At 64.2% G+C, this 93981-nt stretch carries 96 protein-coding genes and 1 pseudogene; 50 read left to right on the plus strand and 47 right to left on the minus strand.

Going from position 1 to position 93981, the window contains the following annotated elements; genetic code table 11:
• Positions 1–221: 221 nt before the first annotated feature.
• Positions 222–836, minus strand: coding sequence for a glutathione S-transferase family protein (locus BP26_RS0125795; protein ID WP_029923429.1), 615 nt, complete (start codon positions 834–836; stop codon positions 222–224).
• Positions 837–1035: 199 nt separating this feature from the next.
• Here BP26_RS0125795 and gcvA point away from each other — a divergent pair, with 199 nt between their 5' ends.
• From gcvA to BP26_RS0125820, 5 genes are all read left to right on the plus strand, one after another.
• Positions 1036–1962, plus strand: coding sequence for a transcriptional regulator GcvA (gcvA, locus tag BP26_RS0125800; protein ID WP_051749547.1), 927 nt, complete (start codon positions 1036–1038; stop codon positions 1960–1962).
• Between the two features lie 128 nt (positions 1963–2090).
• Positions 2091–2318, plus strand: a complete 228-nt coding sequence (locus tag BP26_RS0125805) for a hypothetical protein (protein ID WP_157572780.1) — start codon at positions 2091–2093, stop codon at positions 2316–2318.
• Positions 2319–3035: 717 nt separating this feature from the next.
• Positions 3036–3185, plus strand: coding sequence for a hypothetical protein (locus BP26_RS0125810; protein ID WP_157572781.1), 150 nt, complete (start codon positions 3036–3038; stop codon positions 3183–3185).
• Positions 3186–3312: 127 nt separating this feature from the next.
• Positions 3313–4230, plus strand: coding sequence for a HEAT repeat domain-containing protein (locus BP26_RS0125815; protein ID WP_029923433.1), 918 nt, complete (start codon positions 3313–3315; stop codon positions 4228–4230).
• Between the two features lie 3 nt (positions 4231–4233).
• A complete protein-coding gene (locus BP26_RS0125820; RefSeq protein ID WP_029923434.1) occupies positions 4234–5121 on the plus strand; it encodes a hypothetical protein in 888 nt (295 codons plus the stop codon).
• 69 nt (positions 5122–5190) lie between these two features.
• On the opposite strand, the gene BP26_RS28135 is transcribed toward BP26_RS0125820, so the two are convergent.
• Positions 5191–7254 carry a putative bifunctional diguanylate cyclase/phosphodiesterase gene (locus tag BP26_RS28135; protein ID WP_169740787.1) on the minus strand — a complete coding sequence of 688 codons (2064 nt, stop codon included), beginning with the start codon at positions 7252–7254 and terminating at the stop codon, positions 5191–5193.
• A gap of 379 nt (positions 7255–7633) precedes the next feature.
• On the opposite strand from BP26_RS28135, the gene BP26_RS28140 reads away from it, so the two are divergent.
• Positions 7634–8458, plus strand: a complete 825-nt coding sequence (locus BP26_RS28140) for a DUF1003 domain-containing protein (protein ID WP_051749551.1) — start codon at positions 7634–7636, stop codon at positions 8456–8458.
• Here BP26_RS28140 and BP26_RS0125835 read toward each other — a convergent pair.
• The 4 genes from BP26_RS0125835 to BP26_RS29080 all read right to left on the minus strand — a co-directional run bounded on the left by BP26_RS0125835 (position 8455) and on the right by BP26_RS29080 (position 11823).
• Entirely contained in the window at positions 8455–9072 is a 618-nt protein-coding gene (locus tag BP26_RS0125835) for a DUF6655 family protein (RefSeq protein ID WP_051749552.1), read from the minus strand. The genes BP26_RS28140 and BP26_RS0125835 overlap by 4 nt on opposite strands.
• A gap of 156 nt (positions 9073–9228) precedes the next feature.
• Complete coding sequence (locus BP26_RS0125840) at positions 9229–9672, minus strand: acyl-CoA thioesterase (RefSeq protein ID WP_029923438.1); 444 nt, start codon at positions 9670–9672, stop codon at positions 9229–9231.
• Complete coding sequence (locus BP26_RS0125845) at positions 9669–11105, minus strand: glycosyltransferase family 39 protein (protein WP_029923439.1); 1437 nt, start codon at positions 11103–11105, stop codon at positions 9669–9671. The genes BP26_RS0125840 and BP26_RS0125845 overlap by 4 nt, the downstream gene beginning before the upstream one ends.
• A 91-nt stretch (positions 11106–11196) precedes the next feature.
• On the minus strand, positions 11197–11823 hold the full coding sequence (locus tag BP26_RS29080; RefSeq protein ID WP_169740788.1) for a GtrA family protein: 627 nt from the start codon (positions 11821–11823) through the stop codon (positions 11197–11199).
• Positions 11824–12253: 430 nt separating this feature from the next.
• Between BP26_RS29080 and BP26_RS0125855 the strand changes: the two genes are divergently transcribed.
• From BP26_RS0125855 to BP26_RS0125865, 3 genes are all read left to right on the plus strand, one after another.
• Complete coding sequence (locus BP26_RS0125855; protein ID WP_029923441.1) at positions 12254–14593, plus strand: DUF7948 domain-containing protein; 2340 nt, start codon at positions 12254–12256, stop codon at positions 14591–14593.
• 104 nt (positions 14594–14697) lie between these two features.
• A complete protein-coding gene (locus BP26_RS0125860) occupies positions 14698–15999 on the plus strand; it encodes a chloride channel protein (RefSeq protein WP_029923442.1) in 1302 nt (433 codons plus the stop codon).
• Positions 16000–16009: 10 nt separating this feature from the next.
• Positions 16010–16843 (plus strand): PGN_0703 family putative restriction endonuclease, encoded by an 834-nt coding sequence (locus BP26_RS0125865; RefSeq protein WP_029923443.1) that lies wholly within the window; start codon positions 16010–16012, stop codon positions 16841–16843.
• Here the strand turns inward: BP26_RS0125865 and BP26_RS0125870 are convergent.
• Complete coding sequence (locus tag BP26_RS0125870) at positions 16828–17286, minus strand: PaaI family thioesterase (RefSeq protein ID WP_029923444.1); 459 nt, start codon at positions 17284–17286, stop codon at positions 16828–16830. The genes BP26_RS0125865 and BP26_RS0125870 overlap by 16 nt on opposite strands.
• Before the next feature lie 453 nt (positions 17287–17739).
• Here BP26_RS0125870 and BP26_RS0125875 point away from each other — a divergent pair, with 453 nt between their 5' ends.
• On the plus strand, positions 17740–18072 hold the full coding sequence (locus BP26_RS0125875) for a hypothetical protein (protein WP_029923445.1): 333 nt from the start codon (positions 17740–17742) through the stop codon (positions 18070–18072).
• On the opposite strand, the gene BP26_RS0125880 is transcribed toward BP26_RS0125875, so the two are convergent.
• From BP26_RS0125880 to BP26_RS29975, 3 genes are all read right to left on the minus strand, one after another.
• Positions 18061–18732 (minus strand): glutathione S-transferase, encoded by a 672-nt coding sequence (locus BP26_RS0125880; RefSeq protein WP_029923446.1) that lies wholly within the window; start codon positions 18730–18732, stop codon positions 18061–18063. The two genes, BP26_RS0125875 and BP26_RS0125880, sit on opposite strands and share 12 nt — an antisense overlap.
• 64 nt (positions 18733–18796) lie before the next feature.
• On the minus strand, positions 18797–19234 hold the full coding sequence (locus tag BP26_RS27175; RefSeq protein ID WP_051749553.1) for a hypothetical protein: 438 nt from the start codon (positions 19232–19234) through the stop codon (positions 18797–18799).
• A gap of 74 nt (positions 19235–19308) precedes the next feature.
• On the minus strand, positions 19309–19476 hold the full coding sequence (locus BP26_RS29975; RefSeq protein ID WP_157572782.1) for a hypothetical protein: 168 nt from the start codon (positions 19474–19476) through the stop codon (positions 19309–19311).
• A gap of 244 nt (positions 19477–19720) precedes the next feature.
• On the opposite strand from BP26_RS29975, the gene ltaE reads away from it, so the two are divergent.
• The gene (gene ltaE / locus BP26_RS0125895) at positions 19721–20728 is read left to right on the plus strand and encodes a low-specificity L-threonine aldolase (protein ID WP_029923448.1); all 1008 of its coding nucleotides are present in this window, start codon (positions 19721–19723) and stop codon (positions 20726–20728) included.
• 378 nt (positions 20729–21106) lie between these two features.
• Here the strand turns inward: ltaE and BP26_RS0125900 are convergent, their stop codons facing one another.
• Positions 21107–21985 carry a crotonase/enoyl-CoA hydratase family protein gene (locus BP26_RS0125900; protein WP_029923449.1) on the minus strand — a complete coding sequence of 293 codons (879 nt, stop codon included), beginning with the start codon at positions 21983–21985 and terminating at the stop codon, positions 21107–21109.
• A gap of 192 nt (positions 21986–22177) precedes the next feature.
• Here BP26_RS0125900 and BP26_RS0125905 point away from each other — a divergent pair, with 192 nt between their 5' ends.
• Positions 22178–24025, plus strand: coding sequence for an alpha/beta hydrolase (locus BP26_RS0125905; RefSeq protein ID WP_051749554.1), 1848 nt, complete (start codon positions 22178–22180; stop codon positions 24023–24025).
• Between the two features lie 107 nt (positions 24026–24132).
• On the opposite strand, the gene BP26_RS29980 is transcribed toward BP26_RS0125905, so the two are convergent.
• Together BP26_RS29980 and BP26_RS0125915 are read right to left on the minus strand one after the other, a co-directional pair.
• Entirely contained in the window at positions 24133–24339 is a 207-nt protein-coding gene (locus BP26_RS29980) for a hypothetical protein (RefSeq protein ID WP_157572783.1), read from the minus strand.
• A gap of 157 nt (positions 24340–24496) precedes the next feature.
• Positions 24497–25099 (minus strand): DUF2884 family protein, encoded by a 603-nt coding sequence (locus BP26_RS0125915; RefSeq protein ID WP_029923451.1) that lies wholly within the window; start codon positions 25097–25099, stop codon positions 24497–24499.
• A 157-nt stretch (positions 25100–25256) separates the two neighbouring features.
• Here BP26_RS0125915 and BP26_RS27180 point away from each other — a divergent pair, with 157 nt between their 5' ends.
• The 4 genes from BP26_RS27180 (at position 25257) to BP26_RS0125935 (ending at position 28500) form a co-directional block, all read left to right on the plus strand.
• The gene (locus tag BP26_RS27180; protein ID WP_036518136.1) at positions 25257–25928 is read left to right on the plus strand and encodes a S24 family peptidase; all 672 of its coding nucleotides are present in this window, start codon (positions 25257–25259) and stop codon (positions 25926–25928) included.
• Between the two features lie 58 nt (positions 25929–25986).
• Positions 25987–26811 (plus strand): alpha/beta fold hydrolase, encoded by an 825-nt coding sequence (locus BP26_RS0125925; protein WP_029923452.1) that lies wholly within the window; start codon positions 25987–25989, stop codon positions 26809–26811.
• Positions 26812–26908: 97 nt separating this feature from the next.
• Entirely contained in the window at positions 26909–27544 is a 636-nt protein-coding gene (locus BP26_RS0125930; RefSeq protein WP_157572785.1) for a hypothetical protein, read from the plus strand.
• Positions 27545–27612: 68 nt separating this feature from the next.
• The gene (locus tag BP26_RS0125935; RefSeq protein ID WP_029923454.1) at positions 27613–28500 is read left to right on the plus strand and encodes an Fpg/Nei family DNA glycosylase; all 888 of its coding nucleotides are present in this window, start codon (positions 27613–27615) and stop codon (positions 28498–28500) included.
• A gap of 419 nt (positions 28501–28919) precedes the next feature.
• Here BP26_RS0125935 and BP26_RS30250 read toward each other — a convergent pair whose 3' ends face one another.
• Positions 28920–29162 carry a hypothetical protein gene (locus BP26_RS30250; RefSeq protein ID WP_169740789.1) on the minus strand — a complete coding sequence of 81 codons (243 nt, stop codon included), beginning with the start codon at positions 29160–29162 and terminating at the stop codon, positions 28920–28922.
• Between the two features lie 678 nt (positions 29163–29840).
• Here BP26_RS30250 and BP26_RS27185 point away from each other — a divergent pair.
• From BP26_RS27185 to BP26_RS0125955, 3 genes are all read left to right on the plus strand, one after another.
• The gene (locus BP26_RS27185) at positions 29841–30584 is read left to right on the plus strand and encodes a FadR/GntR family transcriptional regulator (protein ID WP_036518139.1); all 744 of its coding nucleotides are present in this window, start codon (positions 29841–29843) and stop codon (positions 30582–30584) included.
• A gap of 1 nt (position 30585) precedes the next feature.
• Positions 30586–31308: a sterol desaturase family protein gene (locus BP26_RS0125950; RefSeq protein ID WP_051749555.1), complete on the plus strand. Its 723-nt coding sequence runs from the start codon at positions 30586–30588 to the stop codon at positions 31306–31308.
• A gap of 244 nt (positions 31309–31552) precedes the next feature.
• Positions 31553–32755, plus strand: coding sequence for an alkaline phosphatase family protein (locus BP26_RS0125955; RefSeq protein ID WP_211255061.1), 1203 nt, complete (start codon positions 31553–31555; stop codon positions 32753–32755).
• A 28-nt stretch (positions 32756–32783) separates the two neighbouring features.
• On the opposite strand, the gene BP26_RS0125960 is transcribed toward BP26_RS0125955, so the two are convergent.
• Positions 32784–34373, minus strand: a complete 1590-nt coding sequence (locus BP26_RS0125960; protein WP_029923458.1) for a LysM peptidoglycan-binding domain-containing protein — start codon at positions 34371–34373, stop codon at positions 32784–32786.
• A gap of 206 nt (positions 34374–34579) precedes the next feature.
• Here BP26_RS0125960 and BP26_RS0125965 point away from each other — a divergent pair, with 206 nt between their 5' ends.
• Positions 34580–34924 (plus strand): hypothetical protein, encoded by a 345-nt coding sequence (locus BP26_RS0125965; protein WP_029923459.1) that lies wholly within the window; start codon positions 34580–34582, stop codon positions 34922–34924.
• Between the two features lie 202 nt (positions 34925–35126).
• A complete protein-coding gene (locus tag BP26_RS0125970; RefSeq protein WP_157572787.1) occupies positions 35127–35618 on the plus strand; it encodes a hypothetical protein in 492 nt (163 codons plus the stop codon).
• A 387-nt stretch (positions 35619–36005) separates the two neighbouring features.
• Here BP26_RS0125970 and BP26_RS0125975 read toward each other — a convergent pair whose 3' ends face one another.
• Positions 36006–37295, minus strand: a complete 1290-nt coding sequence (locus BP26_RS0125975; RefSeq protein ID WP_029923461.1) for an Nramp family divalent metal transporter — start codon at positions 37293–37295, stop codon at positions 36006–36008.
• Positions 37296–37479: 184 nt separating this feature from the next.
• On the opposite strand from BP26_RS0125975, the gene BP26_RS0125980 reads away from it, so the two are divergent.
• Positions 37480–38001 (plus strand): DUF2937 family protein, encoded by a 522-nt coding sequence (locus BP26_RS0125980; protein ID WP_029923462.1) that lies wholly within the window; start codon positions 37480–37482, stop codon positions 37999–38001.
• A gap of 137 nt (positions 38002–38138) precedes the next feature.
• Positions 38139–39209 (plus strand): bile acid:sodium symporter family protein, encoded by a 1071-nt coding sequence (locus BP26_RS0125985; protein ID WP_051749556.1) that lies wholly within the window; start codon positions 38139–38141, stop codon positions 39207–39209.
• Here the strand turns inward: BP26_RS0125985 and BP26_RS0125990 are convergent.
• Positions 39161–39922 carry an SDR family oxidoreductase gene (locus BP26_RS0125990; protein WP_029923464.1) on the minus strand — a complete coding sequence of 254 codons (762 nt, stop codon included), beginning with the start codon at positions 39920–39922 and terminating at the stop codon, positions 39161–39163. The two genes, BP26_RS0125985 and BP26_RS0125990, sit on opposite strands and share 49 nt — an antisense overlap.
• Positions 39923–40015: 93 nt before the next feature.
• Here BP26_RS0125990 and BP26_RS0125995 point away from each other — a divergent pair, with 93 nt between their 5' ends.
• A complete protein-coding gene (locus BP26_RS0125995) occupies positions 40016–40996 on the plus strand; it encodes a 2-hydroxyacid dehydrogenase (protein ID WP_029923465.1) in 981 nt (326 codons plus the stop codon).
• On the opposite strand, the gene BP26_RS0126000 is transcribed toward BP26_RS0125995, so the two are convergent.
• Positions 40993–41679 carry a hypothetical protein gene (locus BP26_RS0126000; RefSeq protein WP_157572788.1) on the minus strand — a complete coding sequence of 229 codons (687 nt, stop codon included), beginning with the start codon at positions 41677–41679 and terminating at the stop codon, positions 40993–40995. The two genes, BP26_RS0125995 and BP26_RS0126000, sit on opposite strands and share 4 nt — an antisense overlap.
• Before the next feature lie 175 nt (positions 41680–41854).
• Between BP26_RS0126000 and BP26_RS0126005 the strand changes: the two genes are divergently transcribed.
• From BP26_RS0126005 to BP26_RS0126015, 3 genes are all read left to right on the plus strand, one after another.
• Entirely contained in the window at positions 41855–42172 is a 318-nt protein-coding gene (locus BP26_RS0126005) for a DUF7684 family protein (RefSeq protein WP_051749557.1), read from the plus strand.
• 89 nt (positions 42173–42261) lie between these two features.
• On the plus strand, positions 42262–42738 hold the full coding sequence (locus BP26_RS0126010; protein WP_051749558.1) for a DUF1851 domain-containing protein: 477 nt from the start codon (positions 42262–42264) through the stop codon (positions 42736–42738).
• Positions 42739–42972: 234 nt separating this feature from the next.
• The gene (locus BP26_RS0126015) at positions 42973–43512 is read left to right on the plus strand and encodes a hypothetical protein (RefSeq protein ID WP_029923469.1); all 540 of its coding nucleotides are present in this window, start codon (positions 42973–42975) and stop codon (positions 43510–43512) included.
• Between the two features lie 28 nt (positions 43513–43540).
• On the opposite strand, the gene BP26_RS0126020 is transcribed toward BP26_RS0126015, so the two are convergent.
• Positions 43541–44890, minus strand: coding sequence for an amidohydrolase (locus BP26_RS0126020; protein WP_029923470.1), 1350 nt, complete (start codon positions 44888–44890; stop codon positions 43541–43543).
• Positions 44891–45053: 163 nt separating this feature from the next.
• Positions 45054–45605, minus strand: a complete 552-nt coding sequence (locus BP26_RS0126025; protein ID WP_029923471.1) for a PaaI family thioesterase — start codon at positions 45603–45605, stop codon at positions 45054–45056.
• Positions 45606–45683: 78 nt separating this feature from the next.
• Here BP26_RS0126025 and BP26_RS0126030 point away from each other — a divergent pair, with 78 nt between their 5' ends.
• Both BP26_RS0126030 and BP26_RS0126035 read left to right on the plus strand, forming a co-directional pair.
• On the plus strand, positions 45684–46163 hold the full coding sequence (locus tag BP26_RS0126030; protein WP_036518142.1) for a MarR family winged helix-turn-helix transcriptional regulator: 480 nt from the start codon (positions 45684–45686) through the stop codon (positions 46161–46163).
• An 80-nt stretch (positions 46164–46243) separates the two neighbouring features.
• Entirely contained in the window at positions 46244–46639 is a 396-nt protein-coding gene (locus BP26_RS0126035; protein ID WP_051749559.1) for a VOC family protein, read from the plus strand.
• Here BP26_RS0126035 and BP26_RS0126040 read toward each other — a convergent pair.
• The 3 genes from BP26_RS0126040 to BP26_RS0126050 all read right to left on the minus strand — a co-directional run bounded on the left by BP26_RS0126040 (position 46629) and on the right by BP26_RS0126050 (position 48611).
• Positions 46629–47201, minus strand: coding sequence for a TetR/AcrR family transcriptional regulator (locus BP26_RS0126040; RefSeq protein WP_029923474.1), 573 nt, complete (start codon positions 47199–47201; stop codon positions 46629–46631). The two genes, BP26_RS0126035 and BP26_RS0126040, sit on opposite strands and share 11 nt — an antisense overlap.
• A 15-nt stretch (positions 47202–47216) precedes the next feature.
• Complete coding sequence (locus BP26_RS0126045; protein ID WP_029923475.1) at positions 47217–47687, minus strand: nuclear transport factor 2 family protein; 471 nt, start codon at positions 47685–47687, stop codon at positions 47217–47219.
• A gap of 114 nt (positions 47688–47801) precedes the next feature.
• A complete protein-coding gene (locus tag BP26_RS0126050) occupies positions 47802–48611 on the minus strand; it encodes an AraC family transcriptional regulator (protein WP_029923476.1) in 810 nt (269 codons plus the stop codon).
• A gap of 161 nt (positions 48612–48772) precedes the next feature.
• Between BP26_RS0126050 and BP26_RS0126055 the strand changes: the two genes are divergently transcribed.
• The 3 genes from BP26_RS0126055 (at position 48773) to BP26_RS0126065 (ending at position 51725) form a co-directional block, all read left to right on the plus strand.
• The gene (locus BP26_RS0126055; protein WP_029923477.1) at positions 48773–50038 is read left to right on the plus strand and encodes an MFS transporter; all 1266 of its coding nucleotides are present in this window, start codon (positions 48773–48775) and stop codon (positions 50036–50038) included.
• Positions 50039–50161: 123 nt separating this feature from the next.
• Complete coding sequence (gene tehA, locus BP26_RS0126060; RefSeq protein ID WP_051749561.1) at positions 50162–51178, plus strand: dicarboxylate transporter/tellurite-resistance protein TehA; 1017 nt, start codon at positions 50162–50164, stop codon at positions 51176–51178.
• Positions 51179–51272: 94 nt separating this feature from the next.
• Positions 51273–51725 carry a hypothetical protein gene (locus tag BP26_RS0126065; protein ID WP_029923479.1) on the plus strand — a complete coding sequence of 151 codons (453 nt, stop codon included), beginning with the start codon at positions 51273–51275 and terminating at the stop codon, positions 51723–51725.
• On the opposite strand, the gene BP26_RS0126070 is transcribed toward BP26_RS0126065, so the two are convergent.
• Entirely contained in the window at positions 51726–52352 is a 627-nt protein-coding gene (locus BP26_RS0126070) for an HIT family protein (RefSeq protein WP_157572790.1), read from the minus strand. It lies immediately after the preceding gene.
• Between BP26_RS0126070 and BP26_RS0126075 the strand changes: the two genes are divergently transcribed.
• From BP26_RS0126075 to BP26_RS0126100, 6 genes are all read left to right on the plus strand, one after another.
• Entirely contained in the window at positions 52351–52671 is a 321-nt protein-coding gene (locus BP26_RS0126075; RefSeq protein WP_029923481.1) for a hypothetical protein, read from the plus strand. The genes BP26_RS0126070 and BP26_RS0126075 overlap by 2 nt on opposite strands.
• A gap of 61 nt (positions 52672–52732) precedes the next feature.
• Positions 52733–54127 carry an ethanolamine ammonia-lyase subunit EutB gene (locus BP26_RS0126080; protein WP_029923482.1) on the plus strand — a complete coding sequence of 465 codons (1395 nt, stop codon included), beginning with the start codon at positions 52733–52735 and terminating at the stop codon, positions 54125–54127.
• Positions 54124–54915 (plus strand): ethanolamine ammonia-lyase subunit EutC, encoded by a 792-nt coding sequence (eutC, locus tag BP26_RS0126085; RefSeq protein ID WP_029923483.1) that lies wholly within the window; start codon positions 54124–54126, stop codon positions 54913–54915. Before BP26_RS0126080 ends, eutC begins: the two co-directional genes overlap by 4 nt.
• A 353-nt stretch (positions 54916–55268) precedes the next feature.
• Entirely contained in the window at positions 55269–56651 is a 1383-nt protein-coding gene (locus BP26_RS0126090; RefSeq protein ID WP_029923484.1) for a hypothetical protein, read from the plus strand.
• Positions 56652–56665: 14 nt separating this feature from the next.
• Positions 56666–57322: an HAD family hydrolase gene (locus tag BP26_RS0126095; protein ID WP_051749573.1), complete on the plus strand. Its 657-nt coding sequence runs from the start codon at positions 56666–56668 to the stop codon at positions 57320–57322.
• 28 nt (positions 57323–57350) lie between these two features.
• Positions 57351–57815, plus strand: coding sequence for a cupin domain-containing protein (locus BP26_RS0126100; RefSeq protein ID WP_029923486.1), 465 nt, complete (start codon positions 57351–57353; stop codon positions 57813–57815).
• Between the two features lie 15 nt (positions 57816–57830).
• Here the strand turns inward: BP26_RS0126100 and BP26_RS30975 are convergent, their stop codons facing one another.
• The 6 genes from BP26_RS30975 to BP26_RS27190 all read right to left on the minus strand — a co-directional run bounded on the left by BP26_RS30975 (position 57831) and on the right by BP26_RS27190 (position 60644).
• Positions 57831–57962 (minus strand): hypothetical protein, encoded by a 132-nt coding sequence (locus BP26_RS30975; RefSeq protein ID WP_281172792.1) that lies wholly within the window; start codon positions 57960–57962, stop codon positions 57831–57833.
• 232 nt (positions 57963–58194) lie between these two features.
• On the minus strand, positions 58195–58746 hold the full coding sequence (locus tag BP26_RS0126110; protein ID WP_157572791.1) for a hypothetical protein: 552 nt from the start codon (positions 58744–58746) through the stop codon (positions 58195–58197).
• Entirely contained in the window at positions 58743–59228 is a 486-nt protein-coding gene (locus BP26_RS0126115) for a hypothetical protein (RefSeq protein ID WP_029923488.1), read from the minus strand. Before BP26_RS0126115 ends, BP26_RS0126110 begins: the two co-directional genes overlap by 4 nt.
• Positions 59229–59307: 79 nt before the next feature.
• Positions 59308–59685: a hypothetical protein gene (locus BP26_RS0126120; protein WP_029923489.1), complete on the minus strand. Its 378-nt coding sequence runs from the start codon at positions 59683–59685 to the stop codon at positions 59308–59310.
• Between the two features lie 16 nt (positions 59686–59701).
• Complete coding sequence (locus tag BP26_RS0126125) at positions 59702–60115, minus strand: hypothetical protein (RefSeq protein ID WP_157572792.1); 414 nt, start codon at positions 60113–60115, stop codon at positions 59702–59704.
• Positions 60060–60644, minus strand: a complete 585-nt coding sequence (locus BP26_RS27190) for a TetR/AcrR family transcriptional regulator (RefSeq protein WP_051749562.1) — start codon at positions 60642–60644, stop codon at positions 60060–60062. Before BP26_RS27190 ends, BP26_RS0126125 begins: the two co-directional genes overlap by 56 nt.
• Positions 60645–60734: 90 nt before the next feature.
• Between BP26_RS27190 and BP26_RS0126135 the strand changes: the two genes are divergently transcribed.
• On the plus strand, positions 60735–61361 hold the full coding sequence (locus BP26_RS0126135) for an HD domain-containing protein (protein WP_051749563.1): 627 nt from the start codon (positions 60735–60737) through the stop codon (positions 61359–61361).
• Entirely contained in the window at positions 61354–61926 is a 573-nt protein-coding gene (locus BP26_RS28145; protein ID WP_157572793.1) for a hypothetical protein, read from the plus strand. The genes BP26_RS0126135 and BP26_RS28145 overlap by 8 nt, the downstream gene beginning before the upstream one ends.
• A 62-nt stretch (positions 61927–61988) precedes the next feature.
• Here BP26_RS28145 and BP26_RS29990 read toward each other — a convergent pair whose 3' ends face one another.
• The 9 genes from BP26_RS29990 to BP26_RS0126175 form a co-directional block, all read right to left on the minus strand.
• Positions 61989–62372 (minus strand): hypothetical protein, encoded by a 384-nt coding sequence (locus BP26_RS29990; protein ID WP_157572794.1) that lies wholly within the window; start codon positions 62370–62372, stop codon positions 61989–61991.
• A gap of 92 nt (positions 62373–62464) precedes the next feature.
• Entirely contained in the window at positions 62465–62812 is a 348-nt protein-coding gene (locus BP26_RS0126145) for a DUF6678 family protein (RefSeq protein WP_029923494.1), read from the minus strand.
• A gap of 172 nt (positions 62813–62984) precedes the next feature.
• Positions 62985–63587, minus strand: a complete 603-nt coding sequence (locus BP26_RS0126150) for a contact-dependent growth inhibition system immunity protein (RefSeq protein ID WP_029923495.1) — start codon at positions 63585–63587, stop codon at positions 62985–62987.
• A 290-nt stretch (positions 63588–63877) separates the two neighbouring features.
• The gene (locus BP26_RS0126155; protein WP_157572795.1) at positions 63878–64051 is read right to left on the minus strand and encodes a hypothetical protein; all 174 of its coding nucleotides are present in this window, start codon (positions 64049–64051) and stop codon (positions 63878–63880) included.
• Between the two features lie 180 nt (positions 64052–64231).
• Complete coding sequence (locus BP26_RS0126160; protein WP_157572796.1) at positions 64232–64762, minus strand: hypothetical protein; 531 nt, start codon at positions 64760–64762, stop codon at positions 64232–64234.
• 10 nt (positions 64763–64772) lie between these two features.
• On the minus strand, positions 64773–65318 hold the full coding sequence (locus BP26_RS0126165; RefSeq protein ID WP_029923498.1) for a hypothetical protein: 546 nt from the start codon (positions 65316–65318) through the stop codon (positions 64773–64775).
• Between the two features lie 250 nt (positions 65319–65568).
• On the minus strand, positions 65569–65961 hold the full coding sequence (locus tag BP26_RS0126170; RefSeq protein WP_029923499.1) for a hypothetical protein: 393 nt from the start codon (positions 65959–65961) through the stop codon (positions 65569–65571).
• Between the two features lie 61 nt (positions 65962–66022).
• Positions 66023–66346 carry a hypothetical protein gene (locus BP26_RS29995; protein ID WP_157572797.1) on the minus strand — a complete coding sequence of 108 codons (324 nt, stop codon included), beginning with the start codon at positions 66344–66346 and terminating at the stop codon, positions 66023–66025.
• A gap of 724 nt (positions 66347–67070) precedes the next feature.
• Complete coding sequence (locus BP26_RS0126175; protein WP_157572798.1) at positions 67071–69425, minus strand: CocE/NonD family hydrolase; 2355 nt, start codon at positions 69423–69425, stop codon at positions 67071–67073.
• 64 nt (positions 69426–69489) lie between these two features.
• On the opposite strand from BP26_RS0126175, the gene BP26_RS0126180 reads away from it, so the two are divergent.
• Positions 69490–70077: an ArsR/SmtB family transcription factor gene (locus BP26_RS0126180; RefSeq protein WP_029923501.1), complete on the plus strand. Its 588-nt coding sequence runs from the start codon at positions 69490–69492 to the stop codon at positions 70075–70077.
• Between the two features lie 156 nt (positions 70078–70233).
• Here the strand turns inward: BP26_RS0126180 and BP26_RS0126185 are convergent, their stop codons facing one another.
• Together BP26_RS0126185 and BP26_RS0126190 are read right to left on the minus strand one after the other, a co-directional pair.
• Complete coding sequence (locus BP26_RS0126185; RefSeq protein WP_029923502.1) at positions 70234–71460, minus strand: hypothetical protein; 1227 nt, start codon at positions 71458–71460, stop codon at positions 70234–70236.
• On the minus strand, positions 71453–74215 hold the full coding sequence (locus tag BP26_RS0126190) for a DEAD/DEAH box helicase (RefSeq protein WP_169740790.1): 2763 nt from the start codon (positions 74213–74215) through the stop codon (positions 71453–71455). Before BP26_RS0126190 ends, BP26_RS0126185 begins: the two co-directional genes overlap by 8 nt.
• Positions 74216–74641: 426 nt before the next feature.
• On the opposite strand from BP26_RS0126190, the gene BP26_RS0126205 reads away from it, so the two are divergent.
• The 4 genes from BP26_RS0126205 to BP26_RS0126220 are packed head-to-tail and all read left to right on the plus strand — an operon-like array spanning position 74642 to position 77275.
• Complete coding sequence (locus tag BP26_RS0126205) at positions 74642–75097, plus strand: MarR family winged helix-turn-helix transcriptional regulator (protein ID WP_029923506.1); 456 nt, start codon at positions 74642–74644, stop codon at positions 75095–75097.
• Between the two features lie 60 nt (positions 75098–75157).
• Entirely contained in the window at positions 75158–75721 is a 564-nt protein-coding gene (locus BP26_RS0126210; protein WP_029923507.1) for an isochorismatase family protein, read from the plus strand.
• A 1-nt stretch (position 75722) separates the two neighbouring features.
• Positions 75723–76052, plus strand: coding sequence for a hypothetical protein (locus tag BP26_RS0126215; protein WP_029923508.1), 330 nt, complete (start codon positions 75723–75725; stop codon positions 76050–76052).
• Positions 76049–77275 (plus strand): MFS transporter, encoded by a 1227-nt coding sequence (locus BP26_RS0126220; RefSeq protein ID WP_029923509.1) that lies wholly within the window; start codon positions 76049–76051, stop codon positions 77273–77275. Before BP26_RS0126215 ends, BP26_RS0126220 begins: the two co-directional genes overlap by 4 nt.
• A gap of 98 nt (positions 77276–77373) precedes the next feature.
• Here BP26_RS0126220 and BP26_RS0126225 read toward each other — a convergent pair whose 3' ends face one another.
• Positions 77374–79671 carry a DUF6351 family protein gene (locus tag BP26_RS0126225; protein WP_029923510.1) on the minus strand — a complete coding sequence of 766 codons (2298 nt, stop codon included), beginning with the start codon at positions 79669–79671 and terminating at the stop codon, positions 77374–77376.
• A 107-nt stretch (positions 79672–79778) separates the two neighbouring features.
• On the opposite strand from BP26_RS0126225, the gene BP26_RS0126230 reads away from it, so the two are divergent.
• A complete protein-coding gene (locus BP26_RS0126230; RefSeq protein WP_051749567.1) occupies positions 79779–80819 on the plus strand; it encodes an AraC family transcriptional regulator in 1041 nt (346 codons plus the stop codon).
• Between the two features lie 46 nt (positions 80820–80865).
• Here BP26_RS0126230 and BP26_RS0126235 read toward each other — a convergent pair whose 3' ends face one another.
• Together BP26_RS0126235 and BP26_RS0126240 are read right to left on the minus strand one after the other, a co-directional pair.
• The gene (locus tag BP26_RS0126235) at positions 80866–82479 is read right to left on the minus strand and encodes a right-handed parallel beta-helix repeat-containing protein (RefSeq protein WP_084183470.1); all 1614 of its coding nucleotides are present in this window, start codon (positions 82477–82479) and stop codon (positions 80866–80868) included.
• Between the two features lie 264 nt (positions 82480–82743).
• The gene (locus BP26_RS0126240; RefSeq protein ID WP_051749568.1) at positions 82744–83796 is read right to left on the minus strand and encodes an extracellular catalytic domain type 1 short-chain-length polyhydroxyalkanoate depolymerase; all 1053 of its coding nucleotides are present in this window, start codon (positions 83794–83796) and stop codon (positions 82744–82746) included.
• Between the two features lie 369 nt (positions 83797–84165).
• Here BP26_RS0126240 and BP26_RS0126245 point away from each other — a divergent pair, with 369 nt between their 5' ends.
• Complete coding sequence (locus tag BP26_RS0126245) at positions 84166–86433, plus strand: DUF6351 family protein (protein WP_051749569.1); 2268 nt, start codon at positions 84166–84168, stop codon at positions 86431–86433.
• Between the two features lie 377 nt (positions 86434–86810).
• Positions 86811–87590 carry a glutathione S-transferase family protein gene (locus BP26_RS0126255; protein ID WP_084183471.1) on the plus strand — a complete coding sequence of 260 codons (780 nt, stop codon included), beginning with the start codon at positions 86811–86813 and terminating at the stop codon, positions 87588–87590.
• A gap of 573 nt (positions 87591–88163) precedes the next feature.
• Here the strand turns inward: BP26_RS0126255 and BP26_RS0126260 are convergent.
• The gene (locus BP26_RS0126260; protein ID WP_084183472.1) at positions 88164–89942 is read right to left on the minus strand and encodes a right-handed parallel beta-helix repeat-containing protein; all 1779 of its coding nucleotides are present in this window, start codon (positions 89940–89942) and stop codon (positions 88164–88166) included.
• A 46-nt stretch (positions 89943–89988) separates the two neighbouring features.
• On the opposite strand from BP26_RS0126260, the gene BP26_RS28150 reads away from it, so the two are divergent.
• Together BP26_RS28150 and BP26_RS31220 are read left to right on the plus strand one after the other, a co-directional pair.
• Entirely contained in the window at positions 89989–90624 is a 636-nt protein-coding gene (locus BP26_RS28150) for a TetR/AcrR family transcriptional regulator (protein ID WP_051749570.1), read from the plus strand.
• A 284-nt stretch (positions 90625–90908) separates the two neighbouring features.
• Positions 90909–91155 (plus strand): annotated as a pseudogene (locus BP26_RS31220) (aldo/keto reductase); the annotation flags it as partial.
• A gap of 241 nt (positions 91156–91396) precedes the next feature.
• Here BP26_RS31220 and BP26_RS0126275 read toward each other — a convergent pair.
• A complete protein-coding gene (locus BP26_RS0126275) occupies positions 91397–91948 on the minus strand; it encodes a hypothetical protein (RefSeq protein WP_029923518.1) in 552 nt (183 codons plus the stop codon).
• A gap of 823 nt (positions 91949–92771) precedes the next feature.
• Positions 92772–93919 (minus strand): IS3 family transposase gene (locus tag BP26_RS0126285; RefSeq protein ID WP_436233362.1). Its coding sequence is split into 2 segments (ribosomal slippage): positions 92772–93652 and positions 93652–93919, totalling 1149 coding nucleotides; the frame shifts between segments, so codons are not numbered across the junction.
• Positions 93920–93981: the final 62 nt, after the last annotated feature.

Below are 93981 nucleotides of genomic sequence, written 5' to 3' on the forward strand. Positions count from 1 at the left end.
AGAGTGCGGCATGGTGATTCCATGGTGCGCTCTGGCCGGCGCAGCACTGCGCAAAAATGGCCCCGTCCCGGAGGGTTGCGCCCAAAATCGCGCCATGCCGCGTTGTCAGGCTGAGCCATGGAATCACCATGGCTCAGCCCTCCGCCTTGCCTGACGCGATTTTGGACTGCAACGCAGGTGCGATTCATTCTGTTACAGGCTCTTAGCGGCACGCTTCCGGCTCAATCGAGCGGCGTGGCGGTGAACTCCGGCAGGCTTTCCGCACGCGCCGACCAGGCGGAAAGCAGCGGGTAGCGATCCGGCGGGATCAGGTCAGCGATGTAGTACTGGGTGAAACGCCAGGCCACAGCGACGCTGACGTCGGCCTGGGTCAACCGCCCCCCGAGCAGCCAGGGGCGGGCTCGCTGGATGGCGCGTTCGAGCTCCGCATAAGCCGCATCAAGCTGCAACTGGATACGGTCGAGCCAGGGCTGGTGCAATTTTTCAGGCGGCCGCTGTTGCCGCTCGTACACCGCCTGCACCGTCTTGTCGCAGGCGGTCAGTGCGATGCCCAGCAGTTGCAGCGTCTGCCGCCGCGACGCACCTTCGGACGGCATCAGGCGCCGGCCTGCGGGGGCGAGCGCTTCCAGGTAGTCGAGGATCAAGGTCGAATCCATCAACACTTCGCCGTCGTCGCAGACCAGGGTCGGCGCCTTGACGAGAGGATTGACCTGCCGGAACTGATCGAAATGTCGGAACACCGAAACCGGGCGGTGCTCGAACGGCAGGCCGAGCAGCTTCAGGGAAATCGCCACGCGGCGCACATAGGGGGAATCGAGCATGCCGATCAGCTGCATGAAACACTCCGTCAGGAACAGTAGAAGGAACAAGGCCGCAGACGTCGCTGCGACACCAGGCGCCGGCCACGCCTCCGGCAAGCAGATGTTGCTCTGCCGGTCCCGCCCGCATCCGGCCAACAACTCCATTTTTCCTTCTGGACACGGCCCTCATCAAACGATATGTTTTGAAATCATGTTAAGTTTTTCTTAATCCTGAATGAACCGCCTGCCTCTGACCGCGTTGCGTGCTTTCGAAGCGGCGGCTTCGCACATGAGTTTCACCACCGCGGCGGCGGCCTTGTATGTCAGCCCGGCAGCGATCAGCCAGCAGATCCGCGCATTGGAAGCCAGCCTCGGCCATCCGCTGTTCGAGCGGTTGGGCGCCTCGATCCGCCTCACCGCTGAAGGGACGCGGCTGTTGCCGCGGGTGAAACGCGGCTTCGACGAATTGCGCCGGGCGATGGAAGAAGCCCTGCAATCGCAGGACACCCGGCAGGTCAACGTCAGCCTGCTCGCTTCCTTCCTGCAGCGCTGGCTGCTGCCGCGTCTGCCGGAATTCCAGGCCGCGCACCCGGATATCGACCTGCGGCTCAGCGCCAGCACCCAGGTCGTGGACCTCGGCGACAGCGATTTCCATGCTGCGATCCGCTTCGGCACCGGTCGCTGGCCCGGTGTGCAGTCGCGGCGCCTGCTGGACGACTGGCTGGTGCCGGTCTGCAATCCCGAATTGCTGCGCCGCCTGGGACCGATCACCGCATTTGCAGACCTGCCCCGCTACACCTTGCTGCATGCCAATACCGAACCCTGGAACGACTGGGTCAAGCCGGTCTTCGGCAGGCGGCACGAAGTGCCGGTACGCTCCGAACTGGATGACTCCGCCTCGGCGATCATCGCCGCCGAGCGCGGCCACGGCGTGGCCATGGCCCGCTGGTCGCTGGTAGCGGGAGATGTGCAGGCGGGCCGTGTAGTCTGCGCGGCGGACTGGGCGGTGCACCATCATCGCGCTTATTACTTCGTCACTACGGCAGCCAAGGCGCGTCTGCCGGCCGTGCAGATCCTCGCCGGCTGGTTGTTCGCCGCCGGCGCCGGCTTTGATCCGCCACTGACGAAGCTCCGGCACAAGGCCGCCGTACGGCGCACGTAGACGCTTCCATTCGTCCGCCGCCGAAGGTTTTTTGCCGGCGACGGTAATCCGGGTCCGATCTGGCGGGATTTTTGCTGTAACAAACCTGGGGAACGTCCATCAATGACGATGCGGCGAGTGGAGAACTCATGAAAATCGCCCTGGCACTACTGGGCTGTACCGCAATGGCGCTGCTGGTGACGGCGGCCCCGCGGTACCACCATACGGTCACTCCATCGAGTCCCCACAAAACCAGCGCCGCCCTGGCGGATGCCATGAGCAGCCACGGCATCGAACTGGGGGACACCGCCATCGACATCAGCCCCCCTTCCGCCAGCTTCAAACCGGTGGTCTACGTACAGACTGGCACCCGGTAGCGGCCGCCGTATTTGTCGACGTCGCGGATCCAGTCCATTCCGTCGCGTCCGCACACCCCGCGAACCACTCGCGCCGCACCCGGCGCACGGTCCACCGCCTCGGTTCCGCAGCGGATTTTTTTCCGCGCATCTGTTTGCAGCTACCACCAATCAGGCAGCGATGGCGACAGCCCTTTTCAGGAAATCATGAAATTTCCGGGCGCGGCTCCATAATCCGCAAACAGGGAATTCGCTTCCAACATCGGACGCTTGGCCGCAACTACAGCACACGAACTGGCACCGCTTTCCCTCAATATGGGCAAGCTCACCACGATTGTCCAAGTGGCGCGCACGATGCGATATAAAGCCTGGGTGCGACAGCAACTCTTTCTGCTGGTTTGCTTGAGGCTGCCTCAGCCCTGGCATTCGATTTACGATGGAAGCGCGCCCTCCCTTTCGCGATCATGAATGATGGGCAACCCCATGGATCGCTGCGCGAATTGCAGGACTCGCCGACCCGACGACAGCACCTGGCGGGTCTGCGGCAGCGGAGTTTTCTTCAAAATCGCGACTGTAAAGGGTTTTTATTAAAATTTTTGTCGTATTTATTAACTATTCTATGGTTTTTATTACTTTGTGTATGAGATAATGAAAGGTTTTGCCTACTACCATAATTTTCCGATGTTCCCTATGGTGGTGATGCCCTATCTCCGGGGCTTTCAACCAAGCCGAAACGCCATGTCTCTCGAAAATCAAAACCCCGATGTGATTGAAATCTGCGACCTGGAATACGACGTCGCCAGTGTCGGCTCCGTCGAGTCCTCCGCTTCCGAGGAAAACCAGGCCGCTTTCCACCTGGTGTTCTACCGTCTTCCCGAGAACGGCTGAACGCTGCGACTTCGGGCGGAGTGCCGCAAAGCCTCCGCCCGATCTTTTGTACGCCGGCTGGCGCACAAGCCGGATTTCAAGTGAAGCACCCCAGAGGAACGGCGACCGCAATGCGCCGCGAACGATCATGAACAATCTTGCCCAAGTCGATGATGCCGCCGTGGCTGTCGCGCAGATCAAGCCGCTACCGCAGCGCCCAGTGCCGCCGGCCACCGCCGCATCCCGCGATCCGTTTCTGGCCCGCTTCACCGAGCAGGTCGATCTCAACATCGGCAACAACCCACCCGACTCCTTCTGGAACCTGGAAGAGGAATTCCGACGATTGCTGCATAGCGGCTTTGTTGCAGGATTCGTCAACCGTGAACTGCAGCGACTGGTCGCCACCCCCAGCCACATGGGCGATTGGCGGCCCAATCAGGCGATGCTCCATCGCGGCCGCGGCTACGCCCTCGCCCTCTGGCTATTCGAAAAGCCGCGCCAATATATCCACAGCACGCCGTTTTACGGCATGTATGCGCCGCTAGGCCGGGAAAGCCTCTACTACGACATCTACAAGCTGCCACGAGGCTACCGCAACGACGTTTTCGATCCGGCCATTCGGCTCGAGCCGGCGGGCTCAGGCATCACTGCGCCGGGCGGCATCCTGCTTCTGCAGTCCGATCAGTACGTCTATGACTTCCGCATCGAAAAGCCGCTGCCGGTCCTGAAATTCACCACCGCCGCTTTTCAGACCATGGAGTGGCTGTTCAACAAAGAGAGCCTGCATGCCTGGCAGGCCAACGACAGCGAACTCATTTCGACACAGCTGCGTGTCGCCGCCTACGTTCTCGGCCGGCTTGCTCACCAGTCGTCACTGGAGCCGCTGGAACTGCTGGCCACGCATCCCCACCACGCAGCGCGCTGGGCCGCGATTCAGAATCTCGGGCGCCTCAGCCGAGCCTCGGCGCAGGAGAAACTGCACAAGGCGCTGGACGATCCGCACCCCCACGTGCGCAACGCCGCCGCCAGGACCTTGCGCCAACTCAAACAGAAAATACCGGAATAAATCATGGCCATCACCATTTCAGGCAATACCTCACGCGTCGTCGGCCTGGACGAATTCATCGACCACGTGCATACCCACGTCGATCTGCTCGACCAGGATAGCGTTGCCGCCGCGGCCTCGATGTTCCAGGGCCTCGCCAATGATCGTGAACTGGTGGTGCGCCAGCTCAACCGCCAGGTCAAACACCAGTTCAGGAGCCAGGCGGTTGCTTCGGCGCAAGTGATCTTCCTTGGAGAAGGCCGGGACTTTTATATCCGCGCCAATGTCTGGCCTTCGAACGCCGACATCGCCAGCGGTCGCGTTTACCAGGACCAGTTCGCCTACCACCTGGCCCATGATCACAACTACAATTTCATGACGGTGTGCCATCACGGCCCCGGCTACATCACCGAAATCTACGAGTACGACTACGAGCGCCTGGAAGGCTATGTCGGCGAGAAAGTCGACTTCCGCTTTCTCGAGCGCAAGCATTTCAACGCCGGCATGGTCATGCTGTATCGCGCCAGCAAGGACGTGCATATCCAATTGCCGCCCGAGGAATTGAGCGTCACGCTGAACTTCATGGTCTCCACCCCCGAAGTCAGGTTGCGGGACCAGTACTTCTTCGATCTCGAGAACAAGACCTTGCTGGAATATCCCGCCGAGCTGGATGGCTCCCGGCGCGTCTCGGTTCTGAAAATGGCGGGCCACATCGGCAACGGCGACACCCAGCAACTGCTGGACGACCTGTCGCACAGCCACCCTTGCCGGCGCACACGCCTGGCTGCATACGAGTCGCTGGCCCTGCTCGACCCCGCCGGCGCGCCGCAGTTGTGGGAGTCGGCCTGTCGCGACCCCGAGCCGCTGGTCCTGCATGCCGCACAGGAGCAATTGAAGCGTCTGGCAGCTTAGGGAACCTCTGCCATGCCCTGCCGTTGCCCCCATTTTGGGCCAGGCAAGCCGCGGCAGGGTATGGGATCCCTAGGTGACGGCCGCGGCGGCGTCATGCACGTACGCCACAACCCAGCGCTCGAATTCCGCCACCGGCAGGGCCGCCGAATACAGGAAGCCCTGCTGCAGGCGGCAGCCCTGGCTGAGCAGAAGCCGCATCTGCCCCGGGGTCTCCACGCCCTCGGCCACGACTTCCAGATCCAGTTTCCGCGCCAAAGCCAGCATTGCCGAAATGATGGCCTCGGACTGCCGCGAAGTACCCAGGTCGACAACGAACTGGCGGTCGATCTTGATCTTGTCGATCGGCAAGCGCCGCAGGTAGGCAAACGATGAATAGCCGGTGCCGAAATCGTCCATGCCAAGGTGATAGCCGAGGCGCCTGATTTCCTCCAGCGTCTTGCGGATCTGCTCGGAGCTGTCGAACAACACGCTCTCCGTCAGTTCCAGATCGATCAGGGCCGAAGCCGCCGCATTCTCGTCACGAAGCTCGGACAGGAGTTGGAGAACCTTGCCGTCCTGCAGCTGGCGCGCGGACAGATTCACCGACAGGCGAAATGGGAGGCCGCGCTCGCCCCAGCGCCGCAGCTGCGCGTGCGCGCCGCGCAGACAATGCCCGCCCAGTTCGCCGATCAGCCCCTCGTCTTCCGCCACCTGGATGAATTCTCCGGGCAGCAACAGCCCCCGTTCCGGATGGTGCCAACGAAGCAAGGCCTCCGCGCCGATCACCTGGTGACTGGCCACGTCGATGATCGGTTGATAGAAGATTTCGAACTCGCTCCGCTCCAGGCCGCGCCGGATTTCCTCGACCAGGACCAGTTGCCGCCGCAGGAATCCGGTGAGTTGTCCGCCGGCGAAGCGGGCATTGTTGCGGCCGCTGCGCTTGGCGGCATGCCCCGCCGCCTCCGCGCTGCTGATCAGCTGCTCCGCCGTAACCCCGTCCTCCGGACTCGCGGCGATACCGATGGACACCGACATATGCAGCAGATGGTTGCCCAACCGATAGGGCTCGGCAACACCGCGCAGTATGCAATCGGCGGTTTCGCGCAGGCGCAGATCCGGGTTGGCGGTCATGATCCGATCCTCCAGCGCCGCAATGAACTTGTCGCCGCCGTAGCGGTACAATTCCGCGTCCGCTGGCAGAAAACGCCGCAGCCGCGTCGCGGCCTCACATAAGTAGGCATCCCCCGCCTTGTGCCCGAGACGGTCATTGACCGAACGGAAATTGTCGAGGTCGAAGTAGAACAACACCTGCCGCGTGTGTTCTCCGACCCCATGCTCCAGGGCCGTTTGCAGCGCTTCGCGCAGACGCGCACGATTGCCCAGGCCGGTCAGCGTATCCTGGTAGGCGAGCCGCCTGAGCTTTTCCGCGCCATCGCGGAACTGGCGCAGAGCCAACGCCATCTGGCCGAATTCGTCGCCGCTGATCGGCGGAAGATCGATCTCGAGCTCGCCCGCATTGACTTGGCGAATCGCGTTGGTCGTGATCCGCAACGGCGTGATGATCGAACGCACCACGATCAGGACCAGCAGCGTACCGGCTGAGCCGCCAAACAGGATCATCGCAACAGCGACGTGGATCGCCAGGGCAGCTCGCTCACGGGCCTCCACCAGGGACCGCTCCGCCAGGGTGCGCTCGCGCAGACTGGCGGAGCGCAAGGATTCCTCGATCAGATTGAAGCGGCGATACAACTCCGCCAGCAAGGGGGCGGCTTCGTCCTGCTTGCCGGCCGCCACGGCGTTCATTACCTGCTCGGAATATTCCGGCGTACCTTGCAGGGCGGACTCGATGATCTGCGCGCCGGACGAGTCGAACGAAGCCATGCGAATCAGCTGAACATCGACCTCCTTGCGGGCATCCTCCCAGGCCCCTCGCGCCTGACGCTCCAGGTCCGGCTTCTTCTGCATGATCGCGGAGTTCAGCTCCCCGCCCGTGTGCCGGTACTGGGCCATGGCTCGCTGAATGGCATCGATGATCTCGAATCTGCGGTACTGCTCCTGCTGGGTCCGCTGCTCGGACTGGTTACGCTCGATCAGATAGCCGAGCAGCAGGCTGGAGCCACCGAAGATGGCCAGCAGCCCGAGACTGAGCCCCAACAATCTGAACCGTACGCTGAGTTGTGGGCCTTGCATATCCTGTCTTGCCGCTAAGCGATTGATTTACTTCCGACACTTGGCCGAGCCCCGCCGCCGGAAACCCTAGCGAGAGCATAACCGGATGCGGCATGGACCGGTTATCTGCGGTCCAGCCGCCTGGCGGGTTTTCGCCCCTGCCGGCGACTACTGCCATATACATCAAAGCACCGTGCTTCGCTGCAATTCCCGGAGGGGAGGGGGCGCACGGCTGCCCGCAGCCAAGCGGGCACTCCTGCCATACCTGCCCCCCCCCGAACGGCTTGCGTCGGGGACGGCGCAGGACGTAGGGTGTCATGCAGGGACATTGTGGATTGGGTCAAGAACTCAGGGAGATCTGGTGATGGAAGGGGTGGATCTGCTGCATGACCTGGTGCTGTTCCGCAATCTCCCGTCCGAATTGCTGCGACCGCTGCAGGCCGCCGCGGTAAGACGCAGCTTCGCCGCGGGTGAACCGATTTTCCTCTACGGCGAAGCGCCGGACTTCTTCTACGTGGTGGAAAGCGGCGCGGTGGACGTGGCCGTGCCGGCGCAGGCCGGCGAGATCGTGGTCGCCAGCTTCGAGACCGGCTCCTTCTTCGGCGAACTGGCGGTATTCGACCGGCAGCCGCGCAGCGCCGGGGCACGCGCAGCGGCAGAAACCTGCCTGATCTGCATCCCCCTGCAGGCGATGGCCGAATTGGTGGAAAACCACGCGCCGGCGGCCCGCCAGTTCATCAGCGCCCTGGCCCTGCGTTTACGCAGCGCCGACGATCTGCTGTCGCGGCTGCAGGTACAGAACGTGAACGAGATCGCCGACGAACGGATGAGCTTCGGCGACCGCGTGGCCGACAAGGTGGCCCGCTTCGGCGGCTCCTGGACCTTCATCATCAGCTTCATGTCGTTCCTGCTGCTGTGGATGCTGGGGAACACCGCCTACTTGCTGAGTTCGCCGCCGGATCCGTTTCCCTACATCTTCCTCAACCTGATCCTGTCCTGCGTCGCGGCGCTGCAGGCGCCGGTGATCATGATGAGCCAGAACCGGCAGAACATTAAGGACCGGCTGCAGGCTGACCAGGAATTCCAGATCAACGTCAAGGCGGAGATCGCGGTGCAGCAACTGCACCGCAAGATCGACGAACTGCGTGGCACCATGCTGCAGCACCTGCACTCGCAGGGATCGCACTAGTTCGATGCAGCCTGCTCGTGCTTTTCCGGCGGCAGCAAGTTGCTGTCGGTCCAGGATACGAACAAGGCCATCACGGTCTTGCGCTGCGACCGGCCGTATTCCGGCCCGCTTGATGCCACCAGACCGCCCTCCTTCTGGCTGAAGCCGGTCAGAGCCAGCTTGGACACGCCGATCTGCCGGGTGATCTTGAAGAAGGCGATTTCCGGGAAGGTCAGGGTTCCGGCGAAGGGAATCGGCAGCGGGAAGCTCGGGATACCGATGAGGAAGGTGCTGTAGTCGATCGACTGCGCACCGGAACGCAGCTCCACCACCACGTCGGCGTCCTTGCGGTCGCTCATCAGGTGGGCGCCCTGCCGCAGCAGCTGGTCGCGCACCGCGGCGATGGTGTACTTGGGCAACACCACGCCATCGGTGTCGTAGTACTGCGTGTCGACGAAGACCTTGCTCTCGGCCGGCAGCGGCAGCTTGATCTGGTCCACCGCATGGTCGACGGCGGTGGAGACCAGCAATTCCTCGGTGGCGGTTCGCGGCGGATCGGTCTGCCGATCGGTGGCGCAGCCGGCAATCGACAGCAACAAGAGAGCCGGCAGCGCCAGGGAGATTTTCTTGAGCACTTTCTACGGCCCATCAGGGCCGCCGGAACACGGCGGCGGTCGTCCATCCCTGAACGTACGGGAGTACTGACAGCCCGGGGCGGGCAGGAGTTCAACCGAATCCGGCGAAAAAGATCGAGCAGGATCAGGGCCGCCGCGACTGGGGGAGCCCCGGTTCTATTTCACATATGCGGCGTGGTCGATCACCGCATCCGGTGCGCCGCGCGCCAGCGCGGTGCGGAGATGCTCCGGCAAGGGCTGCTTGCCCAGAGTCGATGCATCGACGTGCACATAGACCGTCTCCGCGGTGGCGAAGACGCGCTCTTCGCCGGCAATGCGGAATTCGGTGTACAGGGTGAACGAAGTGTTGCCCAGATGCGTCAGGCGCGGCGTCAGCTCGATCACCTGGTCATAACGCGCGGATGCTTTCCATTCGAACGTCTGCCGTACCAGCTGGAAGTCGATGCCGCCGTCGGCCAGTGCTTCGCCATAACCCAGGGCGCGCAGGAACTCGGTGAAGCCCAGATCGACGTAGGCGCCGTAGCGGGCATTGAACACGACCTTCTGCGCGTCGCATTCGGCGTAGCGCACGCGCAGGTAGTAGCGGAACGGAGCGCTCATGCGGACGGCTGCGCCGGCGCTTCACCGGCCGCCTCTTCCGCAGGCGGCGCTTCCGCGGGTGGAATTTCAGCGATCGGCGCCTCGGCCGCAGCAACTTCCATGACCGGCATTGCGGCGAGTGCCGACATCTGCGGCTTGCTGCGCCGGGTGCTGCGGTATGTCATCACCACCGCGGCGGCGATGAAGATCGGATCGAGCGGCTTGCGGTAACGGCCTTCCATCACCGCTTCCTGCTGCACCATGAAGTACAGGAACATGCCCAGGCCGCACAGCGGCAGCAGCCACTCGCGTCCGCGGAAGCGGCCACGTGCCGCGCCGACGGCAACCACCAGCACCAGGGGCAGCCAGATCCAGCGGGTCCATACCGTGAGCCAGCCGGTGACCGCGGCGCGGTCGTTGTCCGGCCAGGATTGCGCGAACGACAAGTAGAGAAAATTCTCCCAGTAGCTGCGCAGCCTGGAAAGACGGGGCTGCTGTTCCACGCGCTTGAGTTCGGCGATCCAGCCGGCGCGGCCCTGGCTCAGATCGACGGTGATGAACACGGTATCGCTGCGGTCGGTGAGCCAGTCCGAGAAGGGATAGAACGTCGGGTTGTAGAAACTCGGCGAGCCGAACTGGTAACGCCCCGCCGGACCCAGTTCGATATTGATGTTCTTGTTGCCGCTGGCCTGGTAGATCGGATTCAGATACCCGTTGCCGAAAGGCGCGAAATAGTGGAGGTTGACGCGGCCATGCAGGCCTGCTGGGACCGCCAGCAGGAGCAGCAGCAACACGCCGATCAATGCCTTGGCCACACGCCGCGGCTGCGGCAGCCAGATGCAGAGCAGGCACAGCAACCCCAGCGGCAGGGCCACGCTGCGGGTGAACCCGGCCAGCAGCCACAAGGCGCAGGCCAGGGTGAACGCCGCCACTGTGCGCTTGCGCTGCGCCCGGAACGTGGCCCAGAAAGCAAAGCCGGTCAGGCTCAGCAGCAGGGTTTCGTTCATGAAATAGGCATAGACGCCGATGAAACCGGGTACCGCGGCGATCACCAGCGCGCCGCCGCGCGCCCAGTTCTTCGGCAGCAGTTCCTTCAGCGCGCGATACCAGCCGTAGGGCATCGCTGCGCAGAGAAACCCGGTGCCGGTGGACACCACCGCCCCGACGTTGCCCTTGATCTGGATCAGCAGGTAGAGCCAGACCTGGTACAGCAGCGGATCGCCGCTGCCCATGAAGGTGGGATTGAACAGGCGCTGGCCGTTCTCCCAGTGCCGCCCGGGATCGGAAAAAAGGTGGCCGAGCGGCGAGTTGTAGAAGGGGAACAACAGCCGCAGCAGCAGGACGGCGCCGAAAATCCAGCGCAGCACGTGGACGCTGCGCGGTTCCGCGGCGGCGCCGGGCAGCGGCCCGGCTGGCCGTTCCGGGACGGCGGAAATGGACGATGGGATTTGCATGGAGGGGCATAGGATTGCCGATTGGCGCGGCGCGCGCCAGCCAGCGGACGGCAGCGGTCGTTTCGCGCCGCCGGCTCCCGCCCTGAAGCCCTCAGGGCGTCCCGGTCGCGGGATCGGCCTTGCGCGCGACGGACCGGGGAAAGACGAAGTAGCGACAGCCGAAATAGAAGGCGACCGAATACAGCGGCATGCCGACAAGATGCGCCAGGTAGTCGTTGCAGCCGAGATGAAGCGCAGCCAGGACCACCGTGATATTGATCAGGTAGGATCCCAGGAAGACCAGCATGAAACGCAGCAGCGCCGGCAGCAGGCGGTCGTCGTGCGCGAAGGTCCAGCGCCGGTTGAGCAGAAAGCTGCAGGCCAGGCCTACCGTGTAGCCGGCGATGTTGGCCGGCACATCGGCAAAGCCGGCCATCGACTTCAGGCCGAAGATGACGGCGACACAGAGCAGCGTGTTGATCACGCCGACGCCGGCGAATTTCAGCGCGGTGTGACCGAGCAATGCCCGCCAGCCGCCGCCCGCCCGCGGCGCAGGCCCAGCCTCCCGCCCATCGTTCACTGGAAAATCCATCGTACGCCGGTCTGATGATTCGAATGATCCGCGGCCGACACTACCACAGCCGCCGACTGTCCCGACCCGGAAGATGCCGGACCCCGGCGTGGCCGATGCGGCGTTGCGCGACAGGGCTGCATCGCATGTGCGGGAAGCGATCACCATAGCTTTACAAAGCGGAACCGCTGCGGAACTGCTTTTGGCATCCAAATCCATTATTCTGACGGGGCAACTGTGGGCAACCACTCCCGGTCGCTGAGTGTTCCGCACGACCACCAGAGCCGGCAACCTGCGCCCCGTACATTGCTCCATGTGCGGGGCGCATTTCTTGCCCCCGCGTTCTCCTTCGGCTGCGGCGGCGCTGCCCGGTATCGATCCTGAAGAAGTGCGGGCCAGGCAGCACGGGCCTGGACGGTACAGCCCGGGGCCGCCCGCCTAGTACTGTTGCAGCGCTATATCAGCTGTGCCTCCCAATTCGGAAAATTTGCTGCGCCTTCATGGTGCTGCGGGGGAAAACTGCGGTAATCGCCTGATTTACCGGGAGTCCGCGGAAAATATGATTTAGGATTCAGGTGTCGCACAGGGAGGAGATCACATGGACCGCAAGAGTCTGGCAGCGACCTCGCTGCTTTGTTGCTGCGCGTTTCTCGCCTTTCCCGCCTATTCCAAGGCCCCGGACGCCGCACTTAAGGCGACGGCCGCGGCGCAATACGGCAACCTGCCTTTGGCCTTCGAGGTCAACCAGGGCCAGGCGCACCCTTCGATGCAATTTCTGGCGCGGGGCGCCGGCTACGGCATCGGCCTCGGCACCCGGGGCGCGGTACTGAGCCTGCCCGTCGCGGCCCCAACCGACACCCACGGCCGGCGGCAAGCGCTCGGCGCCGTGCTGCATGAACACCTGGTCGGCGGCAACAGCGCCAGCGTGCTGAGCGGCGAGGCAGCGTTGCCCGGCAGCAGCAACTATCTCGAAGGTAACGACGCGCGGCAATGGCGTACCGGCATCGCGCAGTACGCCAGGGTACGGCAGGCCGGCGTCTATCCCGGTGTGGACCTGGTCTACTACGGCAACCAGAATCGGCTCGAATACGATTTCAATGTAGCCCCCGGCGCCGATCCGCGCACCATCGTGCTGCAGTTTGACGGTGCGCGGAAACTGCGCCTGGATGCCGACGGCAACCTGCTCATCACCATCGCCGCCGGCGATGTGGTGCAACAACATCCGCTGGTCTACCAGGACGATGCGGACGGGCGGCGCACCACGGTAGCGGCCGCCTACCGGCTGCTCGGCCGCGACAGGGTCGCGTTCCAGGTGGCCGCTTACGATACCGGTCGCACTCTGGTGATCGATCCGATCCTGGCACTGAACCTGTACGTGCCGGGCGTCAATACCGAGGTGGAGAAGGCGGTGGCGGTGGACAGCGCCGGCAGCGCCTACATCGCGGGTTATTCCACGCCGATGAACTGGCTTCGCAACCTGCCGCTGGTCGGCACCCTGATCCACTACGACGCCTTCGTCGCCAAGTTGAACCCGGACGGCAATGCCCTGGTCTACCTGACCTACTTCGGCGGCAGCAGTGACGACGAGGCGAATGCCGTCGCGGTGGATGCGGCGGGCAGCGCCTACGTCACCGGCTATACCAACTCGAACGATTTCCCGACCCTCAATCCCGCGCAGCGCAGCAAGCAAGGCTACGACGACGCTTTCGTGGTCAAGCTGAGGCCGGACGGCAAGGGCATGGTGTACTCCACCTTCCTCGGCGGCACCTCCAACGACGTCGGAGAGTCGATCGCCGTGGACGCCGCCGGCGATGCCTACATCGGCGGCTACACCGCCTCGCTGTTCTTCCCCACCACCGGCGGCGCGCTGCAGACCAGCTATGCCGGCGGCAGCTACGACGGGTTTGTGACCAAGCTGAGCCCCGCCGGCAACACGCTGATCTACGCCACGCTGATCGGCGGCAGCAATTCGGATTCGGTCAACGCCATCGCCATCGACGGCAGCGGCAACGCCTACGTCGGCGGCAGCACGGCGTCCGCGGACTTCCCGGTACGCAATGCCTTCCAGCCGGCGCTGTCACCGCCCTTCGTGCAACCGACATCCTCGGACCAGTTCTCCGATGCCTTCGTCGCCAAGATCAATCCGAGCGGCAGCGCACTGGTTTACTCCACCTACCTCGGCGGCACTTTCGACGATTCGGTCAACGCCATCGCCGTGGACGCCCTGGGCAACGCGTATGTGGCGGGCAATACCTACAATTATTACAGCTACAGCACCGCCAACAATTTCCCGCAGCAGGCGCCGCTGCAGACCACGGCCGGCCCCGGTTTCGTCACCGAACTGAGTTCGGCCGGCAATGCCCTGGTGTTCTCGACCTACCTGGATGGCGTCGCCACCGGCGTGGCGCTGGACGTGGCCGGTGACATCCATGTCGCCGGCTACACCAGTTCCACCACCTTCCACACACGCCTGCCCTACCAGCCGGCGAACTCGGGCAGCAACGATGCTTACCTGATCAAGATCGGCCCGCACGGCAGCGGTGGCCTGGTCTACGGCACCTATCTGGGATCGTCCGGCAACGATACCGCCAGCGCCGTCGCCCTCGATAGCCAGGGCAATGCCTACATCGCCGGCAACACTTCCTCGAAGAACTTCCCCGCGACCAAGCCGGTGCAGGGTGCGAGCTTCGGCCACGGCGACGGCTTCGTCTCCAAGTTCAGTTCCAATGGGCAGACCCTGATGTACTCGACCTATCTGGGGGAAACCGATGTCTTCGCCGGACTGGTCACCGCCGGCGGCAAGGGCATCGGCATCTCCATTCCGATCCGCGGCATCATCGGCTGCACCCTGCGTGCCCTGCCGGACGGCGTGGTGTTCCCGATCGAAATCCTCTACCCCAGCCACGCGCCCTGCGGACAGCCGCAACCGGCTCCCTAGCGCCCGCACCGCGACGGAGCCGCTGACTACGCCCCGTGCCCAAGGCACGGGGTTTTTTTGCGCCTGCGATAGAAGTCCCGGTTCCAGGCGTTAACATTGGCGCGATGGCATTCCCGCAACTGAACTGGACCACGCGTCCGAGCCGCCCGGCCCTGCTGCGCAACTGGCGCACCCGCGCGGTGTTCTGGTGCGGTGCCATCACCGTGGGACTGGTGGCGGTGGGCTTTGCCGAGGCCTGCGACTGGGCCATCCATGTCCATGCCCGCTTCATCGCCCGCTGGCCGCTCGCGGCGCCCTTACTGACCCCACTGAGCTTCGTGCTGGTGGTATGGGCGACCCAGCGCTTCGTCCCCGGCGCCCGCGGCAGCGGCATTCCGCAGGCCATTGCGGCGCTCGACCTGCCGGAGACCGACGACCGTTCGCGGCTGCTGTCCCTGCGCATCGCGCTGGGCAAGATCGTCCTCACCGTGCTGGCCCTGCTCGGCGGCGCCTCGGTCGGCCGTGAAGGGCCGACGGTGCATGTGGGCGCCTCCATCATGGATGCGCTCGGCCGCTTCGCGCGCTTTCCCTATGACTACCTGCGCCGCGCCCTGGTGCTGGCCGGCGGCGCGGCGGGACTCGCCGCCGCGTTCAACACGCCGATCGCCGGCATCGTCTTCGCGGTGGAGGAGATGGCGCGTTCGATGGAGGAGCGCACCACCGGCACCTTGCTCACGGCGGTGATCCTGGCCGGCGTGGTCAGTACCGCCCTGCTCGGCAACTACACCTATTTCGGCGTTTCCAACGCGCACCTGCCGACCGTCGGGGCCTGGCTCGGGGTGCTGCTGTGCGGCTGCGTCGGCGGTCTTGGTGGAGGTCTGTTCGCCACCGCGCTGATCGCCAGCAGCCGGCGTCTCGCCGCGCTGGCGGCGCAGCGGCCCATCGCCCTGGCCTTCGCGCTGGGGCTGCTGGTGGCGCTGCTCGGCCTGCTTTCGCAGGGCAGCACCTACGGCACCGGTTACGACCAGGCCCGCGGCCTGCTCACCGGACAAGCGCATCCCGGGCTGCTGTTCCCGGTCTACAAATGGCTGGCCACGCTGGCCTCCTACTTGACCGGGACGCCTGGCGGCATCTTCTCGCCGTCGCTGGCCACCGGTGCCGGCATCGGTGCCGACCTGGCGCCGCTGGTGCCGCAGGCGCCGCTCGAAACCATGGTGGTGCTGGGCATGGCCGGCTATTTCACCGGGGTGACGCAGTCGCCGCTCACCGGCGCGGTGATCGTGATGGAAATGCTCGATGACCACGCCCTGATCCTGCCGATGCTCGCGACCTCCTTCCTCGCCCTCGCCGTATCGCGCCTGGTGTGTAAAGAGCAGATCTATCGCGCGCTGGCGCTGCCCTTCCTCAAACCGTCGCAGCCGGTCTGAGGCCGGTCCGGTGTCGTCGCGTTCGCGCATCGTGGAGCAGCAGAAGGCGTGGGCGCTCGGCGCAGGCCTGAAGGTGATCGCACCCGGTTACCTGGAGAGCGTCGAGGCCAACCTGCGCCAGCCGATGGCACCGGCCACGCTCGCCGCATTCCAGGCGGAGGAGGCGGCCGAGCTGAAGGATTTTCCGCGCTACCCGGCCAAGTTGCGCGCGCTGTTTTCCTCGGCGGCGCTGGTGGTCAACGTGTTCGAACATTGGGCCGAACGTGACGCCGCGCCGTTGCTGGCGGCCCTGGGCATTGAAGGCAGCGCGCAGCGGATCGACTTCGAGGCGCGCTTCCCGATCAGCCCGGATGGCACGCCGCCCAACGTCGACGTCTGCATCGCGCTGGCCGAAGGCCGCAGCATCGGCGTCGAAAGCAAGTTCACCGAATGGCATGTGCCGCGGCGTCCGGCCAAGATCCGCTTCAAGGACAAGTATTTTCCGGACGACGCGAAGCTGTGGAGCAGCCGCGGCCTGCCCGGCTGCCAGGTTCTGGCCGAGGAGATCCAGAACGGTCTGACCCGCTACCGGTTTTTCTACGCCACGCAGTTGCTGAAGCATGCCCTGGGCATGGCCACGCAATGCCGCGGCGGCATCGGCATCTACTATCTCTACTACGACTGGAGCGGACCGGCGGCGCGGGAACATCGCCGGGAGATCGAGCGCTTCGCCGGCCGTGTCGGTGCGGAACTGGGCTTCCAGGCGCTCAGCTACCAGGAGTTGTTTACGCGCCTGCGGCAATCCGTGCCGCCGGTGGATGCGGGCTACCTTGCCTACCTGGAAGCCCGTTACTTCGGCGGCTGAGACGGCGCATCGCTGCGCCCCGGCAGGCACATCAGCGTGGCCATGCCATGCAGGCACTGCGTCTCCTTGCCGGCCTTGAGTACGAACGCTCTCAACTCACAGATGGTCAGGGTACGGCCGCTGCGGATCACCTGCCCCACCGCGCGCACGCGTTCGCCGTCGGCGGGCGCGATCAGGTTGACCTTGAACTCCACGGTCAGCACCGAGCTGTCGATGGGGAATAGGGTGTAGGCCGCATAGCCGCCGGCCGAATCGGCCACGGTGGCGACCATGCCGGCGTGGAAGTAGCCGTGCTGCTGACTCAGTTCCGGGCGGTACGGCAGGTCGATTTCCACCCGTCCGGGCTGGATCTCGTGCAGGAAGGCGCCGAGATGGGCCATCGCGCCCTGCCGCGCGAAGCTGTCGCGTACGCGCTTGGCATAGTCCGGGTCGAGGGCTTGCATGGTGGCGACTCCGCTTAGAGCCTGTAACAGAATGAATCGCGCCTGCGACGGCGGTCATTTTTGCGCAGGCAAGTCGGACAGAGTGCGGCATGGTGATTCCATGGTGCGCTCTGGCCGGCGCAGCACTGCGCAAAAATGGCCCCGTCCCGGAGGGTTGCGCCCAAAATCGCGCCACACAGCGTTGTCAGCCCCAGCCATGGAATCACCATGGCTCACCCCTCCGCCTTGCCTGACGCGATTTTGGACTGCAACGCAGGTGCGATTCATTCTGTTACAGGCTCTTAGAGATAGGCGACCGGATTATGCTGGCTGGACGCCGCCGCACCAAACTGCGGGAACGGAACTGACAACCTTGTCGGGTGTGGGGTGCCGTCCATCGCGCCCGGGCGAACCGGGACCCGGTTTTGCCGCCTTATAGAGCACGGGCCGCTCGCGGCCGCTTTCGATCGAACCATGCTGAAGAAATTGCGCTCTTGGCTGCATCCAGATTCCGCCCGGGCGGACGGACCGTACCGGGGCCGTTCGCTGCAGCTGCCGGCGGGCGCCATCGTGGCCGAACAGGGCCTGCAGCATGTGCACGAGGCGCCCGGCATCCACACCGTCACCGCCCTGCTGGACGAGGCCTACGTGGTGGTACAGCTCGAACGCCATCGCCGCTGGTACGCCACCTGGCAGCCCTACCTCGACAGCTGGGAATTGCTGCACCTCGACACCGAGGATGAAGACGGGGCCGCGACGGCGCAGACCGCGGCCCTCCCACGCAAGGCCGAAGCCTCAGCTCAGTAGCTCGTAAACTCCGCCCTTCTCCAGCGCGGTCTTGTAGGCCGGCCGTGCATGGATGCGCTGGAGGAAGGCCTGCAGCTTCGCCGTGCCGGCGTCCGGGCCGCCGCGGGCGGCCGCCGCTTCCAGCGGAAAGCTCATCTGGATGTCGGCGGCGGTGAATTCCTCGCCGGCGAACCAGGTGCTCTTGCCCAGCTCGCCCTCGATGAATTCCAGGTGCAGCTTGAGCTGCGGATCAATGAAGGCATTGCGCACGTTCTTGACGATGCCGCGCGCGATGGGCTTGATGAAGAACGGCATCGGCGCCGTGGCGATGCGGCCGAAGATCAGCTTGAGCAGCAGCGGCAGCATGGCCGAACCTTCGGCGTAGTGCAGCCAGTAGGTATAGCGCAACCGCTCCGGCGTGCCTTCCGCCGGGATCAGGCGACCGTTGCCGTAGCGGCCGACCAGGTATTCCACGATGGCGCCGGACTCGGCGATGGTATTGCCCGCGTCGGTGATCACCGGCGACTTGCCGAGCGGATGGATCGCCCGCAACTCCGGCGGCGCCAGCATGGTCTGCTTGTCGCGCTGGTAGTGCTTGATCTCGTACGGCAGGCCCAGTTCTTCCAGCAGCCAGAGCACGCGCTGCGAACGGGAATTGTTGAGATGGTGGACCGTGATCATGGCGGCGAAGGATTCCCGTGAGGAGCGTGGCGTGGCGCCACCATTCCGTAAATGCGGCAGCTGGTCAACCGATACGTGCCGCGTCGGGCTGCGGATGCGCCGGCTGCCTCAGTACCGCCCTGAATTGGGCAACACTGCCAGCCAATTCGGTAAAAACGAACAGGCCGAGCACACGCGGCGCATCGGTGCAGACCAGGAAATAGACGATCAGCGAGGCCACCACCGCGCGGCCCATGGCATCGGCGAAGGCCAGCACGCCGACCGGGTGGAGCAAACGCACCAGCACCCACAGGCTGATCAGGACCCCGCTGAGACAGACGAAGAACAAGTGGATCGGTGCGAACTCCGGCAATACGTCCTGTCCACCGAGCCAGCCGTTGACCCGATAGAGGAGATGCAGGAAGCCGACCGCCACCGGCGGAATCGCCAGGGTCAGGGTTACGCTGGAATCCACCCAGGCCCAGAACCGCACCGTACCCGGCGGAACATGATCGAAGCGCATCGCCGCTCTCCCCCCTGTCATGCCGCGCAGCATAACGGGATTCGGCCGCCCCGATCAGGTTCGGCGTGCGGGCTTTACGGCCGCTCCACCCGCTGCGCCCGCACCGGTACGGCGGCGAGGTGCGAACCGCCGGCGATGCGCAGCAGCAGCGCCCGGTCGAGCTTGAACAAGGACAGCAGCCGGAGACTGAGGAACAGCAGCAAGGCGCTTGCGGCGATGACGATGCGGATGCCTGTATTCATGACGCACCCCCTTTGGTAAACCTTTCGTGCTGTCCCGATTGCAAGACTCCTCCGCTTTACGGCGACTGAACCGCGCGCACGGCCCGGAGGCGGCGCTTTCATGACGAACGGTTCACCCGCCCCGGACACCACCCGCCGCTGTCATGGATCAAGGCAGACTCGGCCCCGCCGGATCGCTTAAAGTCCGCATCCACACCCTTACGCGGAGACCCGCCGCCGCCCCCGCAGGCGGCGGATTGCATCGATGATCGACCTGCGCAGCGACACCGTTACCCGCCCCTCGCCCGGCATGCTCAAGGCCATGGGCGCCGCCGAAGTCGGCGACGACGTCTGGGGCGACGACCCCACCGTCGCCCGGCTGCAGGCCGCCGTGGCGGAGCGCGCCGGCAAGGAAGCGGGCCTGTTCTTCCCCAGCGGCACGCAGAGCAACCTCGCCGCCCTGATGGCGCATTGCCAGCGCGGCGACGAATACATCGTCGGCCAGCTGGCGCACACCTACCGCCACGAAGGCGGCGGCGCGGCGGTACTGGGCAGCATCCAGCCGCAGCCGATCGAGAACGCCGTCGACGGCACGCTGCCGCTGGAGAAGATCGCCACCGCGATCAAACCGCTCGACGCGCACTTCGCCCGCACCCGCCTGCTGGCGCTGGAGAACACTATTCACGGCATGGTGCTGCCCGCCGCCTACGTCGAAGAGGCCACACGGCTGGCCCGCGGCAAGGGCCTGGCCACGCATCTCGACGGCGCCCGCGCCGTCAATGCCGCGGTGGCCTCGGGCCGCGGCGTGCAGGAAATCTGCGCGCCATTCGATTCGGTTTCGATCTGCTTCTCCAAGGGCCTCGGCGCGCCGGTGGGCTCGGTGCTGGTGGGCGACAAGGCCCTGCTTGCCGACGCCCATCGCTGGCGCAAGGTGCTGGGTGGCGGCATGCGCCAGTCCGGCGTACTCGCCGCCGCCTGCCTGTATGCGCTGGAGCACAACGTCGAACGCCTGGCCCAGGACCACGCCAACGCCGCCGCTTTGGCGCAGGAACTGGGGCAGATCGCGCAGATCCGGGTGACGGGACAGGCGACCAATATGGTGTTCCTGCAGATTCCGCAGGAACACTGCGCGCCGCTGGAACACCACCTGCGGCAGCACGACATCCTGATGCAGGCGCTGTACGGCACACGCCTGGTGACGCACCTGGATATCGCGGAAGCCGATGTGGAAATCGTGGTGAAAGCGGTGAAGGGGTACTTCGCGGGGGTTTGATATCCCCCTGAATTTTCCTCTCTCCCCACGTCCGCTACGCCACTCCCTCTCCCCACGTACGTGGGGAGAGGGTTGGGGTGAGGGGCGCTGTTTTCTATCGAAGCGAAAGCTTCAAAGCGGCTTCCGTATCGAACCTCATCCCGGCCATCCCTGGCGCGACTTCACCACTACGCGCACCCCCGGCCCGGCCATCCATGGCCGGGCGTTCGCTGAAAAACGATGACATTGAGTCCAATCATCGAGGGAAAAGCGAAAGCGGTTTCCGTATCAGACTCATCCTGGCCATCCCTGGCGCGACTTCATCACTACGCGCACCCCCGGCCCGGCCATCCATGGCCGGGCGTTCGCTGAAAAACGATGACATTGAGTCATCGTTTTTCAGCTCACCCACCAAGGGTAAAACGGCGGCATCTCTGAAGCCTTGCCCTTGAACTCCGGCGCACGCTTCTCCAGGAACGACTTCACGCCTTCCTTCCCGTCCTGCAGGCTGGTGTAGTACACCGCCAGCGAATCCACCTTGTGCGCTTCCAGCGGATGCGGCTGCGCGGCGTTGCGGTACATCATCTGGCGCGTCAGGGCGATAGCCACCGGCGAGCGGTTGTCGATGATGCGATGGGCCAGCTTGTAGGCTTCGGCCAGCAGCTGGTCCGGTGCATACACCGCCTTGACCAGGCCGCCGCGCCTGGCTTCCTCGCCGTCGATGATGTCGGCGCTGTAGGTCCATTCCAGCGCCTGGGCGATGCCGACGATGCGCGGCAGGAACCAGGTGGAGCAGGCCTCCGGCACGATGCCGATCTTGCCGAAGACGAAGCCGATGCGCGCTTTCTCCGACGCCAGGCGCACGTCCATGGCCAGGGTCATGGTGGCGCCGATGCCCACCGCCGGGCCGTTGATGGCGGCGATCACCGGCTTCTTGCAGTCGAAGATCGACAGGGTGACGCGGCCGCCGGTGTCGCGCAGGCCGTTGAAGATCTCCGGATCGTCGAGGCGCTCGTTCATGTCGCGCAGGCTCGGCGTCAGCGACTCGTCCAGGCCGAAGACGTTGCCGGCCTTGGTCAGATCCATGCCGGCACAGAAGGCGCGGCCGGCGCCGGTGACCACCACCGCGCCCACCGCATCGTCCTCGCTGGCGCGGCCGAAGGCGTGCACCAGTTCGTTGGCCATCTCCACGGTGAAGGAGTTGAGCTGCTCCGGACGGTTCAGGGTAAGGGTGAGAACGCGGTCGGCAAGCGACCAGTCGAGGGTGTTGTAGTTCATGTCTTCTCCAGTTTTCCCGCCGGGCAAGTGTAAGGCGTCAGGGGCTGGCTTTGCGGACAGCACCCGCGGCCCCAGGGCTAATCCAGCCGCCGCGCCGGGGTATACAATTCGGGAAAGTACGCAGCCGCCATCGAGCGGCGCGTAACTTCAAATAAATAAATGCCGCAAATGTGGCGGCCCAGGGGGAGTACCATGCGCCAGTTCAAACGGCTGTTTCCGCTATTCCTGTTGCTGTTGCTGCAGGCTTGCGGCGGCAACAGTTCACCCGTCAGCGGCGGTGAAGGCAGCACCACCACGCCAGTGGCAGAGGATCGCGACGGCACCATCTACGCCCGGAAGATCCTCTCGCCGATCGGCGACACGGTCTGGTTCCAGGTATTCGAACCGACCCATCTCAAGGCCGGCCAGACCTACCCGCTGGTGCTGAACAGCCACGGTTATGGCGGTACCCGCGCCACCAAGCCGGACGCTTTCATCCAGAAGCTGATGGACAACGGCTATTACGTCATCTCCATCGACGAGCGCGGCGACGGCCAGTCCAGCGGCACCGTACGCGTCATGGACCCGGACTACGAGGGCCAGGACCTGATTGCGGTGCTCGATTGGGCCGAGCAGCTGGAAGGCCTGCGCCGCCACGGCGACGGCAGCATGGTGGTAGGCAGCTACGGCGGCTCCTACGGCGGCATGTACCAGTTCCTGCTGATGGGCGCGGATCCAAAACACCGCCTGCATGTGCTGGCGCCGGACATCACGCCGCACGACCTGACCTTCGCACTCAACGAGGGCAATGTGGTCAAGTCCGGCTGGGGCCTGGCGCTGGTGGCGGGTGGCGAGGCCGGAGAACTTGCCGGCACGCCGGCGCTGGTGCTGCCGGAGTTGCTGACGCGGCTGGCCTCGGGCGAACTGCCGACGCGGCAGGACCCGACCGTCTATGAAACCCTGATCAGCGCCGGCCTGACCAACGAATTCACCCAGACCGGGCTGAACTACTTCAAGTATCACAGCGCGGCCTACTTCTGCGACGGCGAGCAGCCCGGTCCGCAGAAGTTCCTGCTGCCGATTTCGGTGCCGGATACCTTCCTGGTGCAGCCGGCGCCATTCCCCAAGGCCGACGTGCTGCTGTCGCAGGGCATGCCGGATACGCTGTTCAACTTCAACAACGGCTACGCCAACTGGCAATGCCTGAAAAAGGGCGGCGGCGACGTGCGCCTGATCTCGCACCAGTCCGGCCATATCCTGCCGGTGTCGCTGGCCAGCGTGCCGCTGCCGCCGGGCAGCAACCTGCAGGACGCACTGGATCCGTTCTACGCCGCGATCAATCCGCCCGAGTTCCAGGGCCCCAGCGGCGCTTCCGCCTGCGGCGGCATCAAGGTCAGCGACGCCGATTTCGCCTGGTTCCAGGAAAAGCTGCAGGGTGTCGGCGGCGCGCTCGACAAGGTGCTGACCACCGGCACCGATTTCTGCATGAGCATCGCCGACGGCGATGCCATCCAGGTGCACGACATCAAGCACGGCGGCCGGGAATTCACGCTCAAGGCCACCACGCCGCAGCTCAACAGCCTGCTCGGCGTGGTCGGCTCGCTGCTCGGCGGCGATATCCGCAAGGCCCTGCTGTCGGTACAGCCGCTCTACACCGCGGCGACCGACGACATGCTGGTGGCCGGCATCCCGACCCTGTCGATGAACATGAAGAACGCGGTCGGCTCCAGCCCCACCGACTGCACCAACCCGCTCAACATCGGCGGCTGCGATCCGATCCTGTTCATCGGCGTCGGCTACCTGGCCAAGGGTTCGCAGGACTGGAAGCTGGTCGACGCCCAGCTCACCCCGATCCGCAGCTTCGGCGACCACGCCGCCGACATGAACGGCATCGGCATCCGCCTCAAGCAGGGCGACCAGCTGGGGCTGCTGGTGTACGCCTACCACACGCAGTATCCGATCACCTGGTCGCGCGATGTGTTCGTGCCGGCGGTGGATCTGTCCGGCACCATCCAGCTGCCGATCCTCGATTCATCGGAGATCGTGCGTCAGGGTGTCTGACCACGCTGGTGCGCGTCATGGGCCCTGCACATGCCGCCGCCCACGAAAAAGGGCGGATCGCCTGCGCGATCCGCCCTTCTGGTGAATCCGATCTGCAACGCTCCGGTTTAGTAGCCCGACCCCGAAGAACTGCCCGTCGCGGCGCCGCCCGAGGAACTGGACGAAGACGAGGCGCCGTACGCCGGGGCCGTCGACGGAGCAGCCGGGCTGCTCGCCGCATTCGCCGGCGGAGCTTCATTCTTGTTGCACGCACCCAAGCCGGCGCCAACAGCGACGATGCCCAGGGCGAGCGCGACGTTTTTCAACATGTCCATTGCCTTCCTCCTGAAGTGGAACCTACGCAGATGCTGGGAAATCCAGCCAGACGGAACGGCGACACACGGTCACCAGCTTGCTGCGGATTTCCCCGCCCGTCAGCAGATTGACCACGCCGTCTGCTGACAGTTCCATCAGCTGCGGCGGCCCCGCGCCTCAGCTGGGGATACGCGGCCCCGGATCGGGCATGGCCGGCGCGGCATCCTTGGGATCCTTCGAGTCGACGAAACAATCCTTGGTGTCATCGGGGCCGATGACCGCATAAGGCTTGAACTCCGGTACCGCCTGCGCCGCGGCATCCTGCGCCAGGCGCCAGTCGTCCATGCGCCTGCACAGCGTCTCGGCCTTGGCTTCGATCACCTTGCTGCCCCGCTCCGCTTCCTCACCGACCCGGTCGGTAGCGCCGTCGAAGACGCTCTTGAATACCTGGCCCAGGGTGTGCAGCGCGAAATCCGCGCTCTCCAGGCCCAGGTCCTTCGCCCTGTCGGTGAATACCAGGGCGCTGGCGTTGTACCTGGCCAGGGCCACCTGCTCCTGCGGCGACAACGCCACTTCGTTGCCGCCGATGCTCAGCCTGCCGTCGCCGTCGACCCGCGCCTTCTCATGCCCCTTGACCTTGATCACCACCGTGCCGTTCTTCAGGGAGACCGAACCGTTATCGAAGGTCATGAAACCATGGTAGCTGGAAGCGGCATGGGCGCAGGCGGAAAACGATATGGCCAGCAACAGGATCAGGAATCTGAGGTTGACGTGATTCATTGCAAGCTCCGGGCTCGGGTACAGGGCGGCGCCTCCATGGCGCCGCTTCGATGTCGGTTGTTGGATGCGGCGCACCCGCATTCCGGATTCAACCATGGGGCTGCAATTGTTGCTTCGATATTGTTAAGCACAATTAACAGACGTATAGTGTCGCTCCATGAATACCCTTGCCGGCCGCATCATCGACGCGCGCAAGCAACTCGATATCAGCAAGGCCGAACTGGCGCGCCGCGTCGGCGTCACGCGCGCCACCGTCACCATGTGGGAATCGGGGCAGATCGAGTCCCTCCGCGACGACAATCTGCTGCAACTCGCCGAACTGCTCAACCTCAATCCCCGGTGGCTCAACTCCGGCAAGGGCGAACGCCAGGCCGTGACCGCCGGAATCACAGCGGATGAACCCGCCGCCAGCTACACCTTCGTCACCCGCGTCCACGGCCCCCAGCTTTCCGCCGGCGGCGGGCGGGTCAGCTGGGACCACGAGGAAATCGGCCACTCCCACGCCTTCCGCCGCGACTGGCTGGCGCGCAAGGGACTGGCGGCGAAGGACTGCCGCATCGTCAGCGTGGAGGGAGACTCGATGTCGCCCTTCCTGCGCAGCGGCGACGTGGTACTGGTGCACATCGCCGACCAGGCCATCAGGAACGGCGAAGTCTACGCCCTCACCATCGGCGACGAATTGCGCGTCAAACGCCTGGTGCAAAGAATCGACGGCAGCGTGGAAATGCACAGCGACAATTCCGCGCCGCAGTATGCGATGGAACTCATCACCGCCGACCAGCTGGAACACCTCAAGGTGATCGGCCGGGTGGTGTGGAGAGGCGGATAGGAAATCACCGTCTGCCCCCCCACAACATCCACCGCTCTCCTTCATTGCCTGCAATCCCGTGCCGACCACCTCCGCTCCCACATCTCTCCGCGTCAACGGCTACGACCTGTCCTACGTCGAAGCCGGCAGCGGCAAGCCCCTGCTGCTGGTGCACGGCAGCCTCTGCGACCACCGCTTCTGGCGACCACAGATGGAGCCCCTGGCGGCGCAGCGCCGCGTCATCGCGGTCAGCCTGCGCCATTACTGGCCCGAAAACTGGGACGGCAGCGGCACCGGCTTTTCGCCACAGCAACATGCCGATGATCTCGCCGCCTTCATCGACGGCCTCGGGCTGGGCCCGATGGATCTGGTCGGGCACTCGCGCGGCGGCACCGTGAGCTGGCTGCTGGCGCGGCAACACCCGGAACTGCTGCGCTCCCTGGTCCTTGCCGAACCCGGCCTGGGCGTCGGCATGGTATCGGGCAAGCAAGCGGCGGACCTGGACCGCAACGGCTTCCGGCGGCGCGCGCTGGAACTGCTCCAGGCGGGAAATGCGGATGGCGCGCTCGAGCTGTTCATCGACACGGTCAGCGGCGGCGGCACCTGGGCGCGCATGGTGCCCTGGCTCAAGCGCATGATGCAGGACAATGCCAACACCCTGTTCGGGCAGGTGGCGGAGACCTACGAAATCATCACCGCCGCCAATGCAGCCGCCCTGCGTCTGCCCCTGCTGCTGATCGGCGGCGCGCAAAGTCCCGCGCCCTATCCCGCCGTGCTGGATGCGCTCGCCGCGCTCCTCCCCGCAGCACAGCGCGCCACCATCGCCGGTGCTTCGCATGCGATGAACCTGTGGAATGCGCCGGCCTTCAACCAGGCACTGGAATCTTTCCTGGGCGGTCGCTGACGATTCCACATCTTTTGCACAAATCCCGCACCGGGACGGCACGCGCACTCACTAGCATCGATCCAGGGCCGATTCCGCCCGCCGCATCGAATGCGCCATGTCATCCTCTCCAGCTTCGCAGTCCCTCACCACGCGGCCAACGCTGCCCGCAGCGGCCACCGCCACGCCGATCCACGAGCCGGTGCGGCGCACCAGCGTCTGTCTGCGCTTCCCCGGCGGCGAATGGCTGATCGACGAAACCTGGCGCGAATACACGCACGGCCGACCTGAGTCACGGCATCGGCTGTATTTCCAGCACAACGCGACGGCACCATGCGAGGTCATGGGAGAAATCGCTGCGTGCGAAGCGTCGGCCGCCATGGTCCGCCCGCAACTGCTGCGCAGCGGCGAACGCTGCGTGATCGTCTTCGGGTGCTATGTATTCCAGCGCTGGCCAATGCGGCAAGGTCCCTACTGGTACCGGGTGACGACGCAGCCCTTCGGCGCCGCCCCTTTTTTCCTGCGTGAGTACCTGCGGCGGCGGGACATCGATGCCACAGGCAGTCTCGGCCTGAACCTGCCGGATGTTCCCTATGCTTTCGGCCACGTCGATCTCGAACGCAACGTGCTCGTCACCAGCCGGGAGCACGCCGATCCGCGCTTTCCGCAATTCCTGGTCTACAGCGCTCCGGGTTATGGCCAGCCCTGGCGGTTCGACATCGAGCGCACCCGACGCGCCAATGGCATGGGCTGACATATCGCCATACGGCTTTCCCGGCCGGGTCCGGGCTACACTGCGGCGGTCACCGACTCGGCTCAACCATGCCCGAACTGCCGGACCTGACGGTCTACCTAGAGCGCATCGAGGCCATTGCCCTGGATGCGCCGCTGCTGCGTCTGCGCATCGGCAATCCCTTCGTGCTGCGCACGGTGGAACCGCCCCCCGCGGCATTCGCGATGCGCAAATTGAAGGGCACCTCGCGTCTCGGCAAGCGGCTGGTATTCGAATTCGAGGGCGAATACTTCGCGGTGATCCACCTGATGATCCTGGGCCGGCTGCATTGGAAGAAACCGGATGCGCCTCTACCGAAGGGCACCGGCCTGGCCGCACTCGATTTCGAACACGGCACGCTGCTGCTGGTGGAACATGGCAAGAAGCGCCGTGCGGCGCTGCACCTGCTGAGCGGCCGGGACCGCCTGAAAGACTTCGACCGCGGCGGCCTGGAAGTGGCGCAGGCAAGCCTCGACGCCTTCGTCGCCGCACTGACGCGCGAGAATCACACGCTCAAGCGCGCCCTGACCGATCCCCGGGTGCTCAGCGCCATCGGCAATGCCTACTCCGACGAGATCCTGCATCGCGCACGACTCTCTCCCTTCAAGCAGACGCGCGCGCTCAGCGGCGCCGAACAGCGGAGATTGTTCGATGCAACACGCAACGTGCTTGCGGAATGGACCGAGCGTCTGCGCCGCGAAGCCGGCACCGGCTGGCCGGAGAAAGTCACCGCGTTCCGCCCGGAGATGGCGGTGCATGGCCGCTACAAGCAGCCCTGCCCGGTATGCGGCGCGCCGGTGCAACGCATCGTCTACGCCGACAATGAAGCCAACTACTGCGCCCGCTGCCAGACCGAGGGCCGTCTGCTGGCGGACCGCGCACTGTCGCGGCTGCTGAAGAGCAACTGGCCCAAGACCATCGACGAACTCGAACGCTGAAGCTGCGGGCTCAAGCCGCGGAGAGCGTGCTCCAGAAATTTATTACAACGCACCGCCAGTGATCGACGGGCATTTTTGCAGTGCAGCGAAAAGCGCTTCATCCACAGCCTTCATGGTCTGGTCAGAATTTCGTCACAACCGGTAAAAAGCGCGCAACCGCGGGCGTTCCAGCATCGGCCGGCGGCAGTTGTACAAAAGTTATCGACAGGGGCTGTGGATAGCGTTGCGTGCACCAGGTTGGGCCTGAAGCGGTCACGCAGAGGAAAGATGCCGGATGCGGCGCGGTATCTACCAACCGAACATTGCGCAGATGCGGAATTTTTACAATGTTCGAGCGGAAGTCGTTTGGGACCCCCCATTCAGGCATCGCAACTGGCGAGGGCACCGGATCGCGGTCACCGTCGCAGCGATGCCGCCGGTCAGTCGGCCAGCAGCAACAGGCCGGCGCAGCGAATGTACAGCGCAACAGCCAGAGCGATGCTGGCCAGCAGGTACAAGGGCACCGAAATCGTCAGATAAGCCAGGGTGCGGACAACGTCGACGAGGTCCGCGGTGAAATTCTGGTTCACGGTATCGGGCCAGATCAGGCTCAGCTCAGCGTAATCCTCTCGCGCCAGCGCATCCCCGCAGCGGAGTCTCCGGACGGGCTTTACAATTTTCACAGGCTACCTCCCAGGTATCCCAGAATGGACGGCGGAAAAGTCCGACGTCTTTTTTCTCGATGCCCCATTTCACAACAGACCCGGTTTCTCCACCTTACCGCCCATACGCTACCGAATGCCGCCGGGCGGATACCAGGAATCGAGGCAGACGGACGGCGTAAGCGCAACGATATTCGGCGTCTACAAGCTGATGCGCGAATGTCGCCCTGCCGTCGGTTGCCAGAATCTACTTGGTGGAGGTTTGCGTGATTCCCTTTTTTGTTTTGCTTGCGCGCCCGTTGCGGCGCAGATCGTCCCTGATCATCGGTTGACTTTAGTCGATTGCAGTACTGCTTGTGAAGTGCCTTTGGCCTTGTTTCAATCGAAAGTACCAGGTAGTTGCGCGGATGCAATCGCGCTCGCACTTGCACCGTTTAAGAGCGGTCGCAACAAAAGACTTCAATGTCATAACAAATCGCAATGCAGCATGCCCGCACGCAGGGCATCCGGCGATTTTGCGCTGCATCAATTGCTCATTTTTGCACCGGTTTTGCTCTTCGAGCGAGATCGCGTGCGCGATTCTGGAATGTATCGTACTGATCGGCCTCGTATCGCAATAGCGACCAGGCGTATGCCGGCTGGCCTGCCCGTCCGGCGCCCGCCGCCATTGCGTCTTAACTGGTATGATAAGATGATCATATGTTCACTACCAGTCCGTTCCGGCCGGTCTCCCGGCAATCACTCTCGGAGTCCGTATATCTCCAGCTCAAGGATCGCATCGTCCGGCGTGAACTCACGGCCGGCGCCGCCCTGCCTTCGGAGCGCGAGTTGTCGGAAGCCCTCGGCGTCAATCGCGGCGCCGTACGCGAGGCCATCAAGCGCCTGCAGCAGTCGCAACTGGTCGCGGTGCGCCAGGGCGGCAACCATGTCGTGCTGGATTATCTGGATGAGGCCGGCCTGGAACTGCTGCCGAGCCTGCTGCTCGACAAGCGCGGCCGCGTCAACAACACTGCAGTGCGCTCGATCATGGCGATGCGCTCGGCGCTGGCACCGGACATCGCCGCCGCCGCCGCGGAACACGGCGGCGCCAGGCTGGCCGAGGAACTGCAGGCACTGCTGAAGCAGATGCGCGCAGCGGGCAGCGACATCGGCGCGCTGCAAAACCACTGCTTCGAATTCTGGAAGGCCCTGGTGGCCGCGAGCGACAACATCGCCTTCCGCCTGGCGTTCAACTCGATGCAGAGAACCTATCGCCAGGTTTGGGGGCTGCTGACCCGGGTCATGGAAGCGGAATTCCGCGACCTCGCCGGCCTGGGCCGCATCGCACGAGCGGTGGCGGCCGGAGATGTCGAGGCCGCACGCACGGCCGGCCGCCGCCACGTGGAGATCGGCCGGCGTGCGCTGGAACGCACGCTTGAGGCAAGCGGCAACGAAGGAGGATGAAATGAACCAGGCAGCCAACCGCAGCGACGACCGGATCATGATCGGCGCGGAGGAAACCGCCCGGCGCAATCCGATGCGTCCACCGGAAACCCTGCCGCGCGACCGGCGCAGCGCGCTCAGGCTGTTCTGGGCCCATCCCAGCCCACTGCTGATCGCCGCCTTCGCGCTCGGCTTCGGCGCATGGCGCGGTGCGATGGCCCCGTCAGGATGGAAAGACGCGCTGGTGGCGCTGGCCGTGCTGGCCTACTTCCCCTTCAACGAGTGGCTGATCCACGTCTACCTGCTGCACTACCGGCCACGGCGGCTGTTCGGCCGCACCCTCGACTTCTACCTGCCGGTGACGCATCGCCGTCACCATGCGGATCCCTGGAACCTGAAGTGGGTATTCATCCCGCGCCATGTCCACGTGCTCACCCTGCCCGCGGTGGCATTGCTGCTATGGGCCCTGTGGCCATGGAAGGAACTGGTGCTCACCGGTGAAGTGACTTACCTGCTCCTCGGCCTGCATTACGAATGGGTGCACTACCTCGCGCACATTCCCTGGTGCCCGGACATCGCCCACTACCAGCGGCGGGTGCGCGAGCACCGCTACCATCACTTCCGCAACGAAAACTACTGGTGGGGCGTATCGATGGGCAGCGGCGACCGTTTCTTCGGTACCGCTCCCGCCGTGGAAGACATCGGCCGCTCGGGCACCACCAGCACACTGGGTCTGCGCAAGTAGCGCCGGCAGACTGCGTCTTGCCCAGGCCTGGCGCACCGCGGCCATCGCCGGATCGCGCGGCACCCGCGTACTCCACCACACCACCATGATCAGCAGCACCTGGATCACCAGGCGCACACCCAGCAGCGCGAGTGGAAACCTGGAGCCTGTAACAGAATGAATCGCGCCTGCGACGGCGGTCATTGGCCCGGCCTTGCCATCAAGCCCTACACTGCCCCATCCCGTTGACCTTGTTGCGCATGCCTTGAACAAGTACACATCCCCGCAGAACATCCGCCGCCACCTGACCCTCATCGGCAACTGCGTACTGCTCGGCCTGCTTGCCGCCTGCGGCAGCGGCGCCCGTTCCGTCGAGGCGGGCGTTGTCGTGGCGACATCGTCCGCTGCGCCAATCGCGGCGAAGCCACCGCGCATCGGCCACGTCTTCCTGCTGGTGCTGGAAAACGAGGACTATGAAAATTCCTTCGGCGCGACATCTCCCGCGGCCTATATGGCGAAAGCGCTGCCGGCGCGCGGCGCGCTGCTCTCCAACTACTACGGTACCGCCCACTTCAGCCAGGGCAACTACATCGCCATGATCAGCGGGCAGGGACCGAATCCGGACACCCAGTCGGATTGCCACGACTACGTCGAGTTCAAGGCCACCGCCCCAGCCGATGCCAACGGGCAAGCGGTCGGCCGCGGCTGCGTCTATGCCGCCGACGTGCCCAGCCTGCCGGACCAACTGGAGCAAGCCGGCCTGAGCTGGCGTGGCTACATGGAAGACATGGGCAACAACCCGCAGCGCGAGGCCGCCAGCTGCGGTCGCCCCAGGATCGGTGCGCGGGATCCGGCGCGAAAGGCGGAGCCAGGCGACCAGTACGCCACCAAGCACAACCCCTTCGTCTACTTCCATCGCGTCATCGACGATCCCTCGCGCTGCAACCGGCACGTGGTAAACCTGAAGCAGCTGAGCGCCGATCTGGCCAACGCCGCCGCCACACCGAATTTCGCCTTCATCACCCCGAGCCTGTGCCACGACGGCCACGACTCACCCTGCGTCGACGGCGAACCCGGCGGCCTGGTTTCGGCCGACGCCTTCCTGCGGCAGTGGGTGCCGCTGATCCTCGACTCGGCGGCGTTCAAACAGGATGGCCTGCTGATCGTCACCTTCGATGAGTCCAACGGCCCGCAAACCGACGCCTCGGCCTGCTGCGGTGAAACGCCAGGACCGAATGCGCAGTTTCCCGGGCTCAGCGGTCGCGGCGGCGGCCGCATCGGCGCGGTGTTGCTGTCGCCCTTCATCAAACCGGGCACGATCAGCACCAAGCCATACAACCACTATTCGCTGCTGCGCAGCGTCGAGGATATTTTCGGCCTGCCCTACCTGGGATACGCGGCGAAGACGCCCGCGGGATTCGGCAGTGACGTGTACACGCAATTGCCGGAGCCCTCCGGCAATCCCTGAGCAGCCAGCCGTCCCGCGTCGACCGCGCTCAGCTGCCGCCGAATACGTCGCTGCGCGCCTTATCGACGCGCGCCATCTCGCCGTGAAAGTCGAAATCGATGGTGCCGCCTTCGGCGGCCGGCGCAGCCGCCGCCTGCCGAGCCGCCGCGTTCTGGTCCAGCAACGACAGCAGTTCCGGCGCCGGAGCGATTCCCGCTTGCGGCTGAAAACGGAAATCGGAGGGCAGCAGTTCATGCCCCATGGCGCGCACCCGCTCCCAGGCTTCCGGACTGAGCACGGCTTCGAGCGGCAAGGCCACCTCGGCGAACCCCGCGGCGCGGCGCGCCTCGAACAGGCGCTGCGCCAGCCGCAGGCGGATGTCGGCGCGTCCCGGCTGCTGCGCCAGCAATTCGCGCAGGCGCGAGATTTCCGCCTGCTCGGTTTCCGGCGGGGGCGGCCCCAGCAGTTTCACCGGTTCGCGTGGCGTTGCCGCAACCGGAGCGGCCTGCAACAGGTTGGGGAGCATGGCCGGCGCGCCCCCGGTGGACACGGCACGCCGCGCCGCCATAGTGCGCTTGTGCTTGCCGCCGGCGAACAGCGCGCGCAAACCCCATAGCACCAGCAGCAGCGCCGCGGCGCCGATCAGGTTGCGCGGCTGCTGCCAGGCCGGGGTTTCCCTCGGAGTCTCCTGCACCGGCTCGGCAGCCTTGCGCAGCAGCGTCACCGGAACCTGCCACTCCCCCACCGGCTTGCGCAGATAATCCCTGAACTCGGCGATGCGATAGCCCGGCTCGCTGCCGATCGATGCCGCATCCGGAATGTCCAGTTGCCGGCCGACGATGGGGTGCTGCGGATTGCCGGCGGGAAAATCGTCGATGTTGGCCTCGAATACCGCCAGCATCACCGCGTCGGCATTGCCCGCGCCGGCCCTGGCGAAGTGCGTGGCGATGCTGGCCAGCGTATCGCCCTTCTTCACCTGATAGCTGTTGAAATATTTCGGGCGCGGCGCGATCACCATCTGCGGCGCAGCCGGTGCGGCGGCGGTGGCGGCGGCACCGTTCACCGCCGCACCGCCGGCCGCGGCATCGCCGTAGGCGATGGCCGTCTTCTGATCCTCTTCCTTGCCGATGGAAATCGCATGCGCACCGTCGGGCACCGCGGCAGGCGTCGGCGCAGGAGCCGCCGCGGGCCGCGCGGCATTGTCCGTCCGCATCACAACCTGCCCGACCACCGGCGCCGGAGATTCCAGCGGCGAGGACTTGTTCAGATCCGGGATGTCGAACAGCACCGTCAGGTCGCGGCTGACCACCACCGCCCCAGCGCCGACTTCGAGATGCAAGCGCATCGCCGGTACCGTCACCCGGGTCGACGTGCTCAGCACGATGGCCGGAACGGCGGGATCGTAGGCGGCATGCACCTGGGCGGCGGCCCGCTCTTCCGCTTCGGCCAAGCCGGAAGCCGGGGTCAGGCGGTAGTAGATGCGGGAGACCTCGTCGCCCGCCAGCGTGATCGGCACCGACACCGACAGGGGCTGCCCGACCGCGGCATGCAGCTGCAACTCGCCGTCGATCGACAGGGCCTGCGCGGCCCCGCCGCAGGCAGCGAACACGAACCCAAGAAACAGTCTGGAAAAGCGCATGGCGACAGTCGATCAGAAAACGACGGCGTCTTTCCCTGGCAACCGTCCGAAGGACGCATCATCGCCGATAACCGGTGACGCCTCCATAGTAAAAATGAGGTGAGTGCCTGCAACCGGGGCCAGGCCGGCGCTACAGGCAAGCGTATCGAGCAGCGGCAGCAGCGCCTTTCATATTCCTGACAAGTGCACACCCTAGCCTTGCACGGTTGACACTCAGGGATGAGAAAATCAATGACTTCACACTCGGGGACTGCGACTTCCAACTCCGCGACGCCGAGTTCACCGCCACCAAAAAGGATGGCCGCCTCGGCATCCGCGTGCACTGCTGCATCATCGGTCCGCGCGCCCGGCGCGGCCATGTCGAGTCGCTGCCGTTCGACCCGAACTCGATCCTCGACATGATCGCCTGGCGTTCCGGCTTCGAGCCGCCGGGTGTGCGCGGCGGCTCCACCAACCTGCTCGACCGGCAGCGGTGCGGACGCTGGCGCAGCGCAACGTCCTCCCCATCTAGCCAGGGCCTGTCAACACACTTCCCCCAAGTGGCATTTTGAGCCCCGCCTTGCGGGGCTTTTTTTACATTTGACCCGTCCCGATGGCGCCTCCGGCGAAAAATGGCGCCGGCCTTCCGGAGAGAGCCGCCTTTCGACGGCCCCACCGGCTGAACCACGCCTCATTTGTGGCATACCACTTGCGTTGTTTCCCCGGTCTGCTCTCGCTCCGTATACGCTGTCACGGCGTTTTCAGGTTGTTTTCATGCATAAATTGGCCGCGGCCACATTGTTTTCGCTCTGCGCCTGCTGCGCGGCGCAAGTCCAGGCGCAGGAGGAATTCCGCGCCGGACTGACCCTGCGCGCCGGCTTTGGCGGCAGCGCCGAGCAGAGCTGGACGCCGCACCTGCTGGCCAGCTTCGGCTCCGGCCCACAATTCCTGCAGCAAAGCCGCAGCGCCGAATCGCAATGCCTGATGACCGCCGGCGACCTGCGCATCAGCGGCGCCATGGCCTCCTCTTCTGCCTGCGACGCCGCGCCCCTGGTGCAGGTCGACCTCGGCGACGGCGGCCTCAGTTCGGCCAACCTGCTGGGCCTCAATCTGATGAAGGCGCCGAAGGTGCTGCGCAGCTACCAGCGCGATCTGCTCAGCGGCAATAGCGAATGGGTGCAATGGACGCTGCGGCAACACCTCAGCGGCAACAGCCTCGATCCACGCGGGATCACGGCCGGTTCCCCGGCCGCAGACGTCAAGTAAACCCGGCGACGCCTTAGAGCCTGTAACAGAATGAATCGCACCTGCGTTGCAGTCCAAAATCGCGTCAGGCAAGGCGGAGGGCTGAGCCATGGTGATTCCATGGCTGGGGCTGACAACGATCGCCCGCGACACGGTGCCGCGTCAGCGTGGGTGCGGGAGCGGGCGAAAGCGGCCTCTCCCGCACCCACCTCGTTACGCTCGGGCACCGTGTCGGGGCCGCCCCGGCGCGATTTTGGGCGCAACCCTTCGGGACGGGGCCATTTTTGCGCATTGCTGCGCCGGCCAGAGCGCACCATGGAGTCACCATGCCGCACTCTGTCCGACTTGCACTGCGCAAAAATGACCACCGTCGCAGGCGCGATTCATTCTGTTACAGGCTCTTAGCGCTTATCCGCCGAACTGCACCAGCAGCAAACCCATATCCAGCAGCGCCACACCGGCCGTCAGCGCGGCAGCACCATGGCGCACCGCCGGCGGCAGGCTGAATTCGCGCATCAGCGCGGGCCGCGAAGCCAGCAGCACCAGCGGGACCAGGGCGAAGGGCAGCGCCAGGCTGAGGATCACCTGGCTGAACACCAGCAGGGAATCCGGGGTGGCGACGCCGCCGGCGCCGACGAACAGGCAGGCCAGGATCACCGCGCCCAGCCGGGTGGCGATGCCGCGCACCCAGGTGGAGCTTTCGCGCCCGCGAAAACCGCGGCTGAGCAGACGGCCGGCAAGCACGCCGGTAATGGCCGAACTCTGCCCCGCCGCATACAGGGCCGCGCCGAAGATCAAGGCAGCGGCGGCGCCCAGGCTCAGCCGCAGCGCTGCATGGGCGCCGGCGAGGCTGGTCACCGCCGGCCCGCGGCCACCGAGCGAAGCCGCCGCCACGGCCAGGATGGCGACGTTGACCAGCATGGCAAAGCCCAGCGCCACGGCGGTGTCGCGCGTCGCCAATTGCATGGCCCGGCGGCGTAGCGGCATCGCGATGCCACGGGCGCGCTCGGCCACCAGGCCCGAATGCAGGTACAGGTTGTGCGGCATCACCGTGGCGCCGACGATACCCAGTGCCAGCAGCAGCGCCTCGCGGTTGTGCAGCAGGCCGCCGCTGCGCGCGACATCCCCCGCAGCCTGGGTGAAATCCGGCCGTGACTGCAGCAGCAGGGCGACGAAGCTCAAACCGACCACCGCCAGCAGCCCATTGACGATCTTCTCGTGTACGCCGGGATGGCCCTTGGACAGCACCATCACACCCAGCGTGGCCAGCGCGCTGAAAGCCAGGCCGGCGCCGAAGGGCAGGCCGAACAGCAGTTGCAGGGCGATGGCGCCGCCGACCAGTTCGGCCAACGCCGTGGCGACGATCGCCAGCTCACCGGCCAGCCAGGCCGCCCTGGCCACCGGCACCGGCAGATGCCGCGCGGTCAATTGCGCCAGGTCCTCCCCGGTGGCCACCGCCAGGCGCGCAGCCAGGGTCTGGAACAGCAGGCCGAGCAGGCTGGCGGCGATCACCACGCTGATCAGGGCATAGCGATAGGATGAGCCGCCCGCGATGTCGGTGGCCCAGTTGCCCGGATCCATGTAGCCGACCGCCACCAGCAAGCCCGGACCGACCAGCCGACGCAGCGGCGATGCACCCGTCGTGGGGCCTGCCCCGGCCGGCAGCCCGTGCGTTTCAGTGGCGAGGACAGCACTCATGACGCACCTCTCAAACAAGAATTATTCTCATTAAAGGGGCGTAACGGCCATAAGGCAAGGCAATTTTCCCTATGCCGCGGATGTGCTTTGGCTATCATTCACGGAACTACAAGCAGGGGGCGTGGCCAAACTGGTGCTCAGGCGGTACCGGGCGCTCCCAAGTCGAAGGACCCGGCTCAAGACCATGTCTTTTCTGTACCGTTACCTGCTGATTTTCATCGCCTGTGTCGCCCTGCTGCTCGGCATCCAGATTCCGACCTTCGTCGATCAGTTCGAGAAGCGGCTCGACGCGCACCTTCAGGAAGTGCAGACCAACCTCAAGGGCTACCGCGATATCGCCGATCGCGATTTCAATGGCTCGATGGAAGCGTTGATCCGCAAGCACAAAGACAGCAGCGACATTGTGTTCCGCGACGAAGCGGCGCCGATCGAGACCATGTACCTGCGCTACCTGCATTTCAAGGACCAGCAGACCGGCCTGCAGACCAGCCTGCCCGGCAAGGTGCTGTACCTGGCCCGGCACGGCGACCGCGACCTGATGCGCGAAACCTACGCCAGCTATTCCTTCGCCATCCCGCTCGACAGCGCCGCGATCTACTCGGGCTTCGCCCTGGTCGCCATCACGCTGCTGCTGGTGGAGTTTGTATCCGGGGTGTTCGGCCTTGTCACCGGCCTGGGAACTTCCCGGAAAAGCGCGCGCTTCTGACGATCAGGGAACGATTCCCGCCCGTCGCCGTCAATGCCGCGCGGACTGGCGAAGCCGCGCCGTTTTCACAACCAGCCCTTATTTCCAATGAAACAGGTTGTAGATCAGCCGGGGAACACCCCCGCAGCACGGCAACGATGACGCGCTCCATTTCCATTCCCGGCGTCGACCGCTTCACCCTGGCCCTGGTGGCCACGGTCACCGCGGCCACGTTGCTGCCGGCGCGCGGCGAGATGGCGGCATTCTTCGACGACGCCACGGTGTTCGCGGTGGCGCTGCTGTTCTTCCTGCACGGCGCCAAGCTGTCGCGCCAGGCGATCGTCGCCGGCGCCAGCCACTGGCGCCTGCACCTGACCGTGGTGGCGAGCACCTTTGCGCTGTTCCCGCTGCTCGGCATCGCCCTCAAGCCCTTGCTGTCGCCACTGGTGACGCCGGAACTCTACCTGGGCGTACTGTTCGTCTGCGCCCTGCCGGCGACGGTGCAGTCCGCCATCGCCTTCACCTCGATCGCACGCGGCAACGTCCCGGCGGCGATCTGCAGCGCCTCCGCCTCCAGCTTCATCGGCATTTTCCTGACCCCCCTGCTGGCGGGCATCCTGATCGGCACGCACGCCGCCACCGGCGGCAGCGATACACTGGACGCCATCGGCAAGATCGTGGTGCAGCTGCTGCTGCCCTTCATCGCCGGCCAGGTGGCGCGCAGCTGGATCGGCGCCTGGGTCGATCGCAACCATGGCATGCTCCGCTTCGTCGACCAGGGCTCGATCCTGCTGGTGGTCTACGCCGCATTCAGCGCGGCGGTATTGCAGGGCCTGTGGCACCAGGTGCCGCCGCGCGCGCTGGGCGGCCTGCTGGTGGTGAACGGCATCCTGCTGACCCTGGTCCTGCTCGCCACCCGCTATGCCGCGCGGCTGCAGGGCTTCGACCGCGCCGACGAAATCACCACCGTGTTCTGCGGCTCCAAGAAAAGCCTGGCGAGCGGCGTGCCGATGGCCAAGGTGCTGTTCGCCGGACACGCCGTCGGCGTGATCGTGCTGCCGCTGATGCTGTTCCACCAGATGCAGCTGATGGTCTGCGCCGTACTGGCGCGAAAGTACGCCGAGCGGCGGGAACTTCGCCTTGACGCCGTGCCGGGTTCCGTCGCCCCCGCGACAGACGATTACAGGCGCAGTCCGCCGTCGACTTCCAGCACGCGCCCGTTGAAATAATCGTTCTCGGCGATGAACAAGGCCGCACGCGCGATTTCGTCCGCCTCGCCCAGGCGTCCCGCGGGCACCGGCGCCAGGATCTTCTCCAGCACCTCCGCCTTCATCGCGCCGAGGATGTCGGTACGCACGAAGCCCGGGGCGATGGCGGCGGCGCGGATCGCGTAGCGCGCCAGCTCGCGCGCCCACACCACCGCCATCGCCGCCACACCGGCCTTCGCCGCGGAATAGTTGCTCTGCCCGGCGTTGCCGTGGCGCGAGATGCTGGAGATGTTGATGATCAGGCCGCCGTGGCCGAGCAGCGCCATCCGCTCCGCCGCCTCGCGTCCGCAGAGAAATACGCCGGTGAGATTGACGTCCAGCACCGCCTGCCACTGCTGCAGGGACATCTTGCCCGCCACCTTTCCGTCCTTCACCTTCAGCAACAGCGCGTCGCGGGTGATGCCGGCATTGTTGACCAGCACGTCCAGCCGGCCGGCATCGCGCACCACCGCGTCGAGCGCGGCAATCACCTGCTCTTCCCGCGCGACGTTGCACAGGTAGGTATGCGCCGTCACGCCCTTGGATTCGCACAGGGCCTTGCTATGGATCAGGTCGGCCTCGTCCAGGTCGAGCAGGGCCAGGTCGGCGCCGCGCTCCGCGAACGCCGCCGCGATGGCGCGCCCGATGCCCTTGCCGCCGCCGGTAATGACGACCAGCTTGCCGTTCAGATCCATTGCCTTGTCCTGTCCAGATAAGTTTCGGCACAACATGTAGCACGTGGCCGCAGGCGCCGCCACAATGCGCACATCTTCCTTGCGTGATCCGCCATGAAAAAGCACGTCCTCCTCTACAAGGTGCTACAGCCCGACGTACTGGCCCTGCTCAAGGAACACTTCGAGGTCGCCGCATTCGATGGCCTCGCCGGCGCGGCGCAGCCGGATTTCCTGGCGGCGCTGGAGCAGGCGCAGGGACTGATCGGCATGTACGGCCGCATCGACGCCGCCTTCATCGCCCGCGCGCCGCGACTTCAAGCAGTGGCCACCGTCTCGGTCGGCTACGACGCCATCGATGTCGAAGCGCTGAACGCGCGCCGCATCCTGCTGTGCAATACGCCGGACGTGCTGACCGAGACCACGGCGGATACCGCCTTCATGCTGGTTCTCGGCGCCGCGCGCCGCGTCGCCGAGCTTTCACAATGGCTGCGGAACGGGCAGTGGAAGCGCCCGGTGGGCGCCGAACAATACGGGGTGGACGTGCACGGCAAGACCCTGGGCATCGTCGGCCTCGGCCGCATCGGCAGCGCGGTCGCGCGCCGTGCGGCTCGGGGCTTCGGCATGCGCGTGCTGTACACGGCCCGCTCGCCAAAAGCGGAAGCGGAACGCGAACTGGGCGCGCAGCGGCGTGAACTGGACGCGCTGCTGCGCGAGTCCGATTTCGTCTGCGTGCTGGCGCCGCTCTCGGCGCAGACCCGGCATCTGATCGGCGCGCGCGAGCTGGCGCTGATGAAGCCTTCCGCGTTCCTGGTCAATGCCGCGCGCGGCGCCGTCGTCGACGAGCAGGCGTTGATCGCGGCGCTGCAAGAGCGGCGGATCGCCGGCGCGGGCCTGGATGTATTCGAGCAGGAGCCACTGCCGCAGGAGTCGCCGCTGCTGGCCATGCCCAATGTGCTGGCGCTGCCGCACATCGGCTCCGCCACCTGGGAGACGCGCCACGCCATGGAGCTGTGCGCCGCCAACAACCTGATCGATGCACTGGCCGGACGGCGGCCGCAATACCTGGTCAACCCGCAGGTACTCGGCCAGCCCTAAAACAATACGGAAAGGTCCTGGTACTCCATCGCCGCGCGGAAATTGCCGAGCAGGCGGGCGCGTTCGGCGGGGGTGAGCGGGGCGCTGGACGCCAGCGCATCGAGCTTGACCTTGAAACCCTGGCGACCGCCGACCATGCCCGGAATGCCGTGGATGATCACCGTGAGCGGCCCCTCGCGGTACTGGATCTTGTAAGGATCCAGGATCCGCACTTCGAAGCCTGCGCTGCTCGATACCGCCTGCGCGTCGATGCGGGCAAAGGTGCTGGCGTCGGGCGCGGTGACGCTTTCCTCGGCCTTGTCCTTCTTGCCTCCGGTCGGATCGAGCGCCTTGTCCAGCACCTCGTCCGGCGGGAAATTCCATTCCTTCAGATCCACACCCTCGGACTTCATGGCGTTGCGCAGGCGCGCCAGCGGGATCATGCCGCCAGTGGTGGAAACGACCGTGGTGCCGCGGCGCGTGACCAGCACATCCAGCCGCTGCAGCAGCATGCCGCGGTCGCGCATGCGATTGCCGGAAGGCTGGCGCGCACCGGCCCAGGCCGCCGCCGGCAGCCAGATGGCGTTGGGCACGGCGATGGCGCCTTCACCCTCGAACTGGGCGATGACGAAGTCGCGGAAGCGCTTGGTCGAAGCCCCGCCCTGTGCGGCTTCCAGCACCGATCTTGGAACGAATAACGCCATCGGAGAACAGCCCTGTCACGGATCGTTCATGGATTGGCATGGCACGCGGACGGCAAATCCGGACGCGCAATGCTCCGGCACCGAGTATAGGCCGCGAGGGCATCCCCGCACAGCCGTCGGCCGCCTTTGCGCCGGCAATCAAAAAAATGCAGCAATTCAGGCTCATGCTGCGGCCATGGAATCCAAAGAGCACCGGATCGTGCCGTACGCCAAGAAAATCGTGTTGCGTTCCCGCTGGGGTTACCGCCCCGGCCTCGAAAGCCTGGTCGCCGATTTCAAAAGGGACGGGGTGTTGTTCGTCGGCGTGGTCGGCAAGGACTGCGACATCATCGAGGACATCATCGACGAGCTCTGCATCGATGGCGACAGCGACGAGGAGAGTTACGCCATGCTTACATCCAGCCATGTCGACGGCACCATCGAGGAGGCGGTGTCCTTCGCGCAGGCCCTGAGCGGGAAATATGCCGGGGCGGTGGAGGTGGTGGAGTTCTAAGAGCCAGTAACAGAATGAATCGCGCCTGCGCGACTGTCGATTGCGACTCCGGCGGGATAAACTGCCGGCAAGAAACAACGGCTACCGAGATGGACGTCAACGATTACCTGCTGGAACGTGGCGAGAGCGATTGGGCGGCGCTGCTGGCCGACTGGAACTGGATCCTCCCGCCCCATTTCACCCTCTGGCTGGTCAATCGCTACGGCGACCTGTTCCTGGTGCTTCCCGATGACGGCAGCGTCTGCATGCTCGATGTCGGCGCCGGCACCTTGCGGCGCATCGCCGACAGCCAGGAACACTTCGATACCCTGCTACGCGAGGACAACAACGCCGGCGAGTGGTTGATGATCCCGCTGGTGGACGACTGCGTCGCCGCCGGCATGATCCTGCCCGCCGGGCACTGCTACGGCTTCAGGCAGGCACCGGCCCTTGGCGGAGCCTACGAGGTCGACAACACCGAGATCGTCGACCTCTACACCCACTACAGCGTGCTCGGCCAGCTGCATGCCCAGATCTGGGAAACGCTGCCGCGTACAGCACCGGACGCAGCGCCCGAAGCCGAATAGGCGGACTTCCATAGCCGCCGCTGCGGCACGCGGCAATACCGCCGGGCGATGCGCGCCCGCCGCAAGCGGATCGGTCCAAACCCCCGGCCCGGGCCGAACCTGACCAATGATTCATGCATCCTTTTGCGAAGCTTTGCCGATCAGTGGCACTCTGAGGCCGCCAAACGGTAGAAGAAGCGGCTTTCAGCGAAACAGATGAACGATCAAGCAATACCACGAAAGATACAGAGCACCATGCAGGAACTGGAAAGCCGCGGCTTCCAGCCGCTAGGCACACGCGTGACCCAAGGCTCGGGATTGACCGGCAGGGCGCTTTCCGCGGACGGTTCGACATGGGCAGATATCGGCACGCTGCAGTCGGGCCTGCGCAATAGTTGGCGCCAATTGCTTAAAACAGGGGTACTGCGCGGGGCAGGATGCACCGCGCAGTTCACCACCGAATTCAACAACCAGACCTATCTGGTGACCACGAACTACGACCTCGCTCCATCGCCCGGAACCGGGGTCGAGCGGTTGCCGGCGGATACCGACCCGGCAGCCGTGGCGCATCGCCATATGCAGCGCATCGAACAATACATGCGCGAAAACCAGCCGTTGCGCCCGGTGATCCACGCCTGCGCCGCCGAAATCGAAGCGGCGCTGCTGCGCGCGCAAACCGTACGCAGACCGCAGCCGCTGACCGTGGCTGCCTTGCAAAATCTCGGCATGCCGCCGCATCTGGCGTTGCTGATCGCCGGGGACTGCGCCGAAACCGCGGAACCGCTGCCGCTGTAATCCGCGGCCGGATTTCGCAGCCTCGCGGCTACTGCGCGATCACTACCGGGGTCCCCGCCATATAGTCGACCGTCAGGTTGGCCAGGGTGCGCACGCCCAGCTTGAGCCCGCTCTCGTCCACCTTGAAGCGCGGCGAGTGATTCGGCGCGTATTCGTCGAGTGAGGCGCCCGGCTTGCGTACGCCGACAAAGACGAACAATCCCGGAATCTGCTGCTGATAGAAGGAGAAATCCTCGGCACCCATGATCACCGGCGACTCCACCAGGCCGGCGCCGCCGACGCGCCTGAGCGTGGGCAGCATGCGGGCGGTGAGCTTGGGATCGTTATAGGTGACGGGATAGGCGCTTTCCTGGCCGATATCGACATCGACGGTCGCTCCGGAAGCGGCGGCGATGTTGCTGGCGGTGCGCTGCACGTCGTCGTGCAGCTGTTGCCGCATGCCCTCGTCGAGAGCTCGCAGCGTGCCCTTGAGCGTGGCGCTGTCGGGAATGATGTTGTTGCGCACGCCGCTGTCGAATTTGCCCACGGTCACCACCACCGGTGCCTTGGTCAGATCCATCTGGCGGCTGGTGATGGTCTGCAGGCCGAGCACGATCTGCGAACCGATGACGACGGGATCGATGCCGTTCCAGGGCATGGCGCCGTGGGTCTGCTTGCCGTGCACCACCACGGTGAAATCGTCGGCGCTGGCCATGGTGCCGCCGGCGCGATAAGCCAGCTGGCCGGTCTCGAACTTGGTCATGATGTGCAGGCCGAAGATCGCTTCGGGCTGGGGCGCGCTGGTCAGCACGCCCTCCTTCACCATCAGCTTGGCGCCGCCTTCCTCGCCCTTCGGCGTGCCTTCCTCGGCCGGCTGGAAGATCAGCTTGACCGTACCGGGCAGCTCATCCTTCATCTGCGCGAAGATGTGCGCCACGCCGAGCAGGATGCCCATGTGCGCATCATGGCCGCAGGCATGCATCACGCCGACGTCCTTGCCGTCATAGGTGCTGCGTACGGTGGACTTGAACGGCAGGTCCACTTCCTCCGCCACCGGCAGCGCATCCATGTCCGAGCGCAACGCCACCACCGGCCCCGGCTTGCCGCCACGCAGAACCGCCACCACCCCGGTATGGGCGATGCCGGACTGCACTTCGTACCCCATCGCCTTGAGCTTCTTGACCAGGTACTTCTCCGTCTCGAACTCGCGGTTGGAGAGCTCCGGGTGCTGGTGCAGGTAGCGGCGATTGGCGATGACCTCCGGCTCTACTGTATCGGCCAGCTGATCGATCTTCGCCTGCAGGGCGGCGACATTGGTCTGCGCCTGCGCCGCGGCGGACAACAGCACACCGCCGCATGCGGCCAGCAACGAGAGAGACTTCGAGAGCTTCGGATTCATGGGCGATTCGCTTCCTGGAGTGGGCGGCATCGGGGAAAGCGGTCGCCGCCGCGCGAACATCGTCGCGCCGGACAGGTGCGCCTGCCCTTGCCGGCAACCCGAACTCCCCTCCAGCCAATGCCCGCATCCTAGCAGCGCACCGGCGCCGATGTCCCGGAGCAAACTACGCCTTGGCCAGATCCAGTACCAGGCAGGTGGTGGTGCAATGCGCATACAGCCGCCCCGAAGGATCGGTGATGCGCCCTTCGGCCAGGGCCACGCGGTTGCCGGCCTGGATCACCTTGCCCTCGGCGCGGACCGGCCCGGTGTCCTTGGTCAGGCCACGCACGTAGTTCACTTTCAGTTCCAGCGTGGTGTATCCCTTCCCCGCCGGCATTGCCGTATGCACCGCGCAGCCGACGCAGGAATCGAGCAGGGTAGCGATCCAGCCGCCATGCACGCTGCCGATGGGATTGTAGAAATCGAAGGTCGGCGTGCCCTGGAATACCGCCCGGCCCTGCGACACTTCGACCAGCAGGAAGCCGAGCGAGCGGGCGATCGGCGGCACCGGCAGGGCGCCGTCGATGATCGCCTGCATCAATTCGAGGCCGGGCCGCTGCGCCAGCTGTTCCGGCGGGATGATGTCGGTACCGCTGACGCGCCCGCGCACCGCGGCTTCGCGCTCCATCCACTGGGCGAGGATCTGCTGCGTCGCCGGGTCCGGCTGGCCTTTCATGAACGGGTTCCTGTCGTGTGCGTCTTAATTCGTGCATATACACTATATTGAGCGAATCCAAGGCCCGCAAGACGCCCCATGAGCCAACCCGACGCACCGCCGCCCATCATCCGGGGCTGCACCTGCTTCCGCCTGCGGCGGCTGACCCGGCGCGTGACACAGCACTACGACACCCACCTCGCCCGCGCCGGCCTGCGGGTCACCCAGTACAGCCTGCTCGGCATGCTGTTGCGCGCGGATTCGCTGACCCTGTCCGAACTCGCCGCGCGCATGGAGATGGACCGCACCACGCTGACGCGCAACCTCGGCCCGCTGCAAAACGCCGGCTGGGTGGAAGTGGTGCGCGGCAAGGACGCGCGCAGCCGCGCGGTGCAGCTCACCGACGCCGGCCGCGCCGCCTGGGACAAGGCCAAGCCGCATTGGCGCCAGGCGCAGGACCAGCTGAATACCGCCCTGGGCGAGGAAACCGTCGCCGAATTGCACGGCCTGCTCGACGGCACGCTGGCGCGCTTTCACCTGGCCCTGGATGAAGCGCCGGCTGCCGCTGCCGGGGGCTGAATCCGGTCCGCCGCATTGCAGTCCGGGCCCGCTTGAGCTATCTAAGAGGCGAGGCCGCCAGCATCCCGGGGAGTGCATAGATGAGCGCGTCGTCGAACCAGACCGAAACCGACATGGAACCGCAGCCGTTATTCCGCTCCAACAACGAAATCGCGGTACACGTCGCCAACCTGGAAAAAGCGGAGCACTTCTACGGCGAAGTCCTCGGCTTCCGGCTGCTGGCCAAGACCACGCGCCAGCTCGAATTCGACACCGGCAAGCTGCGCCTTTACGTCAACCTCGACAGCCGGCCGCTGACCAGCTTCGTGCCTTCGTTCGACGTGGCGGACCGCGAGGCGGCGCGCGAATACCTGGAAGGCGCCGGCTGCAAGCCGGTGCATATCGCCACCCATCCGGGCCTGTACTACATGCGCGATCCCTTCGGCCTGCTGTTCGACCTGGTCGAACGCAATCCCGATTCCGCCATTACCCCCTAGGGAGTGCCTGCAGCAGGCGCCGCTCCTGGCGCCGCATGATGCGCCCGAAGGCCGCCTCGTCGTTGGCCGCGCGCGCCAGCACCAGGGCGCCCTGGATCACCGCCACGACATCCTCCGACTGCGCGCGCGCCTCGGCGGCGCCCATGCCCGCGCGACGCAGGACGACGGCAAGGGCATCGACCCACTCGGCGAAATAGTCCTTCACGCAGGCCGCGAAGCGATCCCTCGAATCGGCCAGGGCGAAGGCGCCGATCAGGCAGACGCGGCGCCCCGAATGGAAATACTGGTCCACCACGCGGAACATCTCGCGGATGCCGGCCTGGGGCTCCGCCGCCCGGCGCAGCGGCGTGAACACCTCGTCGCGAAACCAGGCGTCGATATGGTCCAGCACCGCCTGCGCCATCTCTTCCTTGCCGCCAGGGAAGAAGTTGTAGAGGCTGCCTTTGCCCAGGCCGGTGGCCGCGCCGATCAGCGACAGCGATGCACCCTCGAAGCCGTGCGTGCGGAAGACTTCCGCCAGCGCGGGGATCGCATCCTTGCGTTCACCGATCGTGCGCGGCATCGGCGTCCCTTTTTCCTACATACCCAGTTCGGTCAGGCCGGGGAAGTCCGCCGGGCGCGGCCCGAGCGTCGGCCAGGTGAACTTGCGCTCGCTTTCCTTGATCGACACGTCGTTGATGCTGGCCTCGCGGCGCTGCATCAGGCCGTTCGCGTCGAACTCCCACTGCTCGTTGCCGTAGGCGCGGAACCAGTTGCCGGAGTCGTCGCGGTACTCGTACTGGAAACGCACGGCGATGTGGTTGTCGCTGTAGGCCCAGACTTCCTTGATCAGGCGGTATTCCAGTTCGCGCGCCCACTTGCGGGTGAGGAATTCGACGATGGCCGGCCGGCCGACGAGGAATTCGGCGCGATTGCGCCAATGGCTGTCCTCGGTATACGCCAGCGACACGCGCTGGGGATCGCGGGTATTCCACGCATCCTCGGCCATGCGGGCCTTCTGCGCGGCGGTTTCACGGGTGAAGGGGGGAAGCGGGGGACGTGCGCTCACGATCGATGCTCCTGGCTGGTTTGTACCGATAGGTACATATTGTACCTATCGGTACAATATGTCCAGCACCCGGACAGGGACCCGGCATGCGACAGGGAATTTGACCGGCGTGGATCACTCATTTTCCGCATGCACCCCTTCGATCGAGGCCGCCGCGCGGAAGTAGCGGCTCGGCGGCGCGCCCAGTGCGCGCCGGAACATGCTGGTAAAGGCCGCCGGGCTGTCGTAGCCGAGATCCAGCGCCACCGTGGTCACCGCCACCCCGGCCGCCAGCCGCGGCAGGGCCGCGAACAGGCAAGCCTGCTGGCGCCAGGCGCCGAAGCTCATGCCGGTCTCGGCGCGGAAATGGCGGGTGAAGGCGCGGCGGCTCATCTGCAGCGCCTTGCTCCAGTGCTCGATGGTGTCGTGCGGCGTGGGTTGTTCCAGCAGGCGCCGGCAGCGCCGCGCGAGGCGCCGCTCCTGCGGGAACGGCAGGGACAGCGGCAGCACCGGCAGCCGCCGCGCCTCCAGCAGCAGCAGGGCCATGACCAGGCCGTCGCGTCCGTCGAGTTCGTAGTGCAGCGGCACGTCCACCGCCTCGAGCAGCAGGCTGCGCATCAGCGGCGTCATGCCCAGCACCTGGCAGCTCTGCGGCAGGCCGTCGATGGCGTCGGGCCAGACGTAGGCGCTGCGCGTGCTCACCGCGCCGGACAGGACGTGCACATTGTGGACTTCACCCGACGGCAGCCACACCGCGCGCTCCGGCGGCACCACCCAGGCGCCGTGGCGGGTGCTGACGCTCATCACACCCGTGGCGCCGTAAAGCAGTTGCGCGCGGCGGTGGCTGTGCGGATTACTGACGTACCCAGCCGGATATTCGTTGCCGATCGCCACCACGGCGCGCGGCACCGTATCGAATTCGGGGGAATACCAGGTGTTACGCACAGTTCGCTTTCATTCCGGTTCCAGGCGCCGGTCTGGAGGTCATTTGGCCCACTCTCGATGTAAGGTGACCCACCAACGCAAGCAGGCCTGATTCTAGCGCGTATCCTGCCGCGGCGTCCCGCCCCCCGCGGAGACGCTGGCAACAACCAGGAGAAGTCCCCGTGAGCGAAACCGCCGCCGCCCTGTCCGCCGGAGCCCCGGCCGCCAGATCCGCCGAATCGACCGTCCCGACAGCGCACACCACGGTATTCAGCGTCATCGCCGCGATCAGCGTCTGCCACCTGCTCAACGACCTGATGCAGGCCCTGATGCCGGCGATGTACCCGATGCTGAAGGACTCCTACGCGCTCAGCTTCGGCCAGATCGGCCTGCTGACCTTCACCTACCAGATCACCGCCTCGCTGCTGCAGCCGCTGATCGGCGCCTACACCGACCGCAAGCCGCGGCCGTATTCGCTGGTAGCGGGCATGGCCTTCACCCTGGTCGGGCTGCTGCTGCTGGCCAAGGCCGGCGGCTTCGGCTGGCTGCTGCTGGCGGCGTCCCTGGTCGGCACCGGCTCCTCGGTGTTCCACCCGGAATCGTCGCGGGTGGCGCGCATGGCCGCGGGCGGGCGGCACGGCCTGGCCCAGTCGCTGTTCCAGGTGGGCGGCAATCTCGGCTCCGCCATCGGCCCGCTGCTGGCGGCCCTGATCATCCTGCCGCGCGGCCAGGGCAGCGTGGCCTGGTTCTGCCTCGCCGCCATGCTGGGAATGATCATCACCGCCAACCTGGGCCGCTGGTACCGCCATCACGGCCTGGCGCGGCTGAAGCCGAAAGGCGCGGCCGCCGCCCACGTGGAATTGCCGCCGGCCCGGGTGCGCAAAGCCATCGCCGTGCTGCTGGCGCTGATCTTCTCCAAGTTCTTCTATCTGGCCAGCATCACCAGCTACTACACCTTCTATCTGATCGACCATTTCCAGGTATCGGTGCGCAGCGCGCAGCTGTATCTGTTCGTGTTCACCGGCGCGGTGGCGGTGGGCACCATCATCGGCGGCCCGCTGGGCGACCGTTTCGGCCGCAAGCGCATCATCTGGGCCTCGATCCTGGGCGTGTTGCCATTCAGCCTGGCACTGCCCCACGCCAGCCTGCTGTGGACCGGGCTGCTGACCGTGCCGATCGGCGTGATCCTGGCGTCCGCCTTCCCCGCCATCGTGGTGTATGCGCAGGAACTGATGCCCGGCAAGACCGGCACCGTGGCGGGGCTGTTCTTCGGCTTCGCCTTCGGCATGGGCGGCATCGGCGCGGCGGTGCTGGGCGTGCTGGCCGACCGCACCAGCATCGGCTTCGTCTACCAGGTCTGCGCCTTCCTGCCGCTGATCGGCCTGCTGGCCGGGCTGCTGCCGGACGTCGAAAGCGGCTACCAGCAGGGCAAGGCCAAGGCGGCCTGACGCGGAGATTGAGACGATCGGGCAGAAAATCGGGATGGAATGCCATTCATCGGCTTAGCGCAGCGCCGTAAATTGGTCCCATCGACAGGTCGCCCGGAATCGCGGCCGCCATGGGAGCATTCGATGAATACAGCACAAAGCCCGGTACGCAACCCGCAACGAACTCCGGTGCCGGTCGGCTTCTTCGCCATCGCGGTAGGCCTGCTGGCCCTGGCCAAGGCCTGGAGCGTGGCGACGGAGTTGTGGCATCTGCCGCAGATCGTCGCCGACGTGCTGACAGCCGTCGGCACCGCCGCCTGGCTGGCGACCGTCGTCGCCTATGCGCACAAGTGGCTGTTCCATCGCGCAGAGGCGCAGGCGGAGATGCAGCACCCGGTGCAGTCCTCGTTCGGCGCTTTGGGGCCGGTGTCGACCCTGCTGGCGGCGACCGCCCTGCTGCCCTATTCGCGGCCGGTCGCACTCGTATTGTTTGCCGTGGCGATGATCGTCCAGCTGGCATTGGGGCTGTACCTGCACGGGCGCTTCTGGCAGGGCGGCCGCAAGCCGGAACTGGTCACGCCGGCGATCTACCTGCCGGCGGTGGCGCAGAACTTCGTCGCCGGCACCTCGGCCGTGGCATTCGGCTGGACGCAGGTCGGCGCATGGTTCTTCGGGGCCGGCCTGCTGTCCTGGCTGGCGATCGAATCGCTGATCCTGCATCGCGCCGCGGTGCAGGACAGCCTGCCGCCGGCGCTGCGTCCGAGCCTGGGCATCCAGCTGGCGCCGCCGGTGGTGGGCGGCGTGACCTACCTGAGCCTGAGCAGCGGCGTGCCCGACCTGTTCGCGCAAATCCTGCTGGGCTATGGCCTGTACCAGGCGCTGTTGCTGCTGCGCCTGCTGCCCTGGATCCGCCAGCAGCCGTTCAACCCCGCATATTGGGCTTTCAGCTTTGGTGTGGCCGCACTGCCAACGATGGCAATGCGCATGGTCGAGCGCGGCTCCGGCGGCCCGATCGAATGGCTGACGCCGGTACTGTTCGTCACCGCCAACCTGATCATCGGCGCGCTGGCGGTGAAGACACTGGTGCTGTTGCTGCAAGGCAAACTGCTGCCGGCTGCAACGATTGCCACGGCGGCACCGGCGGCGGAGTCGGCGCACTGAGCGCCGCCCGCAAGCATGGAGGGGGCCGGCAACCGCTACACTAAGCGGCCCCGAAAAAAACGAGAGATTCTCCATGCGCCGATGGCTGATAGCGATGCTGATGACAACCGCAGGCATGACGGATGCAGCGGCGCAGTCCTGCACACCTTACCCGGAAACCTTCGCGCAGGGTTTTTATCGTTCGAGCTATTCCTTCTTCAACGAATCACCGGACCAGGTCAGCGCCGTGGTCAGCCCCGCGTTGCTGGGCAAGCTCCAGACCGAGCGCGATTGCGTGGTGAAGCACGGGCATTGCCACCTGCAATACGACCCCTGGCTGGGCGCGCAGGACGGCAGCATCGGCTCACCGTTGCAGTTCCAGCGCGAATCGCAGGACACGCACAGCGCCGTGGTGGTGATGAGCTATCCCGGCGCGGCCGGTGCACCGGCGAAAAGCGTCAAGCTGAAGCTGCGCAAGGCTGCGGACAGCACCTGCTGGCAGCTGGACGACTTCATCACGCCGACCGGCGAATCGCTCGCCGCGATACTCGGCGCCTCCGGGAAGTGATCAGGGAGTGTCCTGCAGCAGATGGAAATGCAGGTAGGCGATCTCCTGCTTGCCGGGACCATTGCTGACGATTTTCCAGTTGCGCATGCCGCGCTGGTCGACAACCTGCCGCATCAGGGCTATGCAGCCCTGGATGTATTTCTCGTCACCCGGCGCCAGGTCCAGCAGGTTGCGGATGTCGTGCGTGGGGAAAAATACGAGATCGAAGTTCGCCTCCGGCTTGGGGCTGCGAATACCGACGCATTCCTTGCTACGCGCGATGATGCCGGGGGTGAATCCCGGCGCCAGGTGCAGCCAGACCGATGTCATCAGCCCCAGCACTTCGGGATCGGTCAGGCATTCGTCGGTGGGCGCGCATTTGTGAATCTCCGGCAGCGGCCTGGCCTGGGTATTCACAAAACTGACCGCTCCTCCGACGAAGCCGATCCCCAAAAGCAACAAACATCCGAGAATTTTCAGAACACTCATGCGCTGGGCGGTTTCCGGAACATGACAGATGATGGATCGGCGGCAGTGTCGGGCACAATGCCGTGGAACAGGGTCGGACCCGGGATCCGCACGCGCTTCGGGCGGCACGAAGCTTGCTGCTTTGGGGAGGACACCACGGCAGCGACGGGCGCTTTTCATGAAAGCCGTACTTTACGGACGCTTCAAGCAGGGACTGACCAGCAGCTCATCCTCGCATGCCGTGATGATCGTGTCGTCGACCCAGATGAAATTCGATGTCGGCCTGTTTTTCAGAAACCGCTTCGAATTCAGCCCGGATGAGGTGCGGCGCTTCCAGAGAACCGACGGCGGCCTGCGCATCTATCACAACCGATCCGATTGCCTGTCGCCGATCGTGTTCAAGGTGGCGCTGTTCAAGAGCCAGAACCTGACTTTGCGCAGCATCAGCCGCGCCGGCTTCGTGCCGCGGGGGCGCATGAAGTTCGGCACAGCCCCGTAAGAGTTGTCCGGATTCGCGGGATGTGGTCTGCTCCCCGGAACACCTGGGCCTGTCGAAGGCTATGAGCTACACATTCCGCATCGGCATCCGCAACCACGTCTTCCGCGACCTGCGGGAGCTGCTGGCCAAGGCCAGCCCCTTGCGGTCAGGCGATCAGCTCGCGGGCATCGCGGCAACCAGCCGCGAGGAGCGCGCGGCGGCGAAGCTGGCGCTGGCCGAATTGCCGCTGACGACTTTTCTCGAGCAGCCGCTGATTCCCTACGAGACGGACGAAGTCACGCGGCTGATTCTCGACGCCCATGACGCCGCTGCCTTCGCAGCGGTGCGCGGACTCAGCGTCGGGGCTTTCAGGGACTGGCTGCTGTCGGATCAGGTCGACGGCGCGATGCTGGCGCGGCTCGCACCCGGCCTGATGCCGGAGATGGCGGCGGCGGTGAGCAAGCTGATGCGCAACCAGGACCTGATCCTGGCGGCGCGCAAGTGCAATGTGGTGACCCGTTTCCGCAACACCATCGGCCTGCCCGGCCGGTTGGCGGTGCGTTTGCAGCCCAATCATCCGACCGACGATCCACGCGGCATCGCCGCCAGCATCCTCGACGGCCTGCTCTACGGTGCCGGCGACGCGGTGATCGGCATCAACCCGGCGACGGACGATCCGGCGAAACTGCTGACGCTGTGGCGGCTGCTGGACGAGCTGATCGCGCGCTTCGACATTCCGACGCAGTCTTGCGTGCTGACCCATGTGACGCGGCAGATCGAAGCCATCGGCCGCGGCGCGCCGGTGGACCTGGTGTTCCAGTCGATCGGCGGCAGCGAGGCGCTGAATCGCAGCTTCGGCATCGACCTCGCGCTGCTGCGGGAGGCGCAGGATGCCGCGCTGAGTCTGAAGCGCGGCATCCTCGGCAATAACGTGATGTATTTCGAGACCGGCCAGGGCAGCGGGCTCTCGGCCGGGGCGCATCACGGCATCGACCAGCAGACGCTGGAGGCGCGTGCCTATGCCGTGGCCCGCGCCTATTCGCCGCTGCTGGTCAACACGGTGGTCGGCTTCATCGGGCCGGAATATCTCTACGACGGCAAGCAGATCATCCGCGCCGCGCTGGAGGATCATTTCTGCGGCAAGCTGCTGGGCCTGCCGATGGGCGTGGACGTGTGCTACACCAATCACGCCGAGGCCGATCAGGACGATATGGACAACCTGCTCCTGTTGCTTGGCGCCGCCGGGGTCAACTACATCATGGGCGTGCCGGGGGCGGACGACATCATGCTCAACTACCAGAGCACCAGCTTCCACGACGCACTGTACCTGCGCGAGGCGCTGGGACTGAAGCACGCACCGGAGTTCGAAAGCTGGCTGCAGCGCATGCGCATCGTCGACGAGGCCGGGCGTTTGCGCGACAGCCGCGGCGGCGAGGCCCTGCCCGCGCTGACCGCGTTTGCCGAGGCCGCGTCGTGAAGGCACAGCCGCCGGCAACACCTGCCGACATCACGCCGGTGATCGAGGACTCCTGGGCGGCGTTGCGCCGGCATACCGATGCGCGCATCGCCCTGGGCCGCAGCGGCGCCAGCCTGCCGACGCGCGCAGTGCTGGCCTTCGAGCTGGCGCATGCGCAGGCGCGCGATGCGGTGCTCACCGCGCTCGACGTGCCGGCCCTGCGCCGGGAACTCGAAGCCGATGGCTGGAAGGTCGCCGAGGTGCGCAGCGGCGCGCCCGACCAGGCGGCCTACCTGGCGCGCCCCGACTGGGGGCGTCGCCTGCATGACGACTCGCTGGCCGCCCTGGACGCGCCCGGCATCGGCAAGGCCGACCTGGTGCTGGTGGTCAGCGACGGGCTTTCCTCCACGGCGGTGCAGCAGAACGCGGCGCCGCTGCTGCGGGCGCTGAGGCCCCTGCTGCCGGAAGGGCTGGCGCTGGCCCCGGTCGTCATCGCCACCCATGCGCGGGTCGCCCTGGCCGATGAAGTGGGAGAGCGGCTGGGCGCGCGCATCGCGGTGAGCCTGATCGGGGAGCGGCCGGGCCTGTCCTCGCCGGACAGCCTGGGGGCCTACCTGACCTATGCGCCGAAAGTCGGCCGCAACGACGCCGAGCGCAACTGCATTTCCAACATCCGGCCACAGGGCCTGGCTTACGGCGAGGCGGCACTGCAATTGGCGGCACTGATCCGGGCCATGCTCCAGGCGCGACTTTCCGGGGTGAAGTTGCAGTTCGACCCCGCCCGGGCGATCGCCGCCGACCCGCATTAGGCGGTACCGGTCCGATCAATCCGACGGTCGAAATCGGGCGTTTTTCACCATGCGTGCCATGCGTGCCAAGGTTTTTTGTTGGCACGCATGCGGCGAGCGAGTGCTCCGGATGGGGTCCGAAATGCATGCCGGCGGATCCTCCGGGGGACTCCGGATAGCCGTCGCCGACCCTGGACATCAGGCTGTCATACCGACCGTGGCGGATTCCGGCCTATCGGGCTTTTTTCGGGCCTTTTGAAGAAAGGTGGGGCCGCGTGCAAAACTAGCGGCCTTCCGGCCCGCGGCCCTGCCGCGCGCCCAAAATCACCAAGGACTCACCGCTCCACATGCCCGCCCCCAAAAAACGGAAGCCTGTGCCGGTCCAGGCACTGGAAGTGCCCCGCTCCGCCGCCAATTTCGGCCTCAACCTGCTGGCCCTCGCGGGCGGCCTCGGTACCATCCTCGGGCTGATCTACTGGGGTCCCGCCCTCGATGCGCTGCTCGGGCCGCTGCCCTGGCAGATGGGCAGCGTGGTCAGCAACCACTTGCTGGTCGGGCTGGCGGGCTGCCTGGTGGTGTTCTTCATCATCGGCGGTGTCGAGCTGCTGGGGGTGCGCACCTACCTGAATCCCGCCACCGGGCTTGCGGGAAAGAACCTGCGCAGCCCGGATTTCAAGCGTGTCGCGGTGCGCCTGCTGGGCCTGCTGCTGACCTTCGGCATCATCGCCGTGGTGTACTGGCTGTTTCCGGAGTATCACGGCAGCTTCTACCAGCCGTTCTGGGATTTCCTGCAGGCGCTGGCGTTCCCGGTGGGCCTGCTGGTCATCCCCTACTTCGTCTGGACCGACATGCGGCTGGCCGATCCGCACGACAGCTACTGGCACCTGGGCATGGTGCCGGTCCTGCTGCTGAGCGGACGCAGCCTGGACGAGATCGACCGGCCGGCGCTGAAGTCGCATTTCATGGGCTGGGCGGTGAAGGCCTTCTTCCTGCCGCTGATGATGAACTACCTCAGCGGCGAAGTGCGCGCGCTGGGTAATTCCCTGACGGGTTTCATGGCCAACCCGAACGGCGGCGGCTACCAGTTCCTCTACGACCTGTCGTACACCGTGGATCTGCTGTTCTGCGTGGTGGGTTACACCATCACGCTGCGCCTGTTCGACTCGCATATCCGCAGCACCGAGCCCACGGCCTTCGGCTGGCTCATCGCCCTGCTCTGCTACCAGCCGTTCTACTCGGTCATCGGCAGCATGTACCTGCACTACGATGACAGCCTGTACTGGGACAACTGGCTCTCCTCCATCCCCGTGCTGAAGAACATGTGGGCCGGGGCCATCATCCTGTTGCTGTTCGTCTATGGCCTGTCGACCGTCGCCTTCGGTCTGCGCTTCTCCAACCTGACCTACCGCGGCGTCATCACCAACGGGCCCTACCGCTTCACCAAACACCCGGCCTACGTGTCGAAGAACCTGAGCTGGTGGCTGATCTCGGTGCCCTGGACCTGGCCGGCCGGAGGCCACTGGCACGAGGCCCTGCGCAACTGCTGCCTGCTCGGGCTGCTCAACCTGATCTATTACCTGCGCGCGCGCACCGAGGAAAACCACCTGAGCCTGCGCGATCCGGACTACGTCGCCTATGGCCTGTGGATGAACGAGCACGGCGCGCTGGCCTGGCTGGGCAAGTTGCTGCCCTTCCTGCGCTACAAGCCGCCGGCGGTCACCGCGGCGGCGAAGAGCCCGGCCGCCGCGCGCGCCTGATGGCGCGGCGCGGCATGAACCCCGGACTGATCCTCTTCGATTGCGACGGCACCCTGGTCGACAGCGAGGAACTGGGCACCAGCGTGCTGCTGGAGATGGCGGCCGGGCTGGGACTGAACCTGCCGCTGCGGGAGACCAACGCCTACTTCCGCGGCTGGAAGCTGGACCAGTGCGTGGCGCAGATCCGCATCTGGCTCGGGCGCGAATTGCCGGACGACTTCGTCGCCCAGGTGCGGACGCGCACCCAGGAAGTATTCAAGGAGAGGCTGCAGCCGGTTCCCGGCGCGGTGGACGTGGTGCGGGCATTGCGTCACCTGCCGATCTGCGTGGCCTCCAGCGGGCCGCGCGAGAAGATCGAGTTGAGCCTGTCGCTGACCGGGCTGCTGCCTTACTTCAGGGAGCACATCTTCAGCGGTTACGAGGTGGGGAGCTGGAAGCCGGATCCGGGATTGTTCCTGCATGCGGCGGAAGCGATGGGGGTGGAGCCCGCGGCCTGCGTGGTGGTGGAGGACAGCCTGGTGGGTGTGCAGGCCGGCATCGCCGCGGGGATGACGGTATATGCCTACCAGCCGGAGGCGGTCGATCCGCAGATTCCGGAGGGTGTGCGCATCCTGCGGCAGCTGGAGGAATTGTTGCCGGCGCTGGGAATAGCATCAGCGGATAGGGAATAGACTGCGGCATCAGCCACCGGAGGGCTCCATGAAAGCGATACTCGGTTCCGTCATCGTCTGCGGCATGATGACTATGGGTTCTCTCACGGCCAGTGCGCAGCCGGCGGATCAGCCGCCCGCTTTCGTGGCGCTGACGCCGGATCAACTCAAGTGGATCGATTTCCCCGGCCGGCCCGGCGTGAAACTGGCGATGATCGAAGGCGACATGAAGAAGGCTGCGCCCTTCACCGCGCGCATCAGCTTCCCCGCGAACTACAAGCTGGCGGCGCACTGGCATCCGGGCATCGAACATGTGACGGTGATCTCCGGCACGCTCCATCTCGGGACCGGCGATGGCAGCGACCCGGCAGCGGCAGTGGCGCTGCCGCCGGGTTCGGCTGCGGTGATCCAACCGAAGACGCTGCACTTCGGATACACCAAGGACGCGGTGGTGATCCAGGCGCATGGCATGGGGCCGTGGGAAACGCATGCGCCGGGGGAGTTGGGGAAGTAGCGTCGTTGGCGGCAGTCACAGCGCCAGTTGGCCGCCCACGATGCGGGGCACTCGCCACGGGTTGGCCTCGCGCAACGTTTCGGACAACAGCGTATCGGGGAAGCCCTGGTAACAGACGGGGCGGAGGAAGCGCTCGATCGAGGTCATGCCGGGGCAGCCGAGATGCTTCCTGAAAATGGCCGTCGGCCACGACCGCTTTTTAGCCGCAAGGACATGGCTGTGTCGGCAACCGCCACAAACCGGAAGTGGACGGGCGACCGGCAGGTTAGTGCCAATAGCGGTCATCCGGCATCTGAGACTCGCTGCCGGAAAGCTGCCAGACAAGCGGCATGCGGGCTGAGCAGCCAGTGCGCACGCGGCGATGGATCAACGTCGCAGGTTAACGGCCATCCTCAGTGATAGCTCGTCCTGAGAAGTACTTCCGCGATGCGCCGGTGAACAATAGAAACACCGCGATGATCTTCAGCGTGAATCCCAACAACGTTGCGAGCGCCGATGTTATTGATTTCGCCACGATAAGACGACCAACAATGAACAAGCCGGGTACAGCTAGGACTAAAAAAACAATGAAGAAGATCCGAGCAATGTTCTTTCCCTTCCCGATAAAGTGAATGACGACTGCCTGAAGGCAAAGCGCGGCAACTCCTATGCCAGTACCGATTCCAGCCCCCCGGCCCTGGAAAAGGAACGAATTCGCTACTAATGCACAGCCACTAATGGCCCAGGAGGTCCAAAGCAGAATCGACGCGACACGGACGCGACTTGGCGCGATGGCCGCATTCGATGGTCTTGAAGCAACGTCTTGCATGTCGAAGTCCAATTGCCACTGTTGATGTGGAACTACCCAAGGCCTAGCCTGACCCAAGAGCTGCCAGTCACGACTGCCTGTTTCGGGCCGACCGCGGCCTGCACCGAATTCAGTACCGATCAACGGGAGCTCTTTGCTTTTGCTTGTTCAAGGGCGTCTTCCTTGGATGAGCCGATGAATACCATGCAAAGCAATCCAACAAGGATGGCAATGCCTTCGGACTTTCGGCCGCTTAGGTTCATGAGTCCCCATCCCAAGAAACTATTGAGCATCGCCACCACAATCAGAGCAAACGCAATAAGTGCAATCACTTGTCGGTATGGCGCCAATCTCGATCTCACTCTTCTGCGCCAACTCGGCATGTCTTCATCGCTTTCGAGATGGCGTATCGAATATTCCAAGGCTTGCCGCTTTACTTCTTCCATGCGTAGCCGGGTTCGCTCAATGTCATCTGGCGTGATTTTCAATCCGCGATTTGTAAGCTCTTCCTCGGCGAGCCGTTTGGCTTCTGACAGGTAATCTTGTTCAAGAAACGCAATTTGAATAAGTTCATCCGTGCTTTTCTCGGCGTAGGCTGGGGCTGCAGACGTCGGGTTGAATTGCATGGCGTTAGCCTAACCCAAAGCAGTCATTGGCGACGGGCCGGACAGGGCCGACAGCAGCCAGGGCCGTGCGATTACTGAGCTAAGCGTCATGTGCCCTTACCTTTTCGAGCGCCTTCCTTGCTGGGACATGAAGATACATCCATGGATGCGCCGCGAGCTTGGTCAAAGCCGCTTCATGTCTTTGAAGCATAGAGGCGGGGAATTCTGAGAGGACATTGGCAGCGGCCCACGGAGCATCCCCGGCATCATCTCCTTCTAGCGCAATGTTAATCAAGGACTGCAGAAGGTCGCCGTCGGCATGGTGAGCGAGAAAATAAGCTTCGGCTGCTTCAGCAGTTGTCTTGGACGTAGTACAGATCAGGAGTTGGCGCAGATTCGCCTCGTCTTCGTGCCCCTTTGCCAGGGACGCCGAAAGGTTGGCGAGTTGCCATTGAAGGTAGCTGTCACGGTCGCTCACTTGGCTCTCGATGCCGTTAGCCGAACTGTTCCACTGGTTCCGGCTTCTCATCTCGCTTCCAGATCCGTATCACCTTCATTTCGTGATCGATTTGAACCCAGATGGGGGTGTTCGGCATCCGCAAATCCAGAGGAAACAGTTCGACCGGAACATCGTGTGGAGCACCACCCTGAGCCAAGCCTTGGCCTGCCGCCACTAGGATTCGCAGTTCCCCTGACTTCAAGCAGGCGAAAACGACCGCGGGTACCTGTTTGTACAGGTCCGGCCAGCCCTTTAGCCTGATGCCCATTGCATTAGCGTACCTGAAAGCCGTCATCCCCGGCCGGCCGGTATGGGCCGACAGCACGCGTTCGGTGCGCCAGCCCGAACCGGCGCTAATCTCGCGCGGCGGTTGTTGATGCCAGCCACTGAAGGATTTGTCGCTCAGCATAACCTTTAGGGATGCCCCTGACCTGGATGGCATGTAGCGAAAAGCTGCCGAGGATCATCGCCAGCAGCGCCGACGCCCGTTCTGCCGGCTCCCCCGAACCGGCCTCCTCAAACAGGGCTGACAACCGGCCGAAGTCACTGGCCAGCCATTTGGCAACACGGCTCCGTATTTCAGGCTGAGCCATCGCATCAGCAATGATGCTCACCCAGGCCTTTACTTGCGTATTGTCCGACTTCGGTCCGAGCCCGACGCGAGAGGCCACAAAGGCGTTCAGGCGCTCCATCGCCGTACTACCTTCTTGAATCGCCTCGGAAAAACGACGTTCCGCCTGCTGAATGAGCTGATCTACGAGTTCGAGCAGGATTTCCTGCTTGTTGTGGAAGTGATAGTGCACCAGTCCGGGGGCTAACCCGGCCCGCGCGGCAATGGATTTGGTGCTGGCACGCTCATAGCCCAACTCAGCCATCTCCAGCAGGAGGGCGTCGATGATCTGTTGGCGGCGCGTCTCGGTGTTCGGCTTGCGTCCCATTGACTCAATAGTTGGTTAGTGACCCAATAAATATTGCACCTGCAGATGCCGTTGTGTAAACTGCATATATTGGTCACACACCCAACTAACATGATGAAATCGAATGCGCTGCTTCAGTCATGGGACGCCCTGTGTGCCCGCGCAGAGATGATAGGCGGGCATGACCTCGGCCTGGACCTGCTGAACTGCTACTCCGAGCCGCATCGGGTCTACCACAATGTCGAACATCTGGCTTCTGTTATCGATTTGCTGACCCAGGCGGAAGCGAACGACCGCCTGATAATGGCGGCGTGGTTTCACGATGCCATCTATCGGCCCGGTGCCACAGACAACGAGGCGCGGAGCGCAGACATGGCCCGCCGACGGCTGCGCGCCTTGGGGTGCTCTCCAGCTTCGATCAAAGCGGTGTGCGACGCAGTCCTGGCCACGGCGTCGCACCGATCGCAAGACAACGATGTCGCTGCTCTGCTGGATGCGGACCTCTCCATTCTAGGAACCTCCGCAGAAGCCTATCGAGCATACGCCGCCGCCATTCGAAAAGAGTTCCATGATGTGCCCGCAGCGGTCTTCCGGGCAGGGCGCCTGGCATTCATCGAAGCGATGCTGAAGCGCCCCAACATCTATGAGACGACGTTCTTCCGGCAGCACTTCGAAGTACCCGCGCGCAAGAACCTTGAAGCAGAGGCCGATCTGCTGAGGACAACCTCCAGTGATTAAGAACACCCTGAGTCGTCGTGCCCCAGCCCTGGCCGTTGCCGTGTTGATTGCATTGGTGATGATCGTCATCGCCGGACGTCATCCAGATCACCAGCAATTTGTGGTCCCGCTCGGCTTTCTTGCGATAGCCGTGTGTCTCGGTCCTTTCGCCACGGCCAATGCTCATGCGCGCAAGATCATCCCTGTGAGCGTGAAGGCATCCGGCAGATCAGTGAGCAGCGACCGAGTGGAATTCGATGGCGAATGGATTAGAAGCCATCGCGGTCGCCTAGAAGAAGCGGTGCGGTGGGATGACTTGTCGGAGATCGCTATCGTCACCACGGATGCGGGGCCTTGGTGTGAGGACGCCTATTGGTTGCTGGTTGGCAAAACGCGGGGCTGCGCTATCGCAAATGGCGCGGAAGGACTTCAGTTGTTGATCCCGCGACTGCAGCAGCTTGCGGGGTTCGACAACGAAGCCGTTGTTCGCGCCATGGGTTGCACTTCAAACAATGCCTTCCGGCTTTGGAAGCGCGGTGAGAATCAGCGGATCTCTGCTGATAGATCGCCCCGGGACCGAATTTGAAGACGCCGATAGCGGACATTCGCGACCGGCAGGTATGGGCCGTAAGCCGCCAGCCACTAGCGTTAATTAGGCGCAGGTTCATGAAGAAGCTCCAAGAGAGCAAGTGCGCTTGGGGCCGCAACGCTTGATGACTTCGAAATTGCAATGACTTCGGGCTCCAGGCTGGCGATGCGCTGGCGAAGCTCACGGGCGAGCTGTTCGCCGGATTCGGACTCAAAGGACCCATATAGGTCGATCATCGCTTCAAGTGCGGCACGCTGCGCCCATGGCGCAGAGGAATTGATGACAGGTTCAAGGCCATCAACAAGCGTCAGCGCCGAAGGTCCGTAAGTACCAGCATGATTGTTCCCGGCAGCCCATAAGAGCGCATCACAGGCGCGCTTACTGGATTCCTCCGTACATGCCTTGGCACACGCGGCGACTGCGGCATCGATGGATTCGGGCATGGGCTCGGGGACGGTGGCCGAAAAACTTAGGCTACCCTAAAACAGTCATTCGCGGCGGTCCGTAACGGGCCGGCTGCTGCCTGACGCCACCTCTATCGGTATCCATATACAACAGCAGTGCCATCTTCGACGATAACCTCAAGTCCCGCTGCCTTCGCTGCGCCGACCACTGGCTCTACGTTGTGCGACCGAACCCACTCAATGTAAATGAACGGGTACGGCGCCATGTGGTTTCCCTCGATGTACCCGGGAACCGGCATCCAGAGCACACCACATTGGACGGGTCTTTCGTCGTCAATAAATTTGAATTCGAGAGCGATTCGCGCATTTTTAAACTCCGAGAAGAACTCGCCCCACTTCGTGTCGTTCGCGAGCCCGCCCAAATTGCGGCGCGCAATGATTTTGCGCGCCTGCTCCTTGAAGTCCTTTCTGTCACTCATGGGGATAGGCTACCTGAAAGCGGTCACTGACGACCGTCCGCAAGGGGCCGACATAAGACATCTGCTCGGCATCACAGCCTACTGACCCGCTTAGGCGGAAGTGCCGGCCATACGCCCGGCACGCCGTAGTGAGCGTCGATTTCCACTTCGTAGTGGGTGCCCAACGCGGAGCTCAGCCAGCCGCGCGCATCTTGCGCGGCTTGGCTGCAGCATTGTGTTGGGCAGACTTGATGACGTCGGGAACGCACTTGCTCAGTGCCTCCCGTAGCGCCGCGCCCACGATCTTCGGGCTCGACTCCAGCGGGATGCTGGACTTGAAGTCCCTGCCAAGACCCTCCCATGCCTCGCCCCTTCGCTTGATAGTGGGAGTGAATATGATGTTGCCATTCCGGGCTGCCACTCCACAGGATGCCATGCGCTGAAATAGGCGTTTGCGATCTTTGATGCCAGTCACTGCCACCATCTTCGAGACCCAAGCGCTCCAGTGCTGTTCGTAGTTGACCCTAAACTCCTTGGCCTCTTCCGAAAGCAAGAAACGACTAGCGGCAAGGGCGCCAAGCAACGTTTCGCCAAGCGTCGCATCGTCCGCATCAGGCTGTAGAAAGCAATGGAAGGCATCGGGATCGACATGCAAGAGACCTCGACCTGATTCGCTTGCCACAATAATTGCTTCGGACACAGCTTGGACTCTGGCTCGCTTGCCCTGCCGCTCTTCATACTCGTCGTCGAGAATTCGCCGATTCACGATGTCTCGCTTTTTGAATAGGCCAAACACTACTGATTCCTGTTTAACGCCCAACGCCAGGTGGACGGATCAACAGCGGCAAATAATTGGTGCATTTGGGCGGTTCTCCTCGGACGAGTGCGCTGCAACGTATTGATTTCGTAAGCCCGTCGGCACTGCCACCGAATTGGACCGCAAGATCCATGTCTTCTAACGACCTACTCTACAACGCCTCAAACCCAGCCTTCCAGTACTGGCGCACAGTCCCATTGTCGCGTCCCTCAAACCGGCCATTGGCCAGTGACTCCTTCGAGCCGGCTGCGGCCAACTGTATTTATCATTCATCGCGGAATCTCCTTGGATGATGGTGGAGACGGCTTCGTCGCCAGTATGCGGTCAATTGCGAGTTGCATCTGGGAAATCGCTTCCTCGCGTTGCGCGCGAGATTTACCGAACCTCGGCATGAGCATCTGAAAAGCACTCCATTCCGATATGCCGTTGACAATCTCATCCATGCTCCCGGCTCCTATATATCCGCCGAAACGGGCACGGAGCTTTTGTTTTAGGAGTGCGCGGAAGATCATTTTCTAAGTGCCAAGCCATCTATTGGACCATTGGCCTACCCATCGTAACTCCCCACAGCGGACGGTCGCTAGCGACGGCATGGGCCGACAGGCGACGCTCTACATGTGGCTTCAGCCACTGGTTGCAGGCCGATCGGGTGGAAGCGACGGCTGAATATATTCATCTTGCCACTCCCATTGATGGAGCTGCAAAACAAGATGCTCTGTAGGAGGAGCAGTCCAGTAAGCCACAATTGACACGCGCCGCTTCTCCTCGTCGGACAGCCTTGTGCTAGCGCAATACTGTCTATACTCATTAAGGAGATTTGATTTCCCAAACTGTACGATCAGGTAAAAGGGAACTTCGTGATTACTGGCATCTAGAGATGACCTGGCGATCTTCTCTAATAACTGGGAGCATGATTCTTGAGGCTTGGGCTCCGTAGCGACCAGTAGCTTCGCGGCGACGCTGCTAGCCGAGCTCCTCGCAATCGCCAGAGGGAAGAGCAGGTTAAACCGGCTCGAATCGTCGAGTTTTTGAAGTTCAACGCACATGTCCTGAAATTGATCGTAGTTCTGAATCTGCGCAATTGTCTCCTCTGAAATATTCACGTTCATTTCACACTCTGCATTTACTGATAAATCCCGAACGCCGTTGGACACGATGCGGACTTCATTGAGTCTTGCCAGCCCATTCCAGTAACGCCCGATTTTTCAGGGCCTCGTCTTCGAGGGAGAGCACCAGGACCTTGCTTTGGCACATTATTGATAGCTGGCGAGTCCCCTGGCTTGTTTCATTAGCTATCCATCCTGGAATCGGGGATTGACGTTTTGCAGTAACGCCCAGTTCTTTCTCCATACGCAAGGTCAGCTTCTCGGCCGTGTGCGCGCAGTCGTCCGCCGATGACAGCGTTACGGACGCTTCCAAGGCGGCAACAAGATTGCTCTTTGGTGTTTTCGAAATCTCCACCTTTTGAAACGGGGCATAGCCCGGCTCCAAGCTCTTCCCGTAGGAGTAGTTCGAGCCATCGGGCGACTTGTGCGGCGTGAGAGAGCTGTCCGATGTATCCAGCGCTATTCCCGGCTCATAGCCGAATGCCGATTTGAATCCGCCCTGGAACAGGTTGCCGCCGCCTTCATCGCCACCGCAGACGCCAACTCCGAGGAGACTCAGGCAGGCGTAAAGGACGGCATGAGCCCCTTTCTTTTGATTTGGCATGAGTTTCACTTCGGTGGTCGGAGCGGCGCATCCGCGGAAGGTAGGTTATGACCAACGGAAATCCCTTTAGGCACGCCGCTTCGCGGCGAACCTGCCCTACGGGATGCGCTTCATTGAGGCCTTTGGAGTCTTGATATTTCACCACAGCTAGCCTACCCGGAAGCTGCCGTTCGCGACAGACTGCTTCGGGCCGCCTGCCGCCCATTGTAGCGCCAGGCTTCGACGTGCACGGACCGGTCCTTCGGGTTCCTCAATAGCGAGGCGCATTGCGGTAGCGTTCCCGCTCATGCTGGTAGATCGATGGAATGAAGGGTCCGAGTATTGCGGCGAAGAAGATTAACCAGCCCAGAGGCGATGCCATCAGAAAAGTAATGACCGTCCTGTGAAAAAGGGCGGTATAGACCGCCAAGGCGGCTACGACCAGCCAGATCAGGGCGACGGTGCGCCAACGCTGAGGGTCTTCTTCGACGAGTTCGCCAAGTGGCTTTCCCTGCGTGGGACCCAGGCACATTCGTCCGACCAAGGCGCAGAGTGGCACCAGGGCCATCGCAGTCCGATAGGACAAAAACGGCACGATGCCCATGAATCCGAGGACGACGCACCAGCCGAAGAGGATACGGGACTTCGTGGCGCGGTATGGCATGGCCTAGACCTCCTGAAAGCCGCCAGTCACGACCGGCCGCAATGGGCCGATTGTGACGCGATCACGGCAGACCGTCTTGCTGCAAGCCGCAGTGATGACACTCGCGCCACTTGTTCAGTCGCTCCATGTACCCCTGCCGCCTTAGGTTCCAATAATACAACTGGCCGCAGCGCGGACAGCGGAATCTGTTCAGCCAGATTCCAACGGCCAGGTATCCAAGGAACCAAATTGGGAGAGGGAGCAGGAACAGAGATGATTTCAAACGGGATGCGAAATACGCGCCGGCTAGTATGACTAGCAGGCCAGCGATTTGAATGGTTTTAAAGCATGCAAAGCGGCGGCGGCGGCTTCGCCATGCCTCTGCATAGAGCTTCTTGTCGATCATCTTGGAAATAACTGATCAGCCTGCCAAAAAGGAGTCATTGACGACCGTCTGGATTGGGCCGACTGTCGCCGGACGGGGTTCATAGCTTTTTGTCGTCGCCGATTCCATCGCCACTGAATTCCGGGGGCTTTCTCACACTGAGTCGTCTTGCTTTGTTCATGACGTTACCGAGAGGCATCATGCGAATATGACCTTCCGAGTCAAACTCCGCGATGGCGGGTCCCTCTGCCTGGCCGCACTTGAGGCCGGCAAGTCCAGGAACTGATTCTTGGAGACGCCTGATAGCTTTCAGGCACGTGGCCGCCCGTTGCGGTCCAGACAGTTTAGAGAGAAATACGATGATGAAGTCGGCAGGAGACAGAAACCACCATCCTTCAGCATCTTGCGTATTTAGGAGGTCTCGCAGTGCCAATGCCGCTTCCGTAGAAAACCCATCGGATTCATAGAGTGACAAGACAACAAAAAATCAAGTCGGGCTGCGCGGACCGGAGGAAATCTTGCTCGCTTTGTGTTGAGCCACCCAAGGCGAATCATTTCTGCTCCACGTGATTCCAATTAGCTAGGCTATCGCAAAGCTGCCTGTCGCGACGGGCAGAAATGGGCCGTTATATCGACGTTACGGCGACAGAAGCGGCGTGGCCGAACCACCGATTTCGGGCGGCGGCGTCCGTTCCTTCGGTGGAACCGAGGATAGGCGGCCGCGATTTCCCGTACACCATTGCGCTCATCGTTGTTCTGGAACCGCCAAGGGAACATCCAGCCAACTGTCCCCCCACCATCGCACTCGAAGCGGGGCCTTAGCGTCCTCGATCGTTTCGTCCTCCACCGGACGCCCGCTGCCATAGTTGATCTCCTCACCGGGTTGCTTGAGCACCGCGATGACCACCGCCAAGCGGTCGCCCGCGGCGAGTAGTCGGCTGGTGGTTCGGCGCGCCTGAAACATCAAGTGGGTGCGGCGCCCTGGTTGCAGCAATTGTCGCCGGCCGGGAGCCCTCACCTGACTCGCCCGCTCCCAGTCGTACGACAGTTGAACCCACTTGCCGTCGGAGGTGATGTCGAACAACGTGACTGCGAGATCCAGGTCGTGCTTGTTGATCGTCAAGTCCAGGCGGGCCGTGAACAGCCCGGAAACCTCGAGGCTTTGCGGCAGAACCGGCGTTTCGAACACGATCGCATTCGCCAGATCCAGGTCCTGGGTGACGATCGGCCAGTCGTCCAATGCCTGGTCGATCAGGGGGCCACGCGGCGCGAACTGGTCCACGTCCGAGCGGTCACGCAGGTCGATGGTCTGGCTGCTGGCCCGGGTCGGCTGCGGCCTGAAGCCGAGCTGGTGTCCGTGAGGCGCGGGGTTGCCGGTCAGGTAATAGCGCCGGGCGCGGCCCATGGCCGCAATCGAGGAGCTGTGGCGCCAACGGTTCGCCCCCATCACTTCGAAATTGACCTGATCAGCCAGGATGGCGGGCTTGGGGCCGCGTCCGAAGATCCAGTCGAACCACTGATAGCGAAGATCGGCGATGTCGAATTGTCCCGCATCGTCGATCGGCATCTCCCGCAGCACGCTCTGGCGCGCCCCAAGGGGACTGATGGTTCCGAGCTGGGCTGTGTGATGATCCCAAGGCCCGATCAGCAGGTAGTGTCTTCCCGCCGGACGCGACCGGACCAGGCGCGTCCAGTAGGACAGTGCGCCCGACTGTCCGCTGTCGTAATAGCCGGTGGTGGTCAGAACCGCGATGTCCAACTTGGCCAACTCCGCCATGGTGGGTTTGAGACCGCGCCAGAAGCCGTCGTAGAGAGGGTGCGAAAGCCAGCGCTCCCAGACCGGATTGGCGACTCCCGCCATCGCATTGAGGTCACGGTAGGCGCGGCCCGAAAGGTACCAGTCCCGCTGCAGCCGGTCCCAGCGTTGCGGGTCGAAGTAGACCGCGTCGTCCAGATACTTGTTGCCGGTGGTGTACAACGGCCAGGGCAGGCCGTAGCTCATGAATATCCCGCCATCCATGGGAAAGTCGACGCCCGGGGAGGCCGAAACCGAAGGCATGATGGCCTTGAGCGCTTTCGGCGGATGCATGGCCGCAGCCCATTGCGTGAAGCCCTCGTAGCTTCCTCCGTACATTCCGACCCGGCCGTCGCTCCAGCCCTGGCGGGCAATCCATTCGATCAGCGCATCGGCGTCGGCGCCGTCGTGGATGAACGGTTCTGGCACCTGCGGGCTGCAGCCTTTTCCACGGGTGAAGCCGATCATTGCGACATAGTTGTTGGCGGCGGTGCGGCGCGCGTCGTCCAGGGTGACGGCCGGATCGTCGTAGATGGTGAACTTGAGCAGCGTCGGTAGCGGCCCGGTGCCTTTCGGCCGCACGACCAGGGCGCAGACGGTGGCGCCGTCCGGCGTGCCGACACGCAGATCGGAGTCAATCACATAGCGCCGGGCATCGTCGGCGGCGGCCAGGCCTTCCACCAGCGGCTGAAATTCGCGGTACGCCGCCCACGCCTCGTAGGCACGCACCAGGGCGATCGCCTCCGCAACGTCAAGGGAGGAGACACCCGCGTTGCGCGCCACGACGGAATCGAAGCCGGATTGCAGGATCTGGAGCGGCGTATTGAATGAATAGAAAAGAGCGTAAGCGCTCCGGCCATCGAGTGCCTTCAGCGCCTGGTCCGTGACTTGGGTGAAGGCGTCCGCGAAAGGAGTGCCGTTTTTCAGGGCGGCCGCCTTGGCCCTGGCATAGAGCGACCACCGCAGGTTCACCAGAGAACCGCCCGGCCGGGCGCCATCATCCATGGCGTTCAGCCTGGCGACGGTGTGCTCCGCCTCGACAAAGCGGCCCGCGGCAAGCTCAAGCCGGAAACGGTCGTCGAGCCGCTGCCGCGGCTCGGTCTGCGGGTCGAGCGCCAAAGCGCGCTGCGCCACCTGCGACATTACGTCGGCAAGGTCGGAGGCCTGCGCGCTCAGCGGACGGTCAAGGAGGACGGTGGCCGCATCGCCGGCATGAGCTGGCGGCACGGCCGACAGTGCGGCCGCCAGGAGTGCCGCCACAACCGGCCATTTCCCCCGCGGGATTCGATGCTGCCGTGCTTGCATGGCGAAATCCGCATGATGTAAAAAATATGATAATCTTTTACACCACAAGGCCGCGGAGTGGCAAGTGAGTAAACCTTTCGTGGTTTCAAGCCCGGCACAGCTGGAGGTAATCGCTTCGCCGGGGCGGGAGGAGGTGATCGATGCGGTCGTGCTGATCGGGCCTTGCAGTGTCAGCGAACTCGCGCGGCAGCTCGGCCGTTCCCGCCACGCGTTGTACTATCACGTCAAGGCCCTGCGCGATTGCGGGCTTCTGATAGAAACCAGCCGGCCGGTTGCGGGCGCACGAGACACCTGCTTTTACGAAGTCCCAGGCCGGCCGGTATCGGTGCGCTTTGATCTGTCCACGCCGATGCGCAGGCATGCGGTGACCACGCTGACCCGGGCAAGGCTGCAAACGGCGTTCAAGGGCGTGGCAAGAGCATGCGCCTCGGATGCCACGGTTACCGACGGCCCGCTCCGGGAGTTGTGGGCGACGCACGTGAAAGGCTGGCTCTCCGAGGCCGATCTGGAAGAGGTCAACGAGCTGTTTCTGCGCCTGGTCGATGTCATCTCGCGTGCATCGGCCAGTCAATCGACCGGGCGCCAAGCCTTCGATCTCACCTTTGCGCTGAGTCCGGTGCGGCGGAAAGCGCGCCGCGCGTCCCATAATTGACCCAGGGGCACTCTTGTGCCGTTCCGAACAGCGCTTTGGGCCAGCGAGGCGGACATGGGCTGGGCATCCTGAAAGCCGGCATTCGTCGGCCGCGACGGGCCGGCCCGCGACCGCACCGTTGCAGGCCGGCGATGGCTTCGTCCTTCGGTCCGCTCCTCAGCGAATACCCACCTGCAGATACATCGCCAGCAACCCCAGATCGATTTCACCGAGCGACTTGCGCAAAGCGATCTCGTCTTTGCCGTCGCGGCGGGCCTCTATCAACCCGACCATCAAGGCGGTTTCAGGCCGCTCCAGCGGTGCAACGGTGCCCAGGTAGTGAACCAACCCGGGGCGCCGCAACAGGACAAACCCCGGAAATCCGGATTCAGGCAGTTCGATCCGAAGGCGGTTTTGCACGCTGAGGAAATCACTGAACAACCTGCTCAGGACCGGGTCATCACATTGCTCCAGCGCCGAAGCGGCGTCATGCGGATGCCGGTCGATAGACACCAGCCACCAGAGCAATCCAGTCTCCGGCTTGCCCGTCGCGCGGCAAGCCCGGGCCAGGCGCTGCAGCCATCGCGGCCGCTTCAACAGCCGGGGTTCGCTCTCCAAACATTGGCGCACGGCTTCCCAATCCGGGATTTGCGCGAGGGCATAACTGGTGTGCAGCCGGTCATCCAGGTCTTCCTGTGCGGGAAGCTCCTCGAGCGCCTTGGCCAGGCGTTGCCAGGCCGGGGTGAGGTAGTCGCGCGCGTTGGCCGCCAGCAGCGTCCGGGCCAGCGGCTGGACTTCCTGCTCCAGACCATCCAACTCCGCGCGCAGGCCGTGCGGGTCCGCTGGAGCCGTAGCCTGTGAATGGCGGCCGTAGTTGATCAGATCCTGGTAGTGGCCGAGCGATTTGTTCGCGGGGTCGAGTCGCGACAGGGCATGCAAATCCCGCGTGGCTTCATCGAACCTGCGGCTGCCGAGCGTCCCGCACAGGCGGCTTTCGGCCACCGATGCCGCGTTGTCCATGAACAGGTCGAACTGCGGTGCGTGGCTGGCGCGCCGCCATTGCTGCACCAGCCGGCGATGGACCTCGGCTCGTTTGCTGGCCTTCAGCGGCTGCGGGTTCGATGTGGACCAGACGAAAACGTCCCTGGGCTCTGCGGCGAGGTGCAGGGCATGGCCATGGCGATCGACCTCGGCCAGCAGGCGATCGATATCCGCGGGCGGCAGCGGCAGAGCTTCGTCCAGCGTTTCGCGGTTGCCGTCGCGCCATGCGGCATAGTCGGCGTAGGCCAGCATTCCTTCGGCAAGCAGCCAGTCCAGCACGGTGAAAGAACCGTGCTCGACCAGGAATCGGTCCACCGCGCCGATGTCGATAGAGCCGGCACCGATAGCCGCCCGTTTATTCATCCCGGTTTCCTTCATCGTCAGCTGGACGACACAACGCGATCAATTCCTCGAACTTCACCGCAAAATGCTGGCCGCTGGCCTGGGCGCCCTGATTCACATGCTCGCCGAGCAGCGCCTTGCGCTGCTGCAGTTCGGCAATGCGTTCTTCAACGCTGTCTTCCGTGATGAGCTGATAGACGAAGACGGGTTTATCCTGGCCGATACGATGCGCGCGGTCGGACGCCTGGCGTTCGGCAGCGTCGTTCCACCACGGGTCGTAGTGGATCACGGTGTCCGCGCGGGTCAGGTTCAATCCCACGCCGCCCGCCTTGAGGCTGATGAGGAATACCGCCGCTGCACCGGCCTGAAAGGCGGCCACCCTCCGGCTGCGCTCGTCCGCCGGGGTCTGCCCGGTCAATTCCAGATGCGCGATGCCTTGTTGGCGCAGGTCCTGCGCCAGCAGGGCCAGCATCGCCGTGAACTGCGAAAACAGCAGCACGGCCCGCCCCTCCTCGACCAGCTCCGTGATCATTTCCAGGCAGTGCTGGCGCTTACCGGAAGCTATTTCGGGACGCCCCAGCAATGAGGGATCGCAGCAGGCCTGGCGCAACCGCAGCAAGGCACTGAGCACCAGCACGCGCTGCTCCCCGGAGTGTTCGGTTTCTGCAAGGCGCGCGTCCAGGTCCGACCAGGTGGCTGACCGGAGCTCCTCGTAGAAATGCTCTTGTCCGTCTGCGAAAGGCACCTTGCGCTGGATGACCGTTTTCGGGGGTAGCTCCGTGGCGATCTGATCCTTGGTGCGTCGAAGCATCCAGGGCGAGATGCGCTGCAGCAGCAGCTGCAGTCGCGAGGCATCGCCCTGCTCTTCGATGGGCTCACGGAAGTAACGCCGGAAGTTGCGCTCCGAGCCCAGGCACTGGGGATTCAGGAAATCCATGATCGACCACAGCTCGCCCAGATGGTTTTCCACCGGCGTGCCGGTCAGGGCCAGCCGATGCTCCGCGGCGATCTGCCTGACGGCCTGGCTGGCGCGGGTTCCTGGATTCTTGATCCACTGCGCCTCGTCGAGCACCAGCCAGCTCAAGGGTTGCTGCTGCCACCGCTCGAGGTCATTGACCAGCAGCGTGTAGCTGGTGATGAGCACGTCATGGTCGCCGAGGGTGGTCCACAGGCGATGTCGCGCGGCGCCATGAACGACACAGCACCGCAGCGAGGGGGCAAAGCTGGCCAGCTCCTGACGCCAGTTGTGCAGCAGGCTGGTCGGCGCCACCACCAGCGCCGGCAGCGTGAGTCGACCCTGGCTGCGTTCGAGGCTCAGATGCGCGATGGTTTGCAGGGTCTTGCCCAGGCCCATGTCATCCGCGAGCAAGCCGTTGACGCCAAGCGCCCGCAGGTGTTGCAGCCAGCAGGCGCCATGCCACTGGTAGCCGCGCAAGGTGGCGCGGAGGCCGGTATCCACCTGCGACAAGGTCTGCGCCGGCTGGAGGAGACGACTGGCCCGACCGAGCAAACCCGCCTCATCCAGCCAATGCGTCGTTTCCGGCAGGGCTTGCGCCACCGTCGCCAGCCGGTTGAGCTGGCTGTAGGGCAAGCGGCCGGAGCCGCTCTGGCCCGTCAGGTCGCCGAGTTCCGCGGCAAGGCTCCGGGCCTGTTTGATCGGCAGCAGAAGCAGCCGGCCATCCTGGAGGGGGATGCGCCCCTGCTCCAGGCAGTCCGGGGGGAGTTGCGCGAGCAGCTGCATCAGGTCGACGGTCCGGCCCTGCATGGAGATGCGCATCTGCAGATCCCAGTGGGTATCACCCCGGGGCGAGACGTTGACCTGCCAGCCCTCGGCCCAGGCGAAGTGCTGAGCGAAGGCGGGCGTGAAACGCCATTGATATCCATTCTGTTCCAGCTCGGGCAGCGCCTCGGTCAGCAGCTGTTGCCAGGCAGCGGGCTCGGCGGTCCATCCGCCCTCGGCCGCGGCGGTGAATCCGCGCAAGCGCTCCACCAGCCCGACGGCGGAGGCTGCCTCGGCTTCCGGGTCGCGGACGATTTCGATGAGCTGCATACCGTTCCAGTAGCGGTATCCGGCCGTCTCCTTCCAGTCCGCGAAGCAAACGCAGCATTCATCGCCCAAATATTGAAACAGCAGCCTGAGTCGGGGCGGCATGCCCCCGCTGGGCAGATCGCAATGCAATACGGCAGTGGGGCGCAGGGGCATGCGGCGCAGGCACAGCCGTTGCGGCAACGGCAGTCCCAAGGTCGTCAAGCGCTCGGCGCTTGCGACCAGCGAGTCGACGGCTTCCAGCGTCTGCGGAAAGAAAAAGGGAGCTGCGGATTCCAGTGCCGCGTCACCGAGATCATGTTGCAGCGGTGCCAGACCGTGGTTCGTGGGTTGGTAGACCACGAGATCACGCGACCCGGCGAGCGCGAGCACCTGCCCATCCACCGCCCAATGAAGGCGCTGGCGCCCGTCCGGATCGACGATCCATTGAAGTTCGGCAGGCAGCGGCGCCAGGGCCCGCAGGCGGCAGGGGGCCTGACCCGGCATATCGACAAAGCAGCGCTGCGTAGCGAGCATCGAGCTGAGAAACGTCCAGCCGCCGGGCGCCTGGCCGGCGCTTTGACTCAGCCAGGCCCGATCGGCGTCCACCAGACCGGCCAGCACGCCGACATCGTCCGCTCTCACGAAAGGAGGGGGCGCACGCAGATGCGTTGGCTGGATCACATAAGCTGTGCCGTGACCTTCCATGCAATCGCCGTGAACCTGGGCCAGACGCAGCGACAGGCGCACAAAGGGCGGCTCACCCCCCCGCTGCAGCAGGTAGCAAAGCGAAGCTCCGTCGTATCCGGGATCTGATCGCTGACGTAGCTGCGCAAGGAAGCTCATAGGGGGTTGAACGAATGGGGACGTGCGAGCGCGACTCCAGGCCATGTACGGCGGAGCACTTGCAAGGTCTATTTTGCACCATCTTCCACGATGACTGCTGCCGCGGCGCGGTCGACCTTGACAATACCATCGGCCTGGGTTGGACCAGCGGCGAGAACCGGCCGGCGGCTGCCGGGCCGATCACCGGGGTGCCTCACCTGCCAAGGAGCCAAAACTCGACGCACAGCTCACGGAAGGCACAGCTTGCACACTTCAATGATGCGTTAATTAGACAGTTTATCTAATCAGATGAACTTGTCAGATAAACTTACTATCTGTTACTGTATCGGCATGAAAATTCGGCCGAAGGACCGCCAATCCTCCAGCGCCCCGGCCTTGGCGCAGGATCTTCGCGCCCTGCTCGGCAAGCTGAAACGCCGCCTGCGCGAACAGGGGCATCTGACGGGAGACCTGACGCCATCCCAGGTTTCCGTACTGCTCCGCCTCGAGCAGGACGGCCCGGCGACAGCTGCGGCTCTCGCGCGGGCGGAGGGGATGCGTCCGCAATCCATGGTTCCGGTCATTGCCGCGCTGGAGGGCGCAGGACTGGTGAGCGGCGCACCGGACCCGAACGACGGCCGGCAGACGCTGCTCTCGCTCACCGAGGCCTGCCGCAAGTGGGTTCGCGAGGGACGGGCGGCGCGACAGGACTGGTTGACCCGCACCATCCAGGCGCGGCTGTCCCCGCGGGAACAGGACGAACTCTCCGCTTCCGTCGAATTGCTCAAACGGCTCGTCGAGGACTGACAACGTTTCGTGGGGCTCACGCCCGGCCGAACGCATCGTGACTTTCAAGAGGACACTCCGATGGCGCTGACCACGCTCGACCCCAACACGGCCCTGATCGTTGTTGACCTGCAACAGGGCATCGTCGGCCTGCCCCTCATCCATCCCATAGGCGACATCATCGGGCGGGCCCGCGAGTTGGCCGATGCCTTCCGCGAGCGCGGCTTGCCGGTCGTGCTCGTCAATGTCGCCGGCGGGGCGCCAGGCCGGACAGAACAGCAGTCTCAAGCCGGATCCCGTCCGGACGGGTGGACGGATCTCGTTCCGGAGTTGAATCGGCAACCCGGCGACATCTTGGTCACGAAGCGGACCTGGGGTGCGTTCGCGAGCACCGGTCTGGAAGCGCAACTGAAGGCGCTGGGTGTCACCCAGGTAGTGATCCTGGGCGTGGCCACGGGTACCGGCGTCGAGTCGACCGCGCGCCAGGCCTATGAGCAGGGGTTCAATGTCACTCTCGCCATCGACGCCATGACTGACAGGCGTCCCGAGGCTCACGACTACAGCATCAGGAATGTCTTCCCGCGGCTTGGCGAAACGGGCACCTGCCGGGACATCATCGACCTGCTTGCAGCGAGGGGTGCCTGATATGTCCTGGCACTATCTCTTGCCTTGCTTTTTCGGTGGGGTTTTCCTCGCGAACGCAGTGCCGCATGTCGTCAGCGGCATGATGGGCAGGCCTTTCCAGAGCCCCTTCGCCAAGCCGCCGGGACAGGGGCTCTCCTCATCGACCGTCAACGTGCTATGGGGATTCTTCAATCTGGTTGTCGGCTATTGGCTCGCCTGCCGCGTTGGTGATTTCCATCTGCGGGAGACGGGCGATGTCGCCGCGCTCGGGCTGGGCGGCCTGCTCATCAGCCTCTTCTCGGCGCGGCATTTTGGCCGCTTCCATGGCGGCAATGCGCCGGAGCGTCGATGACGCTACCCGTGGCTGGCGTCTTCCGGTCGCTGCGCGGTTTCAACTATCGGATCTGGATCGCCGGGGCTTTCGTTTCCAACGTCGGTACCTGGGTACAGCGCACGGCCCAGGACTGGCTGGTGCTGACCCAGCTCACGCATCACAGCGCTTCGGCCATCGGTGTCGTCATGGCGCTGCAATTCGCGCCGCAGCTCCTGCTGCTGCCCTGGACGGGCTCCGCCGCCGATCATTTCAACCAGCGCAGGCTCCTGATCTTCACCCAGGCGACGATGGGCGCCCTCGCCCTGGCGCTGGGAATCCTCACCGTCGCGGGCATTGTCCAGCTCTGGCAGGTTTACGTCTTTGCGTTCCTCTTTGGCTGCGCGGCGGCGTTCGATGCGCCTGTACGCCAGACCTTTGTCGCCGAACTGGTCGGGGACGATGACCTGCACAACGCGGTGGCGCTCAACTCGACCTCGTTCAACACCGCACGGATGATCGGGCCGGCGGTCTCGGGTGTGGTCATCGCCGCGATCGGCACCGGTTGGGCCTTCCTGATCAATGGTGTTTCCTTCATCGCGGTGCTGTTCTCGCTCTTGTTGCTCCGCGGGTCCGAACTTCATCCGAGTGCGCGGGCTCACCGGGCCAGGGGAAGCTTCACCGAGGGATTGCGCTATGTTTGGGGACGTCCGGACCTCAAGGCGGTGCTCGCCATGCTGTTCCTGGTCGGCACCTTCGGCTTGAATTTCCCCATCTTCATCTCGACCATGGCAGTCCGCGTCTTCCACGCCGATGCCCGCGGATACGGCCTGCTGTCCTCGATCATGGCGATCGGAACGGTTGCCGGGGCATTGCTCGGCGCAGCCCGGCGCAGGGCGCGGTTCAGCTTGTTGTTGCTGGGCTCCGGGTTCTTCGGACTCGGGTGCACGCTGGCCGCGCTCGCCCCGAGCTATTGGCTGTTCGCCGCTGCGCTCGTGATCATCGGCGTGGCCGCCCTGACGCTGACCAATACGAGCAATAGCCTGATGCAGCTTTCGACCGAGCCCGCCATGCGCGGACGGGTGATGGCGCTGCGCGTCGGTGTCGCACTCGGCGGCACGCCCATCGGTGCGCCGATCGTCGGCTGGGTAGCGGATCAATGCGGGCCGCGCTGGGCGCTTGGGGTCGGCGCGGCTTCGGGCTTTGCAGCGGTGATCGTCGGCGCTTACGCCTTGGCCCGCCTGGAACCACGAGCTTCAGTTTGAATTTTCGCTTTGTTTGCAGGCCCGAAGAAGGCATTCAAGACGGGGGATTTCCATCAGGGGGCGGCGCGCACGGCACTGCGGATTAACCCATATCTCCATCAGATAGAGGCAGGTCTACCGAACGCCGGGCTCGCCCAGCCTCCGCCTGAGTTGACAGGCGGCGCAGGCAGCGGGGTACCGCCATAGATCGCGTTGCCCCGTGCATCTTGATAGGTCTGCCAGGGAATCGTCGGCTGCTGATCCACCCCTGGCTTGCTGAAATCGCAAACCCCACCTGGGAACAAGGTCTGCATCTGCGCCCACTGCGCGTCCGTGAACGGGATCGAACCGTAGTTGTCCCCCCGGTTCAGCGGCTTGAGCTGACACTTGTTGGCATCCGTCGTAATGGCTTCCCCGGCCGCCGTCCGCGCGGTGCCGTAGATCGGCACGATCCGCTCGCCGCAGAGGTTGGCGGAGAGCTGGTTGCCGACGCCGTCAAAACAGGCATCTCCCAGATCGGACGGCTTGTCACTGACGATTCTTTGAGCGAGCGGGGCCGGGCTGTGGTCGTTTTCCACCGCAGCCAGCCAGCGATCCATGGCGATGAGGCCATTCTGATTGCAGGCGGCATCCCCGAAGATGAGAGCCGGCCCTTCCCAAATCAGCTGATTGGCGTGACCGCCGGTTTCACGGTCCAGCCTGGCGCGAATCGCGAAGGCGCGGTAGGCGTCGTGGCCCAAGCCGGGGTCGGGGCCGCGACAATCGATGATTGCCGTCTGGTCCAGGTTGTTGGCTTCGTTGATCATGCCGCTGCGATAGGCGTTGGCGAGCGCGGGCTGGTCTGCGACCAGACGATCCGGGCTCGCTTGAATGTCGATGTTCAGGCCGCCGATCCTGGTATTGAGATCCAGAAACATGTGCGGCGTGATCGAGCCCTGCTGAAGCGCGGACAGGCCGTACTGCACGCCGACGTTGTCCGCCGCAATTCCCGCAAAGCCGTGACCGAGCTTCTTTTCCACGGCGGTCCACACCGCCGGCGCACGCGGAGCGAACACATTGATGCCGAGATCGGTCGGGCCGCAGCGGTCACCGCCGGGATTGGTCTGGGCGTTGTAGACCGTGGCCGCGGTCGTGCCGGGGCAAACGTTGCTTGGCACGAAGGCCGGAAACAGCCCGATGTTATCGAACACGGCGTTCAGCGGCAGATCGCTGCCCTCCACTGCCGCGGCCTGCACCGGCGTCCACGGCACGCCGGATGTCCCGCCGACACCCAGGGCCAAGTCGCCGAAGTAGGTCACGAGGAGGTGGTAATCCGCAACCTGCGTGACCGTGCTCCAGGCGTCCGGAAACGAACAGGTCGGCAGGATGCCCTGGTAGATGCCCGGATAGGCGTTTGCAATCCACTGCAGCGCCAGCGAGCCGCCGGAACAGCCGGAGCCCATCGTGTAGCGCAAGGTGCCGTACTGCTCGATCACGCGTTCCTTGGCCATGATCAGCGACTCGGCCTGGATCGCCACATCGCAGTCGTGGGCGCTGTTGTCGAGCGCCGTCGACATCACCACGAAACCCGCACCGAGTGCATATTGCAGGCTGTTCGGCCCTACCGTGACCGGCAGGCCGGCGAGCAAGCCGAACGGTGCCGCGTAATTGGTCACGCTGGGGGCGGTACCCGGCTCAAACGAGGCGCCGCACAGGGCGCCATGGGAGATCAGCAGCTTGTGGTTGAACTGCGCTTGCGGGGCTACGGCGGTCCAGGGCTTGCCTGGCTGGTAAAGCGCGGCAATCTTGTATTGATCGCGGTCCTGGTAGCCGGTCTCCACGCGAACGATGAAAGGTACTCTGACACCGTTGTCGGTCGTTGTGCCGGCGACGTCGCTTGGCGGGTCGGCGGGATCGTAAGCCTGGAAGCCCTGTTTCAGCGGGTTGGAGGAGATGTACAGAAAGGAGTAGGCCGGCGGCTGGTTGCATTGCGCATCCACCGCGGTCTGCTGGCAGGTCCACGGCATCTGCTGCGGGCCGGCAAGGACCGGGCCGCCGTTGGGATGGTTGATCAAGGCGTAGCTGCTGCTGCCGCCCGGATAGTTGGCGGTAATGGTATTGCGGCCCAGCACCATGCCGCTGACCAGGCCCATGTAGGCGCCGCTGGCGGTGAAGGAGAATTGCGGGCTCACGTCGCTGCCGTTGAGGCTCACCGTGACCGCGGAGGCGGGAGTGCCCGCGGGCAAGACGATCTGCACCAGCGCATCGCCGCCGCTGATCAGGTCCGCACGGTTGGACAGGACCTGGATGGCGCTGCCGTATATGGGGCCGGAGCCGTCCGCACCCGATCCAGTACCGGCTACCGGCGAACTGCTGCCGCAGCTCGCGAGCAAACAAGCCACGGTGAGCAGCAAGACTCTCTTAAAGTGCTGCTTCACGAACAATCTCCATGCCTACGGGTGTTTGCGCCATTATCATTGGGCTGTTCAGCAGCTATATTCGGGCACTGGGAAGTGAGCCCATTGCAGGATCGGTGACATAGAACATGCAGATTTCCCGCAGCATCTACAGCATCGTGCAGATGGTGGACACGGCGGCCGAGCATGGCATGAGCGCGCGAGCCTGCCTGGCGGATTCGGGCCTCGCGCCGGAGCAGCTGCTGCAGCTGGAGCTGCAGGTCTCGCCGCAGCAGGAATTCACGGTGATCGCCAACATCATGCGCGGGTTGCCGCAGGTGCCGGCACTGGGCCTGCGCATGGCCGCCCGCTTCCATATGCCGGTGTATGGTGTTTTGACGTTCGCGATGTGCAGCTGCGCCACGGCCGGCGATGCCATCGATCTTGGCCTCAGCTACCACGAACTGAGCTTCACGCTGGTGGAAAAGCGCCAGGAGGTGATCGGCAACGACCTGGTCTTCACCTTCGACGACCGGCAGATCCCCGCGCCGCTGCGCCAGATCATCGTGGAACGGGACCTGTTTGCCCTGCCGAGGGTGATGGACGAGGTGTTGGGATGCCCGATGCCCAAGCGCAGGGCGCGCTTCGCCTACCCTCCGCCCGCGCATGCAAAGCGGTATGCCGAACTGCTGGGCTTCGAGCCTGAATTCAACGCCCCGGCGCATCAGATCGTCGTGGATGCCGCCTTCCGCAAGATGCCCATGCCCCAGGCCAACGCCGCCACACTGCAGCACTGCCAGGCGCAGCTGGAAGCGATCGTGGCGCGGCACAAGGTCTGGGGCGGCACGGCAGGCAAGGTGCGCCACATGCTGATGCGCCGTCCCGCGATGGGGGCGGACATGGAGGAGGTGGCGGCGGAGCTGCGCATGACCTCGCGCAACCTGCGCCGCGTGCTGGAGGCGGAGAACACATCCTTCCGGAGCCTGGCGGACGAAGTGCGCCAGACCGTCGCGGAGGAATTGCTGGGCCTGGGCAAATCCAGCGTGAGGGATGTGGCCACCCGGCTCGGCTATAGCGAGGTCTCCAGCTTCACCCATGCCTTCAAACGCTGGACCGGCCGGGCGCCGCGCGACTGGCGGTCCGGGCAACCGCAGCCGGCTGCGGCCGGCGAGACTCCAGGCTCCGCGTAAGGGCATCCCGCCGCACCGGCGTGAGGTCAGTGCGGCGGGGACCAACTCACTGCACTTCGTCGAAGCCGCGCGTCGGCGCGGTGGCCGCCGGGACCGCATTGCCGAAGTAGTCCACGCCGCCGTTGTTGACGATCACCACGCCGCTGGCCTTGGCCGGCGAGGTCGCCGCCAGCCCGTAGCCGCCCACCGCAGCCAGGCCCGCCGGCGCCACGGCGGCCGGCGCGATCATCTGCGGGTCCGCCACGATCTTGGCCGCGTCCGCCGGCTCGCCCGCGGTGTGGTTGCCGAAGATCAGGTTGTTGCTGATCACCGTGCCCGTGCCCTTGGGCTGCACCCAGGTGCCGGTGCCGAGGTTCACGATCACGTTGTTGCGGAAGTACCAGCTGTTATTGTTGTCGCCGCTCCAGCCTTCCTGGTAGGTCGGGTGCGCGTGCAGGCCCGGCGCGATGTAGACCGTGTTGTTGTAGATGTTGACGCCGGACATCAGACCGCTGGAGAGCGTGAACACGCCGTTGGCGGCGAAGGCGTCGTTGACGCTGAGGTTGTAGCGCACGATGCCGCCGGTGCCGGAGAAATTCCCGCCCATCAGCAGGAAGGCGCCGCCCTGGTTGTCGTGGCTGTAGTTGTACTGGACGGTCGTGTTGCTGGTCAGCAGGTCGATGTCGTAGGCCTCGCCGTCGACAACGTGGGTTTGCACGCCGGAGACCTCGTTGTACTGCATCACGCTGTTGGTGGTCTTGGCGACGAACATGCCGGCGGCGCCTGGCTCGGTGGAGCCGGAGACGGTGACCAGGCCGGCGGCGTCGATGACGTTGTGGTCGATCATGTTGTTGATCGAGCCGGTGAGGATGATGCCGTCGCTGTCGATGTTCTTGAGATGGTTGCCGGAGATGGTGACGTTCTTGCTGAGCGCGTCCTGGGAGACGGCGTAGAGGAAGCCGGTCGAGTAGTCGGTGAAGACGATGCCGGTTCGGCCGACGTTCTCGACGGTGTTGTTGAGGATCTGGATGCCTTCCCAGCTGCTGGCGCCATTGCTGAAGCCGTTCATGGCGTCGGCCAGCACGGCGATGCCGCCATTGGTCTGCGGGTTGGCGCCGGAGCAGACAAAGCAGCCGTTCACGTCGTGGACGTAGTTGTCGATGATGGTGATGCCGTGCTTGCCGGTGCCGCTGGTGTTGTTGACCAGGATGCCGCTGCGGTTCGCGCCGGGGGAAGTCACGGTGCCGACATTGTTCTTGCCGTTGTCGTTGACCACTTCCAGGCCGCTGATGGTCCAGTACGAGACGTTCAGCAGCATCACTGCCGCGCCGCCGGAGTTGCCGCCGGCCACATTGCGGCCGTCGACGTACGGCCGCGGGCCGTCGCCATAGGCGCCGATGGTGATCGGGTTGCCGCTCACGCCCGAACCCTTCGGGTTGAGCTGCTCGATCCACTGCTGGCCGGCGCGCAGCAGGATGCTGTCGCCTTGCGAGAAGGTGGTCGCGTTGACCTTGGCCAGCGTCTTCCACGGCGCGGCCTGGCTGGTGCCGGTGTTGCTGTCCGAGCCGTTGGTGGCGTCGACGTAGTACGTCGTGTTGGTGGCGAAGGCCGGCGCGGCGAACAGCACGCCAGCGCCTGCGAGGGCAACGACCGTCGCCCGCATCCCGAGATTCCTGCGCATGCAATACTCCTCCGTGATGGTCACGCCGGACGCAGCGGTGCCGTTGACCGTTGTGGGGTAAAAAAGGAAATGCAGAATTTTTCTCTTCCGTAGCTTGTTATCGGGCTCGCCTGGGCACGGCAGTGCGTACGGAGGCCGCGAGCCTTGTTGTTATCGTTCCCCCGAGATTTGCATTGTAATTGGGGGCAAGAGGCGATTCCGGACGATAATTGTGATTTCCGGACCGGCCGATGCGGTGAAGGACCGGCCAGGAAATCACGGTCCTCACGACCGCGACTCCGTGCAGGGAGGCGCGGTATCGGACTTGCGGAAGCGCTTCAAGAAGGCCCAGGACATTTCCGCGCCGCTGGGCGCCTTGGGGTCCGTGAATTTTCTCAGCTTGGGATCGGACGAGCCTCCCGGCCAGAAGTGCTGCATCTGCTCGATGCGCACCTGCTCGAGGATGCGGCAGCCATCCCCGTCCAGGTAGGTATCCACGTGATAGGGGTAGCCCCCGTCCGCCGGCGTCACATCGGTGGTTTGCGCAGGAGAAAGGGGAAACGGCGATGCCCCGTTCCCGGAAACCACCAGATTGTTCGTCATCAGCCATTGCCGGATCGCGTTCGCCCCGCTCGCCGGCGTGGCCGCCGGATCCTGCTCGCCCTGGAAGTCGATCAAGGGGACGACGCGGGCGTAGGACCCCATCGCCGCATGCGCCGCGAGCGCCAGCACCGCGGGCGGCGTCAAGTCCGGACCCAGCGGCTGGCCCACGCCGAGAAGACCGATGCCGTAAGCGCCGCCCTCCGCGATGCCGATGGCCGCGTACAGATCCGGATAGGTCGCGCCCATGATGCTGGTCTCCCAGCCGCCGGCCGACATGCCGACGATATAGACGCGCTCCGGGTCCACGTTCCACGTCGCCATGGCCTTGCGCGTCAGTTCCGCGATGGCCTGCGCGTCTCCGACGCCGCGAACCATCTCCACCGGATCGTAGAAATGCCAGGCCTGCACCAGGTGCGGACCGATGGCGCCGCTGGTCTCGTTGTCCGGATACATCATGATGAACCCTTCGCGCGCCGCCACCGGATCGAACAGGCTCGCGGCGCGCTGCTGCTCCGCCGTGGTATTGGCGCCGTGCAGCAGTACCACCAGGGGCGCCGGCGTATCGGAGCTTACGGAGGCGGGGATGTAGACCAGGCTGCGATAGTTGCCGAAGGCATTGGCGTAGCGGATTTCGGCATTCGTGTCCTGGCCGACAGGCTCCGACCCGGTGCAGCCGGCGAGAAGAAAAAACAGCCCGCACAAGACGAGCGCGGTACCGCGCCGATATTGGTTCATTCCGATGACAATCCCCCAGGCGGCCTGCGTCTTTAAGTGTTTTCGTCGCGCCCATCGGTCAGGCCTGCCGGCTGGATACTAAACAACAGGCGGCGGCGAGCGTGACGCATATTCCGGACGCTGATTTGGGATTTTCGGCAATTTCCGCCGGGCGGTGGCGGTTTTTTCCGCCCCGCTCGCCAAGTGGGGAGCCGCGACGCGAGGAAGGGGCTTGCCGGCAGGCGGCAATCCATCCCTCGTCGGCGGGTCCGGAAATCGCAACTGCGGTCCGGAATCCCGGCTTGCGCCGACGCACAATGCTGGCTTCCTGTTGCTGGCGCCAGAACAAATACAAGCGCCGCGCCGCCTTGCACAACCGGGGAGAATCGAGTGCACAAGAATGTTGTGCGGCTGCTGTTGCTGCTGTCGGCCGGTGCTTTTCTGATCGCATGCGGCCAAAGCAGCCCGGTTTCCGGCGGCGGCTCCAGGCTGATCCGGGTGCTGTCGAATCGGGCCGATCTGATCAGCGGCGGGGATGCGCTCATCGAGGTGGTGCTCTCCGGACACGCACCGTCGGAAGCCAGGGTGTCCTTGAACGGCACCGACGTCACCCAGCGCTTTTCCCTGGATCCGCAAAACAGGTTCGTGGGCCTGGTCCAGGGTATGCGCGTCGGCACCAATACGATCACGGCCACCGTCGGCGACGATAGCGGCGGAGCCACCATCGTGAATCACCCGAGCGGAGGACCGATATTCGCCGGCCCGCAGCTGCAGCCGTGGACGTGCCAGGCCGCGGCGGTGGATGCGCAGTGCAACCAGGCGCCGGTCTACCAGTACTTCTACCTCTCCTCGAACCCGCTCAAGGTCGGGCTGCAGCCGTACGACCCGGCGAACCCCGCCGCGGATGTGGCGCGGACTACAACCGACCAGGGCGCGACTTTGCCGTTCATCGTGCGCGAGGAGATCGGCTACCTGGACCGGGATCAGTACGCCATCGCCGTGCTCTACCAGCCGGGCCAGGACTGGAGCGCCGTCCAGCCGCAAAAGCAGTTCAACCACAAGCTGGTGATCATGCACGGCCACGCCTGCGGCGTGGCCTACCAGGCCGGCACCGCGCCCAGCGTGCTGAGCTATGCCCCGGCCAATGTGCTGGGCCTCGCTGGGATCAGCCTCAGCCTGCCGACGCAGATCATCCCGGACAGCGCGATCCATGCCTTGGGCAGGGGCTACGCCGTAATGTCCACGGCCCTGGACAATAGCGACCACAACTGCAACGTGGCCCTGCAAGCCGAGTCGCTGATGATGGCCAAGGAGCACCTGGTCGAGGCCTACGGCACCCTGCGCTACACCATCGGCACCGGCTGCTCCGGCGGATCACTCGCCCAGCAGCAGATCGCGAATGCCTACCCGGGGATCTACCAGGGCGTCGTCATCACCTGCTCGTTCCCCGACGCCTGGAGCACGGCGACGCAGTTCGCCGACTACCACCTGCTGCTGGGCTACTTCAACGACCGCTCGAAATGGGCGGCAGGGGTCTCCTGGCCGGAGCCGCAGCAGGCGGCGGTGATGGGACACATCTCGACCCTGAATGCCAACGTCAGCGAATCGGCTCAATTCCACGTCGCGGTACCGACCGATCATTGCTCGGGCATCAATGCGCAGGACCGTTACGACGCGAAGTCCAATCCGGGCGGGGTGCGCTGCACCATCACGGACGCGGCGATCAATCTGCTCGGCCCGCGTCCGCCGGAGCTGTGGACGGACAGCGAAAAGGTCGCCGGGCATGGGTTTGCCGGCTTCCCGGTCGACAACGTCGGCGTGCAATACGGTCTGTCCGCCCTGAAGTCGGGCAAGATCAGCGCGGCCCAGTTCGTGGACCTGAACCTCAAGATCGGCGGCCTCGATGTCGATACCAATGCCACCGCATCCAGGACCGCGGCGGTCGAGCCCGCGCTGGCCAATGCCTATCGCGCGGGCATGATCAACGAGACCACGAACTACGACCAGACCGCCATCATCGATTGCCGCGGCCCGGACCCCGGCCTGTTCCATGATGCGTATCGCGCCTTCGCCATCCGCGCCCGCCTGGACGCCGCGCACGGCTCGCATGCCAACCAGGTCATCTGGGAAGGGCCGTTCCTGATCGTCGGCGACACCGCCTGTAACGTCAACGGCCTCGACGCCATGGATCGCTGGCTGTCTGCGGTGGAGATCGATCTGGGCAACACCGCGATTGCGGCCAAGCTCGTCGCCGACAAGCCTGGGGACATCGGCGACGCGTGCTGGAGCGGCATTGGAGTCAAGCTGGGCGACAGCTTATGCGGCGAAGCGGTAGTGCCGATCCTGGCCACGCCGCGCATCGTCGCCGGCGACGCCATCACCACCGACACCAACAAATGCCAACTCAAGCCGCTTGACCGTGCCGGAGACTATGGCGCGGTGACGTTCACCGATGCGCAGTGGGCGCAGCTACAAGGGCTGTTCAAGGACGGCGTGTGCGATTTCAGCAAGCCCGGCGTCGACAAGCAGCCGACCATTGCCTGGCAGACCTACGAGGGCAACGGCGGCGCGGTCCTTTATGGCGGCACGCCGCTGCCAGTGGCACCGCCGAATTCAGGCGGCGGCCTGGCCGGCCCCGCTTTCGCGCCATTTCAATAAAGCCGGTCCGGCGCCGCTCATGGGGTCTGGCCCGCGTGGCGACAGTTTCCAAACCGACTGGTTGGTGGTGGCTATCGAGTCACTGCTGGACGGCAAGCGGACCGAGGTGCCTGCGACTGCCGGCGTGGAGGTCGATGACGCGACATTTATCGGCGCGCCGACGAAACGCCCCCCATGTCGCACCCGAGGTCAATACCCATGGCAGTGTCGGGCTTGGCCTCAGGCATGCTGAAGGTCGAGCAGGCAATCTCCGCGGAGACAAGCAGCAGCTCGCCGCCGTATTCGGCCGAGGCCAACCGTTTCGTTTTGGTACGATCATGGCGCCATCTCAGAGAACAATGTCTTTAGACATCACCCTTCGCCAATAGGGGATATTCATGCCCACTGATACAGGCGCACTGGAGTTATGGCAATTCCGCCTTTCCTTGTACCCGGAAAAGGCTCGCTGGGCGCTGGACTACAAGGGCATCCCGCATGTGCGTCGTTCGCTGTTACCGGGGCCACACATTCCGAAGCTGCTGCCGCGCTTCGGCCAGAAATGCATGCCGATCCTGACCCACGGCGATATCGTGGTGAAGGGATCGGCCGCAGTGATCGACCATCTCGAACGTGCCTTTCCGACACCGGCGCTGTATCCAGCCGATCCGGCGCTGCGCGCTCGCGCGCTAGAGCTGCAAACCTGGTTCGATGATGCCGGAATGCAAATCCGCCGCGCGTTCTTTCACGAGGTGCTGCCCGCGGGCGCTTACTTCGCCGACCTGTTTTCGACCGGCTATCCCGCGTCGGCTCGCACGCTGTACCGCGCAGGCTTTCCCGTTACGCGGCGGGTGATGAAGATGGACATGCGGATCACCAAACGCGGCGTCGAAGAGGGCCTGAGCCGCATGCTGGAAGCACTGGATCTAGTGATCAAGAACCTCGGGCCGCATGGCTATCTGGTCGGTGACCGTTTCAGCGTGGCCGATCTCACCGCTGCGGTCGTGCTGCACCCGGCGGCGCTGCCGGACCAATACCCACTCGCATATCCTCATCCGCGGCCACCGCAACTCGAGCAATGGCTGGCACGCTGGGCCAGGCATCCGGCCACCGATTGGGTGCGAGAGATGTACCAACGCCATCGCGGGCAATCGGCAGCTACCGAAGATTGCAACGGATGAGATTCCGGCGCTGGACGTTATAGGGTTCAACTTGCGGCCTTTAATAGGCCAGGCGCGCCGCCTGATTGATCGCTCACAGTCTTGGGCAACCATCGTGGAGCTATCGGCCAGCCCTTTCTGGTGCAACCTGCGAATTCATCCCCGGCATGGACATGGAGGGAAATAGCGCCAGCCTGCCGATCAGCGACGTCGGCTTCGGGCCTGCGAACCGGACATGCCTCAAAACCCAGAAGCTGACATCCCTCTCACGGATCTGGCAGCTGCGTGGAACCGGGATACAAGGCAGGCGGGTTGTAGTCGATCCATTGGTCCCTGCCCTGGCCGGGGACCGGCACTTCCGCACGGCTGGCTTGCGCCAGCGTGCCCAGCGTCGTTTAGACGGCAGCGCCGGCGCTGGCGGACCCAGGTCCGGCGGAGAACTGCTGCCGCAGCCGGCCAGAAGCACCATTCCGGCAAGGATGGCGCCGACCCGCCAGTCGGCGTCCATCACTCGGGGCTTCTTTGATTCCGCTGCGGCCATGGGTCCGAACAAGTGCCCGCATTCCGCGGGCATCCCCGTTTCGTCCAGTTTTCTCAGTAATTCACGGCTTCGTAAAACCCGCGGGTCGGTGATGCTGTCGGTGATACGGGCCGGCCGAAATAGTCCCGGCCGCCATTGCCGGAAATCACCGCTCCGCTCGCCGCCGCCGGCGACCCGCTCGACACCCGATAGCCCGACACCGATGCGATGCCGTAGGGCGCAGTCGCGGCCGCAGCGATGAACTGCGGATCGGTGACGAGCTTGTGCGCATCGCCGGGCTCGCCTGAAGGGTGGTTGCCGTAATACAGGTTGTTGGAGAAGGCGACGTTCCATCCCGCCGGATTGGTGTAGTTGCCGGTGCCGAAGTTGGCAATGACGTTGTTGTCGAAATTCCAGATATTGAAATTCACATAGGAAGCGTTGCAGCTGTTGCAAAGGATCGGGTTGGAGGGCAATCCCGCGGCAATGTAGATCGTGTTGTTGTAGATGTTGACGGTGCCAAGGGGCCCATATTCCGAGGTGATGACACCTTTAACGCCGCTATAGCCGTCGTTGACGCTGAGGTTATAGCGCACCGTGAGGTTGGTTCCGCTCACGAAGTTTTGGCCCTCCATCAGCAAGAAGCCGCCTTGATTGTCGTGGCTATAGTTGTACTGGATGATGGTGTTGGAGGCGAAAAGGTCGTTGTCGAAGGCCTGTCCATCGACTCCTCCCGCGCTCAGGACACCATAAACCTCGTTGTACTGCATGGTGACGCCGCTCGTCTTCTCGGCCCAGATGCCGCCTGAGGTTGCTTCGCCCCCAGCCACTGTCTTCAAGCCGGCCTTGCCGACGATGTTGTGGTCGATCAGGCCGTTCTGCACCCCCGACAGGGTGATGCCATCGCCGTCGACGCTGTACACCCCATTACCCTGGATCGTGACGCTGTTGCTCATCGCGGCCGGAACGATGGCGAAGTAGCTCAGTCCGACCGAGTTGTCCCAGAAGACGATGCCTTCGCGCCCGGCGCTGCTGACCGTGTTGTTGAGGATCTGCACGTTGTTGTAGCTTTCGTATCCTGCAGCCACTGCGCTGGCCCAGGGAACGTTCGACACATCGGCCGCAATCACAATCCCGCCGTTGACATGCCCGTCGATGCCGCTGGAGCTGCAGACGAAACAGCCGTTGACGTCGTGCACGTAATTGTTCCGGATGGTGATGCCGGATAGCACCCCACCGCTTTCGTTGTCGACGAAAATGCCGCTGCGGTTGATGCCGGTGCCGCTGCCGAGGGCGTTGATGGTGCCGACGTTGTCCACGCCGGAGTCATTGACGACCTCAAGGCCATCGATGGTCCAGCCGCCCTGGTTGAACAGGTAGACCGCGGCGCCGCTGCTCAGCGAACTGCCGTCGATGATCGGCTTGGCGCCGCCGCCGTAGTTCGAAATGACGATGGGTGATGCGACCGTGCCGGATCCCAGCGGATGCAGCTGGCCGGCCCAGCTCTGCCCGGTCTTGAACAGGATCGAATCGCCGGCGCTGAACGTCGTCGCATTCACCTTCGCCAGCGTTTGCCAGGCCGTAGTTGTGCTCGTTCCCGCCGCGCTGTCGGAACCCGCCGCCGCATCGACGTAATACGTTGCGGCCAAGGCAAGGCCCGGCGCCCCCATGACCATCACGGCCGCGATGGCCGCCGCGCAGCGCCGCAGCGCCCGTGCGCGCAGGCGTCGATCCGGCAACCGCGCTTCATTGGACTTCCCAAGCATGGCATTCCTCCTGATGTCGTTGTGGATGCGGCGAGCGCCGAATTCCCGGGCTTGCTCAGGCGCCCAATAATGAACTCGGCAGTCCATGAAAGCATTCGATTAATGAACTGTCAAGTACATTAATATAGTTGGCATGATGCTGACCTTGAAGTCACTGCCCAAAGGGCGCCATAACCTCAGCCGCGCGCAGGTAGAGGCCTCGCAGCGCACCCGCCTGCTGAAGGCTGCGGTTGAGCTGGGGACCGAGCGGGGCTTCGCGCCGCTGACCTTGACGGACATCGTCCGACGCGCAGGCGTCGCGCGCTCGACCTTCTACGAATACTTCGCGGACAAGGAACAGTGCTTCCTGGAGGCGTTCGATTACGCGGCAAGCCGGGTGCTCGAACGCGTGCTTGCGCTCGAGCCGCCTCCCGCTGGCACCTCTCCGGTCCACGCGTACATCGCCAAATTGCTGGAGCTCTGCGTGCAGGAGCCGGGCCTGGTGCGGCTGGTCGCCGCGGACGCCGAAGCGCTCGGCCCGGCGGCCGCGGAGCGCCAGCGCGCGGTGCGGGACCGGATCGCGGACGGGCTAGTCAGGCTCCGTGACTTCCTGCGCCGCGACGAACCCAAATTCGCGCCGATAAGCCACATCCGCGCGCTCGCCATCGTCGGCGCCATCACCGAAGTGCTCCGGCACACCTTCTACGCATCCGGAATTGACGCGCTTCCCAAGCTGCAGGCGGAACTCGCCGCGGTCGTACTCGCTCTGCTCGAGGCCCCGCCAGCCTGATCCATCTCACTCATGCGAAAAGCTCGATTAGAGGCGGAGCGTGTATAGGCCGCTTCGGTTGCGGTCGACGAAGGCGCCACGAACAGCGGATCGGTGATGATCTTGTGGGCATCAGCGGGCTCGCCCGACGGGTGGTTGCCGAACAGCGGGTTGTTTGAGAAGGCGACGTACGGTCCCGCCGGATCGGTGTCGTTGCCGGTGCCGAAATTCGCGATGATGTTGTTAACGAAATTCCAGACATTGGCATTCACGGCATATGGCCAACAACCATCGCAAAGGATCGGGTTGGCGACAAGCACGGCAAGACCATCGGGCAGGTTGTCTTGCGTTGGGTGATCCAACGCGGCGTGGTCGCTCTCGCCAAGTCGGTTCGAAAGGAACGCATGATTGAAAACCTGGCGATCTTCGACTTTGAGCTGGCTAACGATGACATAGCCGGAATATCCAAGCTGGAAACTGGCACGAGCAGCTTCTTCGCGTCGGGACCCGGCCATCGTCAAGTGGATGAGCGAACGTAAGCTCGATATTTGAGCGGCGGCCGCTCGACAAGCTTGCACCTGAGATTTCTGAGAGGGGGCGAATCGGCCGCGGTCTACCCGTACACGTCCGCTTTTTTTCAACCGCCGCGTCGACATTTCCGCTTGCGCAACAAAGCTGCCGTCAACTACAGGCAGGTATGTGCCAGGAACTGCCTGTCGCTCCCCGAATCGCGTTGCCCAATAGCGGACGTTCGAGACGCATCTGGAAATTCAGAGGGCGCTCATCAAGGACATCATGACTGTCCGCCCGAACGCTGAACTAAGCTTGGATAGTCGTGAGACTTTGATGTCGCAGAATCATATTGCGCCAAGAATGCCTCAAGTGAGTTAGCCTGCCTCCATAGCCCCGCTATGTATTCGAACTCCTGGCGAAATGGTTCTCTGAAATCTGGAATATCAGTGGCGTATTCGCAGTTTCGCATCAGCATCATTAGCCACTTTGGCATCCCCAATTTATAGAAGAGCCTCGTAAATATCCGCTCTAGAGCAAGAGCTTGAGCGTGGATGGAATCGGCTCGATGCCTGTCGTGCAGAACAACAATATATTTGCCGGCTACCACTTCGTCCGAGGGCGGCTCTGCCCCCAAATATCTCCGAAGAATTGTTTCCGCTAGCTCTTTGCGTTCAGCCTCGCGCACGCTCGCAGCAAGCAGAACTATCTCAAGATCATCCTTTTCTTCGTCCGCGCTAAGCCTCGCTAAAGCCCATTCTGTGCACTGGGAGTAGTCGGTTACGCCGATGGCCGCCTGAAAATATACGGCCTGGAGATCTTCAATTGCCTTCATTCGCCTAGGCTACCCGAAAGCTGACAGTCACGACCGGCCGCTATGGGCCGCCTGCTGCCGATTCTAACTCTTCGTCGGGATGTCCCAAACGCCCTTTGCAAGAAGGTGCCCATACCCAGCCTCGACCCATTGTGTCATCGGCACTTTGTAGAGCCCGTCCCGCATGAAGAAGTATTTAAATGCTTGTTTGCACTGTGGGCAGGAAAAGGCCGGCGCGTTGGTGTCCGAGTGGTTTACCGTCGTCCCGTGATGGCCTAAGTCGGATAGGTTGTCATACAGCGTTTCGCACTCATAACAAAACACCATTAGCCGACCGCATGCGGGGCAGCCGAGAGGGTATAGATCCTCGTCCCCACAGCAGCGAAAGTGCGCGAATTCGAGGTCGAGTTCCTCCACTACCCGGTCCATATATAGCCCCCTCCGACAAAGCTGAACAAGCTGCCTCAGAGCGGCCAGTCGTGGAGGGCCGCTTCGGGCCGACAGCTGCCTTACCACCATTTCAAGTTCTCTGGGATGTCCCCGCCAGGCGGACCCTTGGTCCGCCACCGCCAAGCTTCCTCAATCGTTAGCTTGCGTATGCCACTTCTGAATAAATCTGTAACTCGCGGGCTACTTCCGTCAACTAGGGAAATTCCCCACACATGATCGCTTTCGGCACCGATGCAAAGGCATGGGTGATAAAAAGCATCTTCGTAAATGTCTCCGGGTTTGATTTCCATCAGTAGATTAACGTAGCAGGTACGAAGCGTGCCGCTCAGCCTACCCGAAAGCGGTCAGTCACGAACGACCGGTATGAGATTCCCCCAGTTTCCCGGACACCGGGTTAAGCGCTTCGCAGTTTCTCATAGGTCGCCGGGCTGATATAGCCAAGCGTCGAATGCCGACGTTGCGGGTTATAGAATCGCTCGATGTAGTCAAAGACGTCCGCCCGGGCTTCATCTCGCCAGCGGTAGTGCTTGTGAGAGGTGCGTTCGGTCTTGAGCGACGAGAAGAAGCTCTCCATCGCCGCGTTGTCCCAGACGTTTCCAGATCGGCTCATGCTGCACTGAATGCCGTTATCCGTCAGCAACCGCTGAAACTGCTCGCTGGTGTACTGGCTGCCCTGGTCCGAGTGATGAAGGAGTGCTGCGTCCGTGGGCCGTCGCCGCCAGATCGCCATCACCATGGCATCCGCCACGAGGTCTGCCGTCATGCGCTTGTGCATGGACCAGCCGACGATCATTCTTGAAAACAGATCCAGGACGACAGCGACGTAGAGCCAGCCCTCGCTTGTCCAGATGTAGGTGAAGTCTGCCACCCACTTCTGATTCGGCGCCCCGGCTTCAAAGTGACGATCAAGCACATTTGGCGCAATAACCGACCGGTGTCCGCTGTCGAAAGGCAATCGCTTGTGCCGTCGTCGCGCCACCAAGCCTGCCTGGCGCATAAGCCGAGCGGCGCGATTCTCGCTGCAGCGCACATTCCAGTCTCGCAGATCTCGCCACACGCGCGGACTGCCATAGGTACGGCCACTGGCTTCAAAGCTCTCGCGGATGTGTGCGAGAACGATTCGATTGGCGTGTGCCCGGTTGCTTTCAGGTCGAGCCATCCATTCGTAGAACCCGCTGGCGGAAACACCCAGGGCCTGAGCCATCCATCGTACCGGCCAGATGCTGCGGTGCTTCGCCATGAAGGCGTACTTCACTGAGGTTCCTTGGCGAAGTAGCCGAGCGCTTTTTTTAGGATGTCGCGCTCCGCAGTGACCTTTGTTAACTCACGCTTCAACCGTGCCAGCTCCGCCTCGGCCGGCCGCATTTTGCCTTGGCCTGGAAATGCTTCGCCCTTGTCCTCTTCGACCTGCTGGCACCAGAGTTTCAACACCGTATTGCTGATCCCCAGATCCCTGGCCACGCGAGCCTTAGGAATCCCGCTTTCCACTAGGCGGACCGCCTCCAGCTTGAACTCCCTTGTGTACCGTCGCCGCTTCTCCATAAAACACCTCCTTCAATGCCATAGTAGCGAATGAAGGTGTCTGGGAAACTAGGGGAATCTCA

Origin of the sequence: Nevskia soli DSM 19509 (assembly GCF_000711955.1) — a bacterium.
GTDB classification, from domain to species: Bacteria; Pseudomonadota; Gammaproteobacteria; order Nevskiales; family Nevskiaceae; genus Nevskia; species Nevskia soli.

Bases quoted from the DNA above. Each gene is read 5' to 3' on its own strand.
- BP26_RS0125795 (WP_029923429.1), bottom strand. From the start codon at position 836: ATGCAGCTGATCGGCATGCTCGATTCCCCCTATGTGCGCCGCGTGGCG.
- gcvA (WP_051749547.1), top strand. From the start codon at position 1,036: ATGAACCGCCTGCCTCTGACCGCGTTGCGTGCTTTCGAAGCGGCGGCT.
- BP26_RS0125805 (WP_157572780.1), top strand. From the start codon at position 2,091: ATGAAAATCGCCCTGGCACTACTGGGCTGTACCGCAATGGCGCTGCTG.
- BP26_RS0125810 (WP_157572781.1), top strand. From the start codon at position 3,036: ATGTCTCTCGAAAATCAAAACCCCGATGTGATTGAAATCTGCGACCTG.
- BP26_RS0125815 (WP_029923433.1), top strand. From the start codon at position 3,313: ATGAACAATCTTGCCCAAGTCGATGATGCCGCCGTGGCTGTCGCGCAG.
- BP26_RS0125820 (WP_029923434.1), top strand. From the start codon at position 4,234: ATGGCCATCACCATTTCAGGCAATACCTCACGCGTCGTCGGCCTGGAC.
- BP26_RS28140 (WP_051749551.1), top strand. From the start codon at position 7,634: ATGGAAGGGGTGGATCTGCTGCATGACCTGGTGCTGTTCCGCAATCTC.
- BP26_RS0125840 (WP_029923438.1), bottom strand. From the start codon at position 9,672: ATGAGCGCTCCGTTCCGCTACTACCTGCGCGTGCGCTACGCCGAATGC.
- BP26_RS0125845 (WP_029923439.1), bottom strand. From the start codon at position 11,105: ATGCAAATCCCATCGTCCATTTCCGCCGTCCCGGAACGGCCAGCCGGG.
- BP26_RS29080 (WP_169740788.1), bottom strand. From the start codon at position 11,823: ATGGTGATCGCTTCCCGCACATGCGATGCAGCCCTGTCGCGCAACGCC.
- BP26_RS0125855 (WP_029923441.1), top strand. From the start codon at position 12,254: ATGGACCGCAAGAGTCTGGCAGCGACCTCGCTGCTTTGTTGCTGCGCG.
- BP26_RS0125860 (WP_029923442.1), top strand. From the start codon at position 14,698: ATGGCATTCCCGCAACTGAACTGGACCACGCGTCCGAGCCGCCCGGCC.
- BP26_RS0125870 (WP_029923444.1), bottom strand. From the start codon at position 17,286: ATGCAAGCCCTCGACCCGGACTATGCCAAGCGCGTACGCGACAGCTTC.
- BP26_RS0125875 (WP_029923445.1), top strand. From the start codon at position 17,740: ATGCTGAAGAAATTGCGCTCTTGGCTGCATCCAGATTCCGCCCGGGCG.
- BP26_RS0125880 (WP_029923446.1), bottom strand. From the start codon at position 18,732: ATGATCACGGTCCACCATCTCAACAATTCCCGTTCGCAGCGCGTGCTC.
- BP26_RS27175 (WP_051749553.1), bottom strand. From the start codon at position 19,234: ATGCGCTTCGATCATGTTCCGCCGGGTACGGTGCGGTTCTGGGCCTGG.
- BP26_RS29975 (WP_157572782.1), bottom strand. From the start codon at position 19,476: ATGAATACAGGCATCCGCATCGTCATCGCCGCAAGCGCCTTGCTGCTG.
- ltaE (WP_029923448.1), top strand. From the start codon at position 19,721: ATGATCGACCTGCGCAGCGACACCGTTACCCGCCCCTCGCCCGGCATG.
- BP26_RS0125900 (WP_029923449.1), bottom strand. From the start codon at position 21,985: ATGAACTACAACACCCTCGACTGGTCGCTTGCCGACCGCGTTCTCACC.
- BP26_RS0125905 (WP_051749554.1), top strand. From the start codon at position 22,178: ATGCGCCAGTTCAAACGGCTGTTTCCGCTATTCCTGTTGCTGTTGCTG.
- BP26_RS29980 (WP_157572783.1), bottom strand. From the start codon at position 24,339: ATGGACATGTTGAAAAACGTCGCGCTCGCCCTGGGCATCGTCGCTGTT.
- BP26_RS0125915 (WP_029923451.1), bottom strand. From the start codon at position 25,099: ATGAATCACGTCAACCTCAGATTCCTGATCCTGTTGCTGGCCATATCG.
- BP26_RS27180 (WP_036518136.1), top strand. From the start codon at position 25,257: ATGAATACCCTTGCCGGCCGCATCATCGACGCGCGCAAGCAACTCGAT.
- BP26_RS0125930 (WP_157572785.1), top strand. From the start codon at position 26,909: ATGTCATCCTCTCCAGCTTCGCAGTCCCTCACCACGCGGCCAACGCTG.
- BP26_RS0125935 (WP_029923454.1), top strand. From the start codon at position 27,613: ATGCCCGAACTGCCGGACCTGACGGTCTACCTAGAGCGCATCGAGGCC.
- BP26_RS27185 (WP_036518139.1), top strand. From the start codon at position 29,841: ATGTTCACTACCAGTCCGTTCCGGCCGGTCTCCCGGCAATCACTCTCG.
- BP26_RS0125950 (WP_051749555.1), top strand. From the start codon at position 30,586: ATGAACCAGGCAGCCAACCGCAGCGACGACCGGATCATGATCGGCGCG.
- BP26_RS0125960 (WP_029923458.1), bottom strand. From the start codon at position 34,373: ATGCGCTTTTCCAGACTGTTTCTTGGGTTCGTGTTCGCTGCCTGCGGC.
- BP26_RS0125970 (WP_157572787.1), top strand. From the start codon at position 35,127: ATGCATAAATTGGCCGCGGCCACATTGTTTTCGCTCTGCGCCTGCTGC.
- BP26_RS0125975 (WP_029923461.1), bottom strand. From the start codon at position 37,295: ATGAGTGCTGTCCTCGCCACTGAAACGCACGGGCTGCCGGCCGGGGCA.
- BP26_RS0125980 (WP_029923462.1), top strand. From the start codon at position 37,480: ATGTCTTTTCTGTACCGTTACCTGCTGATTTTCATCGCCTGTGTCGCC.
- BP26_RS0125985 (WP_051749556.1), top strand. From the start codon at position 38,139: ATGACGCGCTCCATTTCCATTCCCGGCGTCGACCGCTTCACCCTGGCC.
- BP26_RS0125990 (WP_029923464.1), bottom strand. From the start codon at position 39,922: ATGGATCTGAACGGCAAGCTGGTCGTCATTACCGGCGGCGGCAAGGGC.
- BP26_RS0125995 (WP_029923465.1), top strand. From the start codon at position 40,016: ATGAAAAAGCACGTCCTCCTCTACAAGGTGCTACAGCCCGACGTACTG.
- BP26_RS0126000 (WP_157572788.1), bottom strand. From the start codon at position 41,679: ATGGCGTTATTCGTTCCAAGATCGGTGCTGGAAGCCGCACAGGGCGGG.
- BP26_RS0126005 (WP_051749557.1), top strand. From the start codon at position 41,855: ATGGAATCCAAAGAGCACCGGATCGTGCCGTACGCCAAGAAAATCGTG.
- BP26_RS0126010 (WP_051749558.1), top strand. From the start codon at position 42,262: ATGGACGTCAACGATTACCTGCTGGAACGTGGCGAGAGCGATTGGGCG.
- BP26_RS0126015 (WP_029923469.1), top strand. From the start codon at position 42,973: ATGCAGGAACTGGAAAGCCGCGGCTTCCAGCCGCTAGGCACACGCGTG.
- BP26_RS0126020 (WP_029923470.1), bottom strand. From the start codon at position 44,890: ATGAATCCGAAGCTCTCGAAGTCTCTCTCGTTGCTGGCCGCATGCGGC.
- BP26_RS0126025 (WP_029923471.1), bottom strand. From the start codon at position 45,605: ATGAAAGGCCAGCCGGACCCGGCGACGCAGCAGATCCTCGCCCAGTGG.
- BP26_RS0126030 (WP_036518142.1), top strand. From the start codon at position 45,684: ATGAGCCAACCCGACGCACCGCCGCCCATCATCCGGGGCTGCACCTGC.
- BP26_RS0126035 (WP_051749559.1), top strand. From the start codon at position 46,244: ATGAGCGCGTCGTCGAACCAGACCGAAACCGACATGGAACCGCAGCCG.
- BP26_RS0126040 (WP_029923474.1), bottom strand. From the start codon at position 47,201: ATGCCGCGCACGATCGGTGAACGCAAGGATGCGATCCCCGCGCTGGCG.
- tehA (WP_051749561.1), top strand. From the start codon at position 50,162: ATGAATACAGCACAAAGCCCGGTACGCAACCCGCAACGAACTCCGGTG.
- BP26_RS0126065 (WP_029923479.1), top strand. From the start codon at position 51,273: ATGCTGATGACAACCGCAGGCATGACGGATGCAGCGGCGCAGTCCTGC.
- BP26_RS0126075 (WP_029923481.1), top strand. From the start codon at position 52,351: ATGAAAGCCGTACTTTACGGACGCTTCAAGCAGGGACTGACCAGCAGC.
- BP26_RS0126070 (WP_157572790.1), bottom strand. From the start codon at position 52,352: ATGAAAAGCGCCCGTCGCTGCCGTGGTGTCCTCCCCAAAGCAGCAAGC.
- BP26_RS0126080 (WP_029923482.1), top strand. From the start codon at position 52,733: ATGAGCTACACATTCCGCATCGGCATCCGCAACCACGTCTTCCGCGAC.
- BP26_RS0126095 (WP_051749573.1), top strand. From the start codon at position 56,666: ATGAACCCCGGACTGATCCTCTTCGATTGCGACGGCACCCTGGTCGAC.
- BP26_RS0126100 (WP_029923486.1), top strand. From the start codon at position 57,351: ATGAAAGCGATACTCGGTTCCGTCATCGTCTGCGGCATGATGACTATG.
- BP26_RS30975 (WP_281172792.1), bottom strand. From the start codon at position 57,962: ATGACCTCGATCGAGCGCTTCCTCCGCCCCGTCTGTTACCAGGGCTTC.
- BP26_RS0126115 (WP_029923488.1), bottom strand. From the start codon at position 59,228: ATGCAATTCAACCCGACGTCTGCAGCCCCAGCCTACGCCGAGAAAAGC.
- BP26_RS0126125 (WP_157572792.1), bottom strand. From the start codon at position 60,115: ATGCTGAGCGACAAATCCTTCAGTGGCTGGCATCAACAACCGCCGCGC.
- BP26_RS27190 (WP_051749562.1), bottom strand. From the start codon at position 60,644: ATGGGACGCAAGCCGAACACCGAGACGCGCCGCCAACAGATCATCGAC.
- BP26_RS0126135 (WP_051749563.1), top strand. From the start codon at position 60,735: ATGATGAAATCGAATGCGCTGCTTCAGTCATGGGACGCCCTGTGTGCC.
- BP26_RS29990 (WP_157572794.1), bottom strand. From the start codon at position 62,372: ATGCCCGAATCCATCGATGCCGCAGTCGCCGCGTGTGCCAAGGCATGT.
- BP26_RS0126145 (WP_029923494.1), bottom strand. From the start codon at position 62,812: ATGAGTGACAGAAAGGACTTCAAGGAGCAGGCGCGCAAAATCATTGCG.
- BP26_RS0126155 (WP_157572795.1), bottom strand. From the start codon at position 64,051: ATGGATGAGATTGTCAACGGCATATCGGAATGGAGTGCTTTTCAGATG.
- BP26_RS0126165 (WP_029923498.1), bottom strand. From the start codon at position 65,318: ATGCCAAATCAAAAGAAAGGGGCTCATGCCGTCCTTTACGCCTGCCTG.
- BP26_RS0126170 (WP_029923499.1), bottom strand. From the start codon at position 65,961: ATGCCATACCGCGCCACGAAGTCCCGTATCCTCTTCGGCTGGTGCGTC.
- BP26_RS29995 (WP_157572797.1), bottom strand. From the start codon at position 66,346: ATGATCGACAAGAAGCTCTATGCAGAGGCATGGCGAAGCCGCCGCCGC.
- BP26_RS0126175 (WP_157572798.1), bottom strand. From the start codon at position 69,425: ATGCAAGCACGGCAGCATCGAATCCCGCGGGGGAAATGGCCGGTTGTG.
- BP26_RS0126185 (WP_029923502.1), bottom strand. From the start codon at position 71,460: ATGAATAAACGGGCGGCTATCGGTGCCGGCTCTATCGACATCGGCGCG.
- BP26_RS0126205 (WP_029923506.1), top strand. From the start codon at position 74,642: ATGAAAATTCGGCCGAAGGACCGCCAATCCTCCAGCGCCCCGGCCTTG.
- BP26_RS0126210 (WP_029923507.1), top strand. From the start codon at position 75,158: ATGGCGCTGACCACGCTCGACCCCAACACGGCCCTGATCGTTGTTGAC.
- BP26_RS0126215 (WP_029923508.1), top strand. From the start codon at position 75,723: ATGTCCTGGCACTATCTCTTGCCTTGCTTTTTCGGTGGGGTTTTCCTC.
- BP26_RS0126220 (WP_029923509.1), top strand. From the start codon at position 76,049: ATGACGCTACCCGTGGCTGGCGTCTTCCGGTCGCTGCGCGGTTTCAAC.
- BP26_RS0126230 (WP_051749567.1), top strand. From the start codon at position 79,779: ATGCAGATTTCCCGCAGCATCTACAGCATCGTGCAGATGGTGGACACG.
- BP26_RS0126235 (WP_084183470.1), bottom strand. From the start codon at position 82,479: ATGCGCAGGAATCTCGGGATGCGGGCGACGGTCGTTGCCCTCGCAGGC.
- BP26_RS0126240 (WP_051749568.1), bottom strand. From the start codon at position 83,796: ATGAACCAATATCGGCGCGGTACCGCGCTCGTCTTGTGCGGGCTGTTT.
- BP26_RS0126255 (WP_084183471.1), top strand. From the start codon at position 86,811: ATGCCCACTGATACAGGCGCACTGGAGTTATGGCAATTCCGCCTTTCC.
- BP26_RS0126260 (WP_084183472.1), bottom strand. From the start codon at position 89,942: ATGGACTGCCGAGTTCATTATTGGGCGCCTGAGCAAGCCCGGGAATTC.
- BP26_RS28150 (WP_051749570.1), top strand. From the start codon at position 89,989: ATGATGCTGACCTTGAAGTCACTGCCCAAAGGGCGCCATAACCTCAGC.
- BP26_RS0126275 (WP_029923518.1), bottom strand. From the start codon at position 91,948: ATGAAGGCAATTGAAGATCTCCAGGCCGTATATTTTCAGGCGGCCATC.